This is a genomic window from Psychrobacillus sp. MER TA 171 (genome assembly GCF_023713305.1).
Lineage (GTDB): Bacteria > Bacillota > Bacilli > Bacillales_A > Planococcaceae > Psychrobacillus.
Genome location: NZ_JAMAWN010000001.1, coordinates 288,358 through 403,700 on the forward strand (window position 1 = coordinate 288,358; position 115,343 = coordinate 403,700).

Genomic DNA, 115,343 nt, shown 5'->3' on the forward strand with positions numbered 1-115,343 from the left:
TGGTGAACATACTTGGTGCCATAAATGCTAGTACGGAAAACAAGATTACGATAAAGGCAAAATACTTACCTGCAAAGTTACTAATTGATTGAAGCGTTTTCATTTATTTCCTCCTTATTCACCTGTTGGTGTCATAATATAATATTGATTATATTATATTTTAATATATAAACAACTAATTTTTATAATTTTTTGATTATTTTAATTATTAATTTTATCCCATCAGTTTCTATGAAGAACATATTTTATTTATACTTAAGGCTTTTCTAAGATGTTGTAATATCCTGATTTATCCCACTTATCCCAATGAAGTCGTTAATAAATCAAATTTAAAATTATTTGATAATTTTAAATTATTTGTTAAAAACTTTACCAGACTATTATTTAAATGATAATATAATCTTATTAATTTAGTAGAAATAGAGGTGGGGTATTTAATTATGATACATAAAATTGCTTGTATTCCAGGAGACGGTATAGGACCAGAGGTGATGACTCAGGCCCGAAGAGTGCTTCAGCTTGTGGAAGATATACATGGTGGTGTCACTTTTGAGGTTAATCCTTATGAATGGAATTGTGACTACTATTTAAAACACGGTAAAATGATGCCGGAAGATGGGCTGTCTATATTAAAAGACTATGAGGCAATTTTGTTTGGGGCAGTAGGTGATCCTAAAGTGCCTAACCATATCTCGGTATGGGAGTTAATCTTACCGATTAGGCGAGCGTTTCAACAATATATTAATCTAAGACCGATCAAGCTATTGAAAGGAATTCAAAGCCCCTTAGTCGGCAAGGGTGTGGAGGACATAGATTTTGTTGTTGTCCGAGAAAATACAGAGGGTGAGTATTCAAACAGTGGAGGTCGCTTGCATGCGGGAACTCCTTATGAAGTTGTTGTTCAAAATAGTGTGTTTACACGCATGGGTAGTGAGCGAGTGATCAAATACGCATATGAGCTTGCGCAAAAAAGAGGTTCAAAACATTTATCGGTTGCAACTAAATCTAATGCTATTAACTTTTCGATGCCTTTTTGGGACGAAATAGCAAAGGAAATTGGAGCAGGCTACCCAGAGATAGAAGCAAAATTCTATCATATCGATGCACTTGTTGCTTTCTTCGTATCTAAGCCGGAAATTTTTGATGTAGTTGTAGGTAGTAATTTATTTGGAGATATATTAACGGATCTAGGAGCAGCAATTTCAGGTGGTCTAGGTATCACTCCATCAGGGAATATCAATCCAGAAAAACAGTATCCGTCTATGTTCGAGGCCATTCATGGCTCTGCTCCAGACATCGCAGGTAAGGGGATAGCCAATCCGATTGCTCAAATATGGAGCACTTCTTTAATGCTGGAGCATTTAGGCTACTCAGATCTAGCTAACGTAATCGTGGACGGAATTGAGGAAACATTAGTGGAAGGTAAAGTTAGAACCCCTGACTTAGGCGGGAATGCTAATACTACGGAGTTTACTGAGGAAATTATGAAACACATTAAATCTTACGCATAGGAGAGATGAGAAATGGGTGTAGTTGAAAACAAAGTAATCGTAGTAACAGGCGCTGGTGGAGGAATGGGCCTTCAAGTAGTTCAAGATTTATTAGAGAAAGGTGCAATTGTGGTTGCTTTAGATATTAACACCGATGCTGTAGGTGGGGTGGAACATACAAATTTACGAGTGAAACAGGTTGATCTGTTAAATGAAAATAGTATACAGTCCATGTTTAAAGAGATAAATGATGAGTTTCATAGAATAGATGGCTTAGTGAACATCGCTGGAATTGCACAGGCTGCTAAGTCAATAGTAGATGTAGAACTAACCGAATGGCATAGGCTTATCAATATCAATGCAACAGCGACTTTCTTAACATGTAAGGAAGCAATACGCTACATGAGGGAGGCTAAAAATGGATCGATTATCAACATTGGGTCAGTTTCTGTCACGCGACCACGACCAGGTCTTCAAAGCTATGTAGCATCAAAAGGAGCTGTCGAGGCATTCTCTAAGGCGCTTGCGTTAGAAGCTGCTTCTTATAACGTACGAGTAAATGTAATACATCCTGGTCCTGCTGATACTCAAATGCTAGGACAGTTTTCTTCTCAAAAAGGGGAAGTAGTGCTGAATAAAGATATCTTTGCAGAAAGTGTTCCTTTAGGTAGATTGATTAAACCGTCTGACATTTCTGCAACAGTTGTGCATCTATTGTCCGATGCGGCTCAAATCATTACAGGTTCAGTGATTCATGTGGACGGTGGTAGGAATATTTAAAGGAGGTGGAAGCTTTTTATGGAAAAAATTAATATGCTAATTAATGGAGAGTGGGTCAGTGGCAACCAGTGGATTGATGTACGGGATCCTGCTACAAGTGACGTAATAGCTCAAATCGTTCGTGGTAATGAAACGCATGTGGACGAGGCTGTGGCAGCAGCAAGACTGGCATTGAAGAGCAAAGAATGGAAGGCCTTCAAGCCTTTTCAAAGAGGACAATTATTAGTGGAGCTAGCTGGCTACATAAGATTACATGCAGAGGAACTTGCAGCGCTTGAATCTCTGGACGTTGGAAAACCGATGAATCAAGCCCGAGCCGATGTAGAAGCAGCAGCCCGATACTTCGAGTTTTACGGAGGTATTGCTGATAAAGTGTTCGGTGATACAATTCCAATTGAAGAGAATTTATTGAATGTAACAGTAGTGGAGCCTATCGGCGTAACAGTACATATTGTCCCTTGGAATTACCCGATTCAAATTACTGCGCGAAGTGTAGGAGCAGCACTTGCAACCGGAAATGTAGTAATTGTAAAAAGCTCAGAGGATACTCCTTTGTCCACAAATTTTCTAGCACAATGGTTTCATGAAAAGCTTCCAAAGGGAGTTTTTCAGCATTTAACTGGATATGGGGCTGAGGTTGGGGCAGCATTAAGCTCACATAAAGGAATCAACCAAATCACTTTTACCGGATCTGTACAGACGGGAATATCGGTCATGCAATCTGCAGCAGCGAACATTGTACCTGTAACGCTGGAGTTAGGTGGTAAATCACCCAACATTGTGTTCCAGGATGCCGATTTGGATCGTGCAATTCCTGCCATTGTCAATTCCATTACGCAAAATGCGGGTCAAACGTGCTCTGCAGGCTCACGCCTGCTAGTGCAGGACACGATCGCTGATGAGCTACTAGAGCAGCTTGTTGTCAGGTTTGGAGAGCTATCCATAGGACCAGCATCCATTAATGCAGATGTCGGGCCAATCATTAACCAAAAGCAACACGAACGTATTTTAAATATTTTAAGTGAAGCAAGTAAGCAAGGCAATGTGCTAGTTGGAGGGAAGGGTGTAGAGGTAAGAGACTATGAGAATGGATATTATATTTCCCCTACAATTATCGAAGCAACTAGTCATGAAGAGAGCTATGTTCAGGAGGAAATATTTGGGCCAGTATTGAGCGTTGTCCGCTTTCATTCAGTTGAAGAAGCAATTGAGCTAGCAAACGAAACTGAATATGGCCTTGTTGCTGGAGTGTGGTCAAAGGATATTGACGTGGCTCATTATGTAGCTGCTCGTATTGAAGCTGGTCAAGTTTTTATCAACACGTATGGAGCAGCTGGAGGCGTGCAAATGCCTTTCGGTGGATATAAGAAGAGTGGGATTGGACGAGAAAAAAGTCATTTAGCCGTTCAAAACTATATACAAATTAAAAACCTAGCTATTCAGGTTAAAATTTAGTAGTGAATTAAAAAAAATGAAACGGAAACTCGATTTCATGTTTTTACTTCATTTTTAAGGTCCGCACAATTTCTTGTAAGAAACCTTTCAATTCTTGTTGTTTGAAGTGGAGCTGGCGATTCCTGGGGGAACAGCTCGAGCTGAAAGCATCGCAGGAACGAAGTGAGAGCACTGAAAAAGTACTTTTAAAACGCTTAGGGATAGAGTATGAATAAAGCTCCTATTTCCTGAATCCGTGTCTTTCCGTTCCGAGCGGATGCTTTCCTGGGGGCGGCCCGGCAAGCCTTCTCCCTCGCTGCGCTCAGTCCGGGTGCTCGCCGTGGCCGCTAATCCCCTAGGAGTCACCGCTCTGCACTCCAATCCACTATAGAATTTTTAAAAAATGTGCTCAGGCAAAAAAATCTTTTCTTGCTATACCAAAGAAAAGTAAATACAGGGGTGCGCACAATGATTTCAAACCAAGAAACGCTGAACTTAAGTCCATACATGGCAACCGTAACCCTCAAATCAAAAATAATTTTGATGTGGAAAAATGTAAAATATGCCCTTTCAAAGGTGGGTGTTACAAAGAAGGATCTAAATCTAAAACATATTGTGTCACAATTAAATCGACAGAGCACCTTGAACAAGAGGCATTTCAGAATACCGAAGAATTTAAACAGCTTGCCAAAGAGCGATATAAAATTGAGGCAAAGAATAGTGAGTTAAAGGGTGGACACGGCTACGATAAACGATTAGGAGGGGTCTTTTTGGCATGGAAATACAAGGAGCCACAACCATATTTGCGGTCAACTTGAAGCGAATCCTAAAGTTACTCAACGAATGAGAGCAAGAATAAGAAAATGAAAAAGGGTATTTTCTGTTCAATTTGAACAAAAAGTACCCTTTTTTATTTTCAAAAACAAATTTAAAAACGTAAGTTTTTCAGTGCCCTCAACGAAGTAACGAGGAGATTGAAGCCGTGCCCCCGGAAAGCGTCCACTGTAACGGAAAACAACTACAGGTATATTTGAATAGAAGCCTCGAAAAATTACAAGGTCGTAAAATTTTCGAGGCTTTTTATTGTTGAGGAGCGTTTTGTCCTAGCCCCGTTTTTTCCCTTAATTCATTAGATGGTTCTTGTAGAATTCCTGTCCAGTGAACAAGAAGTATCTTTTTTAGTGGAAACAGTGTCTTTTTGCCTAACTAAATGGATAGGTTACGATATTTCACCTATTTAGATATAAAACCAAATAGTGTAAAATGTTTCATGCTTTCTCGATACATAAGAAAAGGAGAATTAATAGCATGACAGGAAACACACATATTATTGGCGGTCTTGCAGCAAGTCTTGCTATTTCACAGATGACAGATTATGACCCGGTATTGCTGGTCGTAGGAGGAGTGGCAGGTGCGATTCTACCGGATATTTGCCACGGTGGAAGTATGATAGGAAGACGTTTTCCACTCATATCTAAAATTATTAACAAAGTGTTTGGACATAGATCCTTTACGCATAGTCTATTGTTCATTCTTCTATTAGTTGCATTGATGAATTATTTTAGCTGGGACAAGTCCATTATGATGGGAGTTTCAGTTGGGGTAGCAAGTCATCTTCTTTTAGATATGGCTACGAAAAATGGAGTTAAATTATTCTTTCCAATACCTGTGACAGTTCGTTTTCCTATAACTACGAGAACTGGTGGAACAGTGGAGAGTATCGTGTTTGGTATATTATCAGTTCTTACCGTTTATTTTGGATACGGGGCTTTCACTACATATTTTTAATCCGTTATAATGGTATGAATATCCAGTAGAGGGGTGGAACTTTGAAGAAGGTATTGGTTTTAGGTGGAACCCGTTTTTTTGGTGTTCATTTAGTGGAGGCACTTTTAAATGAAGGAATAGAAGTAACAGTCGCAACTAGAGGAAATACAGCACATGTTTTTTCTAAAAAAGTAAATCAGATGGTTATAGATCGATCCAGTTTGTTGGCTGACAAAGAGAAGCTTCAATCAGAAAAATGGGATGTTGTTTTTGATCAAATCTGTTATGCCTCTAGAGATGCGTTGGACGCGGTAGAAGTGTTTAATGGACATACGAAAAAGTATGTTCTTACTTCTTCAAAGTCTGTTTATGAAGGAAAAGAGCTATCTAAAGAGGAAGATTTTATTCCAGAAAAGCATTCCATAGTCATGGGAACGAAAGAGAACTTTACCTATGCGGAAGGAAAACGCCAAGCGGAGGCTGTCTTTTTTCAGCACGCGGAGTTTCCAGTAGCCGCTGTTCGACCACCAATCGTCATTGGTGAACATGATTACACCAACCGATTGAAATATTATGTTGGGAAAATTATGAGCGGAGATGAATTTCATCTAGTAAACTCGGATGCTTATATAGATTTTATCTCGGAGGAAGAGATTGGACAGTTCCTTGCGTGGATTGGACTCTCTACATTTACCGGAGCTGTGAATGCGACCACCAACGGTAAGATTAAGCTGAAGGATTTAGTTCATTTAATCGAAGCTGAGACGGGTAAAGAGGCGAGTATTAGCTTAAATCCCATTGAGGGAGAAGATTCACCTTACAATCTATCAAAAACTTGGCTGATGAGTAATGAACGTGCTAAAAGCTTAGGATATTCTTTTGAAGATTTGCATGACTACTTGCCAAAATTGCTTAAAAAGTTGTAAATCTATCACTCTGTTTAAAGCTACTCAGCTTGGGCAGAGTTTTTTTGTTGTTTAGGAAACTATAAAGTTCTGAAGCTTCGGTGGCTGAGGAGCTGCCTCCTCGCATTTATCCATTTGCCTGTCGGGGCAGACATAGGCGGTTGCGCTTTTCTGGATGTCTAGCTCCAGCGCCTTGCCCCTCGGGGTCAAATGGATAAAAGCTCCGGTGGCTGAGGAACTGCCTCCTCGCTTTTCCCCATTTGCCTGTCGGTGCAGAGAAAGGCGGTTGCGCTTTTCTAATCTCTCTTATTCTCATAAGTTTATATGTCTTGAACATATATTGGCTTGAGCGATAAACGATAGGAGGGAGAGTAATATGAGGAATAAAAGCGGAAAGCTGATTTTATCTACAGTGGTAGCTACTTCAGCAATAATTGCCGTGACTCCAGGGTCTCAGGTTGAAGCCACATCAAACTTAAACCAGTTAGTTGTGGATGCACAAAATGCTGGAAATGTATTGAAGTGGGCAATTTCGGTGGAGGGGTCGGCGGATGGGGTCACTCAGCCGTGGAAACAATTTAATAATGTGAAGCAAGCAATTGTAAAAGTGGAGGCTGCCCTTGCAAAGGCTAGCTTTTCGGAGAAATTAAAGTACGAGTCTTTATTGATAGAGCCCAAAACTCAGCTACAGCGTGCACAGGGCTATTTAGATGCTATTACAGCAAGCGGTAAAATACATGCAAAGACAAATGCGCTATCCTTAGCGGTACAGGCAAATAATTTAAATCAAGTGGAAAAGGCTTATCATGAAATGACAGCGGAATTTCGAAAGCAGACGATTCTGTTAGACCGTGTATATGGTCAATCGACACGTGATCGAATTAGAGGAGCAGTAAAAGGCCCGGCTGAAAAGCTAATATCAGAGCTAAAAAATGATGTGACGGTTCATATGCTTGCTAAGGGTGCACAAGAGGACTTAAACAGAGGACGATACACAGAGGCTTCAGCTAAAGTATATGAGGCACAGGCGATTTTAACTGCTGAAACATTAAAGTGGGAAAAAAGCCTACAAGCAGCAATTAATAATATTAACAATGCTTTGCCGATGAATGCAGTAGCTGTCACTCGTGTTGATAACACGACCGTACTCGTTAAGTTAAATAGATCTATTTCTTCTGCAAAGGCATCCGATTTCACAGCCAATAATGGGATGACTATTAGTAGTGCATCTCTGAGCAGTGATGGATTTAACGTTACATTAAAAACATCTGTACAGGTACCTGGAACTACCTATACGATTAAATATAAAAATGGTTCGGTGAGCTTTGCAGTTCCAGGAAATATATCACCTGTTTATATAGGCGATAAAAACATTCAGCATAAAGAAACGACAGAGGTTTTGTCACTCTCAACTGTCTTTAAAAACACGAGTAACCAAGCAGTTCGAATTGATATACCAGCTGGCGTCAAGCTAATCTCTGTAAATGGAGCAGCTAACAATAATGCAGGCGCTAAGTCGATTAATGCTCAGACGGATAAGAATGGAGCAATACAAATTGTTTTCACAGCCAATAATTCCAATCAAGCTGCGTTAGATAAAACTATTGCTATTCATAAGATCGTTAAAAATAAGGCTGTAGAAACGCAGACTTCTGGAGTGTTTAATCTTTATGCTCCGCCAAAAGAAGGTGCGATTGGGAATAAAACAGTGAGATTTATCGATAATAAAAACAATTATTTTGTGACCACAGAGGGAGTTAAGTATAGCTGGAAGATATATAATGACATCTTTCAAAATGAAGGAATAAATGTGTCGTTGGACAGCTTTAAAAGTGGGCTGGATATTGGCGACACTATTAATGGTGAATACCACCAAGTTTCCACCTCCTTATTTAATATATCAAAGAATGCATCAATAGCAGCAGTCAAGCTAGACACAAAATTTGCGGTCAAGGCAGGCACTTCCGGTTATCGCATCCATGGGAACAAAGTGGAGCTAAAAGGCACAGCAGAACCTAACTATGAATTGTTTTTCTTCAAGAACAATGGCACATCCCTCGGTAAGGCAAAGGCCGATAGTAAAGGGAGCTGGACCTTTGTAGCCGAAGTAGATACAAATGCCGTAACCGATTTCTCTATCTTTCAGCAAACTGCAGGTAAAGCTATACCGGCTTACGTAGGATGGGGAGAAACAACCTTGAGGGTAGTCGAAGGTCCATTTGCAGTGGGGAGTATAACAGAAGGAACGAGCAAGGACGATGACCTATCCAACGAAAAAATCACCTTCAACATTTCGCCAGTCCAATACGCCAATGGCGCAGTAATCGCACAAGACCAAGCAATCATTACTAAACAAGCCTCTATTATTGTAGTAGATGGAGATGGCACGAAGGTTAAATACACCAACAACCAAAACAAAACCATCTTCTCCCAAACTAAAGGTGCATTCTCAATAGACTTCGGTCTACTCAGCACAAGAAAAAGCGACGGCCAACTCATAGACCAAGGAAAAGACCACAAGCTAACAGGTCCACTTACCATCGTCTCGATAGAAGGAATAACAAACGAATACGGCCTACAAATCCAAACAAAACCAACAAACCAAATCAAAAACTACTAACATTAATTATTACAAGTGCCTGGCACTTGTAAAATATCTCAGTATAACAATTCACACCGATTGAAACAAAGTGAAAACTATACCAATATTATTACGAGAGCATTGCAGGTGCCAGGCACCCGTAATGCTCTCGTAATGCAATCGATTTAATAACGGTGTTTAATAGACAAAACTGCACCCCGAGCGTTGCCGGGGTGCAGTTTTGTTGTTTTATAGATTATTTATGGTAGTTATATTTTCAATAATAATTTCACTTATGATTACGTTTAGCCAAATTTGTAGATCAGATGTTATTGTACGCGAGCGAAACCGAATCCTGAAGCGTAGTCGTCTCCAGTTGCTGCTCCGTAACCACCTTTAATGTCTACTGCTTTTGCTCTATTTTGTAAGTTTGTACGAAGTTGAGTATGAGACCAAGATGGATTTTGTGCCCAAACTTTAGCCGCTAGTCCAGCAACGTGTGGAGATGCCATAGATGTTCCACTAATTGTGTTGTAGCCACCATTGTGCCAAGTGGAGTAAATAGCTGCACCAGGTGCAGAGATTTCTACATCACCTTGTTGGATTACATAATCACCGTCTGTAGAAGCATAGCCACGAGAAGAGAAGTTTGCTACACGATAAGTTCCATTTTGTTGTACATTTTCTAGAGCTGCTACCGCAACAGCGTTTACTAATGCTCCTGGATATCCGATTGTTCCTTGAGAGTAACCGGAGTTTCCAGCCGCTGCAACAATTAATACACCTTTACTATACGCGTAGTTAACTGCACTTGATATTAAACTATTATTTGCAGAAGATCCTAATGACATATTAATAACTGTTTTTGTTCCTGTAGAAACAGCTTGATCTGCAGCGTGTCTAATAGCTGCTGCAATATCATCTGAGCTACCTGAGCCACTATCACTTAACACTTTATATGCCCAAAGATCTGCTGCAGGCGCTACACCATAAACTCCAGATTTGTCACTGCCGCCATCTGCAAGGGCTGTCCCAGCAACGTGAGTACCATGTCCATTTCCATCTGAACAACTATTGTTGATAACCGTAGTAGAGCCTGTGAAGTTTTTACACTGTTCTACTCTATTTACTAAATCCGTATGATTTCTATTTACTCCCGTATCCAATACCGCGATATTAATGCCATTTCCACCTGAAGTGGAGGTTAAACTACTATTATTGTAAATTGCTTTAATGCCCCAAGGAGTTTGCTGAGATGCGTTTGCTGCAGTCTCGTAATCTGCTGGTTGAGTAGTAGAATCTTCTGCTGGCAGATCAAGCGTAACCGTTGGAACCTTTGTTACGGTAATGTTTTTGTTTTTTTGAAGAGCTTGGAACTGCTTTTCATTCATATCCGTAGAGAACCCATTTTCCGAAAGCTCCCATCTTACTTCGTACTGATTTGCCAAGGACGCTTTGTTCGCCTTGTTATTGGCTTCTACATACACCCGAAACTTTTCTACCCCAGCATTAGAATTTCTGTCCTCTACTGAGGATGGTGTTTCTTCCGGTGAGCTTGCTTGGACCGGTGCTGCAAGTGAACCTGCAATTAAGAGGCTTGCTAGTGCGATTTTAAATTTGCTCATCTGTGAAAACTCCTTTTCGGTTTAGTTTTGTAGTACAATATTAAAACTAACACATTTTGAAAATTATGTTTATTGGGAAAAAATATCTTACAATAATTAGGAGGGGTACTATGAGGATTGGCTCGCTAATAAAATTTTATCGAACAAAGAGAGGATTAACGCAAACAAGTCTTGCTAATGGAATATGTTCTGTGCCTCATCTCAGCAAAATAGAAAATAACAGTAAGGAAGCAAATGTTGAGACAATCCGTTTGTTGCTGGAGCGTTTAAAAATTGATTTGCAGGATGTACAGGCAAATGAAAAACAAATTTTCGATTTAATAAAGGATTTCTTATGTCATATTCATTATTTAGAAGAGGAAAAGGCAACAGAAGTATTCAAAACTTTAGAGGGCTATCATGAGCTTATTGTGTTTACGGATCATATTTATCTATACGAACTTTATAAACTACGCTATTACCTATTAATAAATAATAGAGACGCTGCAGAATATCAGCTAAAATGGCTACATGCCCAGAAACAAAATTTTTCCCAATATGAGAAGTATTTACTTTTATACATGGGTGCTTTAATTTTAATGTTAAGGGGGAGATTTGAAGAAGCAGATAAGCAACTTACTCGAATTATTCATGATCAAGCTGAGTTAGGATCGTTTACCGGAGAGCTTCACTATCATCTAGCAGTTGTAAAGGGACATTTAGAAGAGTCCAGCCTAGCGATCATATACGGTAAGCAGGCCTTGCAATTTTATAGTAACCAATACAACTTCAAACGAATCCTTCATACACTTATGTCGCTTGCTTTAAACTACTCACGGGCCAAAATTTTCAATGAAGCATTAAATACGTATACCCATTTGTTAAGAAGCATAGAATTGCTTAACCAGCAACATCTCCTTCCAAAAATCTATCACAATATAGGTGACTTACATCTGCGGATGGGAGATTATTTGCAAGCTTTAGAGTACTTTCAAAAAAGTAAAGCCATTATCCCTGCGAATTCCGATAATTATCTCTTGTGCCTATATAATTTGGCGCAAACCCAGTTCCGCTTAGAGCAATGGGAAGCATGTAAGGAAAGCTTTACTTTGTTGAAGTCCGAGGCTAAAAAGCAGCAAATCATGCATTATCGATTGTTTTCCAGCTTTTATTTATTTTTGTTGGAGGGTGAGAGGGAAAAGGCGATGACCTTTTTAGAGGAAAAATTAGTTCCCTATACAGCAAGAGGAGAAAACCTTAAAGAGATTCACCATCAATTCCTTGTCATTTTAACGGACTATTACCGACAAGAAGGTAAATTTGAGAAAGTCGTTCTACTAACTAATCAATAGAGGAGAGTGTCCATGATGAAAAAATCTACAAAAGCTCTAATTTTAGCTACATTAGCAGGTGTTGCAATCGCCTTTATTCCTATCCATCCACCAATCGGATCTAGTGCGAGCGGCGAAGTAAACGCTATCCCGATCCACCCACCGATTGGCTCAAGCACAAACACTATCCCAATCCATCCACCAATTGGCTAATTCAAAAAGAGAAATCCTTCGGGGTTTCTTTTTTTAGTTTCATAGAATTTTGCAGAGACGGGGGACAACCTAGCAAAAGAAGAAGCAGAACCTTGCGGAAATGAGTGAGAACCTTGCAGAGACGAGTCAGAACCTTGCGGAAATGAGTGAGAACCTTGCAGAGAGCAAAAAACCTTGCAGAGAAGGACGTAAACCTTGCGGAAACGAATCAAAACCTTGCAGAGAAGAAGCAGAACCTTGCGGAAACGAGTGAGAACCTTGCAGAGAGCAAAAAACCTTGCACAGACGCGCATAAACCTTGCGGAAACGAATCAGAATCCTTGCGGAAACGAATCAAAACCTTGCAGAGATTAACAAGAACCTTGCGGAAACTAGCAAACCTGGAAAAGCCCAAAAAAAGAACCGTCATCAACATGACGGTCCACGATTTTATACTCACTTAAACAAATAGGTTAGATTTTGTACATAACTGTTAATCGTTAGATTGCCGATCATCATTGTAATCATGAGTAAGAGTGCAAAGTATAGAACGATGTATAAGAGGAAGCCATATAATGGCTCGAAGTTTTCTTGTTTGCTCGTAAGTATAGCACTGATGACATAAAGCGGGATGAAGAAAACAGCTAATAACAAACACACGGTTAGCATTCCGTTCCCGAAGGCGAAAGATTTTAAAGACATAAGGATCACGGAAAGAGCAGTGCCAATGATCACAATTGGTAGCTGTCCTGCATAGAAGCTAATAATGCTTTTAAAAGAGTGCTGTGGTCCAAAAATAGTGTTTATAAAAAAGATGGATAGGATTGCGATTAATGTTAAAACAAACGTGACGAAGAAAACTTCCATAAATGTTGATAAAAAGCTGGGTGGATTGCTCCAGTACTGGTTAACTGCAAAAAGATAAATCGAGAAGGAGAAAAGAGCTGTAAATAGAAGAATACTTACAGTAGCATTCGGGAATTCGCTTTCTCCTTTGCTATATGCTAACGAGGGACTTTTAAGCTGGCGCATAAAATAATTGGAATACTGCTTTGTGTGGTTTTTCAAAGTTGCCAGGTGGTCTTTTACTGCAATGGGCGCCTCAGTTGCAATAGCAGCTTCCTTAATAATCTCTCTTTGATGCCTCAGTAAATAGTTTCCACAATCTGAGCAATAATTTCCTGATACTTGATCATGATTGCAATTTGGACATTGCATGTTTCTTCCTCCTTTTTTGTTCTAGCCTATAAATCTAGCAAGCTCTTCATTAAACTTTTCCTTTTCTTCATAAAACAAACCATGCCCACTATATTCAAAAGGGACTAACATAGAATTTTGAATTTGCACGTACATCAGCTCTCCTAGTTCATAGGGACAGATTAAATCCCATTTGCCGTGGAGGATAAGTGTAGGAGTATGAATGCGGGTAAGATCACTTCGGAGGTCTTCATCACGCAGTGTTTCTAAGCATTGCGCAGTTGCATGGCCAGACGCAGTAAGACAAAGATTTTGGAACCAGTGCTGAAAGCTTTCGCTTAAGTGACGGTGATAGAACAGATTGCCGAAATCCTGCACCATTTTTGGTCGGTCATTATACGTATCGCTTATTAATTCGTTTACTACTGTTATAGGGGTGCCATAAGGAAAATCGGGCTGCATCGTAAACATTGGAGCAGCTGCACCAGCTAAGGCCAGCTTATCGACCTGATGAGCTTTGTAACGAGACATATACCGAATGGCAACTGCCCCACCCATCGAGTGACCTAAAAGCGTAATGTTCTCCAGCTGTAGCGTATCTATAATAACTCGGATATCGTCAGCCATTCTGTTGTAGGAGTAGCTTTCCCAGGGGTTAGAGGATTTTCCAAAGCCACGCAAGTCAAGACCTATACAGCGGTAGCCAAGTGCGGGCAGCTGGTTGAATTGATACTCAAACATTTGGTGGTTAGCTGGCCAGCCATGAATAAATAAAATCGTCTTGTCGGCTGATGGGTTAATATCCTCTATGTATATATTCACACCTTTTTCAACCTTTACATAATATCCCATATAAGCCCTCCTATATTATCCGATATATCAATATATGAGGAAATACATAAGGTTATTCTTTAGTGACAGTTAGGATAGGAGACTGATAGACCATGATGCTCACCATAAATAAATTTTTGGAAAAAACGATGGCTTATTTTATTCCAGTCAGTGTAGTAATCGGGGTATTAGTATCCGATTATATTGTTGACTTTGCATGGCTAATACCATGGATTTTTGCATTTATGACCTTTGCAGGTAGCCTAAATTCAAATTTCGCTTCCTTCAAGGATGCTGTTTTACATCCACTTCCCATCTTCGTGACATTCACCATTTTGCATATTATTATGCCCTTGCTGTCGCTTGGAATCGGTTATCTCGTGTTTCCAGGAGAAATGCTGACGATTACAGGGCTAGTACTTGCAATGTCTATACCTACAGGGATTACTAGCTTTGTATGGGTTGCAGTGGCAAAAGGAAATAATGTGCTGGCACTTACGATTATTTTATTAGGAGCGCTTCTTTCACCCGTAATTGTTCCTTTAACACTTCATCTTCTAGTAGGTGAAACAGTAGAGATTGATGCACTCGGTATGATGATCGGACTTCTTTGGACGATTGTTATTCCTTCCATTGTAGGAATGATTTTAAATCAGGTAACGAAGGGCAAGGTAGTCGATATTTTAAGTGCTAGGCTTTCTCCGTTTTCTAAGGTGGGCATGGGAATAGTGGTAATGCTAAATGGGGCAGTAGTTGCTCCGTTTTTATTGGAAAGAGGGTTTGCTTTAGTAGGGCTTGGAATTGTTGTAATCATTATCGCTTTTCTAGGCTATGTTCTTTCTTTTTCAGCGGGGAGATTGTTGAAACAGGAGAAGGAAACGGTAATTGCAATGGTCTTTACTGGAGGGATGCGCAATATAAGCGCGGGAGTTGTTCTAGCAACTGCATACTTCCCGCCAGCAGTTGCTATTCCTGTTGTGCTTGGCATGCTCTTTCAACAAGTGCTTGCTTCCTTGTTTAACTCCTTTATTGAACGTCACTACAGAAAAATGTAATTATTTTTATTTTCAAATAATTACGACTTTTGACAGTTCAATTATGCTAAAATATTTTCATAATAATAAAGGGGGATAAGAAATGGTAAATAAAATAGAGATGATGGGGCAATTCGAGCAATATGCAAAGGATCTCATAAAAGAACACAAAATCCCTGGGGTAGGTATTGCCTTTGATCAAAACAATGAACGAATTTATGAAAAAGCCTTCGGGTATCGAAATGTGGAAAAACAGCTTCCCATCGATGCAGACACGATTTTCGGCATAGCCTCCATGACGAAGTCCTTTACGTGTGTAGCCATTATGCAGCTTCAGGAGCTTGGTAAACTGTCTGTCCATGACGAGGTGGTGAAGTATTTACCAGATTTTAGAACGCACGACGAAGAAAAATCCAAGAGAATTACAATACATCATTTGATGACTCATACATCGGGTCTTCCGCCAATTGCAACTCATGTCTATGCAAGGAAGCGTAGTATCGATCAGGATCCATCCGCAAAAGATTATGGTTTAGACCTAGTGAACAATCCTGAGCCGGCGATTGACACGTATGAGGAGTTGCTTCATTACATTGCAAAACAAGACTTCGACCTGCTTGGTGAACCAGGGGAGGAGTTCAGCTATTCCAATGACTGCTACGGAATTCTAGGAATAATTATTGATCGAGTGAGTGGTCAATCCTATGAAGAGTACGTAATGGATCATATTTTAAAGCCAATCCAAATGAATAATAGCTTTTTTGATTTGGAGGAATTAAAGAAGAAAGAAAATGCGACTACACTTTATATGTCGCGCTACTCTGCAGAGGGGGTGGACGTATATGAGGCTCCTCTTTGGTGGGATGCACCTTCCATGAGAGCAGCAGGTTATTTAAAATCCACTATAAATGACATTCTGAAGTATCTGGCTATGTTTTTAAATGAAGGAATGGCTGGAGAGAATAGAATTCTACAACCAGAAAGTGTACAGCAGATGGTCTATCCACATGTAGAGTTCGAAAAAGGACGATTTTACGGGTACGGTCTACGAATCATTCCCAATTACTTTGGGACTACCTTTATTAACCATGGTGGGGGCTTGAAGGGAGTTTCTTCGTTTATGGGAATTTTACCTGAGAAAGGAATTTCTGGAGTGCTATTAAGCAGTCTAGCAGATGTTCCATCCGACAAGCTGTTCCTTGGAGCACTTAATGGCATAGAGGGTCGGGAGCCGGCTACCAAGCACATGCATTTTCAAACACACGATGTGCCAGTAGAGAAGCTCTCCAAATTTAAAGGAACCTTCATTTCTGGAGAGGGTATGAAGGTAAGAGTGGATATAGTGGATGGATGCCTAGCCATTCTAACGGCAAGTGGTCCCAACCCCTTAAAATGTGTAGAAGGCAATTTGTTTATCGGAACTTTAGAGGATCAAGAAAATCTAATTGAGTTTCTAAGTGGAGCAGACGGAAACATAAATCGTATTTTCTATAGCTCCCGTCAAATATTAAAAAGCTCGGATCAGGTGTAGTGCATAGCAGACTATTATTCGGGGTGACCGACCGATTATATGGCAGAACCGACCGATAATTCGGGGCGACCGACCGATTATATGGCAAAACCGACCGATAATTCGGGGTGACCGACCGATTATATGGCAAAACCGACCGATAATTCAGGATGACCGACCGATTATGTGGCAAAACCGACCGATAATTCGGGGTGACCGACCGATTATATGGCAAAACCGACCGACAATTCGGGGTAACCGACCGATTATGTGGCAAAACCGACCGATAATTCAGGGCGACCGACCGATTATGGCACAAAACCGACCGATTAGCTAAATGAACCGACAATTGGGCCAAACACTAGCAAGGTTTATCTTCCCGATTAGAAACAGAGCAACTTGATGACGATAAGAAGGAGTGAAAATTAATTGAAAATAGTAGATACGCATTGTGATGCGCTTTTGAAGCTACAGCTAGCTAAGCAAGGAAGAATATACAAGGTAAATCCATTAAGCTTTGTTGATGCACCGGAGTTAGAAACTAATATGGTGCGGTTGATAGAAGGCGATGTCCTTGTGCAGTTTTTTGCAGTTTTTATTTTTCCGAATGTGCCAGATGACCAGAAGTGGTTATATGCCTTGGAGCAAATAGATTTGTTTTATACAGAGGTATTGGGAAAAAATCCGAGAATGAAGCATATAAAGAAATGGGAGGATTTAAAAAGTTTAAAGGATGGTGAAATTGGCGCGGTTTTGGCATTGGAGGGTGCTGATGCATTTGGAAATGATCTGATGAAGCTTCGTCAGCTTTACAGGTTAGGTGTGCTATCCATAGGGCTCACATGGAATAATGCTAATTTATGTGCAGATGGAGCAGGTGAGCCGAGAGGTGGAGGGCTTACGCTTTTTGGTAAGGAGGTAGTGCTTTTAAATAATGAGTATGGTGTTTTGACGGATGTCTCTCATTTAAGTGAGAAAGGATTTTGGGATGTGATGAATCTTGCGGAGTATCCTTTTGCTTCGCATTCCAATGCTGCTGCTATATGTGAGCACCCGAGAAATTTGAATGATGACCAAGTTAAAGCGATGTTTGCACGTGGTGGGCATGTCCATGTAGTTTTTTACCCTCCTTTTATTAACGGGAACCAGACTGCTGAAATTCCAGAGCTTATTAAGCATATAGAACATCTTTGTTCTTTAGGCGGCGTAAAGCAAATTGGGCTTGGGTCTGATTTTGATGGAATGGACTTTTATACAAATGGCCTTCATAATTCCTCCGATTTTCCAGTCTTGATCAATGAGCTATTAAAAAGCTTTTCAGAGGATGAGGTGAAAGGGTTCGCTTACCAAAACTTCTTAAATATGCGAGCAATCCAATAAAGTTAAAATTTCATATTATTTACTAAATTCAAAATTAATTGTATAATACAGGAAAATATTAAGGAGGTTTCTATGAAACCAATTATCGGTGTTTCATCTAATTTAACGGAGCTTGTACTTTCCGTCCCTACAGATAACATTCATGCGGTAACAAGATTTGGAGGTGTTCCAATCGTATTGCCGAATATGGAGACTGAATTGATAGATTCTATTGCAAACTTAATAGATGGTTTACTTTTAACAGGTGGAGGAGATATTGATCCGACACTTTTCGACGAAGAACCACATAGAAGTCTCGGAAGTATTGTCCCAGAACGAGATGAATTTGAAATTGAGCTTATTAAAAAAATGCTGGAGCAAAATAAACCAATTTTAGGTCTATGCCGAGGTGCTCAGATTATGAGTATTGCAGCTGGTGGAGATATGTATCAGGATATTTATGGTCAAATCGAAACAACCTTACTTCAGCATGATCAAAAAGCTCCACGTACTCATGCTTCTCATTTTGTGCAGCTCGGAGAAGGAACTGTGTTAAAGCATATTATTGGAAAGGACCGCATTAAAGTAAATAGCTTTCATCATCAGGCGGTGCGTAAAATTCCACAGGGCTATCAAATTTCGGGTATTGCAAGCGACGGAGTTATTGAAGCATTTGAAAGTCAACATCATTCCTTTGTCATTGGTATTCAATGGCATCCAGAATGCTTAGTCACAACTGGAGATGATTCATCCGAGGCGATATTTAAAGGATTTATTGAAGCATGTAAAAATTCAAGTAAACGACTGTCTTTTCAATAGGCGGTCGTTTTTATTTTGCTCAAAAGCTTAATTCTCATTCATGATTTTGATTCGTTTGGGAAAACTAATGAAAGAATTAAAAAGGAGGTAAAACATTCATGCGCTTGCTTATTAAAATAATGTCTGTCGGCTTTCTATGTCTATTTTTTGCCTCCGAGGCTTCGGCTGCCGTAGAGCTCACGCGCGAGCAAATTCTAGATAAGCGGATGGAATACTATATAAAGTACTCCACGGATACATTACCATGGTATTACTTGGCTGCAGTGGACCAATATGAGCGGAATATACAGGAGGTAAGGAAAGATTTGCCTGGGCGAGATGGTGTTGTTGCCGTACAATTTACGGATGATTTTTGGGTAGGGCCGCTTAATCCGCTTGGAGACGACACTAATCTGACAACCATTTCTTATTTTGAAGGTCAAGGAAGAGATGGCGATAATGATGGAATTGCGGATCGCCAAAATGATGAGGATGTCATGTTCACGCTTGTCCAATATTTAAGCCCCCAAGTTCATTCAGAGAAGGATTTTGAAAAGGCTTTAAAGCGATATTATGACAAAGATCTAACGGTGAAACAAATATTGACGAATGCAAAGATTTATAAGACCTATGAGGTATTAAATCTGGATAAGCGGGCGTTTGTGCTTGCCATCAGCCACAATTATAGTTATCGCAGTACTTGGGGAGATAAGCGCGGCTGGGGTGGACGACGAATGCATGAGGGCACTGATCTTTTTGCCTATAGCGGTGTTCCAGTAAAATCGGCAACATACGGTATAGTGGAAACCAAGGGCTGGAATGACTACGGTGGCTGGCGAATTGGTATTAGAGATGTGAATAATACGTATCATTATTATGCTCATCTTTCAGGGTTTGCTAAAGGAATTGAGGAAGGGAAAATTGTTGAACCTGGTACAGTCATTGGTTACGTAGGCAGCTCTGGATATGGAAAAAAAGGGACTGCTGGTAAGTTTGCTCCACATCTTCATTATGGAATGTACAAATACAATGGTCGCACGGAATGGGCATATGATCCTTTTCCTTTGTTACAAAAATGGGAAAGGGAAGAGAAAACTCGCTATAAGTTAAATCCAGCAGCTAGGTAGTTGCTGGATTTTTTTATGCAATGAAGAGTACATATATCCAATAAATATGCTTGAACAAGACGAAGGCATATAGGAATAGTGCTCCCGCTATAAGTAACTGTAAAAAGGCATTTGGCTTCAATTTTGAAATGAGCAATATGAATAATATCGGTAAGAGAATTTTAATCGAAAAAAAGCCAGGTACGCTTGTTTCATACATATAACGCATCAGTGGATTTGCTTCTTCTATATAACCATTGCTTAAACCAAAATGGGTTATAAAGCTATCGCATATAGCTAACAATAAAAGAAGAATTGCTGTGTAATGCCATCTATTTTGTTCAGTTACTTTACTTTTAATTTTTGTGTCCATAAGACCAGCTTCCTTTCTTTAGTTAACTGATATCAGTATGAGGACGTTCGAATCTTATTAACCCTTTTTATGGAATAAAATTTAAAAAATACAAATAATGTTAACTATTTTTAAAATTAAAAAACTAAAAATATGACTAATAAAATAATATTTTGTTATTTCTTGTAGAATTGGAAAATAAAATAGAAGGACTATAGAATCATAAATTGATATTTAATAAACTAAATTTTCTTGAAATTAAATAGACTGATAGATAGAATTGAACATAATATGTATATCTTTGGAAAATATTGCAACATTAATGGTTTAGCAGCAAAATATTTTCAAAGATCTATATAAAAATAGGGGGAATCGGAAGCATATGAAAAAATTAGTTGTGGCAATCGTATTAGTAATATCACTTCTTTCGAATTCGTTTGTGGGGGCAGCTTATGCATCTCCACTTGAAACGGTTGAAAAGGCTCAGATCCAAATAGAAAATGCGAAAAAGACTTCTATTAAATCTCCTTTTTTAAGTTCAATCATTGATCAAACTGTTGCAAAATTATTTATGGCGATGCTTTATGTAGTGCCGCCCGCTTCAAAGGTGAAGGAAAGTGATGAAAAAGTGATCAAGGTGGTTCGTGCCACTTATGAAAAGCTAACAGCAAAACAGAAGAAGCTAGTAGATATCACTAGATTAGTGGATGCAGAGAATGCTTTAATCGCATTAAAAGCAGCTAAGGAAGATAAGAAAATTGCTGCAAAAGTTGTAGAGCTAATCGATCAAATTAATAAAGAGTCTAGTGCAAAACAGTATAAGCAAGCAGTTACCGTTGCACTAACTGAATATAATAAACTAACGGACAAGCAGAAGGCATTGGTTACTAATTCTGCTAAGCTGACGATAGAAGCAGCTGATTTAAAAGCTGCTGAACAAGAGGCTGCAAAAATTACACCGTCAGCAATTGGAGAACTAATCGAAGGAGATATTTTAGTTAATAAAATTTCTGCTTTAATTGGCGAGGATTATACGGTGACTTTATTGTCTACACCTGAAGGAATGGTTGTAGATGGGAAAATTGTACAGCCTGAAATTGGGCAAGCGGATAAGTCAGGGACAGTGGTAATGCTACTTACAAGAACAGACGGAACAAAGGTAGAGCATTCTATAGAGCTTACTATTAAAGCTAAAGTCAATTTGGGCAAGGGACTTTCACAAATTAGCTTATTCAAGGACAGTACCTCATCTAAGATTGACTTTACGACCATTTCAAATTTTGCTTTAAAAAATAAAGAAACGAACAAAATTTATAACGTAGGGACTACACCGAACAACCAAAAGAATGTGTATCAGATGAAGGATCTTCCGACAGGAACGTATACGATCGAGTTTAACGCACCAGACGTGTTCCAAGTCGATAGCATTCAACTTGGTGATTCATATAAGGAAACGATTTATAATCCTGCTAGTAATCCTCTAGTCATTACGAAGGATAAAACGACCTATGTAAAAATCATTTTAAAGTCGGAAATCACTTTACAGGAAATTAAACCGTTGGAAAATCTAACAGTACCTTACGATATTTCTTATGATGATTTTGTAGCTGCACTACCAAAGCAAGGTAAAATTGTAGATTCAAGAGGACAGGAGCACACCGTTCCATTGAAATGGGATGTGCGCCCATTCCAGTTTGAAAATTACACGAAGCCAGGAACTAGAACTTTATCTAGTGAATTCTTTAATTTACCTTTAGAGGTATCTAATAGTACGCCAGCACAACGTCTGGAAATGACTATTCAAGTCATATTTCCAGAGCCAGAAAAAAGCAACTCGCATATTAGCTTATACAAAGATAGTACATCCTCTATGAATAAAATTGATTTTACAAACATTAGTAATTTTAGCTTGAAAAACAAAAAGACAAATAAAGTGTATCAAGTAGGCACTACACCGAGTAATCAAAAACATGTGTATCAAATGAAAGATATTCCTGAAGGTTCTTATACGATTCATTTTGATACATCGGATTCGATGAGTGTAAGTCATATTGAGCTTGGGGAAGCCTATAAAGAAACAATTTACAACGCAGATACTAATGCATTGGTGATTACGAAAGGGAAAACTGCATATGTGAAAATTGTTGTATCGTCTGAGGTAACTCTCGAAACAATTGGTCCATTAGAGACTTTAACCGTTCCTGCAGATATTACGTATGATGATTTCCTAGCTCAATTGCCGAAGCAAACAACTATTATTGATTCGGATGGGGAAGTGCATACAGTAGCGATTACATGGGATGTGCGACCATTCCAGTTCACTAGCTACAAAAAGCCTGGAACTGTTTCGTTAACTAGCCAGTTCTTTAAGCTGCCAATTGAAGTGTCAAACAGCACTCCAGCCCAGCGCTTAGAGGTAGGCTTGCAAGTGGTTTTCGCGGCACCGGAGGCACCTGACGCAGTAGAGGAAGAGGAGCTATAATATAATTTGAATGAAAGAATCTCTTTAGGGCCACATGGTCTTAAAGAGATTTTTTTAATTATTTGGAGGTAAAGGCGTGATTTTATTAGAATGGGAAGCTTCGTTAATGGAAGAAGTGTTGGTTACTGAAAGAAAGTAAGGTTATTATGCTAGTTATTGGGTATTTTAATAAGGTATATTTAATTGGACAAAATACATAGAACAATGGAGGCAGAAGATGGCGAAGATGAATAAAGGGATTATAACGGCGTTATCAGCAATTGGATTGGCTCAAGGATTAAAGGTATTTACCCATAAAAAAATAACTGGCGAATGGGATTTAAAACAAGCATTTACAACTGGTGGAATGCCAAGCTCCCATTCAGCAGGTGTAGCAGCCCTAGCATCATATGTAGCAGCAAACAGAGGCACACGCCACACGGAAACAGCATTAGCAGTTGTGTTTGGAGCAATTGTTATGTACGATGCACAAGGTATTAGACGCCATACTGGAGAAATCGCTCAGCTAGTGAACGATTTAGAAGAAAACGTGGTAGCTCTATCTGGTAATTTCCCTAGCTTTGAGGTTGTAAAAAGAGAAGAGGAACTAAAGGAACTACTAGGCCACCAACCAGTAGAAGTACTAGCTGGAGCAGCACTAGGCACAGTGTTTGGAATACTTTGCGCCAGACTTGAAGATAGATAACGTAGGACAAGTGTGGATGAAATGTTACAGGTGCCTGGCACCTGTAACATTTCAGAGGAAATAAAAAAGGCCATGGCGATTAGTTAAATCGCTTTGGCCTTTAGTGCTTTAGTTGACTGCGTAATTTTTTGTTTCACCATCATCATATTGGATGTCTAGGTTAAACGCAGTGAAGTCTTCTACTTCAAATGCTTTGGAAACCTCTTCTACTACATCCTCCGTATTCATTTCTTTCGTTAAATTTAGGTCTTTAAAGATAGGATCAAGTGTTTCAGCTGCTCCTTCACCTTCTGCGTTTACAGCCGTGTGCATATTTTTATAAACTGCTGAAGATGAGTCCAATTTATACTCTACAATGACAGCATCTTCGTTGTCTGGAGTATCGATAATTAAAGTGAATTCCTGGAAGCCATAGTCTGTTTCAGGATTAGTAACAACTTGTGCAGAATCATCAACTGGGTTTGGCTCAACTACGTCGGATTTCAATACATTTTCATCATTCTCATCGTTATTATCATTGCAAGCTCCTAATAAGAATGTAGTTGAAAGAATGGATGTAATTATTAACGCTCTTTTTTTATTTATCATCATGTTGCTCCTTCCTTGATGTTCTTGTACTTACTCTTTTAATATCCAAATATAATATACGTTAAACAAATATTTTCCTAAAAGTGGGATAATACTACTTTTAATAGCTAGGATGGAACCAATAGATTATTATCATTATCATTATTACAGGTGCCTGGCACCTGTAATAATGAACACCTGTAATAATGATGTTGATGTGTAATATTGGTTTAATGGGTAGCGTATAGGGTATGGAGAATGATGAAAGGGTAGGGTGATTTTTGTGACGGGTTATAAGGAAATTACGAGTGTTGATGAATGGAAAGAAGTATTAAAGCTTTCTGATGCCCAGAAGATTTTAGTTTTAAAACACAGTACTACTTGCCCAATTAGTGCGAGGGCTTTTCGAGAATTTGAATCATTTGACACGCCATTAGAGAAGTATTTAGTTAAGGTGAGGGAGAGCAGATCGGTTTCAAATGAAATGGAGAGTGATTTGGGCGTTAAGCATGAGTCACCACAGGTCTTTTTAGTCGGAGACGGTAAAGCTGTTTGGAATGCATCTCATCATCAAATCAATCGAACAGAGCTAGCAATCGCCACGAAATCTTCTTAAAAGGTGTGTAAATAAATGAATGAAATTTTAACTGTGAGTGAGTACCTTGTAAAAAATGCAGAAACAATTGGAGAAGAGCTAACCAAGCGTGTTGTTGCGGAAGCACAAAGCATGGATGAAAATATAAATATTGAATCATATATAACAACGAAAAAAAGAAATCAAGAACTTATATCCATTTTAGGAGCAGCGCTTAATAAACCTAAAAATATCGCTGAAGAGGAATTAGCTCATTGGATCAATGAAGTACGAAGTGATGAAATCGCTAATTTTTCAAGCTTTTCTGCCCATATCGCGACTACTGTTAAAAGTAGAACTATTTTTTTAGAATATCTGAATGAAATTTGTTTGTCGTTACATGTAACCTCAGAAAGCATTGTAAGCATCAACAGTCAAATTAGTTACTTGTTTGATGTATGGATGGTTAATAAAATGCATGTCTATGAGGACCATAGGGAGCAAATGATTATAGAGCATCAAAGAGCAATCAACGATTTGAGCGCTCCGATCGTACCAATTCAACATGGAGTAGCAGTTCTTCCTCTTGTTGGGTCTATAGATTATATTAGAGTACAGCATTTGTTGACCTATGTATTGCCTACCATTCCTGACATGGACATTGATTTTTTAATCATTGATTTTTCAGGTATTCTAACAATTGACGAGGAAATTGCTCAGCATATTTTCACCATTCATAATGTATTAGAGCTGCTTGGCATTCATGTGTTGTTCACCGGCATCCGACCTAATCTTTCCATGGTTATCGTCCAGGCAGGAATCGATTTTAGTTCCTTCCAAACCTTTGGTAGTGTAAAGCAAGCGATAGAAAGTATAAATAATAAGTAAGTCGCAATATAACTTTAGCTTCTTTCATAGAGCTGTGGTGGCATAGAGCTACTACAGTTTTTATTTATGCAAAAAATAGGATTGTAGAAAAAAGTACAAAGGAATTTCTCAAATAAAATAGCGCATAGCGAGCGAAATTGAATCTTCGCGAGCTTAATGATGATTAGAAGAGCTATTTTTTCTTTCATTAGTAAAAGTGCAAGTGAAATTTCATAAATCAAAGGGCCTAAAAATAGGAAGTATATAGTATATTTGATTTGCATGTGTCAGGCTGATTATTCCTCTTTTGATAAATTCTTTAGTTTAGAAGAATCGTAGGAGGGGTAGATGGAGGTTGGGAACATTTATAAAACAAAGGAGGACATGGAATGTTTGATGAATTATATTGGAGGAACACCCTTCACTTTTTACCAGAGCTTTTATTAGCATTATTGGTCTTATTAATAGGTTTTTTTGTAGCTAAGCTACTAGAAAATGCTACCTTCAAGCTTTTAAGGAAGTACCGTGTCAATGAAAGACTTGGAAATATTAAGGGTGAGTGGTCAGTAGAGAAAATTCTTAGTAAGGTAGTTTTCTTTATTGTATTAATCTTTGCATTTATCCTGTTCTTTTCTATTTTAAATATGGGTAATTTAGTATCTCCATTTGTCTCTATGTATTCAGGGATTACAGGTGGTGTGCTAAACATTTTGAAAGCTGGTCTCATCTTATTGTTTGCATGGGTTCTAGCTACACTTGTTAAAAAAGTAATTAAGATGACTGGAAATAGATTTAGTCTAAATAAATACATTATGAAAACCGGGGGAGACCCTTCCAAGGTAGACCAAGTTAAATGGACAGATACTGCTGCAAATGTGGCATATTATTTAATCTTCCTTTTGTTCATTCCGGCAGTACTAAACGCGCTTGGAATTGATGGATTAAGTGGACCTTTGGAAGGTATGCTTGCTAGCTTCTTTAATTTCATACCTAAGCTAGTGTCAGCTGCAATCGTGTTTGCAATCGGTTGGTTTGTGGCTAAGCTTGTACGTACATTAGTAGAGAAGTTTCTACAGGCTGCAGGAGCAGATAAGCTTGCAGATAAAATGAAGCTTTCTAGTTTTATCGAAGGTACGAGTCTTTCTAAGATTGTAGGAATCGTTGTATTTGTATTAATCATTATTCCGGTTTCCATTACTGCATTGGAAATTTTAGATTTACAAGGCATTTCACAACCAGCAATTGCAATGTTAAATAATATTCTAGCTATGCTGCCTAAGATTTTCGTAGCAATAGTATTAGTGCTTGTAGGTATTGTTGTTGCTAAGTGGGTTAAAGATGTGGTTGTTACTTTACTACAGAACCTTGGCATCAACTCGATATTTGGTAAAATGGGCTTCGCTTCCACTGGAGGATCCGCGCCTTCCTTTGCAGCAATAATTGGTACTATCGTTCAAGTGTTTATTATTTTATTGTTTGTAGTGGAAGCTCTACAAGTGTTAGAGCTAGAGTTTATGGTTACTCTTGGAACAGCGATATTTGCTTATTTACCACATGTCCTTGCGGCAGTTGTTATATTGGCAGTAGGATTCTGGTTAGCAAGTTTAGTAGAGAAATTAGTAGGAAGCGTTATGAAGCATTCATCAGGTACTCCGCATTTCCTACGTTACGTTGCTAAGTACGCTATCTTAGCCTTTGCATTTTTCATGGCATTAAGTCAGTTAGGTATTGCAGCAGCAATCATTAACTCTGCATTTATCCTAATCTTAGGTGGAGTTGCTTTAGCGTTCGGTCTAGCGTTTGGTTTAGGTGGACGTGAGCACGCAGCTCGTTATTTAAGTAAAATGGAAAAAAGCATTGAGGATGCAGACGTTTCAAAGGAAAGATATAAAGCGGAAGCTAAGGGAATGAAAGAATCATTTAAAGAAAATTTCCGTGATCCTTCAGAAGCAGAAAAAAGTTTAAGAAGAGGAAAAGGGCCACATATCGATGAGGTTAAACCAGTCGGAGACTTCGAACCACAAAATGGTGTAGATATTCCTACAGAAAACCCTATGGATGCAGCTCATGAAGAGGATTCACCGAGCACTGGATATAACATCCCGTCAACAGATGATTTACATCCATATGATGATCTTCCTTCAAATGACGACGATAACAGAAATAAATAATACACAGACACCCTAGCATGCAATTGCTAGGGTGTTTTTTCGTTACTAAGGTAAGAGAATTGATTACAGAAAGATTGCAGGTGCCTGGCACCTGCAATCTTTCTGTAATTTTAAAAAATTTAAACGGCGTTCAATTTTTAGTTTTATTTTGTTTGTTTGGATTGTATAATTGTTAATAGTAACAATTTTCTGAATTAAGTAAGGAGGGGATGTTGGTGAAGGCTGCGTTTTTGACAGAGGAGCATGAGCTATTTCGGAAGTCTTTAAGGAGAATGCTTGATAAGGAGGCATATCCTTTTTATGAGGAGTGGGAGACGAAGCGAGAAATTCCTCGTTCGTTTTGGCTGAAGATGGGGGAGAATGGCTTTTTGTGTCCATGGGTTGATGAGGCTTATGGTGGTTTAGGGTTAGATTTCTCGTATTCCATGGTTTTAACGGAGGAGCTAGAGCGTGTTGGTCAAGGGTTGGCAAGTGGTATGTGTCTTCACTCGGATATTGTAAGCCCTTACATTGCGGAGCTTGGAACAGAGGAACAAAAGCAAAGGTGGCTGCCACGTTGCGTTACTGGGGAGCTTATCAATGCTATAGGTATGACGGAACCGGGTGCAGGATCTGATTTGGCGGGTATTAAAACAACAGCTCGTCGCGATGGAGATTATTATATTTTAAATGGAGAAAAGACGTTTATAACGAATGGGACGATTGCTGACTTTGCAATTATCGTTTGTAAGACGGACCCTACCGCACAGCCCGCGCATCGAGGCATCAGCTTGCTTGTCGTGGAAAAAGGCATGGAAGGGTTCAAGCATGGGAAGAAGCTCGATAAAATTGGTATTCATAGTGGTGATACTGGTGAGTTGATATTTGAGGACGTTCGAGTCCCAGTAGATAATTTATTAGGGGAGGAAGGCAAAGGTTTTTATTATTTAATGCAAAACCTTCAGCAGGAACGGCTGATTGTAGCTATTCAATGTCAGGTAGAAGCGGAGGAAATGCTTCGAATCACACTAGATTACATAAAGAATAGAAAAGCATTTGGTCAGTCCATCAGTAAGTTTCAAAATACCCAGTTTAAAATAGCTGAAATGGCAACGGAAATTGATATCGGGAGAACTTATATTAACTCATTAACTGCTCGCCACATCGCTGGAGAGGATTTAGTGAAGGAAGTGGCGATGGCCAAATGGTGGATTAGTGAAATGGCGAAGCGAGTGGCTGCGGAATGCTTACATTTGCATGGGGGATATGGGTATATGGAAGAGTACGAGATTGCTAGAAGATATCGGGACATTCCTGTAGCAAGCATTTACGCAGGTACCACTGAGATTATGAAGACGATTATTGCTAAAAAGCTAGATTTGTAAATGCGCAAGGAGGTAATCCTTTTGGCAATCTCACCTAATAAAATTACAAAAAAGAAAGAGGAAATTATACTTTCTGCTGTGAAGATCATGAATGAAAAGGGACATCAGCGAGCGACGATGGAAGAAATAGCGGCCGAACTTCAAATGACAAAGGGATCACTCTACTATTATTTTAAAAACAAGGAGGACTTAATTTTCCGATGTCATGAGCTTGTACTTGAGCAGGCAATTGACGAGCTTCGCGAGGCTTTTCATTCCAACGTTTCCAATGAAGTAAGACTTCGCCAAATGATTGCTATTCATGTGAAATATGCAGTAAAGGAGAAGGAATCCTTTAACATGATCATTAAGCCGGATGAAACATTTTCAACGGATCACCTTCATCCCATCTTAAAGAAAAGAAATGAGTACGAGGGCTGGTTCGACCGAGTAATTCTTGCTGGTATAGAATGTGGAGATTTCAATATTAATGAACCTAAAATTGTGCGAATGATGCTATTGGGTGCTCTAAATTGGATTCAGCAATGGTATAAGAAGGCTGGAGATAAATCTCTAGCAGAATTGCAACAAATTTATAGTGATTATTTATTGAAGGTAATGAAGTGAGCTTAATCAATTAAAAAGGAGATTGGTTATTATGTTAATTACTGAACAATTGGCATCACATGTAAAAGAGCGACCTAATCACATTATTACGCAATTCAATGGAAGAGAGATTACTTATTCCGCATTTTATGAAAAAGCAAAACGGCTTGCTGGCTTTTTTCAAGCAAAGGGCTATCAACAAGAGGATGTTATAGCCCTATATTTAAATAACTCGGATTACTTTTTAATCTGTTATTATGCATGTCAGCTCGGTGGTTTTACTGTTATGCCGGTTAATACAAAGCTTGCTGCACCTGAAATTGAATATATATTCAAGCATTCGGAGGCGAAGGCACTCGTTTATGATGTTCGATTGGAACCTGTATTGCATGAAATACCGGAGACACTTGAAGGATTTTTACACACCATACAGGTTGGTGAGGATAATACACTAGAGGCTATATTTGCAGATTCAAGCTTAGTAATGAATGAAGTCGCTATAAATGAACAACAGACAAGTGTCATTTTTTATACGTCAGGTACAACTGGTAAGCCAAAAGGAGTCATGCTTTCTGCTCAAAATGTATATGCGACCGCACAAATTTGGGGAGAAGCAATGGATCTAAATGAAAGCGATCGAATGCAGATTGTTGCACCGCTATTTCATTGCGCAGCGAGTCATGTGTTTAGTATTCCAGTCATTTATGCAGGAGGGACAATTGTCATAGAGGAGGCATTTTCTCCGGAGCAGGCGTTGACTACAATGGAGCAAGAAAAAATTACTATATTTTTTGGAGTACCTGCGATGTACAGTATTTTATTGAACACGTCAAAGATTAAACAAATAGAGCTTCCAAGTTTGAGGCTATTGACTTATGGTGCAGCTCCAATGCCTTATGAACTCGTTCGAAAGGTGAAATCTTTATTCCCAAATGTAAAGGTTCAAAATCTCTATGGGCAAACAGAGAATTCTCCTGCAGCAACAACCTTAAAGGACCATTTTGCACTGGATAAGGTCGGGTCTGTAGGAGAACCACTACCGAAGACAGAAGTTCAAGTGGTTGATGAGTTTGGAGATCCGTTACCACATGGCCAGGTAGGAGAAATTGTCGTGAAGGGTCCTCAGGTGATGAAAGGTTATTTAAAGAACGAGGAGGAAACGAATCGGGCAATCCAAAATGGTTGGTTATATAGCGGAGATTTAGGTAGGTTTGATGAAGATGGCCTCCTTTATATTGTCGATCGAAAGAAGGATATGATTATCCGAGGCGGAGAGAACGTTTATCCCGTGGAGGTGGAAGAAGTTCTCTATCAAATTCCCGAGCTGCTAGAGGCGGCAGTTGTTGGAGTCCCTCACACAGTGTATGGGGAAGTGCCTAAGGCGTTTGTTGTTTTAAAAGATGGAAATGAGATAACGGAGGAAGAAATATTGGCATTTTGTTCTAAACGCTTGGCAAAATTTAAAATGCCAGTAGAGGTCGACTTTATGGAAAGCCTTCCTAGAAATGCGAGTGGAAAGGTTTTAAAGAATTCTCTTCGAAACAGTTAGGAGGAATAGTGGATGAAAACAGTATATTTAATAGACGGAGCAAGGACAGCATTTACGAGCTTTGGAGGATCCTTTGCCCAAGTTAAAGCAGATGACTTAGGTGCAGCAACAGCAAGAGAAGCAATGGAACGATCTGGAGTCGGGCCGGATCAAATCGATCATGTCATATATGGAAACGTCATTCATTCTAGCACGAACGCAGCTTTCCTTTCACGTCATATCGGATTGAAGGCAGGTATACCAGTAGAGGTTCCAGCGATGAATGTTAATCGCTTATGTGGCTCAGGCTGTCAATCAATTGTATCGGGTGCTCAAATGATTTTGTTAGGCGAAGCGAATATTGTTCTCGCAGGTGGAGCTGAAAATATGTCGATGTCTCCCTATGCAAATTTTACTGCTAGATTTGGTGGTAGTAAGATGGGGACAATGAAGTATGAGGATATGGTGCTTAGCACGTTAACGGATGAGTATATAGGAAGTGGCATGGGGATGACTGCTGAGAAGCTAGCAGAGCAATATAGCTCACCTCGAGAAGAGCAGGACGAGTTTGCCTTACTTAGCCAAAAACGAGCAGCTCATGCACAGGAATCGGGCAGATTTGCAGAGGAAATAGTAACTGTAGAGGTTCCTTCTAGGAAGGGAACTATAATGGTGGATCAGGATGAGCATATTAAGGGTGAAGTTAATCAGGAAAAATTGGCATCCCTTAAGCCTTCCTTTATGCAAAATGGAACCGTGACGGCGGGTAATGCTAGTGGTATTAATGATGGAGCGGCGTCAGTTATTATAGCAAGCGGTGAGGCCGTGGAGAAGCATGAGCTTAAGCCTTTAGCTAAGATTATCTCGTGGGGGATAGCGGGCGTTGATCCATCCATTATGGGGATTGGTCCCGTACCCGCAATTAAACAAGCACTTGCTCGTGCAGAAATGACGTTAGAGGAAATAGATTTAATAGAAGTAAATGAAGCCTTTGCCTCTCAGTATTTAGCGGTAGAAAAGGAGTTAGGATTAGATAGAGACAAAACAAATGTCAATGGAGGAGCAATTGCACTAGGTCATCCAGTTGGGGCAAGTGGTACTCGTGTCTTCCTTTCTTTAGCATATGAGCTTAAGAGAAGAGGGTTAAAATATGGAGTCGCAAGTCTTTGTATTGGTGGTGGCCAGGGAATTGCCGTCATTATAGAGAATGTAAATTAATTTAGTATAGGACTTTTACTTTTTTTAAAGTAGAAGTCTTTTTTAGAGCTATTTAATTGGATTATTAGTGGTAGACGTTTTACATATGTTTTATTGATGGATAGTGTTCGTCTATTATTTAAGTAGTTATTTATACTCGGGAGTAATCAATTTTACTTTTAAACCATAATTTACATGTTTCTCTAGATAACTAATGGAATAGGAAGTATAATGTTATTATTAGATAATATTCTGATAATTGAAGCTAGATATGTGTCAAAAAGAATAATGAGGGAATAAGGATTACAAAGAACATCTAAGAGTTTTTAGGAGGTTATCATGATGAAAATTGGTGTATTAGGTGCAGGTACCATGGGAAATGGCATTGCACAAGTAATGGCTTCAGCGGGACATGAGGTCACGCTTTGTGATATTGATAACGAAATACTAAGAACAGCGGCATCTACAATCGATGCTAATTTATGGAGGCTTTATAAAAAGGAAAATAAAGAGTTTAGTGAGATTGGGCGGGTACTAAGCAGAATTACGTTCACTACTGATAAAACCAAACTAGCAGGACTTGATATAGTAATAGAGGCTATATTAGAAAATCGGGATATTAAGAAAAGAGTCTTTGCTGAACTGGATGCAATTTGTGACCCAAAAACCATTTTAGCTTCCAATACCTCTGGTTTAAGTATTACGGAAATAGGATCCGCAACTGGGAGACCTGACCGTGTCATTGGGATGCATTTCTTTAATCCTGTGCCAGTCATGAAATTAGTAGAAATCATAAAAGGCTCTGAAACTAGTGATGAAACATATGATACCGTAAAAAAACTAGTAGAAGACAGCGGTAAAGAAAGCATTACTATATTAGATGCTCCGTTATTCGTCGTAAATCGTATATTAGTTCCAATGATTAATGAAGCGATTTTTGTTCTAGGAGAAGGTATAGCTTCTGCCGAAGATATAGATAAAGGAATGGTGCTAGGAACAAACCAACCAATTGGACCACTAGCTCTAGCTGATCTTATCGGGTTAGACACACTTTTATCAGTAGCAGAGACATTATTTGAAGAAACTGGAGACACCAAATATCGAGTTGCACCTCTATTAAGAAAATACGTGAGAGCCGGCAAGCTAGGCAGAAAAACAGGCAGAGGCTTCTATACGTATTAAAATACAAAACCACATCCACCATGGATTGTGGTTTTTTTATGTCCAGGTATGTTACAGGTGCCAGGCACCTGTAACATACCTGGCACCTGTGAGATACGAGACACCTGTAACATATTAAGCTTATCGAACTTAGCATTGAACAAATAAAAATGGTATTTATAATGATGTTTTTAATATTTTCTGTAATGTTTTTGTAATGGAATCGATAGTTGGAAGAAAATTTTGAGGAAAGTTATTATGAGTTCAAGTATCTTCGAACTAAGATATTTGGCAGATGCAATATTACAAAAGATGGGTCAAAATAATCGGTTTATATTAAGAATGATAAATTATTGATATTTTAGTTTGGATAATAAATTATCTAGAGTAAAAATATATTATTAAATTTAAAATATTAAATTAACGGGACAAAAGTCTATGAGCGTTTAGTTCTAAGGTTATTTTTTGATTTTTTTGGATGCTTTGACTACTTAGTTTGAGAATGTTATTTATTATATTAGGCAATGGACTTAAACTCCTTTTAATCTCTAAAAAAAATATAAGGTAATAGGTTTAGAGATTACCAAATAGGGGGATATGGCTATAGTAAATGGTTTTTTTAGTAAAATAAATAGTTAGAAGTATATTAAAAGTAAAAAATATCCATTAACAAATATTTTCTGTAAAATATTTGTAATGTATTTGGTAAAAGAAGTAAAGTGTTGGAAGTATCTGTGAAGGAACGGCAAGTTCATCTTGTAGTTAGCTCTCACAGTTATTTTATAAATTCATCAAAATACTAAACAAAAGGGAGATGTATGAAATGTCAGGAATTATTCGCGTAACACCAGCTGAGTTGGATGCAATGGCATCACGTTACAGTCATGAGTCAAGTGAGGTTGCTTCTCAAATCGGTCGTTTGGACGGTATGATCGGTGAATTGCAATCTATGTGGGAAGGTGCTTCTAGTGCAGCCTTTGCTGAACAATATGAAAGACTTAAGCCACATTTCAATGATATGCGTGAGCTATTAAGTGAAGTTAGCGTACAGTTAAGCCGCACTGGTCAAGCTCTACAAGATGCAGATCAACAAATTGCAAGCCAAATCAGAGGGTAACTTGGAGTATTGTTCAGGATGTAATATATAGAGCGTCATTCCATATTGGAAGGCGCTTTTCCTTCATTTTCAACTATTTTAAGCAAGCTTACACTCTTTAGGAGAGGTGTTACATTTTGTATATAGAAATTACAGTTGACCTTTCAAAGTATAACGGGAAAGTTATTGACCTCCGACTATCTGATTACTACACGATGAAAAAGATGATTGATATTGCGTGGCAGGCCGCTTCCATTTCCAACCCAAAGCGTGAGGGTCATTGGATACGCGTGGTAAACAAGGATAAATTATTCCCTGGGCATTTAACAATGTCTGAATGCGGCATTACGACCGGCGACCGAATTGAAATCATTTGAAGGAGAAATGGACATGGCCCCTAAACAGAAAGATATGAGCAAAACAAAAACCAAACTTAAAGATAGACCATATACATATTTGAAAAATCGTACGGGTGCGGAAATTAATGAGGAAGCCAATAAAACCACCTTTGTATTTCAAAAGGAAAGAGTTGCTTTTAAGCGTACCGAGGAAATAATCTTCCTAAAAGAAGTTAACCCAAAGATCTCTAAGGAGATTGTTATTACTGACGACGAATTAATCGTTCAAGCCGAGATTCCAAAAGACCATATGCGTTTTAGAGACATTCATCGAGAAGAAGAAAAATCTAAGTGGATGCTAGGTTATCAGCTAGTAGAAAAGGTTTACTCTCACCCTTATCCCCGACTAAACCTAATAGTATGCCCGGAAAATATAATCTTTAGCAAGGCTTTGGATCCAATGTTTCTTTACTATGGTGTATTAGGAAGTTTACCTCCGTATGAAACAGATGAAAATAGGCTCTGGCTTGAAACAAAAGCAGTGGTAGCAGCAGCCATAGACAATTCATTCACCTTTGAAGAGTACTTAAAGTACTCCGAAATATTAGAGCTCAAGGAAGTTGGAGCTACCATCATGGGTATGAAGGATAGCCAAGCTCTATTGGACTATATTACAGAAAAAATGGAACAGCTTGAAATCGTAGAAATGGGCAATATCAAGCTACCAAGAAAGAAATGGAAGTGGACTAAATACTTAGCAATCGGACTTGGCATTCTAATTCTTCCTGCAATCATTTTTACTATCATTTATTTTGTACATGAAAAGCCAAAGAACGAAGCCTATACACTTAGCCATGAATACTTTCTAGGACAAAATTATAGTCAGGTAGTGACCTTATTAGAACCTTATTCGGTAAAAGGGATGCCCTACATTGTTCTTTATGAGTTAGCGTACGCATCGGTTACTAATGAAAGATTAGACGAAGAACAAAAGAAAAATGTGTTATCTAATATAACCCTTCAAACAGATGCAGAGTACTTGAAATATTGGATTCACCTAGGTCGAGGTGAGGCAGAAGATGCTGTTGACATTGCAAGAGCGATGGAGGACGGAGAGCTAATTACCTTTGGGTTACTAAAAAGACGCGAGGAAGTTAAAGCAGACAAAGACCTTACTGGTGAAGAAATGCAAATTCTTCTGAATGAAATTGACCAAGAGGTAGAGGAATTTGAAAAGCTAATGCTTGAAGCTGAGGAAGCTGAAAAAGAGGCTGAGGAAGAAGCACAGAAAATAGAAGCAGAAAAAAAAGCAAAAACTGAAACAGCGAAACCGGAGGCCGCACCACCAGTATCAGAAACCGCACCAGCAGAAACACCAGCACCTGCGACTCCGGAAACACCAGCTGCAACCGAAGCACCACCAGCTGCACCAGAAACGCCAGCAGCTGAAGAAAACGCAGCTAATTGATGTTAGAAACTACTCACTTATTATTTGGCTATTTTAATAAACTATCAGGGTACGAAAGAGGGTGTTCAGGTTGTTACAGCTATGGGTATTTTATGGAGAAGATTATCAACGATTAGAGATAAAACAAAGAGAGTTTACAACACTAACCATTGGCCCTGCTATAGAGCATGATGTGACCGTCCAAAGTTTCCCTTTTCTTTTTGGAGAAATAAGGATTGAAGATAAGGAAAATCAATTAGTCCTTCACGACGGGGCACAAGAATTGGGAGTGTTGACAGAAGAAAGTGGTCTTGCAATTGAGCAGAGAGATAAGATCTTAAAAGTGTTCGTATCTTCTTTACCGGTTCAGACAAAAACTTATTTTATTGATTATACAAACGAAGTGTCATTCGACAGTCATGAGGAACAAGCAACCTTTCATCGTACGAATATTATGTTCCCTGAAGTGGAGACTGGTCATTTCTCTTTCAATAAAATCAATGATGGCTGGATTATCAAAAAGGATTTTGCATGTCCTTTATATCTAAACGGAAAACGTTGCGGTACTAACCAAATTATTCAGCTCGGCGATGTACTACAATGGGCATTTATGGAGATTAAACTGGTTCAAAGAGATTTAATCGAAATAGTGACAAGTAAGGAATATATAAGCACGCTACCTGAAATAGAATTACCTAAAACGGAAAGATATGCTATGTACCCTGAATATAGAAGAACACCTCGGATGATTTATGACTTACCAGAGGATAAAGTATCTATCTCCTTTCCGGCTCAGGAAAGTGATGCAGCAGGTCGAGGATTATTGATGACGATTGCACTACCGCTTGTCATGCTAATTGCGATTGGAACGATTACCATTTTTGTTCCACGAGGGGTATTTGTCATCATATCGATCACGATGTTCATGGCTGTCCTTGTTACATCTACGATTAATTTCTTCAAGGAACGAAAAAAGAGAAAAGAAAACGAAGCGAAGCGAAGAAGAGTTTATGCGGCCTATATGGCAAATTTACGAGAAGAGCTGGATGGCTTATCGGAAAAGCAAAAGTTTGTGCTCGAGTATCATTATCCATCCTTTGAAAAAATGAAGATAATGACAGAGGAGTTATCGGGACGAATTTGGGAGAAAAGTTTAGAAAGCCATGACTTTCTGCAATTTAGATTAGGCATTGGGGATGTCCCATCAAGCTATGAAATAAAGCTTAGCTCTGGGGATTTAGCAAACAGAGAAGTGGATGACCTACTTGAAGAGGCGCAAAGAATGGAAAAAGTATATCAAACCATCCAATCTGCACCAATAACAACCGATTTACATCAAGGTATTTTAGGATTGATCGGTAAGGAAAATGTGGTCAAACGGGAGCTTCAACAAATAATTGGACAGCTAGCCTTTGCTCATAGCTATCATGATATTCGTGTGATTAATATTTTTAATCACAAAGAATACAAGGATTATGAATGGATGAAGTGGCTCCCTCACTCCACACTTCCAAACATGCATGCGAAAGGCTTAATCCACAATGAGGAAACTCGTGATCAGTTGTTGTCCTCACTTTACGAAATAATTCGGGAAAGAGATGTGGATGAGATGAAAGGGAAAGTAAGATTTGCCCCTCATCTAGTATTTATCATTTCGGATACATCTTTAATAGCAGAACATGTCATCATGGAATACTTAGAGAAAAAGAATACAAAAGAATTAGGTTTCTCGGTAATTTTTGCTGAATCGGCTGAGGAACGGATGACCGAGAATGTTCATACACTCGTTCGATATGTAAATGATCGTGAAGGAGATATTTTAATAGAGGAAGGTAAGGCTGTAAACAGACCCTTCTATTTGGATGACTACGACGCTACAACTAATGAGCGATTCTCTCGTATGCTGCGAACATTGAATCACCAAATAGGTATGAAAAATTCGATTCCCAATTCAGTTAGCTTTTTAGAAATGTTTGAGGTAAAGGACGTAGAAGACGTTCCTGTTCAACAATATTGGAAGACAAATGAATCAGCTAAATCTCTTGCAGTTCCGATAGGGCTCAAAGGGAAAAAAGAGCTTGTTCACTTAAATCTACATGAAAAAGCACATGGCCCTCATGGATTGCTGGCTGGTACAACTGGATCAGGGAAAAGTGAATTTCTTCAAACATATATTTTATCACTTGCGGTTCATTTTCATCCGCATGAGGTTGCGTTTTTACTTATCGATTATAAAGGAGGGGGAATGGCACAGCCGTTCAAGAAAATCCCTCATCTGTTAGGAACAATAACGAATATTGAAGGTAGTAAAAACTTTAGTATGCGTGCCTTAACATCTATCAATAGTGAGCTTAAACGTAGACAGCGCTTATTTGATCGGTATGAGGTTGCTCATATCGATGACTATACAACGCTGTATAAAAACGGTCTTTCTCTTGAACCACTTCCACATCTTTTTCTTATCTCTGATGAGTTCGCAGAGCTAAAGAGTGAGGAGCCAGAATTTATACGGGAGCTAGTAAGTACTGCTCGTATTGGACGTAGTTTAGGAGTACATCTAATCCTTGCTACTCAAAAACCTGGCGGAATCATCGATGAACAAATTTGGAGTAATGCTCGCTTCCGAGTAGCGCTGAAGGTTCAGGATGCAAACGATAGTAAGGAAATCCTAAAAAATAGTGATGCAGCTTCCATTACCGTGACAGGTAGAGGATATTTGCAGGTAGGAAATAATGAGGTCTACGAGCTGTTCCAATCTGCTTGGAGTGGTGCGCCATACATGGAAGAAACGTTAGAAGGAGAAGAGGACATTGCAATTGTCACTGATTTAGGGCTAATTCCACTAACGGGCATTGAAACGAAGGTAAGTAAGAAAAAGAGTAAAATGACAGAAATTGAGGCAGTGACTGCTAAAATTGCTCAAACTCAAGAAGAAATGGCTATCCAAAAGCTCCAAAGTCCATGGCTGCCACCTTTGGCTTTAAGGATTACTCAGTCCAAGCATATAGAAGAAATTGAGGATGCCTTCCTACTTGGAATGATAGATGAACCAGAAAAACAGGCGCAAAATCCAATTTATTACGAATGGAAGAAGGACGGGAATGTAGGAATCTTTGGTTCCTCAGGTTATGGGAAATCTTATACATTATTAAGACTCTTACTAGGTATAGCAGACAATCTAAGCCCTGCCGAGGCTCACCTTTACATTTTAGATTATGGAAATGGATCTCTTCTTCCTATGAGGCAGCTGCCACATACAGCTGATTACTTTACGATGGATGAGGAGTTAAAACGAGATAAGCTTATAAAGCTAATAAAGGATGAGATATCCAACAGAAAGATAGCTTTCCAATTGGCAGAAGTGAGTAATATCCATATGTACAATAAAGTATCAGAATCTCCATTACCTCTTATTTACATAGTAGTGGATAACTATGATATTGTACGTGAGGAAATGGAAGAACTAGAGGCACAGCTCATCCAGTTTGGTCGAGATGGACAATCTTTAGGTATTCATCTGCTTGTATCTGCAACAAGAGTACAGTCCATTAGACAATCACTCATGAACAATTTAAAAACTAAAATAGTCCATTATTTAATGGATAGCACAGAGTCGTATGGTGTCATTGGAAGAGTTCCATTTGACTTAGAGCCTTTCCCAGGAAGAGCGATTATTAAAAAAGAAGAAGCGAAGTTTGCACAATTATTCCTCCCAGCACATGGAGTAGACGATTTCGAAATTTTAGAATCTATTAAGTCAAAAGTGCAAGCATTGAAGAGTGCTTATGCAGATATACCTGCACCAAAGCCAATTCCAATGCTGCCGCTTGAGTTAAACAGCGATAACTTCCAAAACTATTTAGAGGATGACGTAATGCCTGGAATAGTACACCTTGGTTTAGATGAAGAAACAGTTAGAACGATTCCAATTAACTTTAATAAAAATCGTCATCTAATGCTGATTGGTCCGGTTCAAAGAGGTAAAACGAATACGATTAAGTGGTTATTACATCAATTATTAGAAATGGAGAATGGCTTTATTGCTATCTTTGATTCATTTGATCGAGGTCTTGCAGCATTCTCAGACGAACCAAAAGTAGACTACTTAGAAACGAAAGATCGATTGGTAGATTGGATTACCAACGTGGAGCAACATTATGTAGAAGTGGAAAGTAGCTATCTAGAAAGCTTGCAAAACGGACAATCACCAACAATCGTCCCTGCCTATTTCATCATTGATGGCTATACGAGATTTTTACAGCTCGCAGATGTAGGCATTCAGGATCGTCTCTCTAAGCTAATGAAAAAATATACTCATCTAGGCTTTAATGTGATTATATCGGCTAACAACTCAGAAATTACAAAAGGCTTCGATGCATTTACGAATGAATTGAAGCTCGTAAGACAAGGATTAGTATTTATGAAAAAATCAGAGCAAACGCTTTATACAGTACCTTATGAAAGAAAAGAGGCAGAACTGCCGTTAGGCTATGCGCATTACGTATTCAACGGAAACGCCACAAAGGTGTTAATTCCGTTATGTAAGATGGAGAGGAAGATCACCCAATGAAAAATTTAAAGGGAACGGGATTATGGAAAATAGTTGCTGGGATTGTTCTAATATTAGCTCTCCCTATTTTGTTCTTCCAGCTGATGGGGGTCAGCATATTAGATTTAGATAATCCAAATAAAAGAGTTATTGCCATTGTTAATGAGGATCAGGGGATCACAAAAGGTCAGGAAAGTATTGACATGGGGGTAGAGGTAGTGACGATTCTAGCTACCGATTCACCATATGAATGGAAGGTAGTCGGCCGAGGGGCAGCTGAAAATGGGTTGAAGTCTAATCAGTATGAGGCCATCGTTTATATCCCTTCTAACTTTTCTTCTAATGTAATGTCTTATGATCAGCAAAATCCAGAAAGAGCAGAATTCTCTTATAAGGTGCATTCACAAAAAGCTGGGCTACGAAAAGAGAGAGTGCTGCATGAGATCGAGTCAGCTACCAATCGTGTAAATGAAAAGGTGTCTACTCTTTATTGGACATACGTAGCACAGGAAATGGATCATATTAAAAAGGAATTTGCGAATATATTAGGTAAGGAAACTGAGTTTCTATCGACGATGTCAGCTTACTATAAGCCGGAATCTGAAACACTTGCTGAAGAAATGAAACGACAAAAGGAACAGATGGCTGGATTACTTTCAACAATGAGTTCAGCTAATAATTCTCACGCTGCAAGGATTGAAAATGCGGAAACTTTCGGAAACCAAATGACTGGATTTATCAGCTACGTCCAGCAATATAAAACGTTCCAGGATAGTCAAAAAGAAATTTTAAGACAAGTCCAAGATGACAGTCTTGCAAAGATAAAGGTTGCTGCCGCTTCTCAAGCAGAGCATTTCAATAAAACCGTTCAGCAGCTAGAAGATAGCAACGAAAAGTTAAATGATGAAATTTACAAAGTGAACAACATTATAGATGCCAACCAGGAGAAGTTCAATGCATTGTCTGAGCTCCGAAAAAGTGAGGTAGATCGCCAGCTTAATGACTTACTTGTCGTTCAAAAAACTGCAATTGATCGTTATAACTACTCGGTGCTTGCAAGCTTAGAAAAAGGAATTGAGGCAAGAAAGAACGGTACTGCTGTACTAGGGATAATGGATGTTGGAACAGATCCACAGCAACTAGTTCCAATCGGTACAGAAATGGAACAAAAGGCTGCAGCAAAAACAGGGACACTTCTTCCTACTTTAGAGGAGGAGCGTACAAAGGTTAATGAAATCCTTACAGCTCTACAGTCTTTAAAAACAAAAATAGCAGAAACAGATCCAGAGTCTACATTGTTAACTGATTTGGATCAGCTACAAGGTGAATTGACAAATGTCACCGCGCTTATTTCTCAAAAAGAAAACATGTGGAGCAGTTCCAATCAAGAAGGAACAAATGATTATGCCACTGCTGCAAAGGAATATACAAGTCTTTTAACAGATTATCAGGCCGTATACAGGGAATATCAATCCGTGCAGCAAATTATAGACACCTACCCGGCTGATACGGTAAGGATAGGGTTAGAGATTAGTCAAAAAGAAGAAGCATTATTGACTCATGCTAATCTAACAGCCGAACAGAAAACTAGATTACAAGAACTATTTAGTAAAAGAGTTACCAATACAGAGCTAAGCTCTTTATTGTCCTATTATGCAACTTTAGAGCAGTTTGAATATACGTTGAATGAAGGAGGGGAAAGCACCAACAAGGATGCCCTGCTAGAAGACGAAATTTTAACAGCTTTACTTAAAAATGTGGTAGACGTTAATGAAATAGAATTAGAAGGCTGGACTGCAGTAGAAGAAAGTATACCGGAAACACAATTAGGAATGACAGATTTAAGCACAACCTTTGCTGCTATTATGTCCGGTCAAAGAGAAACAGTGGAAGGGCAGCATTTATCGTTACTAAATGATTTAGATACGATTGATAAGCAGGCGAATTTATTGCTGCAGCAAATTCAAAACCCAGCTACTATGTTAGGTGCAGAACCTCAGCAAACAGTAGGTGAGGGAGAAGTTGCATCCAGTCAACAAAATGTAAGTAATCAGCTAGTTTCTCTTAGTCAAATGATGAATACGTTATCGGACCGTCAGAATAACTTGGTAAATTACGCAAATGAATTACACGCAAAAGCAGATAACATTAAAACTACATCTGATGAGTTTAGTAACAAATGGGAGACAAACGTGGATGCTATGTCTGATTTTGATGGGGACATACAAAGCTTCCTAGCAAACACTTATGTAGATGGACAGGAAAATGGTTATGCATTTAACCATTTTGTGAATCCACTAGGAGTAAAAGGAGCAGCTGCTGTCTCAGAGGAGGGCCAAAAGGTTCCACCAGTTATCTTATTTATCGTCCTACTGATTAGTAGTCTACTAATAGGTTACTTTACGTATCAATTAAAGGATGGGGCAGTTGGACTTCGTATAGCAATGACCATCATCTTATCTCTTTTAGTTGGGATTATTATTAGCCTATACAGTATTAATATGTACATCTTAAACGACGATCGTGCCATTCAATGGACGATATTTACGGTGCTATTACTATTAGCAAGTGCATCCATTGTTCGAGCAGCATTAGAGTTTGGTCAGGCAGCCGGCTGGCTAGCTGGAATAGTACTTATGTGTATTTACATTATTCCACTGCTGATTTTAGCGGTGCCAGATGTGAACGTACCTGATATTTTATCAAACGTGTATCTTTCAATAAAATATGAGGCGGAAACAAACTTTATAATGGGAGTAATCATTACAGGTGTTATAGCAATCATAATGCTAGTAGTATCCTATTTTGTAAGCAAGAACAATGGCCAAAACGCTACGACAGTAGATGAAGCGTATGAAGGCTAAAAAGGTCATTTTAGTGGTCCTCTGTACAGCGCTACTCTGTTTTCCTAAAAGTGGAGTAGTGCTAGCAGATGAAAATAAAACAATCGATGAATTAGAGCCTTTGTTATATGAAAAGCTAGAATTTAAGAAAAATACCGATTATCTACATGATGTGAAGAAAACAGAAATGAAAAACACGATTCCTATTAAGCAGTTTGATATTTATTTTGACGGTAGGAAGAAGCTGCCTAATCGTACTGACTCATCCTTCCTTTTTCAGAGTGATGGAAGAGGTGAAAATAGTACGGTGGCAGCACGCTCCTTAGAATTAAAGCTTTTCACTTCTGGGGAGTTGGAGACGAAAACGCAAGGGAACCTCTCACAGCAACAGCAAGAAGGAAGTTCAAATGGCAACCTGCTTACACTTGTTTTCCTATTGATTATAGCCTGTGGGATTATTATTCTCTTTTTAGTATTTTTGCCAAAGCTCGCACAAACGTCAAACGGTACTCCAAAAAAGAAGAAGGGTATAAGGGAGGGTGAATTAATTTGATTATGTATTGGTATATGAAGCTAGCAGAAGTTAAAGCGAAGATAGCTAGGTTAAATGCGTGTCAAGCTTCTCTCACAGGGAAGCAGGGAGAATTCCAGTCCAATGAAACTAAATGTAAGGAACCGGAGCTTACTCCTACTACTTGGCATGGGACGCTTGCGACAGCCTTTGATGATATTCGTGAATCGGGAATACGTCAACCGTATTTAGAGATTATAGGAACTCAATTTAGTGCTGTATTTGATGCAATTGCCGCAAAAATTGCTGAACTTCAAGCAGAGATAGTTAGTATCCAAGCGACTATTGATCGGCTTTTAGCTGAGGAAGCGGCTAACAATATGAAATAATAGCGGGGGTGTATGTATATGTCAGAGGAAATAAAAATTGTTTATGCGGATGTAGAGAACCAATTAGAGCAAATGACAGCCTCAAATGAAGCGTTAAATCCTACAAAAGAGGCGCCAATTGAAGGAAATGTGCTAGATGTGGCTACTAAGTTAAATGAGCTCTCCGTAAATCTAGAAACTTTGTTAATTAAATATCAACAGTTATTAGGAGAAAATATCCTTACAACTACTAGTTCGGTTGAGTTTATGAAAGAGACCGATGAGACAATTTCTACTGGTATAAATGGGTCAGGTGGACATAAGATGCTAGCGAATTAACATTGACAATAGGAGAGGCTCTTCTATAAGCAGAAGAGTGTCTCTTTTTTAGAAAAAGAGCGGTTAGAAATTTTAAATATGCTAAGTCTATTTTTCATTTCTTTTGATACATTTACATATTTTAGTTAATTTCATTATTACGGTACCTCCAGAAAAAATATGAGATTTAGTATCTTAATATACGTTTGAAATTCGAGAAACCTTTAAAATAATCAGACGAAAGAGTGATCATCCATGGGAATTGAATTATGTTCTTTGCTATTTGACAATGTGCTTTCCTTTCAAGTAAAAGATAAAAAAGAAAATTGGCAAGAAGGAATATTCGAGTTGGAAAACTTTACGCTAAATAATGAAGTGTACAAAAATGGGCCTATCTTTTTTTCCTATAAAGAGGACGATAACGATGCAGAAACTGGTTTATTTAATTACTATTTACCAATAAGTACAGCAGTCGTATTAAATGAAGATGCTCATTTTTCATTTATCGAGCACTTAGAGGTTGAAAAGGCCCTGCTATTAAGACAAGCAGAGCAGGAAGTAGATTTCACGGCAGCCTATGACAAAGTAAAATCCTATGCAATAGAAAATGACATAGAGCTAGAAGATAACTATTATTGTGTCCTGTTAGATGTTTACGGTGAATTTATTATTGATTTATATGTACCTGTAATAGGGCAGGGGGCTGAAAAATGATAGTAGCGAACCATCAAATTGCCTATCGGAATGTAGCTTCTAAGCTTTATAATTTTCTCCCTGAAGAAATTGACTTAGCTATTGCCGATTTTATCCAAATTTTAGAGAAGTATAATTACACGCCTACAGGAACTATGTTCTTCTCAATCATTAGTGACCCTACCGCAGAGGTAATGACTGCACAAATCTTCCTGCCTATTGAAGAAAAATACTTCTCTGTGCCTGAGGAAGAGGCGGTCTTGTTTAGCAGCTATTTTCTTGTAGACAATCTGCTAATGACTAGAATTATGCATGACTTCGACATAAAATCACAGGAAAAATACTGGGAGCTATTTGGCTATGCAGAGCAGAAGCAGCTAACACAAAAAACACCCATTTTTGTCCAAATGAAACAAATGCATAACTCCGAAAAAAGCTTCGTAGAAATGAGTCTAGGTGTACTATAATCATTATTTTTTTAGTTGGTATGTTACAGGTGCCAGGCACCTGTAACATACCAACTAAAATCTAAGCGTAATGACTATCGATGTTTTGGATAGAAAATATAACACTGATTAGTGGAGGTATCCTTATGAAAGTCCTTGATGTTCGTCCTTTTCAAGACGGTATACAGCGAAACACAGATATGCTCACACGGGTAGAACAGGAAATGCAGCAAATTCAAAAGACAATCAGCGGTCTCGTCGCAATGGAGGATCATTTAAAGGGTCAGGGTGGAAATACCATTCGTGCATTTTACAACGATTGTCACATCCCTTTCCTTCAGTTTTTTACGATATTTCAAACAGGATTTAAGGAAAGGCTTTCTCAGATGAAGCTAGCTTTAGAGGGGTTAGAGCCAGATCCAAATGGTTATATTAAGCAAACATTTTTAGAGGGAGAAGTGGAAGAGGGACTAACCGCCATTTCTAAAATTACAGAATCACTTACAGACGAGTCTAATTCTATTATGGATCAGGTATCTGATATTGTTGCGCTCCCACATTTAAACGATAGTGAAGTACAGCAAGGCGTTAATGATTCTCGAAAAAAGAGAGATCTAACGGTTTCGGATTTATGTGAATTTGATATGACTCAAACGAATAATCTCCTTTTTGTTGAAAAGGATTTATTAAGTATGGAACAATGGTTATTAGACATTGAGGGCATGATGAATGATGGACTATCAGACATAGATTTCCAGGCGGATGTATGGAAGGACTATACGGCGGAACACCCCCTTAAAACCGAACTAGATACCCAAGACCCATCCTTAGAACATGTAGAGGATAAGGATCAGTCCAGTGACCCAAATGACGTGGCTAATACCAAAAGTGATGTGGATAAGATTAAAGAGGAAGTAGGGCTCCTAAAACGTATTAATACTGCTACTACTGGTCTAGTATCAAGTTATGGTATGTATCAAGCCGGTAAAAAAGGAGTGTTAAGAACTTCACGTGTATATGACTCGAAAACAGGAAAGTATACACATAAGATTCAGGCAAACGGTGAAGCATTGAAGCATTTAAAAGTAGTTCCTGATGCTGAAGCACTTAGAGACTTTAACAAAGGTCTTCCTAAGGGAGATAAAAAATGGAGTAAAAAACATCACGAAAAAGCAATAAATAATACTACGGATTTAAAGTATGCCACACAAAAACCAAATTCTAGTGGGTGGTCAACTACCGGGGATGAGGTATTAAAAAAACATCCTAATCTTGCATATTGGAATGACAAGGCTACTAGCGTTGAAAAAGCTAAAACTGTTGGTACCGCTACAGCAAAAGGAATAGGAAAGTCTTTTAAGGATATTGTAGACATTAAAGGAATGGCTCAACCTGGACTTAAAGGCGTAACCAAAGCATTAGGACCAATAGGAGCAGCAGCCAATTATTTTAGTAATTATAATACAGCTAAAAGTGAAGGGCTTAGTGGTGGGAAAGCAGCCGCCAGAGCAACAGTTGACACAGCTGTAGAGACTGCGGTTGGTGGAGCAGTCCAGACTGCATTTACCGTAGGTTTCACAGTTGCGATTCCTATTCCAGGTGTTGGAACTGCTATTGGTGTAGGTTTAGGGATACTTGCTAATATAGCATTGACTAGTAAGAAAGAGGGCGGAAAATCTGCTATGGATCATATTAAAGGATGGTTCCGCTAAAGAAAGTGTGGGTTTAAGATGAGATTAGTAGAAGAAGATTTTTCAGTATTGAGGGGACCGTTGGAATCGGGCAGACAGAGTCCAAGCAATATTAGTTTTGTTTTAATAATAAGTATATTTTTACAATCACTACTGTATGGAGTCCTCTCATATTTGACAAAGGGAGAGACTTTATTCCCTAATCATGAGAAAATTTTAAGTGTTCATTTATGGTTGACTATAATTCTAAGTGTATTTTCTATTATTTACTCCATACCTGCAGTATATAGAAAAAGTAGTAGAATCCAATATTTACTGAGTATCCTTGTTACGCATAATATGTCTACATTCCCTTTTTTACTATTGTCCCTGTTTTTATTAGGGTCTACATACGGGGGGGCAATAACTAGTACAAAATCTTTGTTAATGGTTACGTATGTTATTTTATCCCTAGGTTTATTTATTCTAATCTCCACATTTATACGTTTTTATATTTTGCTTAAAAAAGGCCAATATCGTAAGGGCTCTAAAAAGGATGAACAAAGAAGTAAATTAGAATCTATGTCATTTCTTCCAGGTGCTATTGCAGGTGGAGTTGGAGTAGTATTTGTTATACAGTATCTTGCTAAAAATTCAGCTTTCGATGATTCTAATTTTGCTATTCTCATTGTAGGGGGCATCCTCACCTTTTTTGTGATGATGTTCATTTTACCAGAACAACTAGTCATCTTATATTGTAAGTATAGATATAAGAGTTTTAATTTTAATGAGCGAGGCTATTTGTATTCCAGTGAGGATCAAAAGGTTAAAAGAAAACGAGGGATAGAAGCTTAATAAATGAATGGAGTTGACTCATTAAACTAATGGGTAGATTAAGGGAGGAAGATTTTGCAGTTTTAAGAGGACCGTTAGAATCTGGCAGACAGAGTCCAGGAAGTCTTGGATTTGCATTAATACTAGGTATTTTTATACAAGCATTAATGTTTGCTTTACTCTATTTTATGGTGAAGGACGTTACCACATTTCCAAATAAGGAAGAGATAATGAATTTTTATTTTTGGCTTACTGCCGTCTTAATTGGATTATGTGTGCTTTATTCCCTTCCCTATGTTTATAACAGAAGCGGAAGAATACAATATCTAATTTCAATTATTGTTACACAAAATATGTCATCCATTCCTTTTTTACTTGTATCCTTGTTTTTAATAGGGATGGAAAATGGGGGCATAAACACGAATAAAGACTCTTTATTGCAAATCACCTATATTATTTTGACTATAGGAATTTTAATATTTATAGTTACGTTTATCCGTTTTTATATTTTGCTAAAGAAAGGTCATTATCGAAAAGGCTCTAAAAAAGATGAACAAAGAAGTAAATTAGAATCTATGTCCTTTCTTCCAGGCGCAATAGTAGGTGGAATTGGACTAGTATTTGTAATTCAGTACATCTCCAAAAACTCCAATTACGATGACAGTAACACTATTGCTATCATTATTGGGGGAATCCTTGCATTTTTCGTAATGATGTTCATATTACCCGAGCAGCTAGTCATCTTATATTGTAAGTATAAATATAAGAGCTTTAATTTTAATGAACGAGGCTATTTGTATTCTAGTGAGGATCAAAAGGTTAAAAGAAAACGAGGGATAGAGGCTTAAAAATGAATGGGGAGTTTAGAAAGACTAATGGGTAGATTAAGGGAGGAAGATTTTGAAGTATTAAGGGGACCGTTAGAATCTGGTAGACAAAGTCCAGGAAGTTTAGGGGCAATATTATTTATAACAGTTTTTCTACAAGCCTTAGTATTTTTATTAGAATATTTCATGGTTGGTCCAAATACAGTGTTTCCTTATAAAGAGAAAATTATAGAGATTCATTTATATTTTACAGTTGCTTTAATTATACTGTCGCTTGTTTTTGCTATACCAATAGTTTATAGAAAGTTTGATAGAATTCAGTATTTAGTCTCTATATTAGTTTCGCAAAATTTATTATCCTTCTCTTTGTTTATCTGTGCCCTATTTTTAATTGGAGAGGATACAGGGGGAGAAGTGGTAAGTGCAGAAAAATTGCTCAAGGTTACATATCTTATCCTTAGCTGTGGTTTCTTGGTCTTCTTCGCTACATGTATAAGATTTTATATTTTATTGAAAAAAGGACATTATAGAAAGGGAAGCAAGAAGGATCAGATTAGAGGTCAACTAGAAAAAAATACTACTCTTCTAATTTTTCCTGCTGTTGTCTTTGGTTTAATTATAGTGCTCATTATGCAATATGTTGTAAGAGTAATGCCTGAGTTTAATATAGACTCTGTTTTAATCATTACGATTGGTATCGGTCTCTTTTTTGTCATGCTGTTTGTCCTACCTGAGCAGTTAGTCATCTTATATTGTAAGTATAAATACAAAAGCTTCAATTTTAATGAGCGAGGCTACTTGTATTCTGTAGGAGATCAAATGCTTAAGAGAAAACGAGGGAAGAAGCTTAGCAAAGAGATTAGGAGTTGACTAGTAAATGAGGGGCCAATTAAGGGAGGAAGATTTTGAAGTATTAAGGGAACCGTTAGAATCTGGTCGCCAAAGTAGAGAAAGTATTAGTGTTGTATTAATACTAGGTATTTTTTTACAAGCGTTAATGTTTGCCTTAAATTATTATTTAGCAGCACCTTACTCTCTTTTTCCGTTTAAAGAGGAGATAATTAACATACATTTTTGGTTAACTGTTACTATAATCGGATTAAGTATTGTATACTCTATCCCGTTTGTTTATAAAAGAAGTGAAAGGATACAGTACGCACTTTCCATTTTGGTTTCCCATAATGTCGGTTCCATTTCATTTTTGATTATTTCCTTATTTACAATAGGTTTAGAGGATGAGGGCATGACAAACAATGCGGATAACTTAATGCAAATTGCCTACGTTATTTTAGCTGTAGCACTCTTATTATTTATTATTATAATGGTCCGTTATTATATCTCGCTTAAAAAAGGGCACTATCGAAAAGGCTCCGAAAAGGAAGAGCAAAGAAACGAACTAGCAAACATGTCGTTTGTTCCTAAAGTAGTATTAATAGGGGGAGCTGTATTTATACTTATAACGAAGTGGATTTCTCATAACTCTAATTACTATGACAGCAGTACTCCGGGTATCCTTGTTTTGGGAATGCTTGTATTTTACGCAATGATAGCAGTCTTACCTGAACAGCTAATCATTTTATATTGTAAGTGTAAGTATAAGAGTTTTAACTTTAGTGAGCGAGGTTACCTTTACTCCATAGGCGAACAAAAAACTGAGCGAAGAAGAAAACCAAGGATAGAGGCATAACACTATGTTACAGGTGCCTGGCACTTGTAATATACCATAAAAAAGCATATAAAAAACGCATCCGTTTTTAAATAGGGGTGCGTTTTGCTTTTAAGGGAAATGTATTTTATTTTGAGGGTTGATTTTAAAAACTCATAATTATTAGGACAGAGGAACGGTGCTTCATTATCGTTGTTTTTTGACTTGAATTCTTGCTACTTGGTTTAAATTGATAGTGTATTTATTTTCAGTTTCCACGAACATTCCACCATTTATGTATTCGCGCTCTGCTGTTCTAATGTCTGTGTTTGTTTCAAATAATAGTTGATGGCCATCGTGAAAGGACAATAAAAATTTATATTTTTTTATTTCATCGACGTTTTTCAAACAATCACCTCCTTTTGAAAATTGTATCATTTATATGTATTAATTACAATATAATTGGAAATTATACAGTATTATTTAATTGCTTTTTTAAGGGAAATATAAAAAATAGGTTTTAATGAGCACATAGTATATAATTAATGGACAAACATAATGTGTTTAAGATGAAATTTAAAGGAGTATGAATTGATTGAGTAAAAAGTCTATAAAAAATGAGTTACCAGAAAACTATGAGGATCTTAAAAAAGCAGCTAACCGTACTGGAAGCTGGAGAACTCGTTTAAGTGCTGTTGAAGAGTTGGGAAATTATAATACAAGCCAAGTGATTGATATACTAAAAGTAAGATTAGACCATGACCCAGTTTTTCAAATTCAAGAAGAAGCATATCGCTCATTGCTTGAGTTAGGGGAAGATGTGGTATTACCAAAGCGTAAAAAATTCGAATTGGTAAAAGGAGCAAATAAAGTATTTGTTCGTGTGAAAAAGAGCTTACCAAAAGATCATACGATTGACGACTACTTAACTAAGCTAAAAAGAATGCGTATCGATGTATATGATGCGTATGAAGGTGAAAAAGGCTTAGAATGGCTAGAAGAAGAATGGAAAAAATTATAAGGAATTCTGGAAAAGGTCAATTTGCATTGACCTTTTTTTGTATATTTATGGATGAAATATTACAGGTGCCAGGCACTTGAAATAATGTAAAATAAACTATATAAATATAAAAAAGATTTTGTTAGGAGGATTAGTATGAATAAGCTTTTATGGGATACGCCAGATCGACTGCGTGAATTATTGTGTGAGCTTGTGAGCTGGAATAGTATTACGTTAACGGATGGAGAGAGGGAGTTTGCTCCTAAGTTAATAGAAAAGATTCGAGAGCTTGAGTATTTTCAAACTCATCCGAGTCAGCTCCAGCTTCACGATGCAGGCTTGGGAAGACAGGTAGTGACGGCTTTATATAAGCATCCTTCTGCAACAGAAACAGTTGTTCTTATTAGTCATTTCGATACTGTGCAGACAGAAGAATATGGTACTTTGGAGCCTTTAGCTTATTTTCCGGAGGAGTTAACTAGAAAGTTAATGGAGAATCCTAGTGAGCTACCGGAGGATGCTCAGGAAGATTTGGCGACCGGGAAGTATTTGTTTGGTCGTGGAACGATGGATATGAAGATGGGATTAGCCTTACATATGCAGTTGATTGAAAAAGCTACTGTGGAAGAATGGCCAATTAATTTAATTCTCACAAGTGTGCCTGATGAAGAGGTAAACTCTGCTGGTATGCGTGCGGCTGTTACTCAGCTAGTTCGAATTCGTGAAGAGTTTAATTTATCATATAAGCTGTTTTTAAATAGTGAACCTTCGTTTTCACAGGTGCCAAAGGATATTGACGAGTATATCTATTCTGGTACGATCGGTAAAATTATGCCCGCTGCGCTGTTTTACGGAAAGGAAACTCATGTAGGAGAGCCGATGAAAGGGATGACGGCTAACTATATTGCTTCTTTCTTAACACAGCGAATGGAATATAATCCTATATTTACAGAGCATGACCTTGGAGAAAGTACTCCGTTGCCAGTTTCTTTACAGCAAAAGGATTTGAAAATGTCTTATTCAACGCAGACACCGTACCGAGCAGTTGCTTTGTACAACGTGTTTTTATTAAGAAGAACTGCTTCTGACATTATGGAACTGTTTGAACAGGTTGCGAATGAGGCAATGGACGCTTTGAATAAAACCTATCAACAAATTTGTGATAGAGAGCAGGTACAAGGAATTGGACAGGTCAGAGTTTTGAAATATGACGAGCTGCTTGCGTATGCGAATAAAAAATTAGGCATAGAGGAAGTTCAAAGACTTAAGCAAGAAGTACTTGCGGAAGAGGAATGGGACGATCGTGAAAAATCACTTCGAATAGTAGATAATCTCATGATTCAATGCCAGGAGCTTTCACCAGCTACCGTGTTGCTCTTTGCTCCACCATATTATCCAGCGGTTAACACATCCAAGGATCCACTGATTATAGAAGCGGTTGAGTTAATGAAGCAATCTGCACAATCCTTTAATAATACAGTAAAACAAATACATTATTTTAATGGGATATGCGATTTGAGCTATGTAAATTATGAAGACGATGGAAACGGCTGGACAGCATTTGAAAGCAATACACCAGTATGGGGAGATACCTATGATATCCCATTTGATGATATGGCTAAATTAAAGGGACCTGTACTGAACGTAGGACCATTCGGCAAGGATGCTCATCAAAAAACAGAAAGACTACATGTAGACAGTGCTTTTGTTGAAATGCCAGTAATGCTAGAAACCCTTATTAAAAGCTTATACAAATAAAAAATAGACGCCCCCTGTAACGTGGGCGTCTATTTTTGTGTCTTCTTGAAATATATTACAGGTGCCAGGCACTTGTAATAATATAATGTAAGTAATCGTTAGAGTTTAAATTTGTTTATGAGGTTGTGAAGTTGTTGTGCTACTTCGGATGTTTCAGCGGAATGCTGTGAAATCTCGTCTATAGAGGCAGAGGTTTCTTCTGTTACGGCTGAAATGGTTGTAGTCACTTGTTCAATTTCTCTTATAGATTCAGTTAGATTTTCGATAAGATCTACTACTTGCTTAGAGTTAGCAGCTTCCTCGGTTGTCATTTTAGATATCCTTGAGATTTCCTCTACTGTCTTACCGACAGCTGTAGAGATATTCTGCAAGGATTGAGAAGTTTGCTGAACGGTTGCATTTCCAGTTTCGATTAGTTTGGTGCTGGTGTCCGTAGAGGTTACTACGTGTGAGATGTTTTCCGTTATCTCTTTTACGATTTCTTCTACTTGTTTAACCTCTAAGTTAGACTGTTCTGCTAGCTTGCGAACTTCTTCTGCTACAACTGCAAATCCTTTTCCATGCTCACCAGCACGAGCTGCTTCTATAGAGGCATTAAGTGCTAGTAGATTTGTTTGAGCTGCTATGCCGGCGATGGACTCAGTAATTTGCTGTATTTTATTAGTTGCTTCATCGAGCTTCACAATCATTGCGCTAGTTTCAATGGAGGCATTTCTTATTTTGTTCATGTCTCGACTAGTTTCTTCGGCTTTCTTGAGGCCTTCTTGAGCAATCTGCATAGTGGTCATCGATTGTACTGAGCACTGGTCCGCAGTTTCCTTTGAATGCTGTAGACCGGTCGCTAAATTATTTAAGATAACGGTTGAGCTTTCAGCAGATGCAGTGCCTGTTGATATAGATGCTACATTTTCACTCATATTATTGGCGATCTGATGCGCTGCTTCCTTCATCTCAATCAAAGAGGCTGTAGTTTCTTCTGCATTTTTCATTAATTGGGAGGAAGTGTTTTGAATCGTTCCAATCATCGTACGTAAGTTACCAGCAAGTGTATCAAGCGTCCTACTTAAGTTTCCAACCTCATCCTTGCTTGAAAAATTTGTGTCTTTAACAGATAAGTTTCCTTTAGCGATCTCTTCTGCATGAGCAATCAAAACAGATAAAGGCTTTGTTTTTCTTCTAATTAAAAGAAGAGTAACTATAGATGCTAACAATAAAGGAATAATACTTAATAGTAATCCTTTACTAACTACATCCCATGTTCTTTCAGAGACGATGTCCGCATTAAAATCTATTACACTAATAGCAACAATTTTTTTCGAGGGGTCATGATCCTCGAAAATTGGAGCATAGCCAGACAAACGATTCATCCCGGCGTACTCATAGCTTTCTGAGTAGGTAGGGTGTCCCATCTTGACAAGCATATCAATCGATTCTTGATCTATGTAAAATTGATCTCCTGCATTAAAACCAGTTTCTTTTAAGTTATCATCAGTAGCTAATAGGTTTCCTTCTAAGTCAATTATATATTGAGTCTCAAAAATATCTTTATGAGCAGTAGTCCAGTTTAGCTGCTCACCTACGCTTTTAACGGCAGCAGTGTCTCCAGCAAGTATTTTATTAATATATTCAGGTGTAATTAAACCAGTAGTAATATTAGCACAACCATATGCTTCAATCCCAGCTGCTTTGTAAAGTTCGCCATAGGCAGTTTTATAAGTAGCTACAGAAGTAATCGTAAGCATAACAATCATTACCCCGACGATAATTGTCCCGAGATGTAGAGTAAGTGTATTTTTCCATTTCAGTTTCACAATAGTAATCTCCTATTCTTTTTTGGCAAATAATAGTTAACCCTCTATTTATAACACATATATCCTATGGATAGATAGAGTAAAATAACAAGAATATTATAATTCATGCTAATAAATTAGGCATATTGTACTTATTTGTTCAAATTTAAAACGGGAGGAGAGTCTTAGTATACTTTTCGGCTTGTAATCTTATTGTTACACAAATGTAAAATCACTAATGTTTAAACCGTGTTAGTATGGGTATAGAGAAATTTTTAACGAGAAAAAATAGAGAAATTTTTCAATACTTCTTTGGGGGAACATCAAAATTGACTTCTTTGTTTAAAAAACTTATCACGATCTTAACACTAACTCTAGTTTTAGCCATGGGAACATTTGCGGGAAATACAGAAGCAGCTAGCTCTGTAAAATCCAACGAAATAGTATCAAGTGCGAAAAGTCTAATTGGAACTAAATATCGTTATGGTGGCACAACGAAGGCAGGATTTGATTGCTCTGGATTTATTGGGTACGTGTACAAAGGTAAAGGTGTCTCTCTTCCGAGAACTGCTGCTGGAATGTACAGTAAAGGAACGCCAGTAAAAAAAGCTAAACTAGCAGTTGGGGATTTAGTATTCTTCAATACGACTGGAAAAGGTGTTTCACATGTTGGAATGTTTATCGGGAATGGCCAATTCATTCATGCTTCATCATCAAAAGGTGTAAGAATCGATAAAATTAATGATCCTTATTACTGGGGTAAAAAATACGTAGGCGCTAAAAAAGTTGCTAACGTTCAAGTAGCTAAAAAATAATAAAATATAAATAATGTAACCGTTTCGGCTAATGAGCTGAAACGGTTTTTTCGTTGAAATGTAAATTTCTAGTTTTTGAAAGCTTTGTTAATGTTATTGGTTGATTTTGACTAACCATTCTTTTTTATAGTGACTGTTAACATAAACAAAGGAACTTTCAAATGGCTATTAAGAATATTAAAAAGATGATTAAATTGGTGTTGGTGACAGTTTTTCAGCTTTGTTTATGCGAGTAAATTGATTAGCGCTTTATCGATGCTAAAACTGTTCCCATCATTGATTGGAGCACCAGACGGCGACTCCTACGGGATGAGTGAGACAGATAAGACATCACAACCACGCGCGTAAGCGATGGGGGATGGCTTATCGCTCACCCCGAGGAAAGCGTCCGGCTGGGGCGGAAATCAATTATACTCTCTGATATAAGATTTCTTTGTATCATAAATCAACCCTACTTTTTAACATAGTCTATTTTAATAACAAAGCTAACTGAAGTGCTAGGGCATCCTGAAAGTTAGTAGGATTATAACCTGTTACTTGTGCTATTTTGTTTAAACGGTAGGTGAGGGTATGGCGATGAATCCCGAGTTCCTCAGCACAAATAGAGAGCTGAAGACTGCAATCAAAATATTTCTGCAAGGTAGTTTGTAGTTTAATATCCAGTGGCTCTAGCATTTTTTTTGTATAGGTTTGAACCTCAAAGGAATCTTTGTTTTTAAACAGAGAGTAAATTTCTACCTCCTCGAAGGAAATGACTGGCTTGTTAGGATTCCCGTATTGAAGCGCGAGCTTGGCTGTTCGGTAGGCATAATGGACTTGCTCTAATAATTGCACTTCTCTCCCTAGCCCAATGGAAAGAGAATAATATTTCTTTAGTTTTTCTGCTAATAAGGTAACTTTGCGAGTGAATGTTGTTTTATCCAAGCCAGAAATTAAAATAAAATGCTCGCTCGCTTGGTAATGACCGACTAATATAGAATCTGTTTCTAGATAGTATTCTATTTCCTGAATAATATTTTGATAAGAGGAAGACTCTGGATCTACCTCAAGCATCATTGCATAAAATGGGGCTTTGTTTTGAAAGCCTATTTTGTTGAGCCTTTCCTGTAAATATTTCTGGATTGGCTGTCCACTCATTAATTCTTCGAAGACGAGCTCTTGTATTTTCCGCTTCCATTCTCTCTCGGAGACTATCAATGCTTGATGGACCATCATTTCAGTTGTTAACTGGAGAAGTGTTGCTATCTCCTCCAAGTCGGCTGGTTCTCCCGTTACTCCAATGATTCCGACTATTTCATTTTGATAGAATATAGGTAAATTAATGCCACACTTTGTTCGGGGAAAAAGATGATTATTATCCTTTGTAATCCTTAGTGGGGACTTAGTTTTAGCTACTTCAATAGCACCTTCATGTATATGATTTACTCTTAGCTCGTCGCCAGAGGCAAGTATGACTCCGTTTGTCTGCATAACGTTAATATTTCTATGAAGACGAAGCATAGTTTGCTGTACTATTTGTTCGGCTAATTGCTTGGTTATCAATTGAATCACCTCAATGTATAAAAAACTAGCTGTTATAATACAGTTAAATTATACAATAAGTATAATGTAATCATTTTTTCTTTGCAATATAATCTTTGTAAGCGCTTTAATCGGAGGAGAGAATATATGAAAATTGTTATTAGTCCTGACTCTTACAAGGGTTCATTGTCAGCAACTGAGGTTGCTAGGGCTGTTTCCAACGCGATTCATGAGGTTGATCCATCTATTGAAACTGTATTACTACCTGTAGCAGATGGTGGGGAAGGAACGCTTGAACCCCTTGTCATTGCAACTGGTGGAACATTTGTAACTGCAACCGTTCAAGACCCGTTAGGAAAACAAATAGAGGCGGTTTATGGGGTGTTAGGAGACAAAGAGACTTGTGTCATTGAAATGGCTAGAGCTTCTGGTTTGACTCTATTGTCGCAAGCTGAAAGAAATCCGCTAAAGACATCAACGTTTGGTACAGGTGAACTGATTCGTCACGCGCTCGATCAAGGATTCCGGAAGTTTATTGTTGGAATAGGGGGGAGTGCAACGAATGATGGCGGGGCAGGGATGCTACGTGCATTAGGGGTTGAATTTAGGAATAAAGTAAAAGAAGAAATACAAGCTGGGGGAGGCTCTCTTGTAAATCTGGAAGAGATAGATATCAGTCGAATGGATAAGCGAATTCAAAGTTCACAGTTCATACTAGCTTGTGATGTGGATAATCCTTTATTAGGCAAAAATGGAGCTACGGCTGTGTTTGGTCCACAAAAAGGGGTAACTCCACAAATGGAGGACCAGCTAGAGAATGGTTTAAAGAACCTTGCAAATAAAATAGCTGAAGTGAAAGGTATTAGGGTGCATCAGATGCCAGGTGCGGGTGCAGCTGGAGGACTTGGAGGTGCTTTTCTTGCTTTATTTCCTGTCCAATTAAAGCCAGGTATAGAAGTTGTCATGGAGTCCATTCAATTTGAAAAGCACTTAGAGGATGCAGACCTCGTCATTACAGGAGAAGGTAAAACGGACAGACAAACTCTCTCTGGTAAGGCTCCGATGGGAGTTGCTGTTGCTGCAAATAAAAGAGGAATTCCCGTTATATTGCTCTCGGGCTTTATAGAGAAAGAAAGTAAAGTAGACTTGTCTACCTATTTTTCTAAGCTTGTTAGTATAGTAGACCATTCAGTAAGTGTGGAAGAATCCTTAAAAGACCCGATTCATTATTTAACTGTAAGAACTAAGGAAACAATGCAAGCCATTCTAAAGGAAGAGGTGTAAGGTCATGTTGTTTTTAGTTATTTTGTTAGGAGTTGTTTTTGTTGTAGTGGCAACTGCAGTGTTCAAGCTACATCCCTTTTTGGCTCTATTAATCAGTGCCTTCTTTGTAGGTATTGCTTCTGGTATGCCGCTGCTAACTGTTGTAGAGAATGTTAACTCTGGCTTTGGCGGTTTGATGACGAGTATCGGGATTGTAATTGTTGCGGGAACAATCATAGGGGTTATTCTTGAAAAGTCTGGTGGAGCTTACCGAATGGCAGAGGTTGTCCTTCGTATTCTAGGTGAAAAAAGACCGCAGCTTGCCATGTCCATCATAGGGTTTATCGTATCAATACCTGTATTTTGTGATTCTGGATTTATTATTTTATCAAGTTTACAAAAGTCATTAGCAAAACGTGCGAAGGTCAAGGTAGCATCTATGGCAGTAGCTTTGTCTACAGGACTTTATGCAACGCACACATTAGTGCCTCCAACTCCTGGACCAATCGCAGCAGCAGGGAATATTGGAGCAACAGATTATCTTGGAACTATAATTTTGGTCGGTTTGTTTGTAGCAATTCCTGCCACTATCGTAGGTTATTTATGGGCCGTGAAGGTTGGGACGAAAATAGACGTGCCAGCGGATCAGGAAGATGCACTGGATTATGAAGAGGTTATTAAATCCTTTGGGAAAATGCCATCTACCTTTAAAGCTTTTTTACCAATCGTACTACCAATTTTATTAATCGGCACGGGCTCAGTTGCAGCGTTAGTTGGCGATGAATCAGGATTAACGAATTTCTTGAGATTCCTTGGTTCTCCAACTGTGGCACTATTGTTCGGTGTATTAGCTTCCTTCTTATTGCTACCTGAAATTAGTGAAAAAACGCTGTCTGGTTGGATTGGTGAAAGCCTTAAGGAAGCAGCACCAATTTTATTAATCACTGGTGCAGGAGGAGCGTTTGGTACAGTTATTAAAAACTCTGGAGTAGCAGAGCTTCTACAGGAAATGGACTTAGGGGTATTGGCTAACGGAGCATTATTCTTACTAGTACCATTCCTTATTGCGGCAGCTCTTAAAACTGCACAAGGCTCCTCAACAGCTGCTCTAGTTATTACTTCATCACTAGTAGCACCAATGTTACCAACTTTAGGTATAGAGGGTGCATTACCGTTAGCGCTAGTTGTTATGGCGGTAGGAGCAGGAGCGATGACAGTGAGCCATGTAAATGACAGCTATTTCTGGGTAGTGACCCAATTTAGCGGCATGAAGGTTACCGATGCGTACAAAGCCCAAACAATGGCAACTCTACTGCAAGGTATTACAACAATCATCGTTACAGCAATCCTTTGGTTCATATTTGTGTAATATGTTACAGGTATGTCTAGGCCACCTATGTTACAGGTGCCAGGCACCTGTAACATTATTTTCAATCAAGTGAAAAACCCCATCTAGAACCGGTGCATTCGCCGGTGTTTAGATGGGGTTTTGAGTTTAGTTGAAATTAATCATGTCATCGCGATAGTTTTGTTTTAGGTCAGATTCAAGGAAGTTCATATATCTGACAAGTAACTGTGATGCTTTTCCTCGTGTAAGGACTTCGTTAGGATTAATACGATTTTTTCTATCTGGATCGATTAAGCCTAGTTCACTTGCGACATAGATACTATCCTTTGCTGATTTTGGTATTTTGTTGTCGTCAATAAACTTCGTTGTGTAACCAGGGGTTGGTGCACGTCCCTCTAATCCAAGAGAGCGAATAATAATAGTTACTGCCTCTGCTCTAGTGATAGATTTATTTGCTCCAAATATGTCAGCATTCACTGGAGTTACAATTTCTTTATTTAGTGCGCTTTCAATATATACATAGTTCGGATCATTAATATCTAAATCTGAAAATAATGCTTTTCTTATATTTTTCCTGTTTTTTGGTTTATCTTCTAATACACGCAAGTCTACAGCTTTAGCCACAGCTACAGTGAAAAGGTCTTTTTTCATTGCTGCATCAGGAGAGAAGAAGTTACTTGTTTCATCAAAAATACCTAAAGAATATAGTTTTTCAATATTTGGCTTGGACCAATGCTTTTCAATATCACGAAACTTAGGGACGATAAGTCTTTCAATTGTTGGTGTTTTATCTTTATTAATGTATGCAGTCCCTGTTGTGTTGTATGGATTAAATGGAATCTGATAATCATATTCTGCTACCATGTTTGACTTGCTTACAACTGAGTGTCCACCTACAAAGCTTGATAGAGAGGGAATATGCTTTTCGTATTCTAATACTCTAGATTTACTGTCAGAAACCTTGCTAGATACAAATGAAGTTCCTTGTGGGGAATCTATTTCATAGTCAATCAACTGAGTGTCAGTGGAGCCCCAGAAATTTTTGTAGCCAACATTATTTCCTTCCATATAAACAGTAATTAAATCATTAATTGTTTCTCTTCCGATTTTTTGACTACGCTTATAAATCTTTCTTGCAATTATATTCCCCGAATAATAATCAGTTGCTGGTCGGTTATCGATAACCGAACCTTGAGAAAACTGATAATCATCCAAGCTAAATGTCGTTTTATCAGCTAAAGTTACTTTTTCGGAGTAGCTTTTAACTGTAGTTTGAGCCGTAGTTTGATTTTTTTTAACATGAGTAGTTAAATTAGTAACGTAGACGACGCTTCTTGTTAACTTATCTCCATATTGATTACTTAAATTAAATTTATAAGTAGAAGTTAATTGGTTTTTACTTTCTTTTTCAGAGACGGTTGCTTTCCCTGTAAATGTAATTGGAGAGCCGTTTAGAAAAAATACCTCTTCATAAGAATACTCGTCTAAAATGCCACCATTAAAATCTGGAACCTTCGCGCTAGCTTCATTTGTCCCTAAGTTTAGTATAAGGAATAAAGCCATCAGGGTAACAATCGTCTTTTTTATAAGTTGATTTTTCATATGTATCCTATTTACCTCTTTCTCTATGTAATGGAGGGTATGCATGTACATACCCTGAGCAGTTAATCTACTAAAATTATTTTTGCTTGATAGTAACCATTATGAATCATGTAGAGTCGATCGTTCTTCTTCAAATCGCTGGATTTAATTATTCTTCCTTCTTTGATGAGCATTGTATTCGATAAATCTACATAGTTACGCTGATAAGCTGCTAGCCAGTCGCTATTATAGTGCTCACTAACGTCTTTTATACTTAATGTATTAGGATTCCAATGGATTGGATTATATCGACCGATGGAAACAGAATAATCCGGTGTGGAATAGCCGACTATTTTAGATGCAATTATGTGGTTATCTTTTACATAGAAGTAACCATATTTTCCATTACTATAAGTGAAATCCTTTGTTAAGTTATTATAATCCTCTGTAACTACCGTATCATTGCTAAAGCTGAAGCTAGCATTCCCAGTGGAGTACCAATAGTTATTAGACAAAACCTGAGGATTGGATAGTGAAAGCTGATACTGATTCGTGTAATTTATTTGACCAAAGTATAATTGATAATCTGCTAAGTTAGCGCTTTGAAATCCATCGTTAGTAATATGGATGACATTTGCATATTGGTTAGACGAAGCACCGTTTGCAATAACAAATGCTTTACCGCTCTGCTGAAGTGCTGTCGGATCTACTAATCGTCCGTTTCTAATAATAATAGTTCCGCTATGATATGGAATGGTTCCGTAATTAGTTAATTTGATATTTTTATTCTTTGTATCTAGACCGTATAGGCTTTCATGTAGCGTCCGTTCATTTGTCTTTTTTATAATCATTTTCTGAATGATTTCTTTTCCAGACTGCTTTACCGTTACGTAGTAAATCTCGTTGTTTCGATAATTACGAAGCTGACTTTTATCAATCTTTTTAGTGCCGAGGAAAATAGGTGTTTTATCTGTAAAGCTCTTGGAATTGATGGCAGTATTAGTTGTGTTTCTCCAGTTCCAATTAATAAATGCCTTTTCATTTTTAATAACTAACTTATTTTGTTTTGAATCGATTTGCTGAATAACACCTTTGTATATATTTTCTACTTTGATACCGTCTGTAGTTATTTCTATGGAGGACAAAGTATTCGTGTCATGCTCTGATGTTTTCAGTTTTATGCGGTCTCCCACATATAAAACGCTTAAGTCTACGATTTTATTATCTTTATATATTTCTGTGTCCTCGTCTAAATAAAATCTCGTTGATTTTTTATCTTTGAGATTGATAGCGATATACTTAGCACCTTTATCGATTTCATTGACAGTTCCTGTAAGGCTTTGTCCGATTGCTTCAGATTTATTGTTCTCAAGAGATCCTTGCTCGATGTATGTGAATCCGTTGAGCTCTCGAACTGATTGGCCATCCACAATCGCTTCCACCCACAATCCTTCCTTAAATGCACCAATTGTAGTAGGCGTCGAGTTGATGTACAAAGGGGTATATTTATCAATGGTTAGCCTTACTTCTTTTCCTTGTTCATTGATTAATATTACTTGTGAGAGTCTTTTCTCGGTTGTCTTGTCCTCAAGGGTTACTTCTTCATATATGGTTTTTAAGAAAAGTCCGTTAACCGTGGAAGAAGCATTCGCAGGAACAGTAGAAAAAATGGTGCTTATGATTAGTAATAAGCTTAATATGTACAGAGTGTTTCTAAACACATATAAACCTCCTATCTTTTGGTATTTTACTATACTTATTTATCGGTTTATTTAAAAGGATATTAAGATGTAATTCCTTTAAATTTACAAAAATGAAAAGTAGAGTTAAAAATACACAAAATTTTTAGAAAATTTTCTAAAAAAGGTGTTTTCAATTTTGAGAAAAGGAGTATAATTGCATATAATATATTGCACAGTTATAAAAGTTGCAATTTACTAAATAATTAAATTGATAGGGGTAATACAACATGAACAGTGTAAAAATCAAGTTTACAGAAAATGAAATAAAAAATGAGAAAACACCTGCCGGCCAACTTGCCTTTGGTACTAAATTTACAGATCATATGTTTATTGCAGACTATACAACAGGCATTGGATGGCATGATCATCGGATTGTCCCTTATCAACCGATTACGTTAGACCCTTCTGCAACTATATTACATTATGGGCAAACGGTATTTGAAGGCATGAAAGCGTATTTGTCTAAGGATGGCGTAGTTCGTTTATTTAGACCAGAACAAAACATGAAACGTATGAATATTTCCTGCGATCGACTTAGTATGCCTCAAATAGATGAAGAGTTTGCTATGGAAGCATTAAAAGAGCTGCTTGAGATTGATAAGGAATGGATTCCAAATGAACCAGGAACATCTCTATATATCCGACCATTTATGATTGGGACTGAAGCACATTTAGGTGTTTCTCCATCTAAGACTTATAGCTTTATGATTATTATGTCACCTGTTGGCTCTTATTATAAAGAAGGTATACATCCTGTAAAAATATTAGTAGAAAGTGAATACGTTCGTGCAGTGGCGGGTGGTACAGGAATGGCTAAAACAGCTGGTAATTATGCTTCTAGCTTAAAGGCACAGGAAGTGGCTGATAGAGAGGGTTACTCGCAAGTATTATGGCTAGATGGAATTGAACGAAAGTATATTGAAGAAGTAGGAAGCATGAATGTTTTCTTTAAAATAGATGGAGAGGTTGTTACTCCAGCCTTAAACGGTTCTATTCTAGATGGCATTACTAGAAAATCCATTATCGAGCTATTAAAATATTGGGGTGTGCCAGTAGCGGAACGCAAGGTGTCAATGGAGGAAGTTAGAGAAGCTTATTTAAACGGTAAGCTAGAAGAAGCGTTCGGAACAGGGACTGCTGCAGTTATTTCTCCAATTGGTGAGCTTCGCTGGAAAGGTGAGCTATTCTATGTAAATAACGGAGAAACTGGTGAGTTATCTAAGAAATTATATGATACATTGACTGGCATTCAAAGTGGAACAGTGGAAGATCCTTTTGGCTGGGTTACAGAACTAAAATAAAAGTGTGAATCGCTCCTAGTTTACGAATAGGAGCGATTCTTTTCTTTGAAAAATGAACTGATGTTATAAACTGGTTGCAGTTTACAGCTCGTTTAATGAAGGACATGAGATGGTTCTGGTAGGAAAGCATGTCTTTACAGGTTGATACTACAGTCTCCATTATTCACACGTTGTACATCCAATTAATTTAATTAGTAGGAATCTCGTAGTCAAAATGTAAATCTTGTTTAATCCGAAAATTTTCACAATAAGCTACGTAGGTTCTATCTTTAATATCAGGGTAGTTTTTTATTAAATTGGGAAGCAGCTCGGTGTTTACAAAAGGATAGTCACACTTTTTATCGAAAAAGTAATATTGAAACGAACTATAAGGATAGTATTCCATCTTATTGGTCATAGCCTTGGAAGTCGTTAAAGGGTTTTGATGAATGTAACTACTGACATTTAATAAGCCTATAGGGTCGGAAACCATACTGGAAAAAAATCTGGTTTCATAGAGTTGTCCAAAATAATTATATTTACGTTTGAAGTATTCTGAGTAAGTCTTGTTGATGGATAACATCACTTCCGAAAGTGGTGTCTCAGGGGAGCAGATCAAAAGGTGGTAATGATTATTCATAATACAGTAAGCAATAATTATGAAATTCGATTTTTTATATGTACGTTGTAAAGCACGGAAAAAGAGAGAAACATCTCCCTCGTTCAAGAAAATATTCTGTCGATTATTGCCTCTCATTGTCACGTGATAATAAATCTCTGGCTGCCAAATCCTCCGCATTCTCCCCATTTTTCTAACCTCCATCTATTCTTTTAACAAACATACTATAAACCTATAAAATGTACAATAACGGAAATTATGCAATATTCACAATAATTTGATTTTTATAGATAGTATTCGATTAAATTCTTGTTTTATTGCTTAAAATTGTATCGAAAATAAAATTATAGCGCTTTGTTATCAGTTCATTACAGGTGCCAGGCACCTGTAATGATTCTGTAATGTGTATAATTTGGTCGGTATATTGTGTTAAAATAGCCATAAAGAGGGGGATTCCGTATGAAAGAGCAGATATTAATTATAGAGGATGAGGAAAATATTGCTCGTGTTCTACAATTAGAGCTGGAATTCGAGGGGTATTCTGTCGAGATTGCTTATACAGGTACAGATGGCCTTATTAAATATAGAGAAAAGCCCTGGGATCTTGTGCTGTTAGATTTGATGCTGCCAGGATTAAATGGGTTAGATGTATTAAGGAGAATTAGAGCAACAGAGGCTAAAACTCCAGTTATTTTATTGACTGCAAAGAGCGGGCTGGAGGACAAGGTGAAGGGATTGGATTTAGGGGCAAACGATTATGTGACGAAGCCGTTTGAAATTGAAGAGCTTCTTGCTCGTGTGCGGTCAGCCATTCGTTTCAATAAATCCTCTGCTTCTGCACCAGATCAAGTAGACAATATTCATGTTCATGTTTTCCATTCTATTACTTTAAATGAGCAAACGAGAGAGATTACTAATGATGGGGAACAAGTCAATTTGACGCCACGAGAGTATGATTTACTACTTTACTTAATAAAGCATCCTAACCAAGTGTTATCAAGGGAACAACTTTTAGACGCTGTGTGGGGCTTTGATTATTATGGAGATACAAATATTGTGGACGTTTACATAAGATATGTACGAAAAAAATTAGAGGAGAAAAATTGTTCTTCTTTCATTCAAACCGTAAGAGGCGTGGGATATGTTTTGAAGGAGCTGAAAAATGAAGCTTAAAGCAAAAATTCATCTTTTCTCTACATTTTTAACGCTAGTAATTTTAGGGTTAATGAATATAGGTATCTATTTTATATTTGAGTCAATGGCTTTCGATACCGAGTATAATCAGTTGAATAATGAAGTGGATGAGCTGGTTGGCGCTCTCAGTAAAATGGGAGCGGATGACGATCCAGCTACTATTTTACGTGCTTTTATCCCTCCTAATGGAGGAATTAGAGTGATCAACGCCAAGGGTGAGTCTATCGTCTTTGTAGAGTCAATCGAAGAGATGAAAGATTATAAACCGGAGTTAGAGAATGGAGAGCGATATACCTCAGGTTATTTTCGAGGTGTCCCCGTCCTAACTATAACAAAGCCAGTCATATGGCAAAATGGCGAAGTTGTTGAGATCCATACGCTTAAACAGCTTGTGGAGGTAGATAAAAATTTAAAATTCCTTCGTTGGACCTTAATAGGGGTAACTATAATAGGGATGCTCCTTATGACAATTTCAAGTGTCACTTTAGGTAATATCATTACTAAACCTATAAATAAATTAATTAAAACCATGTCCCAAAGCAGGATGTCAGGAAAATATCAAAAAATAGAGTTAAGTAAAAATCGTAAAGACGAAATGACTCAGATGGGAATAGCGTTTAATGAAATGATGGAGCAGCTAGAGGAAAACTACAATAAGCAGGAGCAGTTTGTTTCTGATGCTTCACATGAATTAAAAACGCCACTCACTGTCATCGAAAGCTATGCAAAGCTATTGTCTCGTCATGGCTTCAAAGATAAAGCAATTGCAGAGGAATCGGTAAATGCAATCATTCATGAGACGGCAAGAATGAAAGAGATGATTTCTCAAATGTTGTTACTAGCTAAAGGGAATGGACAGCATACTCAAAAGTCGGAAACAATTGATTTATATGAGCTGGTGGAAAATACCTTGCAATCTATGCGCACTGCTTATAATCGTAAATTTATATTAAAAGGTGATGGCCCTGTCTACGTGAACACGGATATGGAGCAGCTAACACAGCTTCTTTTTATTATTCTAGATAATGCGAGGAAATACAGCGAAAAAGAAATTAAGACAACGATTACCGAGGAAGAAAATCATACAGTGGTCGCAATTTTAGACTATGGGAACGGTATTCCTAAAAAAGATCTTGATTATATCTTTGACCGATTTTATCGTGTCGACGAGGATCGAAATAGGAAAACAGGTGGAACTGGTCTTGGATTGTCCATTGCAAAAGAGATTGCCAACCGTTTATCTCTCGAATTGGAAATAGATAGCACAATTGGGTTTGGCACTACTATTTATATTTTTATTCCAAAAACTCCAATTCTCATCAATTTTTAATGTTTGTCTTTTAAAATAGAATTGGGGGGAGGGAAGCATGAATGAAATTTACTAAAATCAAAAAATATACATTGATTTTTGTGTCAGTGATCGTCATTGTAGGCACTGGGTTTTTGTTTAATGTTACCCAAACGAACAGGCAATTTATGTCAGAGAATGATGTTCGTTCCCAGCTAGAGCAATTGTATGATGCAGAGGTAACTGATATAACGTTAAAAGAAAATGTATATAAGGCTGTTATTACAAAAGGTGGCTCTGTTTATTTAGTAGAGGTTAACTCTACAAATGGAGATATTTACACAATGGAGCAGACGAATGAATATATGTTAACAGGTATTTCTCAGCCTGTTGAGCAATCGGAATTCGCCACATATAGTGATACTTTTGAAGTTAGGGAATATCCATTAACTAGTAATATACGTAAGAAAGAAACAAACAATAACATTGTAGTAGAAATGAGTCCCATTACGCAAATACAGGTAAAAGAGGATACAATGAGCATGGTTAATAAAGTAGAAACCGCTCAAGCGACTGAAATGAAGTTGATTAAGTCTAGTATTTCAGCCACTTCTTCAATCCAAGAAAAGTTAAGTGATTCTAAAGTAGACAAGCCAATCACAGAAGTAATTAAAAATGCAATAAAGGATGTCCTGAAAACTGAGCCTGTGAAAACAGAGGAAGTTAAAAAGGAACCAGTCAAAGTGGAGGTTGCCAAGTCCGATGAGGGCAAGGCTGATGCTAAGGCAGAGGCTGCAGCTGACTCTATAGAAGGTATTAAAACAGACTCTTCTAAAACAGAACCAACCAAAACAGATATAAGCAAGACGGAAACTAAAAATGAAACCTCCAAAGTGGAGCCTGTAAAGGTAGAATCTACTAAGACAGAGACTAGCAAGACAGAAGAGCCGAAAAAAGAGGAAGCTAAAAAGGAAGAGCCAGACGCTAGCTCTACTAGTAACAATAAAACACAAACTGAAACCAAAAAACCTGACGAAGCGAAGCAGGAAATTACTGCTACCGTGTTAATTACTCCGGAGCAAGCAACTAAAATAGCCCAGCAACAATACAAGGGAACCGTGGATAGCAATTCCTTTATAAAAACAAATGAAGGTGGCTACTATTTAATAGTGATGCAAACCGCAGATGGTAACTCGAAGGATAGTAAGGATAAAAAAACAAAAGCGACGATCCAGGTACATGCAATCTCTGGAAAAATATTATCAGTAACATGGGAATAAAAATTCTCATCAATTTCTAATAAAACTCTCTGTGTATTCTCATTTAGTTCAGATATGATGAATATATAGAAAAATTATCTTTAATGTTGTTGAACGAGTTTTGAAGGAGCTCTTTCTCCAACTTAGTATAATCGGGGATATCTAACACACGAGCGATAAAACGATGTGGAAGTACGAAGGCAAAAAACTTACGGCGTATTAAATATACCTTGAGCGATAACAAGGAAAAAACATCTCATTCTACCATCCCCGTAGAATGAGGTGTTTTTATTTACATTTTAACTTTTCTGGAAAATAGTATATCCTTTATTTAATCGATGAAACGGAGCTATATTTCATAGTTTACAATACTCTAATAGAGGTGATTACACATATGTATGACGTGGTAGCATTAGGTGAGATATTAATCGACTTTACACCCTATGGGCAATCCGACAATAAAAATACATTATTTGAAAGAAATCCGGGTGGAGCTCCAGCAAACGTATTGGTTATGCTTAGTAAATTAGGGCTAAAAACATCCTTTATCGGTAAAGTAGGGGCAGATGATTTTGGGACGTTTCTTAAGGAAACTTTAGTATCTAATCATGTAGATACGACTGGTGTAGTGACAACTGGACAATTCAACACGACCTTGGCCTTTATTCATCTCCATCCGGATGGTGACCGTTCTTTTAGTTTTTACCGTAAACCAGGTGCTGATATTACTTTAGAGGAACAAGAAGTGAACTATGAATTAATCGACAAAGCAAGATTATTTCATTTTGGCTCCGTTTCCATGACTAGTGAACCTGCGAGACAAGCTACTCTTAGTGCAGTTCAATATGCAAAAAACAAAGGGATACTAATTTCATACGACCCTAATTTGCGTGAAAGTCTATGGGACGATCTAAGTGAAGCGAAGAAAGTCATCTCTGATAGCATGTACTTTGCAGACATATTAAAGGTATCTGAAGAAGAGCTTCACTTTTTAACTGACACAATGGACTATGAAAATGGAACTAAACTATTAAGTAGAAACTATGGAATTCCATTGATTTTGGTGACTTTGGGCGAGAAAGGATGCTTTTTTAGATATAAGGATAAAACAGAAATGATTCCACCATATGTAGTAGAAGCAATTGATACAACCGGATCAGGAGATGCTTTCTATGGGGCTTTTCTATTCAAAATTTTAGCAGAGTCTAATATGGAGAATTTGAATATAGACAAGCTAAAATCTAGTGTGCTCTTTGCTAATGCGGCAGGAGCATTAGCTGCTACAAAAAGAGGCGGAATACCTGCTCTTCCTACATTAAAGGATATTTGTCAATTGCAGGAGGACAGCCGTAACGAAGTCTAATAGTGACTTTAAATAAAAAAAAGTGAAATCAAGTTGCTGATTTCACTTTTTTTATTTAGTGACTAGTATATGTCCATGTGCAGTATTATTTCTTTCTTTTTGTCAATCTTCCTAGGGCAAATGCACCTGCTGCAAGACCGATCATAGTGTTCGTTTTTTTGTTAAACACTTGTTTTACGACAAGATTCATGTTTGCAGGGCGTTCAGCAAGACGTCTCATGAAGTAACCGTACCAGTCTTTTCCGAATGGTACATATGTGCAGAAGTTAAAGCCTTCTTTTGCTAGCTGTAACTGCATATCCGTACGGAAACCATATAGCATTTGGAACTCAAATTTATCATGTGAAATATTATTATCAATTATAAATTGCTTGATATGATTGATGACATTATGATCATGTGTTGCGATAGAAGTAAATTTACCATTTAATAAGTGCCATTCAATTAGCTCTATATAATTTTGGTCAATTTCCTCTTTTGTTTGATAAGCTACGTCTGCAGGTTCTTTGTAAGCTCCTTTTACAATACGTAGACGGAAGTTTTTATACTTTTGAATATCTTCAGCTGCTCTAAAGAAGTATGCTTGGATAACTGTTCCAACTTGGTCGTATTCCTTAGATAGCTCGTCCAATATGTCAAAGGAAGGCTGTAAATGTTTGTTAGATTCCATATCAATATTAATGAATGTATTATATTTTTTTGCGACTGCAATAATATCTTTTAAATTTTGTAAAGCAAAATCATAATCTATATCCAATCCTAATTGGGATGGTTTTAATGAGATATGAGCATCAACCTGATGTTCCTCTATTGCTTCAATCACTGCGATAATTTGAGCTTTGGCTTCTAAAGCCTCTTCTTTTTCAAAGACAAATTCCCCTAAATTATCTACCGTACAAGAGATACCTTGAGCATTAAGCTTTTTAATACTTTCCATCGTTTCTTCGATATTAGTCCCAGCTACAACATGTTGGGCACCCATTTTTAAACCATACTTTTTAGCGGCCCCATTTAATACTTGGTTTTCTGATAATGTCATAAAAATATCTTTTAACATGATGATACTCCTATCTCTATTGTGATAATTAATTATAGCATATAACATCTTTTTTCGTGCAAGTAGGACAAATAACCTCATACACAGAATGCAAATAATCACTATTTTTACCTTTTTTTAAATAATTAGAAAATGTCTTGCGTAAATAGTCGAATTGAGATAACTTTTAGTAGTATATGAATCTATTAGTAGGAGCATTTATACATATCATATTAGGAGGTAAGACATGAGAAACAAAAAAATTAAACAGACTGCAGTAGCCGCAATCGTAGCTACATCATTATTCTCAGCTTCAAGCATTTCCTTCGCAAGTACATCTTTTCAACAGGTAGTAGATAATGCCAGAAAAGACATCAAACAAGCATCCTATTCTTATAACACACCTGCTCAAACAGGGAAATTGGCAACGAGCAAAGAGTTGTATCCTATTTTAAACAAAGCTAAAGCCAATTATCAAAAAGCAAGAAATGAAATTAATAAATCGAATGTAAAAAATAAATCTGCTCTTTTAAAAAGCTTAAATGAATTATATGCTGAACGAGTGACAAAAGGACTTATTCCCTATATCGATGCTTATAACTATGCAGACAAATATTTAACACCAATTATGAAAGAAATTGAAGCTGCTGAAGCGGATAACGACTGGGAAAAAATTGAGAAAGGCTATCACAAGCTTTCTGCCCAATTAAAAACAAGAACTGCAATACTTTATCGTTTTACTGGAAGAGATGCTCGTCATCTATTGCTAACTCAATACAAGGATCCAGCTAATGAAGTAAGAAACGAATTGATGGTTCCGGTGACCGTTTATATGAAGGTTAAGCAAGCGCAGGCATTACTGACTGCAGATAAAACAGAGGAAGCAAATAAAGTAATTGAAACAATCCAGCCACTTCTTGACAGACTACCAAGTGACAAGGATCTTCCTGCAGTTAAACAGCTTTTAGAGATGGTTCATGCATTAGCTGATCATGTAGATGCAGACTTCACTCTATCTGTTATGCATGTCAATGATACACATGGCCACGTAGAAAAAGGGCCAAAACGTGTCACGGCAGTGAAAGAATATAGAACGTTGCATCCAGATGCCCTACTTGTAGATGCAGGAGATGTATTGACTGGTACACTGTACTTTAACGAATTCAAGGGACAAGCAGACGTAGAAATGATGAATCTCATGAACTATGATGTGATGACGTTTGGTAACCACGAATTTGATTTAGGGTCTTCTCCTGAGGGACATAAAGCTTTAAAAGAGTTTATCGAGAAATCCAATTTCCCATTTGTTAGCTCCAACGTAGACTTCTCTCAAGATGATTTATTCAATGGGCTATTTAATGTAAAAGTATCATCGGACCCTAAAAATGGACAAATCTACAGTGGTATCGTAAAAGAAATTAACGGTCAAAAAGTTGGTATCTTTGGTTTAACGACTGCTGAAACAGAAGGAATTTCAAGTCCAGAAAAAGTGAAATTTACAGACTACATTAAAGCAGCTCAAACGATGGTAGATGAGTTTGAAAAACAAGGAATTAACAAAGTAATGGCAGTTACTCATATTGGTTACGATGACAACCCAGCAGTAGATAATGATTTGATGCTAGCAGCCGCTGTCACAGGAATCGATGTAATTGTTGGTGGACACAGTCATACACAGCTGGACAAGCCTGTGATTGTTAATAAAGACAGTAAGGGTGTTGAGAAAGATCCTACCGTGATTGTGCAAGCATATCAATATAGCGAATTCCTAGGCACTTTAGAGGTAGACTTCGATAAAGATGGTAAAGTAATAGCTCATGAAGGTGCTTTAATACCGATAAAAGATCAAAAAGATGATGAGGAAGCCCTTAAGCTTATCGAAAAGTACTCCACGATAGTTAAAGAAGTTGAATCAAAAGAAATTGGAGTAACTACAGATAAAGATTTAGAAAATCCTCGCCTAAGTGGTGATGATTCACAGTCAAGCGTACGTAAAAATGAAACGATCCTCGGCAATATAATTACAGATGGAATGTTAGCAAAAGCTAAAAAGTATGATGCCAAAGTAATCATGGCACTTCAAAATGGTGGAGGAATTCGTTCAGATATTAAAGCAGGACCAATCACTGTTGGTGACGTAATTACGGTACTTCCTTTCGGTAATACATTAGCGACAATGGAAATCAGTGGTGCTGACCTGAAGGCTGCATTTGAGATCAGCTTTAAATCATATCCAAAGGAAAATGGAGGATTCTTACACGTTGCTGGAGGTAAGGTAGAATTTGACTCATCGAAGCCAGCGGGTGAAAGAGTTGTTTCTATTAAATACTTTGGTGCTGATGGTAAATTAGTAGACGTGAAGGATACAGAGACTTATGTAATTGCTACCAATGCGTTTACAGCTAAGGGTGGAGACAGCTACGATGTTTTCGAGAAAATTTATAAAGCTGGTAAAGTAACTGACTTAGGTCTTTCTGATTGGGAAAATTTAAGAGAACAGTTTGAATCCCTTGATAAAATACCTACAGAAATAGAAGGTAGAATTGTAGATGTAAAAAAATAGTCTTAACTTTTTTCAAGGAGGCTGGGACGTAACTAGTCTATAAATTAAAAAACATGAAACGGAAACTCGATTTCATGTTTTTACTTCATTTTAAAGGTCCGCACAATTTCTTGTAAGAAACCTTTCAATTTTAGTTGTTTGAAGTGGAGGTGGCGACTCCTGGGGGAACAGCACGAGCTGAAAGCCCCGCAGGAGCGAAGCGACGAGGAGATTGAAGCCGTGCCCCCGGAAAGCGTCCACTGTAACGGAAAACAACTACAGGTATATTTGAATAGAAGCCTCGAAAAATTTACAAGGTCGTAAAATTTTCGAGGCTTTTTATTTTTGAGTAGAGTTTTGTCCCACCCTCTTTTTAGATGAGAATAAGTAGGAGGGAACAAGTATACGTAATATTTTTTAAAAAGGATTGTTTGTCGAAGAATCATCGAAAAACACATGACAATAGGGCTGTAAGTGTAGTTTGCACTTACAGCCCTTTTTTAAATGAAGATATTTTCTATGCTTTAAATTCCCAACAGTTCTCCGTGAATTTCTTTATAGATTCTAAATTCGGCTCATAGCCTATCCCATAGCCTGTCGGCACTGTAATATATCCATCCTTGGCAACGACTTCAGGAGTAATAATATCCTCCTCCCAATAACGGGATGAACTCGATGTGTCTCCCGGAAACGTAAAGTTAGGTAATGAGGCAAGTGCAATATTATGTGCACGACCAATACCAGCCTCCAGCATTCCACCACACCAAACTGGTATATTTTTTTCTAAGCAATAGTCATGAATTTTTTTTGCTTCTGTAAGTCCCCCGACGCGACTTATTTTTATATTAATAACTTTAGCGCTACCTAATTCTATGGCTTTCTTTACATCTTCAAGTGACAGGATGCTTTCGTCTAAGCAAATAGGTGTTTTAATTTCTCGTTGAAGTTTTGAGTGGTCAACTATATCATCGTAACCTAAAGGCTGCTCGATCATTAAAAGATTATATTGATCAAGCTGCCTAAATATTTCTATGTCATCTAAGGTATAGGCTGAATTAGCATCTGCCATTAAAGGTAATTCGGGAAACGCTTCTCTTAGAGCAGAGATTAAAGAAATATCGCTTCCGGGTTTAATTTTCACTTTAATACGTTTATACCCTGCCTGCACGTAATTCTTTACGACACTTATAAGTTCATCAGAACTCTTTTGTAAGCCAATGCTGACTCCCACTTCGATATTTTTGAAGGTCCCACCAAGTGCTTGAGATAAAGGAAGACTATTTCTTTTTGCGTAAAGATCCCAAACAGCACCTTCTATCGCAGCCTTAGCCATATTGTTTTTACGAATAGGGGAAAATATAGCAGACACTTCATCTGGGTGATTTATATTCCTATTTAATAGTAACGGGATTAAGAAATCCTTTATAATATGTAAATTAGTTTGAAAGGTTTCCTCGTTATACCAAGGGGCATGAAAGGCGGTAGACTCACCCCAGCCGGTATTTCCACTTTCGTCCATAACTTCGACTAATAAAAAAGGCTTCTCCTGTATACTGCCAAAGCTTGTTACAAACGAATTTTTCATCGTCATATTTAGATGATGTAATTTTACTTTTTTTATAATCATTTTTATAGAGCTCCTTAATTGGGAGGTTATTTCATTTTTTTTATAAACTGATAATAATTCACCGGTTCGTTAGTTTTACGAACAGCAATTATGGAATAATTTTCAATGAATAGAGTTTGTATGATTTTTCTAATCTGAAGGTCCCATTTTAATGCTAGATCAGGCTCTGTGACCCGCATTTCTTGAATCAGTTGAGGAATTGGCACTTCATAAGCTTCCTCAGTCGGTACAAATATGCGTGGCTCGATTAAGACAGGATAATTATTTTCTGTAAAGTCAATGTGAAAAGGCTGTGTAAACTTTGTATTCTCCGGCATCGATTATCCTCCGCTTTCTTACTCTTAATCTACCACTTTTTATACTTAATTTCATTGATATCCTACTAAAATTAAGAATTTTCATCGGCACCTTCAAAAAGAAAATGACTTGGGATACTTTGATACATCAGCTGTCTATTTTTAAAGGCATCCTTTTGTTCCACTATTAACCCTGAAACAATAGCATTCATAAAAGAAAACAAAGGTGCAACGGCATCAAAGGTTGACTTGTTTTGTGTAGATACTGGGAATAACACATCGCTATATTCATGTATAGGGGCAAGCATAGAATCACTTATGCCAATAATATAAGCCTTTTGCTTTCTAACTAATTCTGCAATTTGAAGCGTTTCTTTCAAATAACGGTGAAACGATATAATAATTACTACCGAATTTGAATTCATGCTAGCAATGGTCCTAATCACATCTTCTGTGTCCGGTCTCATAAAGTGAACATTTTCTTTTACTAAACCAATTGAAAAGGAAAGCCAATTGGCGGCAGGGTAGGAGGTACGAAGGCCTAATACATATATTGATTTTGCCTTTGAAAGTCTTTGTACCGCTGCGTAATAAGATGCGGCATCGATTTGATCCATAGTAGCTTGAATAGATTGAATATCTTTTTCCATGACTTGTCTATGAAAGCTTTCTTCCTTAGATAATTCAATTTCTGTGTATTGGTAAGGACTGGTTGAGGATTCGTTGATAAAATAATGTTCACGCATAAGCTTTTGAAGTTCTACATAACCGGAAAAGCCAAGTGTATAGGAAAATCGAATAACAGTAGATTCACTTATTCCTATTCTTCCTCCTAATTCGGCAGCCGAACAAAGCGCTATATCCCGAGGATGATCTAATACATAAGTAGCCATTTTTTTTTGGCTTTTAGACATAGTAACAAAATTTTCACGAATAAGATTTTGTAATTGCACGGGGTTCTCCTTTTGAAGTTAAGGCGTTATTTTTTATGTCGTTTGAAGGTTAAGCTTCAATTTCTGATAATGCTTAATTTATCATAATATTCCATTCATTACAATTACTTTTTTTAGATAGGAGTTTTAAATAGTGTATATCAATGTATATATATAAAATCCTTTTTTTTATAAAGGACACAAACCATAAGGTACAGAATGTTCTTATTTATAGGTGAAAGTTAATTGATTTATGTTTTAAGTCAACGGTTTTAGCTAATCCAATCAAGTTCATAAAAATTTCACAACTGCATTTCCGCGCAACCCAATAAAAAACCCCACGTATGGTGGGGGATAGTTATTTATTCTCTTTTTTCTCCTGAACTATTTTTTCTTCTTCGTCAAAAAATGGACAGCCTTCTCCAATCATATTAAGGGAGGCAATTTCATCTAAATCTTGCCTTCTTTTCATTTCATTAGAATCAACAGGATTTGAATTTGAGCTCAACCAATATCCCCTCTCAACTTTTACTTCAATATATTCTAGCGGAAAAGAAAAAAGTCCAAAAAAAAATTTCGTTCTGTAAATTGAGGCTAAAATTCTATTATTTATGCGTATATCATCGCATTATGTCATAATCACGATATATATTTAATTCTGAAAATTGCAGAAAAAAGTAGATAGAGTAAAATAATAAAAAAGAAGGAGGTCTATTAATGTCGGTTCAACATTTTGTAGATGGAATGAATAAAAGTATAATTCATGTGGAAAAGTCAGTAGAACAAATGGTGCATCAAACTAGCATGACAAAAATCGACCAGCAACAAATAATGCGAGCTTTAATTGAGTTGAGTGAAAAAGTAAAGCTGATTGAGATGTATATTCACATACCAAAAAAAGAAGACCACTCTTGATGTCTTCTCCTTGAAATTTATTTAAGTTATTTCTTTAATGACTTTTTCTATATCTTTAAGTGGTGCATGGCAACTATTATTTTGACAAATTTCTACCGACAAGGTTTCTAAAGGCGCTGTGGTTGACCAAATATCGAACGGTCTATATGTTGTCTGAAGCACCTTTAAGATATCGCTTATTGGGTTACCAATTAACTTAATTTCTCTTCCTTTGCTATTTAATGTCTGGAATGCCATTAGCGAAGACAATAGAGAGGTAGGATAAAGTGTAATTTCCTCTGCAAAAGTGGAAATAGTATTTTCAGCTAGTTGAAGCATGTCTGGATTGTCGGTAATTTTAGCTAACCTCCAAAACTGCCAAGCGATTGTCCCGTTCCCAGCAGGAATAATTTGATCCATAATTATTTTTTCTCGAACAATTAGTTTTTCTCCACGCGTACTCGTAAAATAAAATCCACCATTTACTTCATCTTTAAAGTTGTCCATGATCTCTGAGGCTATCTGTTTTGCCTTCTCTAAATACTCTTCCTCATCCGTTGCTTCATAAAGCTCAACATATGCCCACAACAAATTTGCATAATCATCCAAATAAGCAACGTTCTTCGCTTCACCATCTCTATAAGTTGCGTATAAAACGTTTTCCTTAATAAGATGATTTTCAATAAATTGCAAAGCTCTTTTTGCAGAGCTTATAAAGTGAGGATTCGTAAAAGCTGCTCCAGCTTTGGCGAGAGCGGCAGCCATTAATCCATTCCATGAGGTAATTATTTTGTCGTCAATATGTGGGTAGGGCCTGTTCTGACGATGCTCTAATAGAATAGCTTTAGAAGCATCTAATCGTTCTTCCCATTCATCCTCCGATATATTAAATTCCTCTAGAATAGAAGCAATATCAGTATAGATTAAATTAGGTATATTTCTTCCATCAAAATTACCTTCTTCTGTAATATCATAGGATCTTGCAAAAAGTGTACCCTCATCCTCACCCAAGACTTGTATTACTTCCTGAAAAGACCAAACATAATAAGTTCCTTCTTCACCTTCACTGTCCGCATCAATTGCTGAATAGAATGGACCTTCGGGATGAGTCATTTCTCGTTCAACAAATTTAACAGTGTTGTATACAACTTCTTCATATTGAGGGATTCTAGTAATTTGATAAGCCTCCGTATATGCCATTAAAAGTAATGCCTGGTCATAGAGCATTTTCTCAAAATGTGGAGTAAGCCACATTTCATCCGTTGAGTATCTAGCAAATCCACCACCAAGATGATCGGAAATTCCACCACGAGCAATACCATCCAATGTAATTTCAACCATATGAAGGGCATCATCCTCATTAGTTTCATGATAATACCTCATTAAAAAGAGCAGCTGTAGAGGGGAGGGAAACTTAGGTTCTTTACCGAAGCCTCCGTGCTGAGAATCGAACATACCAGCTAACTGATGAAAGGCAGTTTCTATTATATTTGGCTCTATAGCTGTATGGTTGTTAGTTGTATTAGTTACTTGAAAGGCTTCTATTAGTTTTTCACTTACTTCTTCTAGTTGATCAAATTCATTTTCATATGCTTTATGTAAGCGAGGCAATAAATCTAACAGTCCTGGTTTCCCGTATTTTTGTTCCTTTGGAAAATAGGTTCCCGCGTAAAAAGGCTTTTGGTCAGGTGTTAGAAAAACATGGAGTGGCCAGCCGCTTTCTCCAGTTAGCATTTGACAAATAGTCATATATACCGAGTCAATATCCGGTCTTTCTTCACGATCTACTTTAATCGATATGAAATGCTTATTTAATATGTCAGCGACCTCTTGATCCTCGAACGATTCTCTTTCCATTACGTGACACCAGTGGCATGTACTATAGCCAATACTTACAAACAGAGGCTTGTTTTCCTTGTGAGCTTTTTCAAAAGCTTCCTCTCCCCATGGAAACCAATCAACAGGATTATTGGCATGCTGAAGTAAATAGGGAGATTTTTCTTTGGATAATCTATTGTGACATTGTGACGACATGAACATCCCACTTTCTGGCTTTAAATGTTATTAATACTTTACCCTTACTGCTAATTAGTTACTCTTTATTTGTTGAAAATATCTCTTGTATAGATGAATTTTAATGGCATCAATTTCATAATTTTTCTATGTAAATAAAGCGAAACTTTAATAGAAAATAAAATGACTAAAGTTCTTTTAATAACTTAAAGGAGCTAAGTTTTATTGATGAAGAAAAAAAGAATCCTGTTTACGCTTAGGTAAACAGGATTCTTTACAATTGCTAAATACTTACGCCGAGTGACACAAGTAAATAGTTGAGGGAAACGATTGCTACAGATATGTGCAATAAAACCGTTAACCAGTTTTTTTGTGTCCCTTGAAAGTCTTGTACTAGCATAGCTACTGACCATATAAAAATAAATAGGTAAGCAAACTGTAATAGTATAGCTGGCAACATAATAAAAACCTCCTCTCTCTTACATATGAAATAGATTAGTAATGGATTCCGCTCGTGCCTGTCTACAAAATAATTTCTTAATTCACACGAGTAGGCACTATTTTATTTAATGGTTAGTTATAAACCTTTTTATTTACTATACATCGCTCCTTCACGTTATTTTCATGCCCTTTCATACAAATGCTCCTATGTCTTCGTTCCTAATATTCATGTTTTTCCCTAAAAGTCTTTGACAAGAGTGGAGAAATCATGTAAATTATCAAATGGGCGAACAATTACCTTAGTTTTTAATATAAATATTCGTGTTTGGGAGTGTTGAGGCGTGGAAAACGTATTTGATTATGAGGATATTCAATTAATTCCTGCGAAATGTGTGGTTAACAGTCGTTCGGAATGTGATACAACAGTTTCGTTAGGTGGGTATAAATTTAAATTACCGGTAGTCCCTGCAAACATGCAAACAATTATAGATGAAAAAATAGCTTTGTATTTAGCTGAAAAAGGATACTTTTATATCATGCACCGATTTCAGCCAGAAAAGCGTATAGATTTTATTAAGGATATGCAATCTAAAGGCTTGATTGCTTCGATAAGTGTTGGTGTCAAAGAGGAAGAATATCATTTCATAGAGGAATTAGCGAGCAAGTCATTAGTGCCTGAATTTATTACAATAGATATTGCACATGGTCATTCTAATGCCGTGATTAATATGATTAAGCATATTAAAAGTTATTTGCCAAAAAGCTTTGTGATTGCAGGAAATGTAGGAACTCCAGAGGCTGTACGGGAGTTAGAAAATGCTGGAGCAGACGCTACTAAAGTTGGGATTGGACCAGGTAAGGTTTGTATTACAAAGATTAAAACAGGCTTTGGAACTGGTGGATGGCAGTTAGCTGCATTACGCTGGTGTGCAAAAGCTGCTAGTAAACCAATCATAGCGGATGGCGGTATTCGTACACATGGCGATATAGCTAAATCTGTTCGATTTGGTGCATCCATGGTAATGGTCGGTTCACTTTTTGCTGGTCATGAGGAATCTCCTGGAGTTACGATTGAAAAAGATGGAAAACGTTTTAAAGAATACTTCGGATCTGCTTCTGAATTTCAAAAAGGCGAGAAGAAAAACGTCGAAGGTAAAAAAATGTTCGTCGAGCATAAAGGACATCTTGAGGATACTTTAAGAGAAATGGAGCAGGATTTACAATCTTCCATTTCGTATGCAGGCGGAAACAAATTGGACGCTATTCGTAATGTAGATTATGTCGTTGTGAAAAACTCCATTTTTAATGGAGATAAGGTATATTAATTTTAAAAAAAGGACTGCACAGTGAATTAAACTGAGCAGTCCTTTTAAATTTACTCGAAAGCATATATTACTACTTTCTACTAATTATTCGTGTTATTACATAAAAATACGAAGAACTAAATAAATATTTTCCCAGGGTTTAAAATTCCATTTGGATCAAATAATAATTTAATAGACTTCATTAGCTCCACTGCCTCACCATGCTCCTTAAGCTGGTATTTCATTTTACCGACTCCAACTCCGTGCTCCCCTGTACAACTGCCACCTAAGTCTATTGCTTTTAAAGCAATCTGATCATTTGTATACTTGGCTTTTGCTACTTCTGTTGTATCGTTAGGGTCGTACATGACCATCGTGTGGAAATTACCATCACCAACATGTCCGAAGACGCCACCTAGGAGACCACTTTCCTCTATTAGCGTGCGACCAAAAACGACCATTTCTGCTAGCTTAGAGATAGGCACACATGCGTCAGCTCCAGTGTTATCTTTTCCTTTAATATGCTTATAGGCATAAGAGAGCTCATGACGAGCCTTCCAAATGTCAGCTCGGTCTTTTGGGGAATTGGCGCGCTCCCAATTGCTGCATCCTAAATCCTTCATTAACTCTTCAACTACTGTTGCTTCTTCTTCCACGATATTCGGAGTACCTGCAAATTCAAAGAATAGAGAGTGCTCTTCTGGGAATCCATAATCCCCATATACATTTACTTGTTTTATACTTTCAGCATCTACTAATTCCATTCTAAGTACCGGAATCCCACACGATAAAACTGCTTGAGCAGCTTCTGCACAGCTCCCAGGTGTTTCAAATGTACAACGAGCAGCAATCACTTTCTCTGGAATACCGTGGAGTTTTAAAGTAACCTTTGTAATTACTCCTAACGTTCCTTCTGATCCAGCCATAATTCCATTTAAGTTATAGCCTGAGGAAGATTTTTTTGCCTTGGATCCTGTATGGATAACGGTACCATTTGCTAGAACAACTTCTAAATCTAAAATTTGATCTCTCATTGAGCCGTATCGTACAGCGGTCGTTCCACTTGCATTATTTGCGACCATTCCTCCAATGGAGGCATCAGCACCAGGATCAATTGGAAAGTAAAGACCGTGCTTATTAACAAAATGGTTTAGCTGTAGACGTGTGATACCTGGCTCCACAGTAACCATCATATCCTCAGGATTAAATTCTATTATTTTTTTCATATTATCAAAACTAATAGAATTCCCCTTGTGAATTGGAATCGCTTGACCTTCAAGGCCTGAGCCAGCGCCATATGGAGTAACAGGTACCTTTTGTTCATTAGCTATTTTAAGAACACTAACAATGTCTTCTACACTATCCGGAAAGATTACAAAATCCGGCTCCACAAAAGGGTGGGAGGATTCATCTCGACTATGTCTATATAATTCTGATTCACTTTTACTTATTTTCTCTTTTCCTAGTACCTCTTCAAATTGGTCAAATAGATGTGCTTCCATAAATGACAATCCTCCTGTATATCTAAAAATTCAAAATATTTATTTACAATAATATTAACATAATATATTATTCATGTATACAGTATACAGGAAGGAGAAATTATTTTGAAAAAGCTTTCTCCAAAAGAATCTTTAGCTGATCAAGCATTTAATGCTTTAAAGGACGCTATCATTAGTGGAAAACTAGCACAGCAGGAAGAATTACCGGAAGAAAAGTTAGCGTTAGATTTAGGGATTAGTCGAACTCCCTTGCGTGAAGCTTTAAAAAGATTAGCGGCTGAGGGCCTAGTTGAAGTAAATAAGGCTAAACCGGCAATTGTAGCAACCTTTACAAAAGAAGACGGGCTACATTATATGGAAATACGTAGATTATTAGAAATATATAATATTGACCAAAATGCAAATTATATTTCCGGGGAAGTATTGTGTGCATTAGAAGAAAATCTTGTGGAGCAATTAACTTCCATTAAAGAGGAAAGATACAACACATTTAACGACTTAGATCAACAGTTTCATTTGCTGATTGGAAGTATAGGACCCAACAGAAAGCTGGGTGAACTGATAAATGATGCTAACGCTGGAAGTAATCGTGCTTTTCTGATTCTTTCCAATACATTAGAGGTCAGCGCAGAGGAGGCTTATTATGAGCATGAAGAGATAGTACGGGCCCTGCGGGTACAAGATAACGATTTGGCTAAACAACTTATGGCAATTCACCTAGATAATGTAGAAAGAAGATTTTTATTATATTTCAATGAGGAGGAAAAGAAATGAAAAAATTATTAGCTATACTACTGATCACCCTACTTACGTTAAGCGCATGTGGAAGGCCATCAACAAGTACGTCAACATCTAGCTCAGGGGAGGAACAAGAGCAATATACACTTCGAATTGCATACTTAGTATCTGAAGAGCAATCTACTCATCTAGCAGCTAAGTCTTTTAAAGAAAAGTTAGAGGAAGAATCGGATGGACGTTTAAAAGTTGAACTATATCCAAATGGACAATTATATGCATCCGATCGTGAAGGAATTGAAGCGGTACAGTTAGGTAATATTGAAATGACTATTCCAGCAGTAGCACCATTAGCTTCTTTCAATAAAAAGTTTATGGTTTTTGACTTACCGTTTTTGTTTAATGACCATGATGCAGCTTATCGAGCACTTGATGGTGAATTAGGTGATAAACTTCTTGCAGAGTTAGAGAGCAATGATATGAAGGGACTTGTTTTTGCGGAGAATGGATTCCGTCATATGTCTAATAACGAGGGACCAATAGAGGGAATAGAAGATTTAAAGGGCTTAAAATATCGAACATTAGAAAACCCAGTACATACAGACACATTTAAAGCTTTTGGTGCCAATGCCTCACCTTTTGCTTTTGGGGAATTATACACGGCACTGCAACAAAATACATATGAAGCAATGGAATCACCCATTTCTTTATATTATACAAACAAGTTTTACGAGGTTCAGGAATATCTAACTTTAACTAGCCACGTCTATGCTGCAACTATTTTGTTGATGAACAATGACTTCTTTAATAGTTTACCAGACGATTTGCAGGAGCTAGTGCAAACTGCATCTGAAGAGTATCGAACAGAGCAACGTGAAATTGCTCAAAAGCAAGATGTAGAATTTCTTGAGAAATTAAAAGAAGAGGGCATGCAAGTAAATGAGCTGACTGATGAGCAACGGGACGAGTTCAAGGCCGCAACTCAATCCGTATATGACAAATACGTGGCTGAAATAGGAGAAGATTTAGTTAATATGGCAGAAGAAGCAAACAATCAATAATAGAGCAGGGGTGAAACGTATATGCTAAAGAAATTTGCAAGGTTCGAAGAGATATTGCTAGTACTTTCCCTTGGTTTAATGGTTGCACTTATTTTTGGTCAAGTAATAGGCAGATATGTTTTTTCCTCTGCACCAAGCTGGACAGAGGAAATGGCGAGATATATTCATATTTTCCAAGTATGGATTGGGGCAAGCTATGCAGTTAAATTAAGACAGCACATTCGCGTGGAAGCATTTATCACCCGCTTCCACGGGGTGTTTCGTCAGGTGCTTGAGATTTTATCCATAGTAATTTGGTTTGTAATGGCACTGTTTTTAGCTGTGTTTGGTACAGAGCTTGTTTTAAGTAGTATTAATCATGGACAACTGGCTCCAGCTATGCAAATACCAATTTGGATTCCGTATTTAGCTATACCACTTGGTGGGATTGGGATGGCTATTCGGTTAGTCATTCAAGTAAAAGAAGTGATACGTGGCAATTACGAAAAACCTAAGGAAGAGGAGATTATGCTATGACAGTAGCTCTTTTGTTCGGTACACTGTTTATTTGCCTTTTAATTGGAGTTCCTATTGCTATCTCTTTAGGTGTTTCCGCACTAGTTGCCATTTATTTTGGTTCTAATCTTCCACTGGGTATTATAGCCCAAAAAGCATTTACATCCTTGGATTCATTCCCGCTATTAGCAATTCCTTTCTTTATGCTGGCTGGAGTACTAATGAGTAAAGGCGGAGTTTCTAAAAGATTGCTGGACGTAGCTACTGCTTTAGTAGGTTGGATAGTAGGGGGATTGTCTCTAGTAACCATAGTAGCATCCATGTTTTTTGCGGCTATTTCGGGATCAGGACCTGCAACTGTAGCTGCAATTGGCGGTTTTATGATTCCAGAAATGAAAAACAAAAAGTATGACGGAGGATATGCAGCGGCTGTATCCGCTTCAGCAGGATCTATAGGCGTAATTATTCCACCTAGTATTCCATTTGTGTTGTATGGGGTAATAGGAAGCGTATCTGTAGGAAGCATGTTCCTAGCAGGGATATTACCAGGTATTATCATTGGTATTGGTCTGATGATCACCGCGTATTTTATTGCTAAAAAACGAGGCTATAAGTCCGAGGGAACTGCCCGCTTTTCATTTAAGGATGTGTTAAAAGCTACATACGATGCCAAGTGGGCATTGCTTATCCCAGTTATTATTTTGGGTGGGATTTATGGAGGCTTCTTTTCGCCAACGGAAGCTGCTGTCGTAGCAGTGGTCTATGCTTTAATTATCGGCTTGTTTGTTTATAAGGAGCTTACATGGAAATCCGTATTTGAATGCTTCCGCGAAGCAGTTGTTATAAATGCTACTACGATGATTATTATTGGTCTTTCCGTATCCTTTGCATATTTCATGACTTTAGAACAGGTGCCCAATGATATTTCTTCTTTCTTGACTGAATTATCTACCAATCCAATTGTCATTTTACTAGCTATTAATGTCATACTATTAATAGTAGGAATGTTTATCGATACAATATCTGCGTTAGTCATTCTAACACCGATTCTTTTGCCGATTGTTATTGCAGTCGGTGTCGATCCCATTCATTTTGGGGTAATATTAGTTACTAACTTAGCTATTGGTTTTATCACACCACCTCTTGGAGTAAACCTATTTGTAGCTTCTAGTGTTGGTAATGTGAAGTTTGAAAGAATCATAATGGCCATTATCCCATTTTTGTTCAGCATGATTGTTTGCTTAATCCTCATCACCTTCTTACCGAGTTTATCTTTATGGCTTCCAAGTATTCTAAGTAATAAATAATTGTGAAAGAAGGATAATTATATGTCTTTACAACTTAACCCACGTGCGATAGCACTTGAACAACCTGGTATTCGTCAGTTCTCGAATCAGCTCGTTAATTTCCCAAATGCAGTTAATCTAACAATAGGACAACCAGATTTCCCTACTCCGCAGGCAGTGAAGGATGCGGGAATACACGCTATTCAAAATGATTTAACTGGTTATTCTCACAATGCTGGGTTAATAGAGTTAAGAGAAGCTGTTAATAATTTTTTTACAGATAAATATGGTTTTTCCTACAACCCAACTAAAGAAATTGTCATCACAAACGGTGCGAGTGAAGCTATCGATACAGTTTTTCGAACTATTTTAGAAGAAGGCGACGAGGTTATATTGCCGGCTCCGATATACTCGGGCTATGAACCTGTTATTAAATTTTGTGGCGCTAAGATCGTTTATTTAGATACAACTAATACTGGTCTACAGCCTTCAGTAGATGAATTAGAGAAGCTTATTACAGATAAAACGAAGGCTATTTTGTTTAATAATCCTTCAAACCCTACTGGCATGGTTATTGAAAAGCAGGTAATGGATCAGCTAGTGGAAATGTTAAAGGATAAAGAGGTTTATATTGTCTCCGATGAAATTTATAGTGAGAATACATTTTTAGGAGAGCATGTTTCGTTTGCTTCCTATCCGGAGCTGCGAGACAAATTATTTTATATCCATGGGGTTTCTAAGTCGCATTCGATGACTGGCTGGAGGATTGGATTCATATTAGGTCCTGAGAAAATTATGGAGCATGTGTTAAAAGTACATCTTTACAATTCTATTTGTGCTTCTTTGCCATCACAGTACGGTGCACTAGAGGCATTAACCAATTCCAAGGACATCCCAAGCGCAATGAATATTGAGTATGTAACAAGACGTGACTATGTATATGATCGCTTGTTAAAGATGGGTCTTCCTGTCATTAAGCCGAATGGTGCATTTTATATTTTTCCTTCCATAGAACGTTTAGGTATGAAGTCTTTTGATTTTGCAACGAAGCTACTACATGAAGGTGGAGTAGCAGTAGTTCCTGGCAGTACCTTTACACCTTATGGAGAGGGCTATATTCGAATTTCCTATGCTTATTCCATGGCCGTATTAGAAGAGGGTTTAAATCGTTTAGAACGTTTTATAGAAAAAATTCAGTCCCAATGAATTCTATTACATGACGAAATGGAGAATACAATGAAAAAAGTAATTACGTATTCACTTGCACTTGGAATTTTTAGTAGTGTTATACTCGCTCCCGTAGCGAATGTACAGGCAGCGTCATTAACAAAAGCGGAAGCACTAGTTCAGAGAGCGGAGAAAGAAGCAACGGCTTTAAAATGGCAAATTTCTATTGAACATACCCAGTCTATTAAAACTCCAGATATGAAGGTATTCAATTCGACTAAATCTGCTTATCTAACGGCACAAAAAGAGATTTCCTCGATAAGTGATCCAGCTAAAAGGGCAGAATTAGAAAAAAAATTAGAGGAAACAGCCGGGATTCATTATAAACGCTCCATGGGATATGTGGATGCTATTACGTCTGGCAATAAAATTCAAAAGCTGGCTAACACTCTTCAACAAGAGTATAGAAAGGATCCAAGCTCTAAGCTTACGGAAACTGCTTATCATGCTTTATCCGAGGAAATTAGAAAGCAAGGAAAGCTTTTATATAGAGTTTATGGTAAGTCAACACGCGACGCTTTTATTACTCAATATAAGAGTCCTGCCGAACAGATGCTACTTAATGTAAAATCTGCAAAGCTAGCGAAAGGCTTAATAACTAAGCTGGACCAGGCTATCCAAAAGAAAACCAAGCAAGACTCCATTCTAAACGAATTGTTTTTAACTTTAGAATCCATAAAAGATGATACGATGTATTATCGACTATTTGAAGAATACAGCAAGGTCATGCGAAAGGACATAAATTTTGTTGCACAAGAAAAAGACTTCAACATTTATTTTGGTCAAATGAACCAACTGATCAATAAAAAAGATGTAACGGGAGTTTTCTCGTTATACGGTAAGGATTTTCCTGACTATGAATTTTTAAAAGAGGATATTCAAACTTCCTTCAATGAAAATGATACAAAGTTCGAACTGGTAAACGTTTATGTCTACTCCATCATTAGTGGCTATGCCTATGTGGAAGTTGAGGACCTTGCTACTACAGGAAATAAGAAGGAATCTATTTTAAATGTATATCTATTGAAAAAAGAAAATAAGGAATGGAAAATTGTCGATATTTTTACTCCTTACTAACTATTTTCTTCAAACAACCAACGAGAGAAAACTTGTTGGTTGTTATTTTTTGCTCCAAGAATGTTAAACTAAATGATATGAAAATTCAATTAAATTAATAGAGTCAATAGGAGGAGTAGAATGAAAACATTGTTATTAACAGGATTTGAACCGTTTTTACAGCTTACTGTCAATCCAACTATGAAAATTGTGGAACAGTTAAATGGTTTAGAGATTAATGGTCATAGGATTGTTGGTAAGATCCTACCGGTAGATTTTCGTGCCTCTGGTAAGGAGCTACTTCAATTACTGGAAGCAGAAAAGCCAGACGTACACATATCTTTAGGCTTAGCAGCTGGCAGGTATAAAATTACTCCTGAGAGAGTTGCTATCAATGTACAAGATGGGGATGTAGACAACAAAGGAAATAGGCCCGTTGATGAAGTGATCCAGGCAAACGGAGAACCAGGTTATTTCTCTACGTTGCCAATTCGAAAAATGGTGGAAAAGCTAATCCAAAATGGTTTTCCTGCTGAAATTTCTAATACAGCAGGAACCTACCTTTGTAATAATGTCATGTATGAAGCACTACATTATGCACAGAAGTCCAATAATAAACTGATTTCGGGGTTCATCCATATTCCGGCATCTCATGAACTAGCGATAGAGCATGGGAAAATACCGAGCTGGTCTCATGAGGACTTGAAAAATAGTATTATCACTTGTATTGGTGCGTTAGAACATCATGACAATTGAAATGCCAACTTTTTTTAGAACAGGGGAGAGGACTTTACGTTTTAGTTTTGAAGAGACTATAAGTCAAGAAGTATGGAGTCAAGTACATTTCTTTTCTGAAATGGTTTCATTAGAATGGAATCATCTTATAGAGGAAGTGGTGCCAAGCTATCATACAATTACGGTGTTTTTTATTGATTCGTCTGCATTAGACAAAGTCGATATTAAGGGATTCTTATTCCAATGGCAGCATAAACATTTAGCTTTAGAAAAAATGCCATCTAGATTAGTACATATTCCCGTTTGTTACGAGAAACCGTATTCGCTAGATATGGATAGAATTGCTTCTTTAAATGGTCTTTCTTCCAAACAGATTATTCAGCTTCACACACAACCATTATATACCGTATATATGATTGGATTTTTACCCGGTTTTCCTTATTTAGGAGAGTTACATAAAAGCCTTTGCATTTCTCGCCTAGACAAGCCTAGAAGTATAGTACCAAAAGGCTCTGTTGGAATTGGAGGAAATCAAACAGGCGTTTATCCCTTAGAATCACCAGGAGGATGGAACATTATTGGAAGAACACCTTTGGAAATCTATTCGGCTTTTAGAAATGATCATTTTCTATTAAGAACAAGAGATTTAATTAGGTTTTTTCCCATTTCAATACATGAATATGAAGAGATAGCTAGTGAGTTAAAACAAGATTCTCTTGCTATGAAACGTTTTGTAGAGGAGTTGTCTAAATGATAACAATTGATATAAATGCGGATGTAGGGGAAAGCTTTGGAGCCTTTAGCGTAGGGGAAGACCAGGAATTATTTAAAGTGATTACTTCAGCTAATATTGCTTGTGGATTCCACGCGGGAGATTTTTCGGTAATGAACCGAACAGTAAAGGAAGCTAAGAAAAATAATTTATCCATTGGTGCTCACCCAGGCTTTCCAGACCTGCAAGGATTTGGACGTAGGAATATGATAATGTCACCCGAAGAAATCTATGAGATGGTTATCTATCAAGTTGGGGCCTTAAAGGCTTTCTGTCAGCTTCATCATGTACGACTTAGGCATGTAAAGCCACATGGTGCTCTTTACAATATGGCTGCAAAAGATTCCTCTGTTGCTAAAGCAATTGCGCAGGCGACGTTTGATATGGAACCAGACTTGATACTATATGGGTTATGCAACAGTGAACTAATAGAGGCGGGAAAAATGGTAGGTCTACAAACTGCACAGGAGGCTTTTGCCGATCGCCTTTATGATGAGGATGGGCAGCTAGTTAACCGAACAGAGCCAAATGCTATTTTGACTACTGATGAAGATATCGTTACGCAGGTTTTACGAATCGTAAAAGATCGACAAGTAAAGACCAAGTCTGGGGATAGTATAAGAATCCATGCTAATACCTTGTGCTTTCATGGCGATGGCAAAAATGTCTCGGCAGTGGTTAGGAAAGTTAGAAAAGTCCTAGAGGAAAACAATGTGAGGATTGCACCTTTGGAGTTGGGAATATGAAGGCGCTTTTTAAAGTTATAAAAGAGGGGGTTTACGCATCCTATCAGGATTTAGGCAGACCAGGGTATCGGAAATTTGGGATGCCTGTTGCTGGACCGATGGATAAATATGCTTTTCAAATGGGGAATAAAATTGTATCCAACTCTCCAAACTCCTTAGCATTAGAACTATTTTTAGGTGGCTTATCACTGGAAGTTTTAGATACTCATAAATTAGTTATCAGTGGGGCGGATCTGGAAGCTACGCTAGATGGAAACCCCGTGGAGCTATGGACATCATTTCTAGTCATCAAAGGTCAAATCCTATCCTTTAATAGTCCAAGTAAAGGAAGTATTGCTTACATAATTCCACAAGGAGGATTTTGTGCGGACGAGGTGATGAACAGTAGTTCAGCATATCCAAGAGCAGATATTGGATATGTACTGAAGCCAAACATGATTTTATATGGGAGGGATACTTCGTATACAAACAAACGCTCTCGATTAATACCGTCTTTTATTCCTACTTATGAAAATGATGTAACTGTTAATGTTTGGGGAAGTCCCCATTCGGCTTTATTTGAAACGAGCAGTATTGATACTTTTTTTAATTCGATTTATACATATAAGGCTGGGAATCGGATGGGATATTATTTAGATGGCCCTGAGCTAAAGTTCGTCTCTAAGGGCGATATTCTATCGGAGGCAAGCCAGTTTGGTACTATTCAAATTACTAATAATGGTCAGCCGGTTGTTTTAATGGCAGATGCACATACGGTTGGTGGATATGCTACCATGGGGAAAATAGCAGACGAAGATTTATGGAAGATCTCCCAATTGAGGAGTGGTGGAAAGATTCGTTTTCAATGGAGAGAGTGATAAGGATTGTCATAAAATACACCTAGCAGTTATGTGTTTTATGACAATCCTTTTTGAGCATGCATATATGTTGTTTATAGAATTTTTAATGCTTTTCTAAATGTAGCTTTATTTCCTCGGAAATTTTTTAAAATTCATTCTCGTTCATCATATAATACCAAATTCCATCCTTTAATTCTCCAGCACCTTCTTCAAAGGTCAGAGTTTCAATCGTATTTATACTTTTTTTATAATCTTTTTGTATATTTAGCATCTGCTCGAAGGTCATATTTGTTTGTAGGTTTTCTTCAATAATTAGAAGTAGTTCCGTTCCTTTTCCTCAGGAGTAGATTGAAGTTTGCTCCCTTTTTAAGTAGAGATTGAATTACTTGTTTTTGACGATGTTGTCTTCCAAAATCTCCTAGTGGATCATCTTTGCGCATTCTTATATAATCTAGCGCCTGCTGTCCCTGTAATCTAAGTTTTCCCTCAAGAAAGGTATAGCCAAACACTTCAAAGGTCGTTTCTTTTACAACATTTACTCCACCTACAAAGTCTACGAAATAAGACTTTGTTCATTCCCTTTTTATTATTTATAAATTATTAATGATATTTATATGCTTAAATGTGATAATTATCACATTTATGTACAAATATTGTAGGTATAATTAATCAAAAAAGGAGTGTTATTATATGCGTGGTTCTTTAAAAAGTAAACTTTTAGTTCTGGCTTTAATCGTTATATTACTACCTTTATCAATACTAGGCCTAAATAATTATTTGTTAGCTAAAAAAGAATTAGATGAATTAGGGAAAATGGGGATTCAAAATGGTACCTATGCAATATTGGATTTAATTGATGAATTAAATAAAGAGGTAGAAAAAGGCGTTATAACAATTGAAGAAGCAAAAGCACGAGTTGCAGATAAAATTATCGGTCCTTTAAAGGAGGACAATAAACGTTCAATCACTAATCCGGCATCCTACGGGAAGAATTTCTATTATTATGTTATGGATGATAAAGGCAACTTATTAGTACACCCTAGTCTAGAAGGGGAAAACTTATATGATAATCAGTCGGAGGATGGTCAGTATTTTATAAGAGATAGTATAGAAAAAGCATTAAATGGTGGGGGGTACGTGTCTTATAACTGGCCACTTCCTAGTGACGAAGCTCAAGTGGAACCAAAAATTGCATATAGTATAGAGGATCCCAATTGGGGGTGGATAATTGTAGCAGCTACATACGAAATGGACTTTAATAAAGGCGCACATACTATGTTATTTACAACCATTGTGACGATTTTAATAGCGCTCCTGTTAGGATTAGTACTGTTTTGGTACTTTGCTAGAAAAATGACATCTTATTTAAAGAAGATTATGGTTTTAACTTCGGATATAGCAGATGGAAAGCTTAGTGGAAATGAGATACCAATAGAAACAAGGGATGAGTTAGGTCAGCTTGCATTAAATGTGAATACTATGAAGAATAGTTTAGAGGAAATGGTGAGTCAAACAAAAGTATCTTCAGACCATATGAGAGGCTCCTCCGAGGTGCTGAGTGCTGTAATAGAAGAAACTACGGCAGCTGCTGATGAAATTTCACATGTTATTACAGAAATCTCTAAAGGTGCAGTTATACAAGCAGAGGAAGCAGAGGTAGCTTCTGATAAAGTAAATGATTTGTCTACAGTTATTGAGAAAACACTTAAGCAATATAATGAAATTATTGTAGGGGTTAGTCAAATGATAAGCGTACAAGAAAATGGTTTATCTAACATAAATACCTTAACTACAAATACTGATAGATTGCAAGCAGTGATGGATGTCCTACAGGCTACTTTTACTCAACTTACTAATCGAATGGGACAGATATCTCAAATTGTTCAGACCATTAATGATATATCTGCCCAAACCAACTTACTTGCTTTAAATGCAAGTATCGAAGCTGCAAGGGCAGGAGAGCATGGAAAAGGATTTGCGGTAGTAGCAGAGGAGGTAAGGAAGCTATCAGAAGGTACTCAGGTAGCTACAGATAGTGTACGTAATCTTTTAAAGCAAATTGAGCAGGACACACGTTTAGCAGAAATTCAAATGACGGAAACTCAATCGATTTCAAATGAACAAATGGATTCAGTTGAATATACTAAACAATCATTCATGGAGTTGACTAAATCCATTCAACAAATAAAAGAAGAACTTATTTATTTAAATGAAGAGATGAATATCATGTATTCTAATAGAGAAGTGGTTGTAGGGGCGATATCTAATATTGCAGCCGTTGCAGAGGAGTCTGCAGCAGCAACAGAGCAAATGAATGCCTCAATTGAAGAGCAGAACAATGCTATTAATTCTATTATGAATTCAGCCCTTCAACTTCAACAGGAAGCTGAAAACATGCATGACTTGGTATCGAGGTTCAAATAAGAGATAAATGTGTTCGAATAGTATTTATTCAAAATAAACAAGGATAACAGTACCTGTTATCCTTGTTTTTTATCGTAAGAAAGCGGGAATAACACCTTTATCTTTTTCTAGTTTTATTACTAGGTAAATGTTGGGATAGAAGAATAATAAAAAAACTGCAGCAAGCTCAGGGGAAATAACTTGAGCAATAGCTGCAGTCTTTAGTTGAAATCTGTCTTTATTATTCTTCCGCTTTAGAGCTATTAACCTGTAGAAAGTATCGGCTGATATCTCGGAAAAAGGCGTTAAGCATGTTATTGAACATGTCTAATGCATCAAATGAATATAGTCTATAAGGATCTTCTTGTCCGTAGCCGCGAACGGAAATACCTTCTCTCAAGTGGTGTAAGTTTCCTAAATGAGAAATCCAGTATCTATCTAGCGTTTCAATGTAAATGCTTTGGATGTCCTTCCAAGTATCTTCATCTACATCATTCTCTAGTTCATCTAGTGCCATTCGGTAAACAACATTTAGTTCCTTTTGTAATTGTTCCTTACTTTCCGCAGTGAAGTTAGAGTAATCGATTGGCTCCGTGGTAGTAAGCGTGCCGATTATTTTAATTTCATCAATCACTTCCTGGTGCAAAGCAGCTTCCCCCGCAGCATCCATTTCTAACATATCCTTTAAGAAGTAATTTAAGCGTTCCTGTATAGCAATTTGAATGAGTGATTGCATGTTTTCCAGTTTCAATGCTTTTTCACGATAATTATAAATCACTTTTTGTTGATCATTGTTTACATCATCTAATTTTAATAAGTGTGATCTACTTGAGAAATGTATTCCTTCAATAACCTTTTGTACATTGTAAACAAATTTAGTTGGGTTAGGGGAAATTATTAAACCACTCTCATCTGTTTTTACTTTCTTTTTATACTTAGCGAATTCTTCTTCATCATAGTAGTAGAATAGTTCATCGTCTAAGGAGACGATAAACTGTGTGCTGCCTGGGTCACCTTGGCGACCACTACGTCCCCGTAATTGCATATCAATACGAGCACTACTGTGAAGCTCGGTCCCGATAATATGCAAACCACCAAGCTCTGCTACACCTTCGCCTAAAAGGATATCCGTTCCTCGGCCTGCCATATTAGTAGCTAGCATAATTTTATGCATTTGACCTGCATTAGAAATAAGCTCTGCTTCATCTTCCTCTGTTTTAGCATTTAAAATATTGTGTTTCAAGCCTTCCTCTTTAAAGAAATTGGATAGCTTCTCTGATTGCTCTATAGAGGTTGTCCCAATTAAAACAGGACGCCCAACTTCGTGGTGCTTTTTAGTTTCAGCAACAATTTTCTTCATTTTATCTTCAGAAGATAAATAGACAACAGTCTCCATATCAATTCGCTTGTTTGGTTTGTTCGTAGGAATCTCTGTGACTCTTAAATTATAAGTCTCCCAAAATTCATCGCGTGAAGGCATAGCACTACCAGTCATTCCAGAGATATGACTATACAAACGGAAATAATGTTGAATGGTAACAGAAGCCTGTGTATTGTTCTCTTCTTTGATCGAAACCTTCTCTTTAGCTTCTATTGCTTGATGAAGGCCATCGCTATATGTTCTGCCTTCCATTATACGTCCTGTATACTGGTCAACGATTTGTATTTTATCGTCCTTCACAATATAGTCAACATCTTTTCTCATAACTACTTTTGCGCGAAGCGTCTGCATTGCTATATGAAGAAACTCTCTATGTTCGCGATCATATACATTGTCGATTCCAAAGGCCTCTTCTAGACGATCTGCACCTTCATCTAACAATACAATTTGTTTTGTTTCTGGGTAATAATCGTATTCTCTTTTGTCCTCAAACGATCCTACAACCATCTGCATCACAGGGAAGAGATTTAAGCTTGCGTTAGACTTACCTGCAATGATTAAAGGTGTCCTTGCTTCGTCTATTAAAATGCTATCTACTTCATCGATTAATGCGTAGAAAAGCGGTCTTTGTACGAGCTCATCTTCTCGTTGGATCATATGGTCTCTTAAATAGTCGAAACCAAACTCTGTCCCTGTTCCGTATGTAATATCACAAAGGTAAGCAGCTTGCTTTTCCTCTTTTTCCAGTCCAGCTACATTAAGTCCAACGGAAAGACCAAGAAATTCAAAAAGGGGCTTCATTTGTTCATAATCTCGAGTAGCCAAGTATTCGTTCGCGGTAATGATATGTGTTCCTTTTCCGTAAGCAGCCATCACGTAAGCTGGTAGGGTAGCCACTAACGTTTTACCTTCTCCCGTTTGCATTTGGGCAATTTGAGATTGTGTTAGAACAGCTCCTCCCATCAGCTGAGAATCATAATGTCTCATTCCAAGCACACGTTTAGAGGCCTCTCGAACGACAGCAAATGCTTCAATAATTAGCTCCTCTGGTGATATTCCCTCGTTAAGCTTCTCACGAAAAATATTTGTATATGCTTGTAGCTCTTCATCATTTTTTTGAGTGAATGAATCTTCTAGGGCATTTATTTTATTTACAATTTTTTTTAGCTGATTTAGCTCTATGACTTCTCCTGAAATCATTTTTTTAATAGATTGTAACATGTCTAATCTCCTATCTTTTATTTCCAATACTATTATATCATGAATCATAAGTGGTAGCATTTACTATATAAATAGCTATGATTACAATTTAGTTACATGATTATATTTAAAAAGTTTCCATATCATGTTAAAGTTAGTATAGATATGAAAGGGGTTAGAATGTTGAAAAAAATTAGTACAGCAATGCTTGCTATGGTTTTAGCAGCGCCGATGAGTAGTGTTCACGCAGAAGAGATAGTCAAAAAGCCAATGGTAGAAGTAAAAGAGCAACAAGGAATAGAAGGTATTAAAGATGTTGTCGAAGAAAATCTAGAGGTCGATAACTCGGAGGAATGGCTGGACGATATAATAGAAGAAAAGCCAGTAGAAGAAGTAATTGAGGAAGGCTACGAAAATTTAGGGCCAATGATTTTTAAAGCTTCCGCTGTATCCTCTAAAATTGCAGCAAATAACGAGGGCGACTACTTTATTTACTACATCATGCATGGCTCTCCAGCGGCACTTGTTGTCGTGGATTATAAGTCTAAAGAAATCTTACATACGTTTACGTTAGAAGATTCGAAAAGTGCATGGGGCTTGGATGTAGATGAAAATGGGAAGCTATGGGTTGGTGGATCAGTATCGAGCATACTTTATAGCTATGATCCGAACGAGGAAGTATTTGAAAAGCATGGAGCGATTTTTTCCAATAAGAGTGATACATCTATTCAAGATTTAATCGTATCCGGCAATAAGGTGTATGCAGGTTCGGCTTATGGTGGTTCGTTAGTGGCATTTGATACAGAAACAAAAGAAATAGAGGAATTTGGTCAAATTCGAAAACGAAAAGAATTCGTGAAAGCTATCGTTGCTGATGAAGATAAAGATGAAATTTACGTTTCTATTGGTTCTCCAATGGATTTATTAGTAAAAAAGCCGAACACAAAAAATTTCACTTCATTTTTGCCAGCAAAATACATGTCTGAAAAGTATGCACAGGACTTAGTTTTAACGGATAATTATATTATTGCTAGATTACATCCTTCAAATATGGCTGTTATTTTTGACCGTAAAACACTTAAAATAGTGGATGAATTCGAATTGAGCTCTAAAACTGTATCAGCAGTTTCTCCAAATGGAGAGGGCATCTATTATACAAAAGGGCAACAATTGATTAAGTATGAGTTCGAGACAAAGATGCATACCGAACTAGGTGTTTATCTGCCTAAAGGAACAGAAGCTATTAATCTAGACTTTATCGTAAAGAATCCTAAGCTTCCGAACGAGGAAGGAACAGAGGGTCAAAGTGAAAATACTGTTCCAGGCGCAGTTACTGCACCTAAAGTAGAATCGGGTGTAAAAAATACAGAGATTATCGTTCCAAACCCTGCCTTGCCAATAATAGTACCGCCTTTGAAAGAAAATCCTAATGGTAATAATCCTTCAGAAGAACCTTTGGAGGAGCCAAAGGAATGGATTTTATCAGGTATGGTTGATAACCTAGGTCAAATTTTTGAATACAATCCACAAACAGGAGAGTTACAATATCATAACTTTAACTTGCCGGAGCAGCCGGTTGAGCTTTACACTTTAGCATCTAGCTCAGATGGTAAACATATTTATGCAAATGGTTATATGTCAGGTGGCCTTGGCGTATACAACGTAGCAACGGGGAACAAGGAATTATATCGTAACATAAGCCAAGTGGAGTCTATGTTTGAGATAAATAACAAGCTTTATATTGGAGCCTATCCTCTAGCTAGATTATTAGTATATGATCGTTCGATTCCGTGGGGAGTTGGAAATCCTGCTGAAGTAATTAGAATGAGCTCACATGGGCAAGAACGTTCTACAGCAGTTGCGCCTTATAATAAAGGAAAAGAGATTGTTCTTGGTACTCTACCTGATACTAGCGTTGGTGGAGGGGCATTAGTTTTTTATGATACTTCTACTAAAAAAACAGAGATTTATGAGGATTATATTTATAACCAAAGCATTGTTTCTTTAGTAAGCAGAGGAACTCAAGTATTCGGTGGTACATCGATCCATGCCAACCAACAAGTAAATCCTAGAGGAGCAAGACTGTTCTATTTTGATCGCTTTAATCCAGAGGCAAAAAAATATATTCACCTACCATTTAGTTCAAGTATGATTACTAGTTTAATAGTAGATAAAGAGAATTATGTGTGGGGAATGGCTGATGGAAAGCTCTTTAAATATAAGGATGAATGGACTGATATCAAATCAGTTGAGTTATTACCATTAATATCAGGTCGATTCCGTAATGCACAAATATTAGAGGGTGTAGATGGCTACATTTATGGAAGTGTAGAAGGTAAGTTGTTCCGTGTAACAAAAGATAGCTTACAAGTTGAATGGTTAAAGGATAATGGAGTTTATGGACTAGAACAGGACTTAAACGGTAACCTCTATTACTACGATGGAAGTAATCTATGGAGATACACGATTGAGAAAAATCGTGGAAAACAAGCTGAATCAGCTGGGAAATGAAGGAGATTTAATTAAATGAAACGAAAATTGCTATACCTTGTTGTCGTTTTTGCAGTGGTCACGAGTTCACTATTCCAACCAAGTCAAGTAGAAGCGCAAGCAACGAAAGTGTATTGGGACGGTATTTTAATGGTTCCAGGTCAAGTGGGAAAAATTAAAGTAGTAAAACCGATCAACCTATGGAAACGAACATCAGATGGTTTAGTATTTGAGAGAATTCTAAAACCAGGAGAGCAATACCGTGTCTATCGCTATGACAATCTTTATGGTGGACAATATGGGCTTGGTGGCGGAATGTATATTACTAAAATGGCGGGGTATGTCGATTATAAAACACCGTCTAAAGCTAAGCTTCGAGAATTGGAGAATGCTCAGGGTGGGTCAACAGTTACCCCCCCTGTAGGTACTCCTGCTTCTAACTTATTTCCAAAAGAAGCTATCCCTACTCTATCCATTGGTAAAGTAGCTGCTCAGGCTATTACTCAAATTGCTCCCGGAGTAAGAAAAAAACTGATAGACATTGATGGGGCACTAGGGGCTCAAAAGCTTTTTGTCATTGACTATGATGGAAAAACTTCCAATATTCAAATGAAGGCAGAGCTTGCGAAGGATCAAGTAGTTGGGTTTGAAACAACTTCCTCACAAGCAAATAGTGTTCCGCAAAATGATTCTTATCATGTTGTAGCAGGCGTTAACGGCGATTATTTTGATAAAACAGGTCAGCCAGTAGATTTAATGATGATTGATGGATCTATTGTAGCTACACCGCAAACTGCGTTAAGCGACTTAGCTGTACTTGGGATTACTTCTAATAAGAAAGCTATTATTGGTGCACCTCAAGTTTCTATGAACCTTTCTGTAAATGGGACATCCTATCCTATTAATTCCGTTAATAGAAAGAGATTAGCAGATCATCTCGTTGTCTATACTAGAGACTTTGCTCCAACAACAAGCACTAACGAGCTTGGCACAGAAGTACGTGTGAAAATAGAATCAGGTAAGCTAAACGGTGGTGAAACACTTGCTGGTACGGTTACCGAAGTGATATCTGGTGTTGGAAATGCTGCTTTAAATACGAATGAAATTATTTTGTCAGGTCATCATTTTGCTAGCGATTTCCTAAAGGGAATTAATGTAGGTGACCAAATTGAAATATCTACTAAATTTACTCCAGCCGAATGGAATGATGTTCGAGAGGCTGTAAGTGGTAGATATCATTTAGTAAAAAATGGAGTACTACAAACGATTAAAGTAGCAGGTGTTGCACCAAGAACAGCTGTTGGAGTTCGAAAAGATGGTAGTCTATTCACTGCTGTAATTGATGGAAGAACTACTCAAAGTAAGGGGCTTTCCTTACAAAATACTGCAAAGCTGATGAAAGATCTTGGAGCTAACTATGCGATGACCTTTGATGGTGGTGGTTCCTCTACGGTAGTAGTAAGAGAGCTTGGTAACACAAAAGTGACGGTAGCCAATACTCCTTCCGATGGATACGAGCGCTCGGTAGCCAACTCACTACTCTTTGTGAGTACGTATAAAACAGGTCCTGCGGTAACTATTTCTCCAGCATCTAACGTACTTGAAGTATTTCAAGGGGCGACCTATACGAATCTATCAGTTCCTGTAAAAGGGCTTGACCAGTATATGAACCCAGTTGCAATTTCAGGAAATGGAAAAGTTACTTCTACTATATTGTCTTCTGTAAATGGTAAGCAGGTTGTCAATGCAAAACCAGGGACTTATGCAGGAATGGTTACTTATGAAGGTAAGACTACTAATATACAGTTGAGAGTCACAAACACGATAGACAGTATTAAAGCATCCGAAAATTATTTGCAATTAGCGAAAGGGCAATCCGTTCAGCTTTCCGTAAGTGGGATTAAAAATGGACAAGCAGTTTTAACGGATGCTAGTGCATTTACATTTAGTAGTACTGTAGGGACTGTTCAAGCGAATGGTAAGTACACAGCACCAAACAAAGATGGAATTGGAACGATTAATGTAAAATACGGAAATAAGTCTTTAACTATTCCTGTCATTGTAGGTGAGGTCGCACCAACTATTTTAGAGTCATTTAACAAAGGTATCTTTAACTATGAAGCTACTAGTGACAAAGCTAAAAGTGTTTCCGTGACGTCCGTTGCTAATGATAGAGATGGGTCAAAGGCTATCAAGTTAACCTATGATTTTAAAGACACGACTGGTACTTCAGGAGCTTATATTAATGCTAAAACGAACCTTACAATTAGCACACCGTTAAAGAAAATAGGAATGTGGGTTAAAGGTGATGGTAAAGGTAACTGGTTAAGATCTCAAGTAGTTGATGCTACTGGTAAAACGGTTCAATTGGACTTTGATAAAAATGTAACTTGGACCGATTGGAGATTTGTTACAGCGAATGTTCCTGCTGGACTTTCTTATCCATTGAAAATGGATCTTCCTGTCCGTTATATGCAAACAGAAAATGCTAAAAAAGCAAATGGTGAAATCATCATTGATGACATTCAAGCTATATATAAAGACTAAAATGAGTATATAGTAGTAGGTGTTGCGAAGCATTTTAATGTGTGATAACGTATTAAGTATGGATTTTGGTAAACTTTGGAGGGAAGTACATGGCTGCAGAGGAAAAAGGGAAAGAGAACAATATTGTAGGAAATGCTCAGAAAATAGTAGGATTCTATAAAAGACAGGCTTGGGCAGCAAAGGTTTTTGAAAAAATTGAACAGGATTCCATAGTTCAAGACGGCAAAGATATTGTACTAGCATCCTCTATAATTCAATCAAATAACAATTTATATTTTCCAGCTTTTATGCGAATTAACATCAAGGAAAATGGTAAGGTAGTAGGGGCTTATATGATTCAAGAGGAAGAAGATAGCTTTAGTCTATTACCTTTAGAGATCTTGTTAGAGGAACCAGAGATGCAAGAAATGCTTCCCTTTAAGTACCGTACTTTAGAAAAGATTGAGGGAGACAGTTTACAAGTAAACTGGCCTGAGTTCTCGTAATATAGTACTAGAAAAAATAAAGCTTTTTACAAGAATAGAAAGGACTGATTTTTGCTCATACTAAAGCGAAAAGTCAGTCTTTTCTTTCTTTATATTAAATTTGGTTACAAAGCTAGTTTTATAGTATAATCATTAATTGAAGAAACTTTCATGTCGTTAGTTCGTCTATTTTGTAGAACCTAGCGGCTAAAAAGAAAATAAAAAAACAAGGATGATATTTTTGGATATAAAATTACTTCTTGCTTTTATCATATCTATGGCCACGGCAATCGCAGTTACCCCTTTAGTAATTAAGTTTGCACATATAATTGGGGCTGTGGATAAACCTTCTGAAAGAAAAGTTCATCAAAAAGTGATGCCTCGCTTAGGCGGACTTGCAATTTTTATAGCAGTAACAGTTGGTTATTTCGTTGCGGGATTGTATGAAGCAAAGATTACTGGAATTATTGTAGGTGCTCTGATTATTATCGTGCTTGGTATTATAGACGATAAATATGAAATCTCTGCAAAAATTAAGTTATTAGGTCAAATATTAGCAGCTTGCGCTGTTATGGGTAGTGGGTTAACAATTGAAGTTTTAAATATTCCTTTTTTAGGTGTATTTGAACTTGGTATTTTCTCTTATATAGTAACACTGTTTTGGATTCTAGCTATTACGAACGCTATCAACTTAATTGACGGATTAGATGGCTTATCAGCTGGAATATCATCAATCGTATTTGCAAGTATTGCATTTTTAGCATTTTCTGCTGATAAAATGTTAATACTTACATTGTCTCTTATCTTACTAGGGAGTACGCTTGGGTTTTTATTTCATAATTTCCACCCAGCAAAAATCTTTATGGGTGATACAGGTTCCATGTTCCTTGGATACGCTATTGCTGTCCTTTCGTTATTAGGACTTTTCAAAAGCGTTACATTATTTAGTTTTGTTGTTCCTATTTTAATCTTAGGAGTACCAATTTTTGATACTTCCTTCGCTATAATTCGACGGTTAGTTAATCGTAAGCCGATATCGGTGGCAGATAAGTCTCATTTGCATCATAGATTGCTTGCACTTGGCTTGTCTCATCGTGATACCGTATTAGTAATATATGGTTTCGGTTTGATATTTAGTATATCAGCGATTACATTTGAGACACTAACTTTACGTTGGGCAATTTTTATTATTTTATTTATATTAATTGCATTTGAAATTGTTGCTGAGAAAATTGGGTTAGTGAATGATGAATATCGACCAATTATTTCTGTTTTTCAAAAAGTTGTTGGGTATAAGCGTAATTAGCCCTCTAGTAGGTAGATAAAAACTATCTAGACCACTTTAAAAGGTGGGTTGCGCTTTTCATATATTAAATAATTCATATAGGGTTGGTGTAAACAAATGAAAGTACCAATGTTAGATTTATCGGAACAATATGCATCGCTAAAAACAGAAGTTTTAGAAGCGTTAGACGGAGTTATGAGTAGCTCTGTTTTCATTCTAGGAAGCAATGTTAAAAAACTAGAAGCGGATATTGCCGAATATAGCCATGTGGCACATGGGATTGGTTGTGGGAATGGTAGTGATGCAATTCATATTGCATTACAAGCAGCAGGTATAGGTGCTGGAGATGAAGTAATTACAACTCCATTTACATTCTTTGCTACTGGTGGAGCAATCGTCAGAGCCGGTGCAACACCTGTTTATTGTGATATCGACCCTGTTTCTTTCAATATAGATCCAGCTGAGATAGAAAAGCATATTACGGACAAAACGAAGGCTATTATTCCGGTTCACTTATATGGTCAAATGGCTGATATGGTGAGCATTCGTAAAATTGCAGACAAGCATAACCTAATTGTGATTGAGGATGCTGCACAAGCAATTGGAGCTAAACAAGGTGACTTTACTGTTGGTGAATTAGGAGATGCAGCAACTTATAGCTTCTTCCCGACTAAAAATCTTGGAGCTTACGGTGATGGCGGTATGGTTGTTACCAATAATGATGATATCGCAGAGAAATCTCGTGTTATTCGTGTACACGGTAGTAAACCAAAATATTATCATGCTGTGCTTGGTTATAATAGCCGTCTGGACGAGCTTCAAGCAGCAGTATTAAATGTTAAGTTCCCTCATTTAGACACTTGGAGTGAGCAACGTAGAGCTCATGCAGATTTTTACACTCAATTGTTGAATGAAAAGGTTGGAGAATACATTAAGACACCTGTAAAGGTAGAAGGTTTCCATCATGTATTCCACCAATATACTATTTTGACAGAGCGTCGAGATGAGCTTCAAGCTTATTTAAAAGAAAATGGAGTAGATACAATGATTTATTATCCACTACCATTACATATCCAACCGGTATTTGAAAGCTTAGGGTATAAACTAGGAGATTTCCCGAATGCAGAAAAAGCTGCAAACGAGGCACTTTCTTTACCAATGTTCCCTGAGTTAAAAGAAGAGCAACAGCAATTTGTTGTTGAAAAGATTGCTGCTTTCTTTTCTGGAAAATAATGATTAAAAAGTAAAGGGAGACGTTTTGTTACGTTTCCCTTTAACTACCTTATGAATGGGTTTAAAGGAGAATAGATATGTCAGAAAATAAATCGTTTCGATTATATGATTCTCTAGAATTTTTCTGGAGGAAAAAGATTTGGTTCATCATCATACCAGTCATCGCTGCATTAATAGGCTACGGTGCGTCTTTCCTAGTACCATCCAACGGTAAGTATGTAGCAAAAAGCACAGTCTTTACTGGATCTGTAAAGTTAGAGGCTCTAACTAATCCCGATCATATCATGACTCAGTATGGCAAACATTTTACAGGGAAAACAGAAGTCTTTGTCCCAACTAGAAGTTACATAAAAACAGAGACCTATGGAGATACTGAAGAACAAGTAAAGAATGAATTAAATCAGTTTAATGAGCAATTATTAGCTGGATTAATGAACCAACATGACAAAGTAATCGGTGGTACTGAAAAATATGCAAGCATTCAAGCAGAGCGTATTGAAACATTAAAAACCACAATAGAAGATTATAAAAAATTATTAATTGAATCTGATAATGTAACGGTAATTAACAACTTTACTACCTTATTATCTGCAGCTGAAATGGATTTAACAAATGCTTTAGCTACGGAACAAAGAGTAAGAAATGACGTCATTTCTTATGAAAAACCAAGCATTGCTGGAGAAACCAGAGTAGGACAAACAGAAACATATGGAACAGAAGGTGCTATTGCAGGGTTCATCCTAGGAATCTTATTAGCAATCCTTTCGCTATCTATGTGGAAGTATCTAATCGATGCAAGAAACTATAGAAAAGCGTAAGCACCTATGTCTGCCCCGACAGGCAAATGGAGAAAAGCGAGGAGGCAGTCCTTCAGCCACCGGAGCTTTTATCCATTTGACCCGAGGGGCAAGGTGCAGGAGCTAGACAAGAAAAGCGTAAGCACCTATGTCTGCCCCGACAGGCAAATGGAGAAGAGTGAGGAGGCAGTTCTTCAGCCACCGGAGCTTTTATCCATTTGACCCGAGGGGCAAGGTGCAGGAGCTAGACAAGAAAAGCGTAAGCACCTATGTCTGCCCCGACAGGCAAATGGAGAAGAGTGAGGAGGCAGCTCCTCAGATACCGCTTGTCCCATTTGCGCTCGGGGGAAAGAAAATTGAAGTACCAAAACATGAAACATTTATTGATAAGATGGTGTCTTTACTAGAGTAAAACAGCACCAATTAAAAGGAGAGTATAAAATGTCTACATATTATGAAGAATTATTAGCGAAAATTGAAAACCACACTGCAGTTATTGGGGTAGTTGGTTTAGGTTATGTTGGTTTACCACTTGCGGTTGAAAAAGCTAAAGCTGGCTATAAAGTAATTGGATTTGATGTACAAGAATCTAAAGTTCAACAAGTAAATGAAGGAATTAACTATATTGGTGACGTAGTAGATGTTGACTTAAAACAAATGGTTGAATCAGGTCATTTAACTGCTTCTACAGATTATGGTTCAATTAGTGCAGTAGATGCAGTTGCTATCTGTGTACCGACTCCATTAGACATTTATCAACAGCCTGATACTTCTTATGTTGAAAGCTCAGTAAATGAAATTGCTAAATATGCTAAAAAAGGTACACTAGTAGTTCTTGAGTCAACAACTTATCCAGGTACAACAGAAGAAATTATTAAAAAAGCATTAGAAGATAAAGGATTTGTAACAGGAGAAGATATTTTCATCGCTTACTCACCTGAACGAATTGATCCAGGTAATAAAAGCTTCAATACAAAAAATACACCAAAGGTAGTTGGTGGTATTACAGAAAAATGTACAACAGTAGCTGCTGCAATGTACAGCAATGTATTAGAGGGTGACGTGCATAAGGTTTCTAGTCCGGCTATCGCTGAGATGGAGAAAATTTTCGAAAACACATTCCGTCACATTAACATCGCTCTAGCTAACGAAATGGCTATTCTTTGTGAGAAAATGGGAATTGACGTGTGGGAAGTAATCGATGCTGCTAAAACAAAACCATACGGCTTTATGGCATTCTACCCAGGCCCAGGATTAGGCGGTCACTGTATTCCAATCGACCCATTCTACTTAACTTGGAAAGCAAGAGAATACAACTACCACACTCGCTTAATCGAGCTTGCTGGTGAGATTAACAATACGATGCCTGAGTATGTAATTACTCGTGCAATGCAAATTTTAAATGATGAAGGTAAAGCGTTAAGAAATGCAAATGTTGTACTTTTAGGTGTAGCTTACAAAAAAGATATCGATGATATGCGCGAATCTCCATCTTTAAAATTAGTAGAACTATTAATACAACAAGGGGCTAACTTCAAAACAGTTGATCCTCATGTAACTACATTTAGAGTTGCTGGAGAAACACATGAAACTGTGGAATTAACAGACGAGTTGTTAGATTCAGCTGACCTAGTTATCCTAGCTACTGATCATACTGGCTTTGACTATGCTCATATTGCACAAAAATCAAAAGTTATTTTTGATACTCGTAACGCGTTTAAAGGAATTGACACTCCAAATCGCTATATTAAATTATAAGGGCGGGATACAAGATGAATTTTATACATGAAACTGCTGAGTTAGGCGAGAATACGACAGTTGGACACTTTTCTGTTATAGAAGAAGGAGCAAAGATTGGCGATAACGTTCGCATAGGCAATCGTGTAACAATTCACGCTGGTACCATCATTGGTGATGGTACCACCATCGATGATGGTGCCGTAGTAGGCAAACAGCCTAAGCCTGCCAAAACAAGCACAATGAAAATTACGAAAGAAATTCCTCCTTTAGAGCTTGGCAAGGAATGTACAATTGGAGCTAATACAATTGTGTATAGAGGAGCAAAAGTCGGAGAGAGTACGTTAATTGCTGATTTAGCAACGGTTCGAGAAGATGTTGAAATTGGTTCTTTTGTTATCATTGGTCGCAATGTTACAGTTGAGAACTTTGTAACGATCGGTAACCGTACTAAAATCCAATCGAATTCATATATCACCGCTCATTCTACTCTAGAAGATCATGTATTTATCGCACCATGTGTGACAACTACAAATGATAACTATATGGGAAGAACGGAAGCACGCTTCGACAAGATTAAAGGAGCTATTGTTAAACGTGGAGCTCGTGTAGGTGGAGCGTCTATTATTCTACCTGGTATAACAATAGCAGAAGAAACATTTGTAGCAGCTGGAGCAATAGTAACAAAGGATACAGAAGAAAAAACTGTTATAAAAGGTTTCCCAGCAAAATTCTTGAAAAATGTACCTGAGGAGGAGCTTCTTTAAGTGTTCTCTCAGTTAAAACGTTTAGGAGCGGATTCGCTCCTTTATGCATTTATGAACGTAGGTACTAAACTAATCGCATTTATACTATTCCCTTTATATGCACATTATCTTGAAAAAGAATCGCTAGTGGGAATGCTACAGATGGTAGATACTACGGTATCTATGCTTACTTTCCTCGTAATATTTGGTACTGACTCCGCGTTAGCTTATTATTACTTTGAGTATAAAGATAAAGACACACGGGAAAAGTACGTTCGCTCGGTTATGACGTTCCGTTTATCAATAGTTGTCTTGTTATTTGCAGTATTTTTAATCGGGGGAGATTGGCTGTCTGCTCTTATATTAGAATCAGCGGGCTATTCTCAGCTATTTTATATTGCATTAGGTACGTTATGCTTAGATACCATTATTACACTAGTTTTAACTATTTTAAGATATGAGTTCCATACGAAGAGAGTAGTCTTTACGACGATAGGTAAAATGCTATTAATAGCAGTAGTTTCTGTCCTTTTCTTAATGTTTGTATGGACTTCATTAGAAGGGATACTAGTAGCTCGCTTAGTCAGCGTGGCTATTATCGTCTTAGTGTTAATAAAGCCTGTTCGAGTGTATTTAAAGCCACTGTACGATAAAGCTATTTTAAAGAAAATCTTAGTTTACGCTGCTCCCCTAGTGCCTGCCTCTTTAGCTTTTTGGATCATAGCGAATGCCAATAACTTTTTTATACGGGCATATGGGACATTAGATGATGTAGGTATTTATGGGACCGCTATTAAGTTTGCAACCTTTATAACTCTATTGACGAGCGGTATACAACTAGCATGGAGACCATTTTCTATGTCTTTAAAGGACAAAAAAGATAGTCCCCAATTATTTGCAACATTATATGCGGCATTTTTAATCATTGGCAGCTTTGGAGTTTTAGCTTTAGCGACATTTATGCCATGGATTATTTTAGTAATGCCAGATAACTTTAGAATTGCATTTCAATATGTTGCACCCATTTCAATCGCAACATTTTTAAGCTTTTACTATATGATTGTTTCTACTGGAATATTTTATTCTAAACAAACAAAACATATTTCTATAGCATTTGGGATAGCTGCAATTGTATCAGTTGCATTGAATTTTGTTTTTGTGCCGTATCTCAATATATGGGGAACAGTTATTTCGTATATAGCAGCCTATTGTATCGCTTTATTTATGGTATTCCGTAAAAGTCAAAAGCTATATTATGTACCCTTCTCAGGTATAAAAATGGGTTGGACAATCTTATGGCTAATAGCTGCAACTCTTGGAATTGTATATATTCAATTACACGATTTAAATAGCTGGCTAATCTTAGGAGTATGGCTTGTTTTCATTCTTCTAGTCCTACTAGTTCGTATGGATAAGTATTTTGTAAAAAGAAAGTAATGGGGGATAGGCATGTCAAAAAAATGTATAACAAACCTTAGGCATAAAGATTTTCATACTATAAAAGGTGTCGGGTATGAAGGGTTTTTCAGAGGATACTTCTATTATGAAAATCAATATGTCACCCATGAAAACTTCGCTAGCATTATAAATGAAGAAATTTTAACATCTAATGACTTTGCCAAATGGAATGGGGAATATGCGTTAATCTATACAACTCCAGTAGAAACAAAACTGGTAACTGATATGAAGCGTTCTATTCCATTATTTTATATGGAGGATCAGTCAGGAAACTGGCTTGTCCAAGATTATATACAGCCTCAGGAAGGCTTAAATATGAATCCAGAGGCAGAGGAAGAGTTCCTAATCACAGGATTTGTTTTTAGAGAGAAGACGTTATTTAAGGAATGGAGCCAGGTTCCTGCAGTTTCTTATGTTACATTGCAGGAAAAGGCTGTCCAGGCCTACTACTATTCGTATGTTCTTCCAAAAGAAACAGAGCCAATCGATACATTTGCAGCCGAGTTAAAGACAGTATTTCATGATTTATTTGATGATCTTGCAAGTCGTTTAAAGGATCGTCAAATCGTCATTCCACTTAGTGGTGGGTATGACTCTCGATTAATCGCATTAGCATTGGTGGAGCGTGGGTTGAAGGATAATATTATTGCATTTACATACGGAAGACCAGGGAACGGAGAGTCAACTGTTAGTAAACAGATTGCTGATAAGCTGGGCTTAAAATGGAAATACTTTGCCTATGATAAAAAGATGTGGGAGGATATGTACAAGTCTGACGAATGGAAGGACTATGTCGTGTATTCTAGTAATGCTGTTTCGGTAGCACATCTTCAAGATTTCCCAAGCACCAAGCTGCTGGTTGAGGAAGAAGGGTTACAAGACGCAGTGTTTTTACCAGGTCATTCCTTAGATTATCTGGCAGGTGGACATTTACCTTATGAGTCTATTGTTGACAAGCAATTTGAAAAGAGTGAAATTCAAACCTTTATAATGAACAAGCATTTTCGATTATGGGAGCTAGCCGGTAAAGACAGCTATGCAGAAACAGACATCGGTAAAGGATTGTATCAGGATATTGAAGCGTATTCCAATTATACAAATGAACGCGTCACTTCTTTAATTGATGAATGGAATTGGCGAGAACGACAAGCGAAATTTATCATTAATTCTGTTCGTGTATACGAATATTTTGGACAAGGCTGGTCCATTCCGTTATGGGATGATCGTTTAATCCACTTTTTCAGTAAAATCCCTGCGGATTTAAAATATAAAAAATATTTATATGATTATACATTGCATCAAATGTATCCGGAATTCTATCCATTGCCTCAAAAGCCAGGACCAGAAAATTCACTTAAAAATAAATATGGTATTCTCTATCCTTTACTACGCAAAATATATAGAAAGAAAAATCTATATCGTAAATATTTTGATGAGCCAATGGAGTGGTACGGAATCTATCCGACTTACAAGCAGTATGTACAGTCTCTTACTTTTAAAAGAAATGGACAAAAGTATGAGCATCCGTACAATATCAATTCGTTTATCGTAAAAGACATGATTGAAATGATGAAGGAGATTACAAAATGAAGGTTCTAACTATTTTAGGAGCAAGACCTCAGTTTATTAAAGCAGCAGCAGTTTCACGTGTAATTCGTGAAGAAGTAACAGAGCTTATCGTTCATACTGGACAGCATTATGATGCCAATATGTCTGATATATTCTTCGAGGAATTAAACATTCCAAAGCCTGACTATCATTTAGGAATCGGTTCAGGAAACCATGGTAAACAAACTGGTGAAATGCTAGCTAAGATCGAAGAAATAATTTTAAAAGAAAATCCTGATTTCTTATTAGTATATGGTGATACAAACTCAACATTAGCAGGAGCACTTGCAGCTGCTAAACTGCATATTCCTATTGTTCATATCGAAGCAGGTCTTCGCAGCTTCAATATGAGAATGCCTGAAGAAGTTAACCGTATTTTAACGGACCATGTTTCCACGTTGTTACTTTGTCCAACGGAGACAGCTATCCAGAATTTAACGAACGAAAATATTAGCGCAGGCGTGTATAATATTGGAGACGTAATGTATGATGCAGTTCTATACAATAAGGAACTAGCTAAGTCTACATCTACTATTTTAGAGACTGAAAAGATCGCTCCAAAGGATTACTTACTAATAACGATTCACCGTGCGGAAAATACAGATGATGTGGACCGTATGAAGTCCATTTTAGATGCATTCCGTCAAATCGAAGATAAAAAGGTTTGGCCAATCCATCCAAGAACTAAGAAAAAATTAGAGGATTACGGCTTTAAGCTAGATGAAATTCCTAATTTACAAGTTATAGATCCAGTTGGTTATTTAGATATGCTTTCCTTAGAAACAAACGCAAAAAAAATCGTAACAGATTCTGGTGGCGTTCAAAAAGAAGCATACTTTGCAGAAGTACCTTGTGTTACTGTTCGTGATCAAACGGAATGGGTAGAGACATTAATAGAGGATGCAAATATCTTAACTGGAACAGATACAAACAAAATCGTAGACGCAGTTAAAAAAGAAGTAACTCCTTCTTATACTCCTGTTTTCGGTGATGGAAAAACATCGGAAAAAGTGTTAGCTTTACTAAAGGAATATTCAAGTAAATAAAGTAGGTGTGAGCATTGTTAATATTTAGCATATGGCTCTTTACTGTGGTGGCTTCCACATACCTTTTTAAAAAGGTTTCTGGAAGCCTTTCTCTTGTAAAGCCAAATATGATTTCTATTGTTTATTATTATTCTTTCCTTATCTCCAGTTATATTGGCGGATTGTTAATAGCTTTAGGAATAGATGATTACTATATGATCAAAAGAATGGACCATGAGGAATATCGAATTATTGGTTTTATTTTATTGACACTATTAATGATTTTATTCCCACTAACTCAGTTAGTTGTAGGTAGAATTTTTGGGTTTAATGGGGAGCTAGAATTTAATAACTATCTACAAAAACCCGTTCGTACAAGTGTAGATAAGAATGAGCGTATCTTTAGATTGGCTTTTGGTGCTTTATCCGCTATATCTGTTTTAGCAGTTGCTTATACCTTATTGAAGACAGCGAATGTTCCTTTATTGGAGCTTTTAAAGGGGAATACATCAGAGCTTGCAAAGCTTAGAATTGATGCGAGTAGAGGCTTCAGCGGGAATGTGTATATTCGGAATATATTCGGTATCGCATTGACTCCAGTCCTTTCTATTATTGCATTTGTATATACTACGAAATCGAGAGCATTATATTGGAAAGTATTGTTCTTTGTTTTATTCATTTCATCCGTCCTAATCTCTACCTATGACTTAGCTAAGTCTCCCATTTTCTTTTATATCATCATGCTGCTTCTAGCTGGTGTATATACACAAAAGTTAAAGCTCAATTGGAAGAGAATAAGCGGTTATATTTTGGCGGGGAGTGCCTTGTTAATCGTTATGTATGTGGCTATTCAAGGGGTTACAGAGATTGAAAGCTTCTTGTCTCATAACTCTGGCCCAATTGGCAGGATTATACTGGCGCAAATTTCACCATTCTTTTTACATTTGGATACGTACTCACATTCTCTAAGCTTCTTAGAAGCAAAAGGCTTGCCTTCCTTTATTGCTGGAATTTTCGATATCGAGCAAGTACGATCAGCACGAATGGTAATGGAAAATGTATTTCCTGAAAACGTAGATAAGGGTACTGGTGGTGTTCTTAATACCATTTTCCTAGGTGAAGCCTTTGCTTCGTTTGGATATCTAGGTGTTATTATATCTATTATTTATATTGCAGTCGTTATACAGGTGTTATATATCATCTTTTTACGCTTACCGAAAACACCAGTGGTTATAGCATTGTTTGTTTACTTTACGATTAACCTTCCAAGAACACTTGTTGGAGGAGTAGCTGACTTTTTCTTTAACCCAGTGTGGATATTAATGACGGTAGTATTGGGTGGATTGTTTATTCTAGAACAGTACTTCCATATTATATGGACGTTCCTATTAAGCAAAGTACGAAAAAAAGGAGCACCACAATGAAAAATATTTTAATTTATTATCCTTTTACTCTTGCTACTAATCCGAAGAGTGGTTCAGCAATTCGCCCCGTTGAAATGATTAAGGCAATAGAAAAATATGCAACTGAAAATAATTTAGAAACTATTGTTATTTCAGGTACCTCTACAGAGAGACGTCAATTATGGAATAAGATGCTGGCTGAAAAGAAACAAGAGCAAACATTGTTTTGTTATTCAGAAAATCAAACGATTCCTTTATGGTTAACAGATCCGGGACATATTCCAAAAGACTGGATTATTGATAAGGATGTTTTTAAAACATTAAAGAGACTTCAAGTGCCAATAGGTGTTTTTTACCGAGATGTGTATTGGAAGTTCGATGAATTATATCCTTTAAAGGGTATTAAAAAAACGGTTATGAAGACTATTTATAGGATGGAAGAAAGATTCTATGAGAAGTATGTTCATACACTGTTTCTTCCAAGTGATGCTATGGGTAAATATGTAGCTATCAAAACTAACAAAATGGCTCTTCCACCGGGAGGTCGCTTTACCGAGTTGAATGACAACAATCGGGAAATGCAAAAACCGTTTAAAGGTATTTATGTAGGAGGCATTAATAACGAGGACTACGGCTTGCCGACACTCGTGGATGCTTATGCCCTGCTAAATAAAAACGAGGTGCTAGGTAAATTAGTTATTGTATGTCGAGAAGAAGAGTACACTCAGCTTAGTAACGAGGAAAAAGATAAGATTAAACAGCCATATATTGAGCTAAAGCATGTGAGTGGAGCTGAGCTTCAGTCATTATACGAGGAAGTAGACTTTGCTTTTATCCCTCGTAAAAGATCCACCTACAACGACTTTGCAGTTCCGATTAAATTAGTAGAATACTTAACGGCTAGCTTGCCTATTGTTGCAACGAATTGCTCTGCACAAGAAGACTTTATATTGTCGGGACCATACGGCGTAATAGCCGAGGATGATGCTGAGGGACTTGTGAAAGGTATGCTAGCTATTGAACCTGAATATTTACAGTTCAAACAAAATATTAATAAAAGCTTTTTACAGCAACATTCTTGGAATGCACGTGCTGAGCAGGCTGCACAAGCACTTATAGGAGGTAATAAAAAATGAAAATAGCTGTATTAGCTCCAAGTAAGTCTATTC

Annotated in this window: 102 protein-coding genes and 2 pseudogenes (2 of these 104 only partly in view); 80 read left to right on the forward strand and 24 right to left on the reverse strand. The window is 37.4% G+C overall.

The genetic code is table 11. The annotated features are described in order from the left end of the window. Positions 1 to 103 carry the 5' end (the start) of a bile acid:sodium symporter family protein gene (locus M3627_RS01275; RefSeq protein WP_251552670.1) on the reverse strand. It extends 878 nt beyond the left edge of the window, so the window shows 103 of its 981 coding nt (coding positions 1-103); its start codon is at positions 101 to 103; its stop codon lies beyond the left edge, outside the window. A 337-nt stretch (positions 104 to 440) separates the two neighbouring features. Between M3627_RS01275 and M3627_RS01280 the strand changes: the two genes are divergently transcribed. The 6 genes and pseudogenes from M3627_RS01280 to M3627_RS01305 all read left to right on the forward strand — a co-directional run bounded on the left by M3627_RS01280 (position 441) and on the right by M3627_RS01305 (position 6,397). Next, a complete protein-coding gene (locus M3627_RS01280; protein ID WP_169361516.1) occupies positions 441 to 1,511 on the forward strand; it encodes a tartrate dehydrogenase in 1,071 nt (356 codons plus the stop codon). 12 nt (positions 1,512 to 1,523) lie between these two features. Then, positions 1,524 to 2,270, forward strand: a complete 747-nt coding sequence (locus M3627_RS01285; RefSeq protein WP_169361517.1) for an SDR family NAD(P)-dependent oxidoreductase — start codon at positions 1,524 to 1,526, stop codon at positions 2,268 to 2,270. A gap of 18 nt (positions 2,271 to 2,288) precedes the next feature. Next, positions 2,289 to 3,725, forward strand: a complete 1,437-nt coding sequence (locus M3627_RS01290) for an aldehyde dehydrogenase family protein (protein ID WP_169361518.1) — start codon at positions 2,289 to 2,291, stop codon at positions 3,723 to 3,725. 518 nt (positions 3,726 to 4,243) lie between these two features. Then, a pseudogene (locus M3627_RS01295) lies at positions 4,244 to 4,551 on the forward strand (transposase); the annotation flags it as partial. A 461-nt stretch (positions 4,552 to 5,012) separates the two neighbouring features. Continuing rightward, the gene (locus M3627_RS01300) at positions 5,013 to 5,492 is read left to right on the forward strand and encodes a metal-dependent hydrolase (RefSeq protein WP_169361519.1); all 480 of its coding nucleotides are present in this window, start codon (positions 5,013 to 5,015) and stop codon (positions 5,490 to 5,492) included. A 41-nt stretch (positions 5,493 to 5,533) separates the two neighbouring features. Further along, positions 5,534 to 6,397: an NAD-dependent epimerase/dehydratase family protein gene (locus M3627_RS01305; protein ID WP_169361520.1), complete on the forward strand. Its 864-nt coding sequence runs from the start codon at positions 5,534 to 5,536 to the stop codon at positions 6,395 to 6,397. Between the two features lie 51 nt (positions 6,398 to 6,448). On the opposite strand, the gene M3627_RS01310 is transcribed toward M3627_RS01305, so the two are convergent. Beyond that, positions 6,449 to 6,586: a hypothetical protein gene (locus tag M3627_RS01310; protein ID WP_251552672.1), complete on the reverse strand. Its 138-nt coding sequence runs from the start codon at positions 6,584 to 6,586 to the stop codon at positions 6,449 to 6,451. A gap of 166 nt (positions 6,587 to 6,752) precedes the next feature. Between M3627_RS01310 and M3627_RS01315 the strand changes: the two genes are divergently transcribed. Continuing rightward, a complete protein-coding gene (locus M3627_RS01315; RefSeq protein WP_251552673.1) occupies positions 6,753 to 8,996 on the forward strand; it encodes a hypothetical protein in 2,244 nt (747 codons plus the stop codon). Between the two features lie 290 nt (positions 8,997 to 9,286). On the opposite strand, the gene M3627_RS01320 is transcribed toward M3627_RS01315, so the two are convergent. Next, a complete protein-coding gene (locus M3627_RS01320; RefSeq protein WP_169361461.1) occupies positions 9,287 to 10,582 on the reverse strand; it encodes a S8 family peptidase in 1,296 nt (431 codons plus the stop codon). A gap of 110 nt (positions 10,583 to 10,692) precedes the next feature. Here M3627_RS01320 and M3627_RS01325 point away from each other — a divergent pair, with 110 nt between their 5' ends. The 3 genes from M3627_RS01325 (at position 10,693) to M3627_RS01335 (ending at position 12,358) form a co-directional block, all read left to right on the forward strand. Continuing rightward, on the forward strand, positions 10,693 to 11,913 hold the full coding sequence (locus M3627_RS01325) for a helix-turn-helix domain-containing protein (RefSeq protein WP_169361462.1): 1,221 nt from the start codon (positions 10,693 to 10,695) through the stop codon (positions 11,911 to 11,913). 12 nt (positions 11,914 to 11,925) lie between these two features. Next, the gene (locus M3627_RS01330) at positions 11,926 to 12,105 is read left to right on the forward strand and encodes a hypothetical protein (RefSeq protein ID WP_169361463.1); all 180 of its coding nucleotides are present in this window, start codon (positions 11,926 to 11,928) and stop codon (positions 12,103 to 12,105) included. A 100-nt stretch (positions 12,106 to 12,205) separates the two neighbouring features. Continuing rightward, entirely contained in the window at positions 12,206 to 12,358 is a 153-nt protein-coding gene (locus M3627_RS01335) for a hypothetical protein (protein ID WP_251552674.1), read from the forward strand. A gap of 182 nt (positions 12,359 to 12,540) precedes the next feature. Here the strand turns inward: M3627_RS01335 and M3627_RS01340 are convergent, their stop codons facing one another. Together M3627_RS01340 and M3627_RS01345 are read right to left on the reverse strand one after the other, a co-directional pair. Further along, complete coding sequence (locus M3627_RS01340) at positions 12,541 to 13,302, reverse strand: ABC-2 family transporter permease (RefSeq protein WP_251552676.1); 762 nt, start codon at positions 13,300 to 13,302, stop codon at positions 12,541 to 12,543. Between the two features lie 21 nt (positions 13,303 to 13,323). After that, on the reverse strand, positions 13,324 to 14,133 hold the full coding sequence (locus M3627_RS01345; protein WP_251552677.1) for an alpha/beta fold hydrolase: 810 nt from the start codon (positions 14,131 to 14,133) through the stop codon (positions 13,324 to 13,326). 92 nt (positions 14,134 to 14,225) lie between these two features. Between M3627_RS01345 and M3627_RS01350 the strand changes: the two genes are divergently transcribed. From M3627_RS01350 to M3627_RS01370, 5 genes are all read left to right on the forward strand, one after another. After that, positions 14,226 to 15,167, forward strand: coding sequence for a bile acid:sodium symporter family protein (locus tag M3627_RS01350; protein ID WP_251552678.1), 942 nt, complete (start codon positions 14,226 to 14,228; stop codon positions 15,165 to 15,167). Positions 15,168 to 15,249: 82 nt separating this feature from the next. Continuing rightward, on the forward strand, positions 15,250 to 16,677 hold the full coding sequence (locus M3627_RS01355) for a serine hydrolase domain-containing protein (RefSeq protein ID WP_251552679.1): 1,428 nt from the start codon (positions 15,250 to 15,252) through the stop codon (positions 16,675 to 16,677). Positions 16,678 to 17,085: 408 nt separating this feature from the next. After that, positions 17,086 to 18,036, forward strand: a complete 951-nt coding sequence (locus M3627_RS01360) for a dipeptidase (RefSeq protein WP_251552680.1) — start codon at positions 17,086 to 17,088, stop codon at positions 18,034 to 18,036. Between the two features lie 72 nt (positions 18,037 to 18,108). After that, positions 18,109 to 18,834, forward strand: a complete 726-nt coding sequence (locus M3627_RS01365; protein ID WP_251552681.1) for a gamma-glutamyl-gamma-aminobutyrate hydrolase family protein — start codon at positions 18,109 to 18,111, stop codon at positions 18,832 to 18,834. 98 nt (positions 18,835 to 18,932) lie between these two features. Then, positions 18,933 to 19,940, forward strand: coding sequence for a M23 family metallopeptidase (locus M3627_RS01370; RefSeq protein ID WP_251552682.1), 1,008 nt, complete (start codon positions 18,933 to 18,935; stop codon positions 19,938 to 19,940). Positions 19,941 to 19,953: 13 nt separating this feature from the next. Here M3627_RS01370 and M3627_RS01375 read toward each other — a convergent pair whose 3' ends face one another. Beyond that, positions 19,954 to 20,292: a DUF5658 family protein gene (locus tag M3627_RS01375; protein WP_251552683.1), complete on the reverse strand. Its 339-nt coding sequence runs from the start codon at positions 20,290 to 20,292 to the stop codon at positions 19,954 to 19,956. A 361-nt stretch (positions 20,293 to 20,653) separates the two neighbouring features. Between M3627_RS01375 and M3627_RS01380 the strand changes: the two genes are divergently transcribed. Next, positions 20,654 to 22,753, forward strand: coding sequence for a hypothetical protein (locus M3627_RS01380; protein WP_251552684.1), 2,100 nt, complete (start codon positions 20,654 to 20,656; stop codon positions 22,751 to 22,753). 217 nt (positions 22,754 to 22,970) lie between these two features. Then, positions 22,971 to 23,438 carry a divergent PAP2 family protein gene (locus M3627_RS01385; RefSeq protein WP_169358727.1) on the forward strand — a complete coding sequence of 156 codons (468 nt, stop codon included), beginning with the start codon at positions 22,971 to 22,973 and terminating at the stop codon, positions 23,436 to 23,438. 108 nt (positions 23,439 to 23,546) lie between these two features. On the opposite strand, the gene M3627_RS01390 is transcribed toward M3627_RS01385, so the two are convergent. Further along, positions 23,547 to 24,029 carry a YusW family protein gene (locus tag M3627_RS01390; RefSeq protein WP_169358728.1) on the reverse strand — a complete coding sequence of 161 codons (483 nt, stop codon included), beginning with the start codon at positions 24,027 to 24,029 and terminating at the stop codon, positions 23,547 to 23,549. Between the two features lie 259 nt (positions 24,030 to 24,288). Between M3627_RS01390 and ytxJ the strand changes: the two genes are divergently transcribed. The 23 genes from ytxJ to M3627_RS01505 all read left to right on the forward strand — a co-directional run bounded on the left by ytxJ (position 24,289) and on the right by M3627_RS01505 (position 51,079). Further along, positions 24,289 to 24,621, forward strand: coding sequence for a bacillithiol system redox-active protein YtxJ (gene ytxJ, locus M3627_RS01395; protein ID WP_251552685.1), 333 nt, complete (start codon positions 24,289 to 24,291; stop codon positions 24,619 to 24,621). A 15-nt stretch (positions 24,622 to 24,636) separates the two neighbouring features. After that, positions 24,637 to 25,467 carry an STAS domain-containing protein gene (locus tag M3627_RS01400; RefSeq protein ID WP_251552687.1) on the forward strand — a complete coding sequence of 277 codons (831 nt, stop codon included), beginning with the start codon at positions 24,637 to 24,639 and terminating at the stop codon, positions 25,465 to 25,467. A gap of 368 nt (positions 25,468 to 25,835) precedes the next feature. Next, entirely contained in the window at positions 25,836 to 27,617 is a 1,782-nt protein-coding gene (locus M3627_RS01405) for a mechanosensitive ion channel (protein WP_251552688.1), read from the forward strand. A 209-nt stretch (positions 27,618 to 27,826) separates the two neighbouring features. Further along, positions 27,827 to 28,981 (forward strand): acyl-CoA dehydrogenase family protein, encoded by a 1,155-nt coding sequence (locus tag M3627_RS01410; RefSeq protein ID WP_285841609.1) that lies wholly within the window; start codon positions 27,827 to 27,829, stop codon positions 28,979 to 28,981. Positions 28,982 to 29,002: 21 nt separating this feature from the next. After that, positions 29,003 to 29,587, forward strand: a complete 585-nt coding sequence (locus M3627_RS01415; protein ID WP_251552690.1) for a TetR/AcrR family transcriptional regulator — start codon at positions 29,003 to 29,005, stop codon at positions 29,585 to 29,587. A gap of 31 nt (positions 29,588 to 29,618) precedes the next feature. Continuing rightward, a complete protein-coding gene (locus M3627_RS01420) occupies positions 29,619 to 31,115 on the forward strand; it encodes a class I adenylate-forming enzyme family protein (RefSeq protein WP_251552692.1) in 1,497 nt (498 codons plus the stop codon). Between the two features lie 12 nt (positions 31,116 to 31,127). Then, positions 31,128 to 32,312: an acetyl-CoA C-acetyltransferase gene (locus M3627_RS01425; RefSeq protein WP_251552693.1), complete on the forward strand. Its 1,185-nt coding sequence runs from the start codon at positions 31,128 to 31,130 to the stop codon at positions 32,310 to 32,312. Positions 32,313 to 32,633: 321 nt separating this feature from the next. Next, a complete protein-coding gene (locus tag M3627_RS01430; RefSeq protein ID WP_446740210.1) occupies positions 32,634 to 33,473 on the forward strand; it encodes a 3-hydroxybutyryl-CoA dehydrogenase in 840 nt (279 codons plus the stop codon). 802 nt (positions 33,474 to 34,275) lie between these two features. Then, positions 34,276 to 34,569 carry a WXG100 family type VII secretion target gene (locus M3627_RS01435; RefSeq protein ID WP_169358737.1) on the forward strand — a complete coding sequence of 98 codons (294 nt, stop codon included), beginning with the start codon at positions 34,276 to 34,278 and terminating at the stop codon, positions 34,567 to 34,569. A 116-nt stretch (positions 34,570 to 34,685) separates the two neighbouring features. Continuing rightward, complete coding sequence (gene yukD, locus M3627_RS01440; RefSeq protein ID WP_169358738.1) at positions 34,686 to 34,925, forward strand: ESX secretion system protein YukD; 240 nt, start codon at positions 34,686 to 34,688, stop codon at positions 34,923 to 34,925. Between the two features lie 13 nt (positions 34,926 to 34,938). After that, positions 34,939 to 36,354: a type VII secretion protein EssB gene (essB, locus tag M3627_RS01445; protein WP_251552695.1), complete on the forward strand. Its 1,416-nt coding sequence runs from the start codon at positions 34,939 to 34,941 to the stop codon at positions 36,352 to 36,354. Between the two features lie 70 nt (positions 36,355 to 36,424). Next, positions 36,425 to 40,903, forward strand: coding sequence for a type VII secretion protein EssC (gene essC, locus M3627_RS01450; protein WP_251552696.1), 4,479 nt, complete (start codon positions 36,425 to 36,427; stop codon positions 40,901 to 40,903). After that, the gene (gene esaA, locus M3627_RS01455; protein WP_251552698.1) at positions 40,900 to 43,746 is read left to right on the forward strand and encodes a type VII secretion protein EsaA; all 2,847 of its coding nucleotides are present in this window, start codon (positions 40,900 to 40,902) and stop codon (positions 43,744 to 43,746) included. The genes essC and esaA overlap by 4 nt, the downstream gene beginning before the upstream one ends. After that, complete coding sequence (locus M3627_RS01460; protein ID WP_251552699.1) at positions 43,727 to 44,278, forward strand: type VII secretion EssA family protein; 552 nt, start codon at positions 43,727 to 43,729, stop codon at positions 44,276 to 44,278. The genes esaA and M3627_RS01460 overlap by 20 nt, the downstream gene beginning before the upstream one ends. 2 nt (positions 44,279 to 44,280) lie before the next feature. Beyond that, a complete protein-coding gene (locus M3627_RS01465) occupies positions 44,281 to 44,625 on the forward strand; it encodes a YwqH-like family protein (protein ID WP_251552818.1) in 345 nt (114 codons plus the stop codon). A gap of 18 nt (positions 44,626 to 44,643) precedes the next feature. After that, a complete protein-coding gene (locus tag M3627_RS01470; protein ID WP_169358744.1) occupies positions 44,644 to 44,943 on the forward strand; it encodes a YwqI/YxiC family protein in 300 nt (99 codons plus the stop codon). 234 nt (positions 44,944 to 45,177) lie between these two features. Then, positions 45,178 to 45,636 (forward strand): DUF5085 family protein, encoded by a 459-nt coding sequence (locus tag M3627_RS01475; protein ID WP_251552701.1) that lies wholly within the window; start codon positions 45,178 to 45,180, stop codon positions 45,634 to 45,636. Next, positions 45,633 to 46,082, forward strand: coding sequence for a DUF5085 family protein (locus tag M3627_RS01480; RefSeq protein ID WP_169358745.1), 450 nt, complete (start codon positions 45,633 to 45,635; stop codon positions 46,080 to 46,082). Before M3627_RS01475 ends, M3627_RS01480 begins: the two co-directional genes overlap by 4 nt. Positions 46,083 to 46,207: 125 nt before the next feature. Further along, positions 46,208 to 47,773 carry a ribonuclease YeeF family protein gene (locus M3627_RS01485; RefSeq protein ID WP_169358746.1) on the forward strand — a complete coding sequence of 522 codons (1,566 nt, stop codon included), beginning with the start codon at positions 46,208 to 46,210 and terminating at the stop codon, positions 47,771 to 47,773. Positions 47,774 to 47,926: 153 nt separating this feature from the next. Further along, the gene (locus tag M3627_RS01490; protein WP_240949612.1) at positions 47,927 to 48,586 is read left to right on the forward strand and encodes a hypothetical protein; all 660 of its coding nucleotides are present in this window, start codon (positions 47,927 to 47,929) and stop codon (positions 48,584 to 48,586) included. A 29-nt stretch (positions 48,587 to 48,615) separates the two neighbouring features. Beyond that, positions 48,616 to 49,413 (forward strand): hypothetical protein, encoded by a 798-nt coding sequence (locus tag M3627_RS01495; protein ID WP_251552704.1) that lies wholly within the window; start codon positions 48,616 to 48,618, stop codon positions 49,411 to 49,413. Between the two features lie 27 nt (positions 49,414 to 49,440). Next, on the forward strand, positions 49,441 to 50,262 hold the full coding sequence (locus M3627_RS01500; protein ID WP_169358749.1) for an ABC transporter ATPase: 822 nt from the start codon (positions 49,441 to 49,443) through the stop codon (positions 50,260 to 50,262). A 7-nt stretch (positions 50,263 to 50,269) separates the two neighbouring features. Then, positions 50,270 to 51,079, forward strand: a complete 810-nt coding sequence (locus tag M3627_RS01505) for an ABC transporter ATPase (protein WP_251552705.1) — start codon at positions 50,270 to 50,272, stop codon at positions 51,077 to 51,079. A 165-nt stretch (positions 51,080 to 51,244) separates the two neighbouring features. On the opposite strand, the gene M3627_RS01510 is transcribed toward M3627_RS01505, so the two are convergent. Then, positions 51,245 to 51,445, reverse strand: a complete 201-nt coding sequence (locus tag M3627_RS01510) for a hypothetical protein (protein ID WP_169358751.1) — start codon at positions 51,443 to 51,445, stop codon at positions 51,245 to 51,247. A 187-nt stretch (positions 51,446 to 51,632) separates the two neighbouring features. Between M3627_RS01510 and M3627_RS01515 the strand changes: the two genes are divergently transcribed. Both M3627_RS01515 and M3627_RS01520 read left to right on the forward strand, forming a co-directional pair. Next, a complete protein-coding gene (locus M3627_RS01515; RefSeq protein ID WP_169358752.1) occupies positions 51,633 to 52,058 on the forward strand; it encodes a HEAT repeat domain-containing protein in 426 nt (141 codons plus the stop codon). Positions 52,059 to 52,193: 135 nt separating this feature from the next. Beyond that, a complete protein-coding gene (locus M3627_RS01520) occupies positions 52,194 to 53,795 on the forward strand; it encodes a M20/M25/M40 family metallo-hydrolase (protein WP_251552707.1) in 1,602 nt (533 codons plus the stop codon). Between the two features lie 98 nt (positions 53,796 to 53,893). On the opposite strand, the gene M3627_RS01525 is transcribed toward M3627_RS01520, so the two are convergent. Further along, on the reverse strand, positions 53,894 to 55,606 hold the full coding sequence (locus M3627_RS01525) for a methyl-accepting chemotaxis protein (protein WP_251552708.1): 1,713 nt from the start codon (positions 55,604 to 55,606) through the stop codon (positions 53,894 to 53,896). A 308-nt stretch (positions 55,607 to 55,914) separates the two neighbouring features. Between M3627_RS01525 and M3627_RS01530 the strand changes: the two genes are divergently transcribed. Further along, positions 55,915 to 56,400, forward strand: a complete 486-nt coding sequence (locus tag M3627_RS01530) for a C40 family peptidase (protein WP_240949614.1) — start codon at positions 55,915 to 55,917, stop codon at positions 56,398 to 56,400. A gap of 468 nt (positions 56,401 to 56,868) precedes the next feature. Here the strand turns inward: M3627_RS01530 and M3627_RS01535 are convergent, their stop codons facing one another. Continuing rightward, the gene (locus M3627_RS01535; RefSeq protein WP_251552709.1) at positions 56,869 to 57,951 is read right to left on the reverse strand and encodes a CdaR family transcriptional regulator; all 1,083 of its coding nucleotides are present in this window, start codon (positions 57,949 to 57,951) and stop codon (positions 56,869 to 56,871) included. Positions 57,952 to 58,068: 117 nt separating this feature from the next. On the opposite strand from M3627_RS01535, the gene M3627_RS01540 reads away from it, so the two are divergent. Beyond that, complete coding sequence (locus M3627_RS01540) at positions 58,069 to 59,205, forward strand: glycerate kinase (protein WP_251552711.1); 1,137 nt, start codon at positions 58,069 to 58,071, stop codon at positions 59,203 to 59,205. Between the two features lie 4 nt (positions 59,206 to 59,209). Beyond that, positions 59,210 to 60,553, forward strand: coding sequence for a GntP family permease (locus tag M3627_RS01545; protein ID WP_169358756.1), 1,344 nt, complete (start codon positions 59,210 to 59,212; stop codon positions 60,551 to 60,553). Positions 60,554 to 60,679: 126 nt separating this feature from the next. On the opposite strand, the gene M3627_RS01550 is transcribed toward M3627_RS01545, so the two are convergent. Together M3627_RS01550 and M3627_RS01555 are read right to left on the reverse strand one after the other, a co-directional pair. After that, positions 60,680 to 62,134 (reverse strand): S-layer homology domain-containing protein, encoded by a 1,455-nt coding sequence (locus tag M3627_RS01550; protein ID WP_251552712.1) that lies wholly within the window; start codon positions 62,132 to 62,134, stop codon positions 60,680 to 60,682. A 62-nt stretch (positions 62,135 to 62,196) separates the two neighbouring features. Then, the gene (locus M3627_RS01555; RefSeq protein WP_251552714.1) at positions 62,197 to 63,834 is read right to left on the reverse strand and encodes a hypothetical protein; all 1,638 of its coding nucleotides are present in this window, start codon (positions 63,832 to 63,834) and stop codon (positions 62,197 to 62,199) included. A 248-nt stretch (positions 63,835 to 64,082) separates the two neighbouring features. On the opposite strand from M3627_RS01555, the gene M3627_RS01560 reads away from it, so the two are divergent. After that, on the forward strand, positions 64,083 to 65,156 hold the full coding sequence (locus M3627_RS01560) for a branched-chain amino acid aminotransferase (RefSeq protein ID WP_169358759.1): 1,074 nt from the start codon (positions 64,083 to 64,085) through the stop codon (positions 65,154 to 65,156). A gap of 187 nt (positions 65,157 to 65,343) precedes the next feature. Here M3627_RS01560 and M3627_RS01565 read toward each other — a convergent pair whose 3' ends face one another. Further along, the gene (locus tag M3627_RS01565; protein ID WP_251552715.1) at positions 65,344 to 65,943 is read right to left on the reverse strand and encodes a transposase; all 600 of its coding nucleotides are present in this window, start codon (positions 65,941 to 65,943) and stop codon (positions 65,344 to 65,346) included. 270 nt (positions 65,944 to 66,213) lie between these two features. On the opposite strand from M3627_RS01565, the gene M3627_RS01570 reads away from it, so the two are divergent. The 4 genes from M3627_RS01570 (at position 66,214) to M3627_RS01585 (ending at position 70,858) form a co-directional block, all read left to right on the forward strand. Then, entirely contained in the window at positions 66,214 to 66,927 is a 714-nt protein-coding gene (locus M3627_RS01570; RefSeq protein WP_169358761.1) for a response regulator transcription factor, read from the forward strand. Beyond that, positions 66,917 to 68,278 (forward strand): sensor histidine kinase, encoded by a 1,362-nt coding sequence (locus M3627_RS01575; RefSeq protein ID WP_169358762.1) that lies wholly within the window; start codon positions 66,917 to 66,919, stop codon positions 68,276 to 68,278. The genes M3627_RS01570 and M3627_RS01575 overlap by 11 nt, the downstream gene beginning before the upstream one ends. A 41-nt stretch (positions 68,279 to 68,319) precedes the next feature. After that, entirely contained in the window at positions 68,320 to 69,516 is a 1,197-nt protein-coding gene (locus tag M3627_RS01580; RefSeq protein ID WP_251552716.1) for a PepSY domain-containing protein, read from the forward strand. 373 nt (positions 69,517 to 69,889) lie between these two features. After that, positions 69,890 to 70,858 (forward strand): carbohydrate kinase family protein, encoded by a 969-nt coding sequence (locus M3627_RS01585; RefSeq protein WP_251552718.1) that lies wholly within the window; start codon positions 69,890 to 69,892, stop codon positions 70,856 to 70,858. A gap of 85 nt (positions 70,859 to 70,943) precedes the next feature. Here the strand turns inward: M3627_RS01585 and M3627_RS01590 are convergent, their stop codons facing one another. Next, on the reverse strand, positions 70,944 to 71,915 hold the full coding sequence (locus M3627_RS01590; protein WP_169358765.1) for a proline dehydrogenase family protein: 972 nt from the start codon (positions 71,913 to 71,915) through the stop codon (positions 70,944 to 70,946). 226 nt (positions 71,916 to 72,141) lie between these two features. Between M3627_RS01590 and M3627_RS01595 the strand changes: the two genes are divergently transcribed. Further along, the gene (locus M3627_RS01595) at positions 72,142 to 74,457 is read left to right on the forward strand and encodes a 5'-nucleotidase C-terminal domain-containing protein (protein WP_251552720.1); all 2,316 of its coding nucleotides are present in this window, start codon (positions 72,142 to 72,144) and stop codon (positions 74,455 to 74,457) included. Between the two features lie 496 nt (positions 74,458 to 74,953). Here M3627_RS01595 and menC read toward each other — a convergent pair whose 3' ends face one another. From menC to M3627_RS01615, 4 genes are all read right to left on the reverse strand, one after another. After that, positions 74,954 to 76,063, reverse strand: a complete 1,110-nt coding sequence (menC, locus tag M3627_RS01600) for an o-succinylbenzoate synthase (protein ID WP_251552721.1) — start codon at positions 76,061 to 76,063, stop codon at positions 74,954 to 74,956. Positions 76,064 to 76,089: 26 nt separating this feature from the next. After that, positions 76,090 to 76,380: a hypothetical protein gene (locus M3627_RS01605; protein ID WP_169358768.1), complete on the reverse strand. Its 291-nt coding sequence runs from the start codon at positions 76,378 to 76,380 to the stop codon at positions 76,090 to 76,092. Positions 76,381 to 76,451: 71 nt separating this feature from the next. Then, on the reverse strand, positions 76,452 to 77,312 hold the full coding sequence (locus M3627_RS21000) for an SIS domain-containing protein (RefSeq protein WP_169358769.1): 861 nt from the start codon (positions 77,310 to 77,312) through the stop codon (positions 76,452 to 76,454). Between the two features lie 337 nt (positions 77,313 to 77,649). Further along, positions 77,650 to 77,799, reverse strand: coding sequence for a hypothetical protein (locus M3627_RS01615; RefSeq protein WP_169358770.1), 150 nt, complete (start codon positions 77,797 to 77,799; stop codon positions 77,650 to 77,652). A gap of 209 nt (positions 77,800 to 78,008) precedes the next feature. On the opposite strand from M3627_RS01615, the gene M3627_RS01620 reads away from it, so the two are divergent. Next, entirely contained in the window at positions 78,009 to 78,206 is a 198-nt protein-coding gene (locus M3627_RS01620; RefSeq protein WP_169358771.1) for a hypothetical protein, read from the forward strand. Positions 78,207 to 78,227: 21 nt separating this feature from the next. Here the strand turns inward: M3627_RS01620 and M3627_RS01625 are convergent, their stop codons facing one another. Next, positions 78,228 to 80,219 (reverse strand): thioredoxin domain-containing protein, encoded by a 1,992-nt coding sequence (locus tag M3627_RS01625; protein WP_251552724.1) that lies wholly within the window; start codon positions 80,217 to 80,219, stop codon positions 78,228 to 78,230. Between the two features lie 262 nt (positions 80,220 to 80,481). Then, complete coding sequence (locus tag M3627_RS01630; protein ID WP_169358773.1) at positions 80,482 to 80,658, reverse strand: hypothetical protein; 177 nt, start codon at positions 80,656 to 80,658, stop codon at positions 80,482 to 80,484. A 322-nt stretch (positions 80,659 to 80,980) separates the two neighbouring features. Here M3627_RS01630 and guaC point away from each other — a divergent pair, with 322 nt between their 5' ends. Further along, the gene (gene guaC, locus M3627_RS01635; RefSeq protein WP_169358774.1) at positions 80,981 to 81,964 is read left to right on the forward strand and encodes a GMP reductase; all 984 of its coding nucleotides are present in this window, start codon (positions 80,981 to 80,983) and stop codon (positions 81,962 to 81,964) included. A gap of 116 nt (positions 81,965 to 82,080) precedes the next feature. Here the strand turns inward: guaC and M3627_RS01640 are convergent, their stop codons facing one another. Further along, on the reverse strand, positions 82,081 to 83,445 hold the full coding sequence (locus M3627_RS01640; protein WP_251552728.1) for an FAD-binding oxidoreductase: 1,365 nt from the start codon (positions 83,443 to 83,445) through the stop codon (positions 82,081 to 82,083). Positions 83,446 to 83,550: 105 nt separating this feature from the next. Here M3627_RS01640 and M3627_RS01645 point away from each other — a divergent pair, with 105 nt between their 5' ends. The 10 genes from M3627_RS01645 (at position 83,551) to M3627_RS01690 (ending at position 92,415) form a co-directional block, all read left to right on the forward strand. Next, positions 83,551 to 84,219, forward strand: a complete 669-nt coding sequence (locus M3627_RS01645; RefSeq protein ID WP_251552730.1) for a GntR family transcriptional regulator — start codon at positions 83,551 to 83,553, stop codon at positions 84,217 to 84,219. Continuing rightward, positions 84,216 to 85,241 carry a DctP family TRAP transporter solute-binding subunit gene (locus tag M3627_RS01650; RefSeq protein ID WP_251552731.1) on the forward strand — a complete coding sequence of 342 codons (1,026 nt, stop codon included), beginning with the start codon at positions 84,216 to 84,218 and terminating at the stop codon, positions 85,239 to 85,241. The genes M3627_RS01645 and M3627_RS01650 overlap by 4 nt, the downstream gene beginning before the upstream one ends. Positions 85,242 to 85,262: 21 nt before the next feature. Next, positions 85,263 to 85,757: a TRAP transporter small permease gene (locus M3627_RS01655; RefSeq protein ID WP_251552732.1), complete on the forward strand. Its 495-nt coding sequence runs from the start codon at positions 85,263 to 85,265 to the stop codon at positions 85,755 to 85,757. Next, complete coding sequence (locus tag M3627_RS01660) at positions 85,754 to 87,043, forward strand: TRAP transporter large permease (RefSeq protein ID WP_251552733.1); 1,290 nt, start codon at positions 85,754 to 85,756, stop codon at positions 87,041 to 87,043. The genes M3627_RS01655 and M3627_RS01660 overlap by 4 nt, the downstream gene beginning before the upstream one ends. Positions 87,044 to 87,064: 21 nt before the next feature. Next, positions 87,065 to 88,228, forward strand: a complete 1,164-nt coding sequence (locus tag M3627_RS01665; RefSeq protein ID WP_251552734.1) for an aminotransferase class I/II-fold pyridoxal phosphate-dependent enzyme — start codon at positions 87,065 to 87,067, stop codon at positions 88,226 to 88,228. Between the two features lie 30 nt (positions 88,229 to 88,258). Further along, positions 88,259 to 89,326 carry a hypothetical protein gene (locus tag M3627_RS01670; protein WP_251552735.1) on the forward strand — a complete coding sequence of 356 codons (1,068 nt, stop codon included), beginning with the start codon at positions 88,259 to 88,261 and terminating at the stop codon, positions 89,324 to 89,326. A 120-nt stretch (positions 89,327 to 89,446) separates the two neighbouring features. Next, positions 89,447 to 90,061 carry a pyroglutamyl-peptidase I gene (gene pcp / locus M3627_RS01675; RefSeq protein ID WP_251552736.1) on the forward strand — a complete coding sequence of 205 codons (615 nt, stop codon included), beginning with the start codon at positions 89,447 to 89,449 and terminating at the stop codon, positions 90,059 to 90,061. Then, entirely contained in the window at positions 90,051 to 90,794 is a 744-nt protein-coding gene (gene pxpB / locus M3627_RS01680) for a 5-oxoprolinase subunit PxpB (protein WP_251552737.1), read from the forward strand. Before pcp ends, pxpB begins: the two co-directional genes overlap by 11 nt. Continuing rightward, a complete protein-coding gene (locus M3627_RS01685) occupies positions 90,794 to 91,558 on the forward strand; it encodes a LamB/YcsF family protein (protein WP_353056448.1) in 765 nt (254 codons plus the stop codon). The genes pxpB and M3627_RS01685 overlap by 1 nt, the downstream gene beginning before the upstream one ends. Next, the gene (locus tag M3627_RS01690; RefSeq protein ID WP_251552739.1) at positions 91,555 to 92,415 is read left to right on the forward strand and encodes a 5-oxoprolinase subunit C family protein; all 861 of its coding nucleotides are present in this window, start codon (positions 91,555 to 91,557) and stop codon (positions 92,413 to 92,415) included. Before M3627_RS01685 ends, M3627_RS01690 begins: the two co-directional genes overlap by 4 nt. Before the next feature lie 127 nt (positions 92,416 to 92,542). Here M3627_RS01690 and M3627_RS20720 read toward each other — a convergent pair whose 3' ends face one another. Together M3627_RS20720 and M3627_RS21005 are read right to left on the reverse strand one after the other, a co-directional pair. Beyond that, on the reverse strand, positions 92,543 to 92,668 hold the full coding sequence (locus M3627_RS20720; RefSeq protein WP_285841610.1) for a hypothetical protein: 126 nt from the start codon (positions 92,666 to 92,668) through the stop codon (positions 92,543 to 92,545). Between the two features lie 34 nt (positions 92,669 to 92,702). Beyond that, positions 92,703 to 92,945 (reverse strand): annotated as a pseudogene (locus M3627_RS21005) (LCP family glycopolymer transferase); the annotation flags it as partial. A gap of 142 nt (positions 92,946 to 93,087) precedes the next feature. Between M3627_RS21005 and M3627_RS01695 the strand changes: the two are divergent. Continuing rightward, the gene (locus tag M3627_RS01695; RefSeq protein ID WP_251552740.1) at positions 93,088 to 94,821 is read left to right on the forward strand and encodes a methyl-accepting chemotaxis protein; all 1,734 of its coding nucleotides are present in this window, start codon (positions 93,088 to 93,090) and stop codon (positions 94,819 to 94,821) included. A gap of 220 nt (positions 94,822 to 95,041) precedes the next feature. On the opposite strand, the gene secA is transcribed toward M3627_RS01695, so the two are convergent. Continuing rightward, positions 95,042 to 97,402, reverse strand: a complete 2,361-nt coding sequence (gene secA, locus M3627_RS01700) for a preprotein translocase subunit SecA (RefSeq protein WP_251552741.1) — start codon at positions 97,400 to 97,402, stop codon at positions 95,042 to 95,044. Positions 97,403 to 97,564: 162 nt separating this feature from the next. Between secA and M3627_RS01705 the strand changes: the two genes are divergently transcribed. The 16 genes from M3627_RS01705 to M3627_RS01780 form a co-directional block, all read left to right on the forward strand. After that, on the forward strand, positions 97,565 to 99,892 hold the full coding sequence (locus tag M3627_RS01705; protein WP_251552742.1) for a ligand-binding sensor domain-containing protein: 2,328 nt from the start codon (positions 97,565 to 97,567) through the stop codon (positions 99,890 to 99,892). Positions 99,893 to 99,907: 15 nt separating this feature from the next. Then, positions 99,908 to 102,418: a phosphodiester glycosidase family protein gene (locus M3627_RS01710; protein ID WP_251552743.1), complete on the forward strand. Its 2,511-nt coding sequence runs from the start codon at positions 99,908 to 99,910 to the stop codon at positions 102,416 to 102,418. A gap of 89 nt (positions 102,419 to 102,507) precedes the next feature. Continuing rightward, positions 102,508 to 102,903 carry a hypothetical protein gene (locus tag M3627_RS01715; RefSeq protein WP_251552744.1) on the forward strand — a complete coding sequence of 132 codons (396 nt, stop codon included), beginning with the start codon at positions 102,508 to 102,510 and terminating at the stop codon, positions 102,901 to 102,903. A 220-nt stretch (positions 102,904 to 103,123) separates the two neighbouring features. Beyond that, positions 103,124 to 104,188: a glycosyltransferase family 4 protein gene (locus M3627_RS01720; protein WP_169358790.1), complete on the forward strand. Its 1,065-nt coding sequence runs from the start codon at positions 103,124 to 103,126 to the stop codon at positions 104,186 to 104,188. Positions 104,189 to 104,284: 96 nt separating this feature from the next. Further along, entirely contained in the window at positions 104,285 to 105,400 is a 1,116-nt protein-coding gene (locus M3627_RS01725; protein ID WP_251552745.1) for a DegT/DnrJ/EryC1/StrS family aminotransferase, read from the forward strand. Between the two features lie 77 nt (positions 105,401 to 105,477). Then, positions 105,478 to 106,218: a hypothetical protein gene (locus M3627_RS01730; protein WP_251552746.1), complete on the forward strand. Its 741-nt coding sequence runs from the start codon at positions 105,478 to 105,480 to the stop codon at positions 106,216 to 106,218. Positions 106,219 to 106,224: 6 nt separating this feature from the next. Further along, complete coding sequence (locus tag M3627_RS01735; protein WP_251552747.1) at positions 106,225 to 106,419, forward strand: hypothetical protein; 195 nt, start codon at positions 106,225 to 106,227, stop codon at positions 106,417 to 106,419. After that, positions 106,376 to 106,609, forward strand: a complete 234-nt coding sequence (locus tag M3627_RS01740) for a hypothetical protein (protein WP_251552748.1) — start codon at positions 106,376 to 106,378, stop codon at positions 106,607 to 106,609. Before M3627_RS01735 ends, M3627_RS01740 begins: the two co-directional genes overlap by 44 nt. A gap of 29 nt (positions 106,610 to 106,638) precedes the next feature. Continuing rightward, complete coding sequence (locus M3627_RS01745; RefSeq protein ID WP_169358793.1) at positions 106,639 to 107,955, forward strand: nucleotide sugar dehydrogenase; 1,317 nt, start codon at positions 106,639 to 106,641, stop codon at positions 107,953 to 107,955. 14 nt (positions 107,956 to 107,969) lie between these two features. Further along, positions 107,970 to 108,701 (forward strand): acyltransferase, encoded by a 732-nt coding sequence (locus tag M3627_RS01750; RefSeq protein ID WP_251552749.1) that lies wholly within the window; start codon positions 107,970 to 107,972, stop codon positions 108,699 to 108,701. Further along, on the forward strand, positions 108,702 to 110,117 hold the full coding sequence (locus tag M3627_RS21010) for an oligosaccharide flippase family protein (protein WP_169358795.1): 1,416 nt from the start codon (positions 108,702 to 108,704) through the stop codon (positions 110,115 to 110,117). It abuts the gene before it with no gap. A 12-nt stretch (positions 110,118 to 110,129) separates the two neighbouring features. Then, the gene (locus M3627_RS01760; RefSeq protein ID WP_251552750.1) at positions 110,130 to 111,728 is read left to right on the forward strand and encodes an asparagine synthase C-terminal domain-containing protein; all 1,599 of its coding nucleotides are present in this window, start codon (positions 110,130 to 110,132) and stop codon (positions 111,726 to 111,728) included. Beyond that, on the forward strand, positions 111,725 to 112,792 hold the full coding sequence (wecB, locus tag M3627_RS01765; RefSeq protein WP_169358797.1) for a non-hydrolyzing UDP-N-acetylglucosamine 2-epimerase: 1,068 nt from the start codon (positions 111,725 to 111,727) through the stop codon (positions 112,790 to 112,792). The genes M3627_RS01760 and wecB overlap by 4 nt, the downstream gene beginning before the upstream one ends. 107 nt (positions 112,793 to 112,899) lie before the next feature. Further along, the gene (locus M3627_RS01770) at positions 112,900 to 114,195 is read left to right on the forward strand and encodes an O-antigen polymerase (RefSeq protein WP_251552751.1); all 1,296 of its coding nucleotides are present in this window, start codon (positions 112,900 to 112,902) and stop codon (positions 114,193 to 114,195) included. Next, positions 114,192 to 115,310 carry a glycosyltransferase gene (locus M3627_RS01775; RefSeq protein ID WP_251552752.1) on the forward strand — a complete coding sequence of 373 codons (1,119 nt, stop codon included), beginning with the start codon at positions 114,192 to 114,194 and terminating at the stop codon, positions 115,308 to 115,310. Before M3627_RS01770 ends, M3627_RS01775 begins: the two co-directional genes overlap by 4 nt. Next, positions 115,307 to 115,343, forward strand: partial view of a glycosyltransferase gene (locus M3627_RS01780; protein WP_251552754.1) — the beginning only. 1,034 nt of this gene lie beyond the right edge of the window; the window shows 37 of its 1,071 coding nt (coding positions 1-37); it begins with the start codon at positions 115,307 to 115,309; its stop codon lies off the right edge, out of view. Before M3627_RS01775 ends, M3627_RS01780 begins: the two co-directional genes overlap by 4 nt.

Excerpts from the sequence above, each read along its gene's own strand:
- M3627_RS01280 (WP_169361516.1), top strand. The coding sequence starts at position 441 with ATGATACATAAAATTGCTTGTATTCCAGGAGACGGTATAGGACCAGAG.
- M3627_RS01285 (WP_169361517.1), top strand. The coding sequence starts at position 1,524 with ATGGGTGTAGTTGAAAACAAAGTAATCGTAGTAACAGGCGCTGGTGGA.
- M3627_RS01290 (WP_169361518.1), top strand. The coding sequence starts at position 2,289 with ATGGAAAAAATTAATATGCTAATTAATGGAGAGTGGGTCAGTGGCAAC.
- M3627_RS01300 (WP_169361519.1), top strand. The coding sequence starts at position 5,013 with ATGACAGGAAACACACATATTATTGGCGGTCTTGCAGCAAGTCTTGCT.
- M3627_RS01315 (WP_251552673.1), top strand. The coding sequence starts at position 6,753 with ATGAGGAATAAAAGCGGAAAGCTGATTTTATCTACAGTGGTAGCTACT.
- M3627_RS01320 (WP_169361461.1), bottom strand. The coding sequence starts at position 10,582 with ATGAGCAAATTTAAAATCGCACTAGCAAGCCTCTTAATTGCAGGTTCA.
- M3627_RS01325 (WP_169361462.1), top strand. The coding sequence starts at position 10,693 with ATGAGGATTGGCTCGCTAATAAAATTTTATCGAACAAAGAGAGGATTA.
- M3627_RS01330 (WP_169361463.1), top strand. The coding sequence starts at position 11,926 with ATGATGAAAAAATCTACAAAAGCTCTAATTTTAGCTACATTAGCAGGT.
- M3627_RS01335 (WP_251552674.1), top strand. The coding sequence starts at position 12,206 with ATGAGTGAGAACCTTGCAGAGACGAGTCAGAACCTTGCGGAAATGAGT.
- M3627_RS01340 (WP_251552676.1), bottom strand. The coding sequence starts at position 13,302 with ATGCAATGTCCAAATTGCAATCATGATCAAGTATCAGGAAATTATTGC.
- M3627_RS01345 (WP_251552677.1), bottom strand. The coding sequence starts at position 14,133 with ATGGGATATTATGTAAAGGTTGAAAAAGGTGTGAATATATACATAGAG.
- M3627_RS01350 (WP_251552678.1), top strand. The coding sequence starts at position 14,226 with ATGATGCTCACCATAAATAAATTTTTGGAAAAAACGATGGCTTATTTT.
- M3627_RS01355 (WP_251552679.1), top strand. The coding sequence starts at position 15,250 with ATGGTAAATAAAATAGAGATGATGGGGCAATTCGAGCAATATGCAAAG.
- M3627_RS01365 (WP_251552681.1), top strand. The coding sequence starts at position 18,109 with ATGAAACCAATTATCGGTGTTTCATCTAATTTAACGGAGCTTGTACTT.
- M3627_RS01370 (WP_251552682.1), top strand. The coding sequence starts at position 18,933 with ATGCGCTTGCTTATTAAAATAATGTCTGTCGGCTTTCTATGTCTATTT.
- M3627_RS01375 (WP_251552683.1), bottom strand. The coding sequence starts at position 20,292 with ATGGACACAAAAATTAAAAGTAAAGTAACTGAACAAAATAGATGGCAT.
- M3627_RS01380 (WP_251552684.1), top strand. The coding sequence starts at position 20,654 with ATGAAAAAATTAGTTGTGGCAATCGTATTAGTAATATCACTTCTTTCG.
- M3627_RS01385 (WP_169358727.1), top strand. The coding sequence starts at position 22,971 with ATGGCGAAGATGAATAAAGGGATTATAACGGCGTTATCAGCAATTGGA.
- M3627_RS01390 (WP_169358728.1), bottom strand. The coding sequence starts at position 24,029 with ATGATGATAAATAAAAAAAGAGCGTTAATAATTACATCCATTCTTTCA.
- M3627_RS01400 (WP_251552687.1), top strand. The coding sequence starts at position 24,637 with ATGAATGAAATTTTAACTGTGAGTGAGTACCTTGTAAAAAATGCAGAA.
- M3627_RS01405 (WP_251552688.1), top strand. The coding sequence starts at position 25,836 with ATGTTTGATGAATTATATTGGAGGAACACCCTTCACTTTTTACCAGAG.
- M3627_RS01410 (WP_285841609.1), top strand. The coding sequence starts at position 27,827 with ATGTTGGTGAAGGCTGCGTTTTTGACAGAGGAGCATGAGCTATTTCGG.
- M3627_RS01420 (WP_251552692.1), top strand. The coding sequence starts at position 29,619 with ATGTTAATTACTGAACAATTGGCATCACATGTAAAAGAGCGACCTAAT.
- M3627_RS01425 (WP_251552693.1), top strand. The coding sequence starts at position 31,128 with ATGAAAACAGTATATTTAATAGACGGAGCAAGGACAGCATTTACGAGC.
- M3627_RS01430 (WP_446740210.1), top strand. The coding sequence starts at position 32,634 with ATGAAAATTGGTGTATTAGGTGCAGGTACCATGGGAAATGGCATTGCA.
- M3627_RS01435 (WP_169358737.1), top strand. The coding sequence starts at position 34,276 with ATGTCAGGAATTATTCGCGTAACACCAGCTGAGTTGGATGCAATGGCA.
- essB (WP_251552695.1), top strand. The coding sequence starts at position 34,939 with ATGGCCCCTAAACAGAAAGATATGAGCAAAACAAAAACCAAACTTAAA.
- esaA (WP_251552698.1), top strand. The coding sequence starts at position 40,900 with ATGAAAAATTTAAAGGGAACGGGATTATGGAAAATAGTTGCTGGGATT.
- M3627_RS01460 (WP_251552699.1), top strand. The coding sequence starts at position 43,727 with ATGAAGCGTATGAAGGCTAAAAAGGTCATTTTAGTGGTCCTCTGTACA.
- M3627_RS01465 (WP_251552818.1), top strand. The coding sequence starts at position 44,281 with ATGTATTGGTATATGAAGCTAGCAGAAGTTAAAGCGAAGATAGCTAGG.
- M3627_RS01470 (WP_169358744.1), top strand. The coding sequence starts at position 44,644 with ATGTCAGAGGAAATAAAAATTGTTTATGCGGATGTAGAGAACCAATTA.
- M3627_RS01475 (WP_251552701.1), top strand. The coding sequence starts at position 45,178 with ATGGGAATTGAATTATGTTCTTTGCTATTTGACAATGTGCTTTCCTTT.
- M3627_RS01480 (WP_169358745.1), top strand. The coding sequence starts at position 45,633 with ATGATAGTAGCGAACCATCAAATTGCCTATCGGAATGTAGCTTCTAAG.
- M3627_RS01485 (WP_169358746.1), top strand. The coding sequence starts at position 46,208 with ATGAAAGTCCTTGATGTTCGTCCTTTTCAAGACGGTATACAGCGAAAC.
- M3627_RS01495 (WP_251552704.1), top strand. The coding sequence starts at position 48,616 with ATGGGTAGATTAAGGGAGGAAGATTTTGCAGTTTTAAGAGGACCGTTA.
- M3627_RS01500 (WP_169358749.1), top strand. The coding sequence starts at position 49,441 with ATGGGTAGATTAAGGGAGGAAGATTTTGAAGTATTAAGGGGACCGTTA.
- M3627_RS01505 (WP_251552705.1), top strand. The coding sequence starts at position 50,270 with ATGAGGGGCCAATTAAGGGAGGAAGATTTTGAAGTATTAAGGGAACCG.
- M3627_RS01520 (WP_251552707.1), top strand. The coding sequence starts at position 52,194 with ATGAATAAGCTTTTATGGGATACGCCAGATCGACTGCGTGAATTATTG.
- M3627_RS01540 (WP_251552711.1), top strand. The coding sequence starts at position 58,069 with ATGAAAATTGTTATTAGTCCTGACTCTTACAAGGGTTCATTGTCAGCA.
- M3627_RS01545 (WP_169358756.1), top strand. The coding sequence starts at position 59,210 with ATGTTGTTTTTAGTTATTTTGTTAGGAGTTGTTTTTGTTGTAGTGGCA.
- M3627_RS01550 (WP_251552712.1), bottom strand. The coding sequence starts at position 62,134 with ATGAAAAATCAACTTATAAAAAAGACGATTGTTACCCTGATGGCTTTA.
- M3627_RS01560 (WP_169358759.1), top strand. The coding sequence starts at position 64,083 with ATGAACAGTGTAAAAATCAAGTTTACAGAAAATGAAATAAAAAATGAG.
- M3627_RS01565 (WP_251552715.1), bottom strand. The coding sequence starts at position 65,943 with ATGGGGAGAATGCGGAGGATTTGGCAGCCAGAGATTTATTATCACGTG.
- M3627_RS01570 (WP_169358761.1), top strand. The coding sequence starts at position 66,214 with ATGAAAGAGCAGATATTAATTATAGAGGATGAGGAAAATATTGCTCGT.
- M3627_RS01575 (WP_169358762.1), top strand. The coding sequence starts at position 66,917 with ATGAAGCTTAAAGCAAAAATTCATCTTTTCTCTACATTTTTAACGCTA.
- M3627_RS01580 (WP_251552716.1), top strand. The coding sequence starts at position 68,320 with ATGAAATTTACTAAAATCAAAAAATATACATTGATTTTTGTGTCAGTG.
- M3627_RS01585 (WP_251552718.1), top strand. The coding sequence starts at position 69,890 with ATGTATGACGTGGTAGCATTAGGTGAGATATTAATCGACTTTACACCC.
- M3627_RS01590 (WP_169358765.1), bottom strand. The coding sequence starts at position 71,915 with ATGTTAAAAGATATTTTTATGACATTATCAGAAAACCAAGTATTAAAT.
- M3627_RS01595 (WP_251552720.1), top strand. The coding sequence starts at position 72,142 with ATGAGAAACAAAAAAATTAAACAGACTGCAGTAGCCGCAATCGTAGCT.
- menC (WP_251552721.1), bottom strand. The coding sequence starts at position 76,063 with ATGATTATAAAAAAAGTAAAATTACATCATCTAAATATGACGATGAAA.
- M3627_RS01605 (WP_169358768.1), bottom strand. The coding sequence starts at position 76,380 with ATGCCGGAGAATACAAAGTTTACACAGCCTTTTCACATTGACTTTACA.
- M3627_RS01620 (WP_169358771.1), top strand. The coding sequence starts at position 78,009 with ATGTCGGTTCAACATTTTGTAGATGGAATGAATAAAAGTATAATTCAT.
- M3627_RS01625 (WP_251552724.1), bottom strand. The coding sequence starts at position 80,219 with ATGTCGTCACAATGTCACAATAGATTATCCAAAGAAAAATCTCCCTAT.
- M3627_RS01630 (WP_169358773.1), bottom strand. The coding sequence starts at position 80,658 with ATGTTGCCAGCTATACTATTACAGTTTGCTTACCTATTTATTTTTATA.
- M3627_RS01640 (WP_251552728.1), bottom strand. The coding sequence starts at position 83,445 with ATGGAAGCACATCTATTTGACCAATTTGAAGAGGTACTAGGAAAAGAG.
- M3627_RS01650 (WP_251552731.1), top strand. The coding sequence starts at position 84,216 with ATGAAAAAATTATTAGCTATACTACTGATCACCCTACTTACGTTAAGC.
- M3627_RS01655 (WP_251552732.1), top strand. The coding sequence starts at position 85,263 with ATGCTAAAGAAATTTGCAAGGTTCGAAGAGATATTGCTAGTACTTTCC.
- M3627_RS01660 (WP_251552733.1), top strand. The coding sequence starts at position 85,754 with ATGACAGTAGCTCTTTTGTTCGGTACACTGTTTATTTGCCTTTTAATT.
- M3627_RS01665 (WP_251552734.1), top strand. The coding sequence starts at position 87,065 with ATGTCTTTACAACTTAACCCACGTGCGATAGCACTTGAACAACCTGGT.
- M3627_RS01670 (WP_251552735.1), top strand. The coding sequence starts at position 88,259 with ATGAAAAAAGTAATTACGTATTCACTTGCACTTGGAATTTTTAGTAGT.
- pcp (WP_251552736.1), top strand. The coding sequence starts at position 89,447 with ATGAAAACATTGTTATTAACAGGATTTGAACCGTTTTTACAGCTTACT.
- pxpB (WP_251552737.1), top strand. The coding sequence starts at position 90,051 with ATGACAATTGAAATGCCAACTTTTTTTAGAACAGGGGAGAGGACTTTA.
- M3627_RS01690 (WP_251552739.1), top strand. The coding sequence starts at position 91,555 with ATGAAGGCGCTTTTTAAAGTTATAAAAGAGGGGGTTTACGCATCCTAT.
- M3627_RS20720 (WP_285841610.1), bottom strand. The coding sequence starts at position 92,668 with ATGCTAAATATACAAAAAGATTATAAAAAAAGTATAAATACGATTGAA.
- M3627_RS01695 (WP_251552740.1), top strand. The coding sequence starts at position 93,088 with ATGCGTGGTTCTTTAAAAAGTAAACTTTTAGTTCTGGCTTTAATCGTT.
- secA (WP_251552741.1), bottom strand. The coding sequence starts at position 97,402 with ATGTTACAATCTATTAAAAAAATGATTTCAGGAGAAGTCATAGAGCTA.
- M3627_RS01710 (WP_251552743.1), top strand. The coding sequence starts at position 99,908 with ATGAAACGAAAATTGCTATACCTTGTTGTCGTTTTTGCAGTGGTCACG.
- M3627_RS01715 (WP_251552744.1), top strand. The coding sequence starts at position 102,508 with ATGGCTGCAGAGGAAAAAGGGAAAGAGAACAATATTGTAGGAAATGCT.
- M3627_RS01725 (WP_251552745.1), top strand. The coding sequence starts at position 104,285 with ATGAAAGTACCAATGTTAGATTTATCGGAACAATATGCATCGCTAAAA.
- M3627_RS01730 (WP_251552746.1), top strand. The coding sequence starts at position 105,478 with ATGTCAGAAAATAAATCGTTTCGATTATATGATTCTCTAGAATTTTTC.
- M3627_RS01735 (WP_251552747.1), top strand. The coding sequence starts at position 106,225 with ATGTCTGCCCCGACAGGCAAATGGAGAAAAGCGAGGAGGCAGTCCTTC.
- M3627_RS01745 (WP_169358793.1), top strand. The coding sequence starts at position 106,639 with ATGTCTACATATTATGAAGAATTATTAGCGAAAATTGAAAACCACACT.
- M3627_RS01750 (WP_251552749.1), top strand. The coding sequence starts at position 107,970 with ATGAATTTTATACATGAAACTGCTGAGTTAGGCGAGAATACGACAGTT.
- M3627_RS01760 (WP_251552750.1), top strand. The coding sequence starts at position 110,130 with ATGTCAAAAAAATGTATAACAAACCTTAGGCATAAAGATTTTCATACT.
- wecB (WP_169358797.1), top strand. The coding sequence starts at position 111,725 with ATGAAGGTTCTAACTATTTTAGGAGCAAGACCTCAGTTTATTAAAGCA.
- M3627_RS01770 (WP_251552751.1), top strand. The coding sequence starts at position 112,900 with ATGATTTCTATTGTTTATTATTATTCTTTCCTTATCTCCAGTTATATT.
- M3627_RS01775 (WP_251552752.1), top strand. The coding sequence starts at position 114,192 with ATGAAAAATATTTTAATTTATTATCCTTTTACTCTTGCTACTAATCCG.